The organism is Trabulsiella odontotermitis, assembly GCF_001188485.1.
Classification (GTDB): domain Bacteria; phylum Pseudomonadota; class Gammaproteobacteria; order Enterobacterales; family Enterobacteriaceae; genus Trabulsiella; species Trabulsiella odontotermitis_A.
The window spans coordinates 1-99,766 of the sequence record NZ_JNGH01000068.1 but is presented as its reverse complement, the minus strand read 5'-3'; the positions used below and the strand labels follow the sequence as shown (position 1 = coordinate 99,766).

Sequence of the window (99,766 nt, the reverse complement as noted above, 5' to 3'; positions counted from 1 at the left end):
TGCCGCCGTCGCCGTGCCGCTGCTGTGGAAACAGAACGCCCCGGCCGCCGAACCGGCGCCAGTGGTCGCGCAAGCGCCTGCGCCCGCCGATTTACCGAAGCTCACCGCCGGACTGCCGTTGCACCAGGCGGATGTGGTCAAAGCCAAAGAAGAGAAAGTGGAAGAGAAAACCAAACCTGCTGATGAGCCTGTGGTGATCGCCGCCATCCCGAAAGANAGCGGGCACGACAAAATTCCTTAACGGCAGCTGGCGCGTTCTGGTGGATATCAAAGATCCGACCGGCAAAGCGCCCTCGCTGCGTTATCAGATCCAGAACAACAAAGGCACCGCGCGCGTGGTGCACGGCAGCAATATTGTCTGCCGCGTGGAGATTTTCTCCGGCCTGCACCAGAACGGCGAGTTGATGATTAAGAGCCGTGGTGCCGCCCGCTGCGCGGATGGCTCCCGTTACCCGATGCCGGAAATTTCCTGCAAAGCCGGCACCAGCGATGTGGCGCAATGTACCGGCCGCTACGATGCGAAAACCATCGTCCCGCTGACGCTCAAGAAAACAGGGGCCTGATGTTATGCTGGTTACTCTTTGCGATTACAAACAGAGCGTCACGCTGATTGCCAACAGCGGTGTGCAGTTTCTGGATTTTGGCCTGACGCCGCAGGAATCGCTCCACAGCGGGCGTTTCGTGCGGAAAACCGCCAACGGCCCGCTGCTGCGTCTCGATTACGACCTGGTTAACGGTCGCTACACGCTGCCTGCCCGTCAGGGTGAACAGGCGGAAGTGGTGAAGCCGGAAAGCACGCTGACGCTGGAGCAGTCGCTGGCTATCCTCGACGGGATCTGGCTGCCGCTGCCCTTCTTCCGCTTTAATCCGCCACGGACCTTTGTTGAAGGGCCGGATAACTGGGCACGGGTGCAAATCCGTAAGTTGAGCCAGCCGGACAGCGCGGGCAACAGCCATCGCGTGACGCTGGCGTTTGACAGCCAGCTTAGCGGTAACAGCCCGGCGTCGCTGGCACCGGTGGAAAACGATATTCTCAACGGCACCCGCTTTTCGCTGGCGTGGCGTGACGACGAAATTGCCGATTTTCTCGATCAGACCTGGGTCGATGGCTGGCTTCGTGAGGTCTTTAACCAGTACGCCACCCAGCAAAGCCGCGCCGAGCGCGACATCGCCCAGGCGATGCGCAGTTTTGAATATCAGGGTCACTGGCTGAACCTGCTCACCCTGCTCGGCGAACAGCTTTCCATCCCGGAGATCAAAATTGTCACCGCCACGCTGAGCACCCCGGCGATCCCTGTCGACCTGATTCTGGATGTCGGCAACACCCATACCTGCGGCGTGATTATTGAAGATCAGGGCGATGCCAACGATGGCCTGCGCCAGACGGCGGAATTACAGGTCCGTTCGCTGACCGAGCCGCAGTACCTCAACGAGCCGCTGTTCAGCAGCCGTATCGAATTCTGCGAAGCGCGCTTCGGCAAACAACACTGTTCTGTCGAAAGCGGACGTGATGACGCATTCGTCTGGCCATCGATCGTTCGCGTTGGCGACGAAGCGCGCAAACTGGCGATGCAGCGCCTCGGCACTGACGGTTACAGCGGTTTGTCCAGCCCGCGCCGCTATCTGTGGGACGAAACGCCCACCGTGCAGGACTGGCGTTTCAGCCAGATCAACAGCAAAACCCAGCGCGAACCGCTGGCGACCGCCTTCCCATTGATGAACCTGATGAACGACGACGGTCAGCCGCTGTANGTATCCGCTGCCGCCGGAAGACCGTCTGCCGGTGTTTTCGCCGCAGTACAGCCGCAGCACGCTGATGACGCATATGCTGTGTGAATTACTGGCGCAGGCGCTCGGGCAGATCAACAGCGTGGCAACACGCCTGCGGCTCGGTTTTCCGTCGTCGCCGCGTCAGTTGCGCACCATTATTCTGACCCTGCCGTCAGCGATGCCGAAACAGGAGCGCGAGATCTTCCGTCGCCGGATGTTTGAAGCGATTGCCCTGGTGTGGAAATCTCTCGGCTGGCATCCGCAAGATGACGATTTCGCTAATCTGAAGCTGCAAAAAAACAGCGTGGTGCCGGTGCCGCAGATCCAGATGGAATGGGACGAAGCGAGCTGCGGCCAACTGGTGTGGCTGTACAACGAAGCGGTGTCGCATTACAGCGGGCAGACGGAAGCGTTTTTTGCCGCCCTGTCCCGCCCGGATCGCGCGGCGGCACACAATGAGCAGCCAGGCCGCACCCTGCGCGTGGCCTCCGNGACGGCACCGGCAGCAACGTCAAAATCACCCCACATCTGCTGTTCCGCGAAGGGTTTAAAGTGGCCGGTGACGACATCCTGCTGGATGTCATTCAGCGCTGCGTGTTACCGGCGTTGCAGACTCAGTTGCAGAAAAGCGGCATTGCCGATGCGCCAGCGCTGATGGCGACGCTGTTCGGCGATTCCGGGCGGATCGATACCCAGGCAGTGCTGCGCCAGCAAACTACGCTGCAGCTGTTTATGCCCCTCGGCCACGCCATTCTTGCGGCGTGGGAGCGGAGCGACAGCAGCGATCCGCTGGCGGGTCTGTACGCCACCTTTGGCGAACTGCTGAACCAGCAGCCAACGCGCAACGTGATGAACTACATTACCCACGCGGTTGAGCATCAGTTGCCAGGCGGTTCTGCGCCGTTCGAACTGCTCAGCGTGCCGTTACAGGTCAATTTCAACGATCTCCAGCAGGCGATGCTGGCAGGTGAATTCACCATCGCCTCGCCATTGCATGCGGTGTGCGAAGCCATCTCCCATTACCATTGCGACGTGCTGCTGATCACCGGGCGTCCGGGTTGCCTGCCGGGCGTGCAGGCGCTGATCCGTCATCTGCAGCCGGTTCCGGCCAGCCGCATGGTCTGGCTCGATAAATATCATGTGCATGAATGGTATCCGTTCAGCCAGCAGGGCAAAATCGGTAACCCGAAATCCACCGCCGCAGTAGGCGCGATGCTCTGCAGCCTGGCACTCGATCTGCGCCTGCCGCGCTTTAACTTCAAGGCCGCTGACATCGGCGCCTATTCCACCGTGCGCTATCTCGGCGTGCTGGATAACGTGGTAAACACGCTGCGTGACGAGAACGTCTGGTACCCGGACATCGATCTGGACCAGCCTGGCGTGAAGCTCGATTCGCGGCTTAATTTCCCGCTGCGCGGCAACGTCACGCTGGGTTTCCGCCAGCTCGCCAACGCCCGCTGGCCTGCCACCCCACTCTACACCCTGAGCATTAACAGCCCGGAGCTGGCAAAAACCATCGCCGGAGATGGCGTGTTGCATGTTCGCCTGCAACTGAGCGGCGGCAACCGCTATCTGGCTCCTGACGCCTTTGAACTGGCGGACGCCTGGTTGCAGGACGGTACGCCGGTCGCGCCGGANNCGCTGGCCGATCGCCGTCACAGCGGCAGCCACTACTGGATCGATAGCGGGAGCGTTTATCTGAAATGAGTGATTTACAAGCCGTCATCGCGTGGACGGAAGCCACGCGCCTGCACGCCCCCTTACTGAATAACGATGCCGACGCCCTGCTGACGCGACTGCTGGCGCTACAGCATCAGCAGCGCAAACTGGCGTCAGCGCAAAACCAGACGCCGTCCGTTGGTTTGTACGGTCATGCCCTGCAGGCAAAAGCACATTTACTGACGACGCTGTGCAACAGCCCCGCCGGGCGGTTACCCGTTACCGCAGGCAGCAAAAAGCTGGACTGGTTTACGCACATCAATCCCGGTCATAACACCACCCGCATGGCGATCCGCTTCAGTCCGCTGGCCACCGCGCCGGATGAGGCCTTTCCCCTGCGCCTGAAATTGATGAGCGAAGCCGAGCTGGTGCAGTTGTTTATCATGCATGCGTTAGATCAGGACGATATCCGCATGGTCGACAGGGGCGTGATCGCCGCGCGCCTGTCGGGCTGGCAGTCCCTGCGTCAGCCACAGCAGGTGCCGGGCATCGATCGCGAAGCAATCGCCGCCATTGCCCGCTTCTGGCGCGAAAGCGTGCCGGTGTCGCAACAGCAGATGGACGACGATCTGTGGTATCAGTTTGCCTCGCTGCTACCGTCACTGGATCTCAGCGCCCGTGCCAGTGCCTGGTCGCTGCTGTGGGGCGAGCAACAGACGTTGACCCAACAGTGGCTGAGTCTGGCACATACGCTGCACCAGACCGGTAGCGCCCGCGACGTCGCCGCGCCGCTGAGTCTGCTGGTTGACAGCTTTGCCCTGCCGACAGAAGGTTTCCTGACACCCGACATTGAGGTGGAAGGCGACGTGGTGGTGCACCCGCTGCACAACGGCCGTTTGCAGAACGCCATCAGTCTGCCGATCGCCACACTGGCGCTGTTGAGCCTTGAACTGGTACTGCCGGTCGAAAAAGGCCTGCTGGATAACGTCGAGATCGTGGATATCCCGGCGGTCGCGCAGTCGTCCGGCGCGCCGCTCTGGCAAAGTAAATGCCGCTGGCTGCTGGAAAGCTATCGTCAGGTTTCCAGCCGGACATTTTGCTGGTGTGCAACGCCACCGTGCAGCGCGCGCAGACACCTGCCGTTGCCCGTTCGCTGATGCAATGGGTGGACGACACGCAGCCGGTGCAGGAAAGCGCTCTGCCGGGACTGGTGTGGGCGATTACCCCGCACGATCACCGTTTCACCCTGAAACAGAATCTCGATGAAGGCGTTCAGCAACTGATCAAAAAACCCGGTCAACGNNCCCGCCATGCAGCAGCAGGCACAATCGCTGGTTCGCCAGCTACAGTCACGCGCCGCCACGCTGGGGGAATTAATCGAAGGATTGCTACCCGCCCAGCGCGCCTTTGACCTGCTCTGCCAGACACAGCAGCCGCGGGAAGAGAAAGTGGCCGGGTTATTCAGCGAAAGCGTGGATCTGTTCGCGCAGCCGGAAGATCAATCCCGTGCGGTCAGCCGGGAGCAGGATACCGGCACGCTGGCGCACGAGTTGTGGATCAAACATTTGCATCAGTGGAGTCGTCGTGCCGATATTGCCGCCCATGCANACAGCTGGCGGAATGTCTGATCGTCACCAGCTATCGGCTGCAACTGCCGGCAAAACTGCAGCAGGTGATGCGCAGTGAAAACCCCAGTGCCGCCCAGCTGCGCGCCACTATCGGCAATTTTATCGCCTGGTTTGATTATGCCGCCCTGCCTGCAGAGGCCCGTCCGGCGAGCCGCATAGCCAAAGGCAGCGCCATCTTTGAACTGAAATCACCGGATACCAGCGCGCGTCTGACGCAGCTCGGTGAACAGCCGGTTCACGCGGCGACGCGTTATGTGTATGACTGGCTGGTGGCGCTTTACAGTCGGGCGACGGAAAACGCCGGCTGGCTGCATCCGCAGGAGATCACTGCTGACGCGCGTCGTCAGCTACAGAAGCATTTGCAGTAATGCGAGTTCACAGGGACGTGAGCCTTGCATCAATACTCAGAACAGCGACAGCAGGAGCGCCACCGGGAAACTAAACGGCCAGGTTACACCAACAAGGAGGGAAGCCATCAGGCGGATGCACCAGCGCTCTTTCGTCAGGAACCAGGTGATCACTGAGCAGATCACGGCCATCACGACATAGAACACCAGCATTTTTTGATACAACGTCATTGAGAAGCCCATTCCGTGGAGAAAAACCGGGCGCACTATGACTCTTTTTATGACCCCCATCAAGATCTCAGCGCAAGAATACGAAAATTTCTTGCCAGCGCTGAATTTTAGAAATCTAAGCTTTTGTCCGATTGCGCTTAGTCACTTCGCCGACTATACCATTAGAGGTTAATTCAACGAGGTGGCGTTATGGACGTTTCCAGCAAAACCGTAGTGATTATTAATGTCATGGCTGCGTTGCTGTTAGTGAGTCTCTTATGATTCCGACGCACCACTACACCCTTAATGCCTGGCCGTCGGTGGTGAAAGGCATGGGGGCGCGCACCAATATCAGTGAAAACGAACTGGATATTTTGAGCCGTTATTTCCAGTACAACGCGAAAGACATCAAAGAATAAACGAGAACACCAGGAGCTACTATGAGACTCACAAGACGCGACTTTATTAAAACGGCCGGAGCAGCAACAGGTACGCTGGCGATTACGTCTGCGATCCCGATGCCCGCCTGGGCGGAAGGCCCGGCTGGCGGCGCTATTCTGACCGCCGGGCGTTGGGGTGCCATGTATGTTGAGGTCAAGGACGGAAAAATCGTTTCCTCAAAAGGCGCACTGCCAAAAACCGTCCCTAACTCATTACAACAAACCGCACCGGATCAGGTTCACACGACCGCACGCATCAAATATCCGATGGTGCGTAAAAGCTATCTGGAAAATCCCGGCAAAGCCGACGGTAAACGCGGTAACGATCCGTTCGTACGCGTGAGCTGGGATCAGGCCCTGAAGCTCATTCATNTGCTACAGCGTTATATGAGCATGGCGGGCGGCTACGCCGGGCACACCGGCGACTACTCCACCGGCGCGGCGCAGGTGATCCTCCCTTACGTGCTGGGATCGGTTGAAGTGTACGAGCAGCCCACCACGTGGCCAATGATCCTCGAACACAGCCAGGTCGTGGTGTTGTGGGGCATGAACCCGCTCAACACACTGAAAATCGCCTGGAGCAGCACCGACGAGCAAGGGCTGGAATATTTCCATCTGCTGAAAAAATCGGGCAAGAGCGTGATTGCCATTGACCCGATGCGTTCGGAAACCATTGAATTCTTTGGCGACAGCGCGACGTGGATTGCGCCAAACATGGGCACCGACGTGGCCATGATGCTGGGTATTGCCCATACGCTGGTGAAAAAAGGTCTGCACGACAAAACCTTCCTCGACAAATACACCACCGGCTACCCGCAGTTCGAAGAGTATCTGCTCGGTAAAACCGACAAGGTGGAGAAAACCGCCGCGTGGGCCGCAGATATCAGCGGCGTGCCTGCTGAGCAAATTGAGAAACTGGCCGNGGCGTCCTCCCCGCCATTTCCGCGCAAATCGCGGGCGGCTCGTCCGCTGGCAACGACTGGGCGGTGTCCGATGCCGTCACCAGCATTCCGGTGGCGCGTATCGTCGAAGCGCTGGAAAACCCTGGCGGCAAATATCAGCACAACGGTAAAGAGCAGACCTTCCCGGATATCAAAATGATCTGGTGGGCCGGCGGCGGCAACTTCACCCATCACCAGGACACTAACCGTCTGATCAAGGCCTGGCAAAAACCAGAGCTGGTGGTTATTTCTGAAAGCTACTGGACGGCGGCGGCGAAACACGCAGACATCGTTCTGCCAATCACCACCTCGTTTGAGCGTAACGACCTGACCATGACCGGTGACTACAGTAACCAGCACCTGGTGCCGATGAAGCAGGCCGTGCCGCCGCAGTTTGAATCACGCAACGACTTCGACGTCTTTGCCGATCTTGCCGAAATGCTCAAAGCAGGCGGTAAAGCGGTCTACACCGAAGGCAAAGACGAGATGGGCTGGCTGAAGCAGTTCTACGACGAAGCGCAAAAAGCCGGTCGTGCGCAGCGCGTGGCGATGCCGCAGTTCAACGCGTTCTGGCAGCAGAATAAGCTGATCGAAATGCGTAAGAACGAGAAAAACGAGAAGTACGTGCGCTACGCCGAGTTCCGCAGCGATCCGGTAATGAACGCCCTCGGTACGCCAAGCGGCAAAATTGAGATCTACTCGAAAACCATCGAAGGTTTCAATTACAAGGACTGTCCGCCGCACGCTACATGGCTGGCTCCTGATGAGTGGAAAGGTTCCGCGGATAAGGATCAGCTGCAACTGCTGACCGCCCACCCGGCGCACCGTCTGCACAGTCAACTGAACTATGCGGCACTGCGTAAAGAGTATGCAGTTGCTGACCGCGAGCCGGTGACCATTCACCCGGAAGATGCGAAAGCTCGCGGCATTGCCGATGGTGATCTGGTCCGCGTCTGGAACGCGCGTGGACAGGTACTGGTGGGTGCCCGCGTCAGCGACGGCATTAAACAAGGCGTGATTTGTATCCATGAAGGCGCCTGGCCGGATATCGAAAACGGGATCTGTAAAAATGGCGGCGCTAACGTACTGACGGCGGATATTCCGACATCACGCCTGGCAAACGGCTGCGCGGGTAACACCTCGCTGGTGTACGCTGAGAAATATAAAGGCGAAGCACCGAAGCTGACCGCGTTTGAAGAACCGCCGATTGTCACGGCATAATATCAACCCTGGCGCCTGCCTCTGCAGGCGCTATTTTTTTATCAATTCGCGAATCAACGCGCCCAGCACCTTCACCGCGTTTTCCTCACGCTCGTCCCAGCCCCAGGCGGTATTAAAGCGAAAGAATGACGCCCAACTGTTAGTGGTGGAAAACATTTTGCCCGGCGCAATGCTGATGTGCTGCGCCAGCGCTTTCGCGCTCAGCTCACCGGCGTCCACACCCACAGGCAATTCCAGCCACAAGAAATAACCGCTGTCGTTATGGTGGATCTTCACCTCGGCGGGCAGATGCCGCAACAGCGACTGCCAGGCCAGCTGTTTTCGTTCGGCGAGCTGACGACGCAGGCGGCGCAGATGAGCGTCATAGCGTTTAGTGGCTAAGTAATCCACCAGCGCCAGCTGCATCGGCGAACTGGTGGACAGCGTGCTCATCAGTTGCAAATGCTGAATGCGGCGCGCGTGTTTGCCCGCCGCCACCCAGCCAATGCGAAACCCCGGCACCAGGCATTTCGAAAACGAGCTACAGTGCAGCGTCATATCGTCGCGATCCCAGGCCTTGGCCGGGAGCGGTTTTTCGCGGCCGAAATAGAGTTCGCTGTAGACGTCGTCTTCAATCAGCATCACGTTATGCGTCGTCAGCAGCGCCACCAGTTGCGCTTTCTTTTCCGGCGAGAGCGTGAAACCGAGCGGGTTCTGGCTGTTGGTCATCAGCCAGCAGGCTTTGACCGGGTAGTCCCGCAACGCCTGCGCCAGCGCATCCATATCGATCCCCTCTTTCACATCTGACGCGACAGACAGCGCTTTCAGCTTCAGACGTTCCAGCGCCTGCAACGCGCCGTAAAAACAGGGGTTCTCGACGATCACCCAGTCACCCGGCTCGGTAACGGCCTGCAGGCTGAGATTCAACGCCTCCAGCGCACCTGCGGTGATCACAATCTCATCCGGCGAAATGTTCATCCCCTGCAGCGCGTAACGACGGGCAATAGCGTGACGCAGTTCAGCATTTCCCGGCGGCAGGTTTTCAATCACGCTCATCGCCGTGGCGGTTTTACTCACCTGTGCCAGCGAGCGGTTGAGCTGCTGCAAAGGGAAAAGCCGGGGATCGGGAAACGCCGAAGCAAACGGCAGCACGGCCGCATCACGGCTCGCCTGCAGGACTTCAAAAATATAGGTGTTGATGTCGACGGATTCATCGCGCATCACCTGCTCCGGCGGCATCGCTGGCGTCTGGCGAACCGGGCGTGGTGCCACATAATATCCCGACTGTGGCCGGGCGATAATCCGCCCCTGGCTTTCCAGTAACTGGTAGGCGTGCCCGACGGTCATAAAACTCATACCGCTGCTCACCACCTGCTCACGCAGCGACGGCAAACGATCGCCAGGCTCCCACACACCGAGCGCAATCTGTTCGGTGATTTGCTGCGCGAGACGCTGGTATTTTTTCATGACGGGATTCCTGCGAGAGATTTCTCACCATCTTATAACAGACAGGAAATTTTAGCAGTTTTGCAGAACTGTTATTGTCAGGAGGTTAAAAAGCGGGATTGTAACACCTGCGCTGGGTTGTTCTGAAAGCGGTGCAAAACCCAGGTACAGAAGAATATCAACTGCACCTATCATTTTCGTAAAAGGAGTATCATTATGTTATGCGTTATTGCCTGCACTCGGACAATAAATTTGAAATAAAATAATAGAGATAGAGTGGATTCCTTTTTAAGGAACGAGAAAGGACGGAGATTAAGGATGAGTAAAAGAAATGATATCGTTGATGGCCGCCTTAGTGATCTTAAATACGGCCTTATTTATACCGAAGTCCTCGGATGGATTGATCTCGGTCACGCTCAAGGTACCGATATAAGAACGCTGTTGCACAATATATAGCGTTAAAGGGAGAACATTGCCCTATGCGTAATTCACTTAAAATGTTCGGCGGCGTAACCATCGTTGTTGCCGTGATACTCGCCTGCTCCTGGCCATGGATTAAAATGGAGCTTGCGGAAAGTGCTCATTATTCTGAGCAGGATAAGCGGGAATATGATTTTTATACGCCTGATGTACTGAAAAAAATGCCTCGAATTTCTGATCGGTATGCCTTTGATTTTACAAATATCATCGGGCCAGCAAGGCATGTATATGCTTTGAAATTTTACGATACAAGTGACACCAGTAAAATAGAAGCGTATCTGGCATCTATAGGTTACAAGCAGATTAAATGTGATTTTGAGACAATGTGCTGGCAAGGTACAGATCCTCAGGAATCCATTTATGTAAATACGATGAAAGGTGATGATATGGTCATCGTGCAGATCGCCTATGACTTCACATAACTCTTTTTGAAGTCGTTAATAAAACAGCCTGCGCGAAGTGAGCTCAGGCTTTTTTTTCATGAATTACAGCTGTCAAACTGTTATCAATTAATATCACTGTACTGTTTCTGCTTTTGCGTCGCCGAAAATCATAAAATTGCGCTGAATCAATTTGCTATGCGGAGTTCTGCATGTTCGGTCTTGATGCATTCCATCTGGCAAGGATCCAGTTTGCGTTTACGGTCTCCTTCCATATTATTTTCCCCGCCATCACCATCGGCCTTGCCAGCTATCTGGCGGTACTCGAGGGGTTGTGGCTAAAAACAAAAAATCCGGTGTGGCGGTCGCTGTACCATTTCTGGTCGAAAATCTTTGCCGTTAACTTCGGTATGGGCGTGGTGTCGGGTCTGGTAATGGCCTGGCAGTTCGGCACTAACTGGAGCGGATTTTCGCAGTTTGCGGGCAGCATTACCGGCCCGCTGCTGACCTATGAAGTGCTGACGGCGTTTTTCCTCGAAGCCGGTTTTCTCGGCGTGATGCTGTTTGGCTGGAAAAAGGTCGGGCCGGGATTACACTTTTTCGCCACCTGTATGGTGGCGTTGGGCACCATTATTTCCACCTTCTGGATCCTCGCCTCCAACAGCTGGANGGTGGTGTTTAACCCGTCGTTCCCGTACCGACTGCTGCATATGACCACGGCGGCGTTTCTCAGCAGCGCGCTGTTTGTGGGCGCGTCGGCGGCCTGGCATCTGTTGCGCGGCAACAATACCCCCGCGATCCGCGCGATGTTTTCCATGGCGCTGTGGATGACGCTGATCGTCGCGCCGCTACAGGCGCTGATTGGCGATATGCACGGTCTGAATACGCTTGAGCATCAGCCAGCGAAAATCGCCGCTATCGAAGGCCACTGGGAAAACGTGCCCGGTGAGCCGACGCCGCTATTGCTGTTTGGCTGGCCAGATATGGCGCAGGAGCGCACCCGTTACGGGCTGGAGATCCCCGCGCTCGGCAGCCTGATCCTCACCCACAGTCTGGATAAGCAGGTCCCGGCACTGAAAGCATTTCCGCCGGAAGATCGGCCGAACTCCACCATCGTGTTCTGGTCGTTCCGCCTTATGGCCGGGCTTGGCATGTTGATGATCCTGCTCGGCATCGCGGCGTTGTGGTTACGCAAAAAACAGCGGTTGTATGTCTCGCGTCCGTTCCTGCGCTTTGCGCTGTGGATGGGGCCGTCGGGACTTATCGCCACCCCCCCCCCGCCGATGCGGTCTCTGCGCACGGCGATCTGCAGATGAGCATCAGCCTGCTCGCCTTCATTGTGGTCTACAGCGCCGTGTTTGGCGTCGGCTACAGCTACATGATCCGCCTGATCCGCAAAGGGCCGCAGGATGATGACCCGGAGACGTCGGGAACCCCGGCTCGCCCGCTCTCCGCCGCCGTTGAACCTTTTCCTGCTGAGGAGCACCGCTGATGGGTATCGATCTTTCTGTTATCTGGTTTGTGATCATCGTTTTCGCCACCCTGATGTATATCGTGATGGACGGGTTTGATCTCGGCATCGGCGTACTTTTCCCGCTGACGCGCGACCCGGACGACCGTGATGTGATGGTGAACAGTGTTGCGCCGGTTTGGGATGGCAATGAAACCTGGCTGGTGCTCGGCGGTGCCGGACTGTTCGGTGCATTTCCGCTGGCCTACGCGGTGATCGTCGACGCACTGACCATCCCACTGACGCTGATGCTCATCGGCCTGATCTTTCGTGGTGTCGCCTTTGAGTTTCGCTTTAAAGCCACGCCGTCACACCGCCCGTTCTGGGATAACGCGTTTATCGGCGGCTCCCTGCTCGCCACTTTCTGTCAGGGCATCGTGGTTGGTGCTGTGTTGAACGGTTTTCCGGTTGCCGGGCGCGCCTACAGCGGCGGCCCGCTTGACTGGCTGACGCCATTTACCCTGTTCTGCGGCGTGGGGCTGGTCATTGCTTACGCGCTGCTGGGCGCGACGTGGCTGGTGATGAAAAGTGAAAACCCGCTGCAGGCGAAAATGCGTTGCGCAGCGAAAAAATTGCTGCTGGTGCTACTGGCGATTATTGCGATTATCAGCCTGTGGACGCCGCTGGCGCACGGCGCGATTGCCGCCCGCTGGTTCAGTCTGCCGAATCTTTTCTTCCTTGCACCCGTGCCGCTACNNTGGCAGGCCGCCGCGCCACCGCAAAGCCAGGGCTTTATGCTGGTCGGCGCGCTGCTGATCATCCCGATTATTCTGGTCTACACCTTCTGGAGCTACTACGTGTTTCGCGGAAAAGTCCAGCATGGGGAGGGTTATCACTGATGCAGCAACCTCTGTTGAAACGGTTGTTCTGGCTGGTCATCATCTGGGGCGGGAGCGTGCTGGCGCTGGCGATCGTCAGCGCGGGGTTTCGTCTGTTGATGACCGCCGCCGGGTTTAAATCCTGAATATCAGGGGGAAATCTCCCCCTGATTTTAGCGTTTAGTTCTTGCGCTTTGGCAACGTTTTCATCAGCTCGTCAGGGCTGACGGACGCGACGATACTGCCCGGATGCGGCATTTTGAGGATATGGTTTTTGATTTTCCCCACCACGTGCATTTCACACGGACGGCAGTCAAAGCGCAGGGTTAATACTTCGTCGCCATGAACCAGCTGCATCGGCGTGGCGCGCCAGCTTTTAATGTTCCCTTTCGCCTGTTTCGGGCACAGATTGAAGGCAAACCGCAGGCAGTGTTTGGTGATCATCACCGGTACGTCGCCCTTCTCTTCATGCGCTTCATAGGCGGCGTCAATCAGCTGTACGCCGTAGCGATGATAAAACTCGCGCGCCTTGTGGTTGTAGACGTTCGCCAGGAAGCTGAGATGGGTTNNCTGATAGCCTGCCAGACGAGCCTCATCGAGTTTTTCCACCGTTTCACGACGCAGCTGATTCAGCAGGCTGTTCGGCACAAACAGAGCGCCCGGCAAGGTGATGCTGACGTCGCGGGCGTAGTACATCGTCTGCCCCAGTTTCGCCACGCCATCATGCAGGCTGTTCATTGCTTTTTCGGCGTTAGTCGCCTCGTCGAAGTTGCCGTCAAGGGTATGCGTGACGCTGACGCCCTCTTCGCTGGTCATCGTCAGAATCAGCTGTTCCTGCCAGCCGCCGAGCGCAATATCCACCGCCACACGACGTTCACTGGAGGTTTTCAGCAGCGCCTGCTGCCAGTTGTGGTCAAGGTTGCGGTTCAGCGCTTCATGCGGACGCACTTTGTGCAGGTCGGCAGGCATTTCGTTCGGCCACACGCGGTAGCGGTTTTCGCCGGTTTTCTCTACCGTGTTGGCGCGGAAACCGACGATGTCGCGTTTGATCATCACGTTAAGCCCGTCGCCGTTCGCCAGCGGTTCCGTCACGGCAACGTCGAGATGATCTTTCGCCACTTTCAGCACTTCGCCAACCGGCAGGCCAATAAACTTCGGCGAATCAAAGGCGCCAATATCGCCTTTGCGGGCATTCACAAAGTAGTCCGTGCTGCCGCGGTGAAACGTTTTGTCGGTGGACGGAATAAAGAAATGTTCCGTGCGCCCGGCGGAAGCGCGTGCCAGATCGCCGCGATCGTCAATAATGGCGTCCAGCATCTGACGATAATGCGCGGTGATGTTTTTCACATAGCTCATGTCTTTATAGCGCCCTTCAATCTTGAACGAGCGCACACCGGCGTCGATCAGCGCGCCGAGGTTGGCGGTCTGATCGTTGTCTTTCATCGACAACAGGTGTTTTTCAAACGACACCACGCGCCCCTGATCGTCTTTTAAGGTATAGGGCAAACGACAGGCCTGCGAGCAGTCGCCACGGTTGGCGCTGCGCCCGGTCTGGGCGTGGGAAATGTAGCACTGGCCGGAATAGGCCACGCACAGCGCGCCGTGAATAAAGAACTCAATGGTGGCGTCGGTCGCCGCATGAATGGCGCTGATTTGCTCAAGATTCAGCTCACGCGCCAGCACGATTTGTGTGAAACCGACATCGGCAAGGAATTTCGCTTTTTCGACGCTGCGGATATCGCACTGGGTGCTGGCGTGCAGTTCGATGGGCGGAATGTCGAGTTCGAGGATCCCCATATCCTGGACGATCAGCGCATCCACGCCGGTCTGATAGAGATCGGTAATCAGCCGCTGCGCGGGTTCCAGTTCATCATCATGAAGAATGGTGTTCAGGGTGACAAACACCTTCGCGCCNGAATCCCGGTCCGCCAATGTAGACGGCGTCCGCGCCATGCAGAATGGCTTCGCGGGCGATCGTCGCGTCACGGGCGGGGCTGAGCAGTTCTAGATGTGGAGTTTGCAGGCGCATACTGTCGTTGTTATCCGTTAGGGTCGAAATGGCGGCTATTGTAGTCAGAACCGTGCCCGGACGAAAACGTTTTCCACCCTTCAGCGCGGTTTTGGCTTTCTGCTCCGCGGATTGTGTTACGACTGCGCCGCCGCGCGTACCTGCGACGGGGTTTTGCCGGTGGCGCTGCGAAAGCGGTTGCTGAAATGGCTGGCAGAGCTGAAGCCGCAGGCCAGCGCGATCCCGGTCAGCGTCATTGTCGAATGGCGCACCAGTTGCTTTGCTTTTTCCATCCGCCGCTGCATCACGTACTGATGTGGCGCCATCTGCATCGACTGACGGAACATGCGCGCGAAGTGATACTCGCTGAGCGCCGCTTCCTGCGCCAGCTCCGCAAGGGTCAGCGGCTGCGAAAGATGTTCTTCGATATACGCNNGCCGCCCCCCGCCACTGGACGCTGGAATAATGCTGGATCAGATGCGTCAGCAACAGCGTGCTGGCGCTGCTGAGCGTCAACTGGTTGGCCTGCTGCTGCCAGTCACAGCCCAGCAGAAACTGGCGATAGACGGCGGTGATTTTGGCGTCATCAGCAAAAATTTTCTCATCCAGCGTCAGCGCCGCCGGGCTGCGATCCCAGATCTTCTCTGCCGTGTCCCGCAGATGCTCATCGGTGCAGTACAGGTGCACAAACGACAGATCGTCGCGAATGTCCCACGTTGTTTCGCCCTCTTTCGGCATCAGGCAAAACCGATCCGGCCCGCCGCCGTTTTTCCAGCCGCCAGGCGTTTTTTGATAGCTCTCGTAGCCGTCGGCCACGTACAGGCTGAGCGTGTGGTGATCGCTTTTCACCGTGATGGTATCGCGCTTATTGAACCACGAGGCCAGCTGAATGCCAGAGTTCAGCGACACCGTATCCCGCAGAATGGCGTTCTGTTTGCACAGCGTTTCAAAGGTACTGTAAGCGTGAGACATGGCAACCGTTGAATCGATAAGTCAGGCCTTCAGTCTATGAAGAGTCCGCCTCCGATGCCAGCATTGTGCACGGTATTCCGCAGAAAAAACCGCAAGAATTTGCAAGTCAGACGCAGCCCGGTGACAGCGCGTTTCCTCATGTTTCGGCACACTGATGGCAGGTTGTCACGTGAGAGAATAAAAATGAACGTTTTATTGTATGCGCTGGTGGTGGTTATCTGGGGAACGACGTGGATTGCCATTTTTCTGCAGCAAGGCCCGGTACCTGCGCCGGTGTCGATCTTCTGGCGTTTTGCCGTCGCCAGCGTCACGATGCTGGTGGTGTTGATTGCAATGCGACGCCTGCGTCGTCTGAGCGTTCATGATCATCTGTTCTGCCTGCTGCAGGGCTGCTGCGTTTTCTGTTTTAACTTCTGGTGTTTTTACACGGCGGCGGCGTACATCAACACCGGTCTGGAATCGGTGATTTTTTCTATGGCGGTACTGTTTAACGCCATCAACAGCTTTCTGTTCTTCCGCCAGCAACCGCCGGGGCGCTTTTATCTGGCGGCGCTGCTGGGGCTGACCGGCATTGTAACGCTGTTCTGGGACGATTTGCTGGCAAGCGGATTTAATACCTCCCTGCTGTTCGGCATTGGCCTGAGCGCGCTTGGCACCTACGGGTTTTCGCTCGGCAACATGCTGAGCCTGCGCCATCAGCGCCGTGGTCTGGAAACGCTGACCACCAATAGCTGGGCAATGCTGTATGGCACGCTGGTGATGGGGGCGATTGCGCTGCTCCGCGGTGACGATTTTACGCCGCAGTGGACGCTGAGCTATATGGGCGCTCTGCTCTATCTGGCGCTGTTAGGATCGGTGGTCGCTTTCGGTGCCTATTTCACGCTGGTTGGGCGCATCGGCGCCAGCAATGCCGCCTACAGCACACTGCTGTTCCCGCTGGTGGCATTGACCATTTCAACTTTCTATGAGGGCTATGTCTGGCATTTGAACGCTGTTTTTGGTCTGGCATTAATTCTGGTGGGGAATCTGGTGATGTTCGCGAAACCAGAAACCTGGTTTCGTACACGGAGGTTGCGCGGCAACGCCGCCTGAGAAATGAAGCGCCATCAGACGATGGCGCATGCAGAATTACTTGTTGTTCGGATCAAATTTCACCGCGTCGATAGCCATGTCGTCGATCACCTGTTTCAGCGTATCAACCGTCATCGGTGTATTTTCGTTCGCCAGCTCTTTCCCTTCGCCTTTGCGAACCACTTTGATCACCGGCTTATTGGTTTTCGCGTCGATCAGTTCACCTTCAAAATAGAGGTTGGTATCCATTGTGCGGTGGCCGGTCGCCATTTGCGTTCCCGCCACGACCAGCGCCACCGGAACCACTTCATAGAACTGCAGCCCTTCTTTGCTGGAATCCACACCGGTGATTGCGCCACGGAAAATCAGGCTGCGCGGCCCGGCCGTCGTCGCCAGCGGTTTGCGCTCGGCGATCGCCTGCTTCAGTTCGGTGTTGGTGTAATTGCGGATTTGATCCAGCGCTTTCTGGCCGATCTGGGTATTCGGTTTCGGCACCGGATAATAAACGATCGGGTTATAGACTACGTTGTCGTAATTATTCGGGTTGTAATCAGGGTCAATCCAGCGTAATTCCGGTTTACCGGATGCGGATGTCGTCTCCTTCAGATTTGAGTAGTCTTTTAAAAAACCGGAATACTTTTCAGGCTCAGCAATTTTTGAAGCACAACCGGTCAACGCCATCATGGCCGTAATAACAGCCACGCTTAATAACGCTTTAGTACGCATGTAGGAATCCCTTTAAATGCATGAGTGCATGGTAGTTATAGCAAACCGCTGAAGGGTTTGTTGTGGCAATAAAGGGGGAAGATCAAAATATCAGAAAAAGGGAAGCCCATCGACAGATGGGCTGAATGCCGGGTTACGCCAGTTTACGCGCCAGCAGAGTGGCAAAGCGCAGTTTAATACGATTTCCGTTAGCATCGGTGCGGTGTAATTCCCCCACCTCTTCGTTATATTTGAGCAATTCCCAATCCGTATAATAATTGCTCAGCTCCTGCGGTTTAAAGGCAAACGGAAAACCTACCGTACACGGATAATCTTCCGTATCCATGGCCGCGACAATAAGGTTGTATCCACCCGCTTTGGTACAGCGTTGCATATTATCAATAAGACCCGGAATGGTTTTCGCCTCGAGGAACATCAGCACCACGGTGGAGAGAATAAAATCATATTCCCCGTCAAAATTCAGGGCATTGAGATCGTTAATCGCTGTCTGAAGGTTATCCAGCCCCTCTTCTTTGCGGATGGTCTCAAGGTTATTAATGCTCATCGGGTTTTTATCCCACGCGGTGACGTCGAACCCGTTGGCCGCCAGATAAAGGCTGTTGCGCCCGTTGCCACAACCCAGATCGAGGGTTTTGCCCGGCGGGATAATCGTCGCGGCATGCAGCACTTCAGAGTGCGTGCGGGTCAGGCCGTACTTATCGGTAAAGTAGTTTTCGTCACACAGTGTCATGGTTAATCCTTCTCTTTCAGTAACGTGGCGCGAACGCCAGCGCCGAAATAGCCTTTCAGAAGATGCATTCTAAAGAAACCTTTAAAACCACGCTACGGAGATCTTTGCTACGTTTATGTTAACCGACAGTGACGAGTAACCGCGATGAACAAATACCGTCTCAGCGAAGAAACCCGCCAGCATCACTACCCCGAAAACGGGGAGAACAGCACCGTAACGCTACGCCAGATTATCGCCCTGCGCGATTTCGCTGACGTCACTGCCGGGACGGCGGGCGGCTGGATCGATGACGAGTCCGCCCTCAGCCAGCAGGGAAACTGCTGGATCTACGACAGCAACAGCGTGGTATTCGCCGGGGCGCGCATTGAAGATAATGCCCGTCTGCTCGGCGTCTGCGCTATAAGTCATCAGGCGCAAATCAGTGACAACGTCACGGTTCAGGATTCGCAGATCCGCGGCGAGTGCCACCTTTTCGGCGACGCCTGCGTGCTGCAGCAGTGCGAAATTATTGCCGCCCGGGGGCTGACGCCGGACGCCGAAAAAATCCTGCAAATCTACGAGCGGGCCATTGTCAGCCGTTCGCGGATTGTCCATCAGGCGCAAATCTATGGCGAGGCGTTCGTCAACCAGGCGTTTGTCGAGCATCGCGCCGAAATTTTCGGCAATGCGCGCATTGAAGGCAACGAAGAAAATAACGTCTGGATCTGCGACTGCGCTCGCGTTTCCGGCAATGCGCGGATCATTGCCGGTCGCGGTGAGGATGAGATCCCCACGCTACGCTACGGCACGGAAGTCACTGACGACGCGGTGGTGGAAGGCAACTGCGTGCTGAAACAGCACGTGCGGGTTGGTGGCCACGCCTGGTTACAGGGCGGCCCGCTGCTGCTGGATGATAACGTCAATATTCATGGACGCGTGCGCATTCGCGGTGATGTGATTATTGAGCATGAAGTGGATATCAGTGGCGATGCGGTGATTGAAACGTTCGATGGCGAGCGGATCAACCTGCGTGGGCCAAAAGCGATCGGCGGCGACGAGCGCATTACGCGCACGCCGTTGCTGGGATCACGTTGATGCAGGGTCGATAATCCGCGCGTAGATATTCTGGTCGTGGTACGCGCCATTTAGGAACTCCGCCTGCTTCAGGCACCCTTCCAGCGCGAAGCCGTTACGTTGCGCTACCCGGTTACTCTGTTTATTGGCCACGCGGCATTTGATGACAAACCGTCGCACGTCGCCGCGCTGGCTGTAAAAATGGATAAACGCCTGCAGCGCCTGCGACAGAATGCCTCGTCCCTGATGTGATTCATCCAGCCAGTAGCCGATATAGCCGGTTTTATTCAGCGGCTCAATCTGATTGAAGGACAGCACCCCCACCATCTCTTCATCGTCGAAAATCAAAAACATTTTCGCGTAGCCGCGCTGATGCAGCATGACATTGCCCTGCGCGTTCTGGCGGGTGACGCTCTCATCGGTAACGTCTTTCGGCCAGTTGAGGGAGTGCTGCAGCCACGCCTGGTTCTTGAGTACCAGCTGATGCAGTTCCGGCACAAAGCGCTCATCGATGGCGCGAAGCGACAACTGGTCGTTAACGGGGATGTAAATATCGGGAGTGGTCGCCATCGCTGCTACCTGTCGGGGTCATAAAAACGCCCCGCCGGTGCATCCGACGGGGCATGAGGATGATTAACGCATTATGCGGTCATCCACGTAGTTGCGCTTGTCCGGCGCAGGCGGGAAATACTGATACAGCCAGGTTTCGCTGATCGCCTCGCCCTGACAGCGCAGGAACATGCGCATCTCCACCGGCTCGGTGGAATCCGACGTCGGATACCAGTCAAACAGAATGCGGTAACCGTCGAACGGCTGAACGTAGAGAATTTCCACCTGCTTCGCTTCTCCGTTCGACAGCGTGATCACCGGTTCGATGCCCTTCGGCGCGGAGGCGTTGAGATCGCCGCCCACAAAATCGATAGCAAAGCGGCGCGCCCATTTCTCCGGGAAATGTTCGCCCGGCGCCCAGCCTTCCGGGAAGCCGCCCATGCCGGTGCGGGTCGCCAGCACGCGCGCCAGCGGTGAACGTACCGGCGGCATCGCGCTCCAGTAGAGGCGATATTTAAAATCGAGTTCGTCGCCCGCTTTCACCGGTTTTTCCGGTTGCCAGAAGCAGACGATATTATCCAGCGTTTCGCCGGTGGTCGGGATCTCCATCAGCCCGACGGCTCCTTTGCCCCACGCGTTGCGCGGCTCCACCCACAGGCTCGGGCGTTTGTTGTACCAGCCCATCACGTCCTGATAGTGGCTGAAATCGCGATCGAGCTGCAACAGGCCAAACCCTTTCGGGTTCTTGTCCTGAAAGGCGTTGAACTGCAGCTTTTGCGGGTTGTTCAGCGGACGGCAGATCCACTCGCCGTTGCCGCGCCACATCGCCAGGCGGTCAGAGTCATGGATTTGCGGATGGATAGTGTCGCAGGTGCGACGCTCGTTGTTGCCGCAACTGAACATACTGGTCATCGGCGCGATGCCGAGCTGTTTGATGTCTTTACGCGCATAGACGTGATTTTCGACATCCATGATCACCTGACTCTCTTCACAGTTGATCACGAACTTATAGGCGCCAGTCACGCTCGGGCTGTCGAGCAGCGCGTAGACGGTAAAGGTGGTCGCGCCCGGCTTGACGGTCTCAAACCAGAACGCGGTGAAATCCGGGAACTCTTCTTTGGTGTCGGTGAAGGTGTCTACCGCGAGGCCACGCGCGGACAAGCCGTACTGATAGGTGCTGTCGACGGCGCGGAAGTAGCTGGCGCCAAGGAATGAGACGATATCGCGACGGGCCAGTTCCGGCGCTTTAAACGCGCGGAAACCGGCAAAACCGAGATCCGACTGCCCTTCCAGCTGCTTCGTATCGACACCGGCGTCGTTGTACTGGAACAATTCAGGACGGAAATGAATCTCACGCGCCTGCTGGGTTTGTGAATCCAGCGAGAACATCCGCACGCGGCGACGGAAGCCCATCCCCATGTGGAAGAACTGCACGTCGAGCTTGCGGTCTTCAATGTTATTCCACAGCGATTGCGCGGCATCGTACTGAATACTGTTGTNNGGCCTGCGGCGTCATGGTCGCCAGCGTTTCCGGCAGCGCGCGCGGCGGCCCGCCCCACGGCTGTTGCGACAGATCGCGTGCCATCGATTGCAGCACGTTGTAGTCAAAACGACGCGTCTGACCGTCGGCGATATCCGACTCTTCAGCCCAGGCGGCGTTCGTGAACAATGAGGCGACTCCGGAAGTGCCTGCCACAGCGGCCACCGCCATGGAAGATTTTAGAAAACGTCTGCGATTCATGCCTGAGAAAGCGTCCTTTTATCATGTCAATTGATGCGCAACGCGGCAAACAGATGCGTCGTGAATGTCGCTCACTCTAGAAGAAATTGATTGATAATCCAATTGTTGGCGGCAGAAAAAGCGCGCAAAAGCAGAAAAAACGCCTGTCGACCGGAATCAGCCGAAACAGACGTAAATTTATGTATAAAAAAACCCCTGCCTGACATCATCAGCAGGGGTTAAATCGTGGCATGTGGTTATTATTTTACGCTGACGTCGATACCAGGAAAGTATTTTGCCGCCAGCTTCGTGATCGTTCCGTCGGCACGAACCTTGTCGATCGCCGTATTGAGCTGTGCTTTCGTCGCGTCGTCGCCCTGACGCAGGCCAAACCCGATGCCGCTACCCAGAATGGTATCGTCCGCGACCGGCTTGCCGATGAAACCGAATCCTTTCCCCTGCGGTTTGCTGAGGAAACCCGCCTGTCCTGCTGCGGACATCACCAGCGAGGCGTCAATCCTGCCATTCAGCAAATCTGCCCACGCCATGTTCTGATCTTTGTATGACACCACCGTGACGCCGGACTTTTCCCAGTGCTCTTTGGCAAAGGTTTCCTGAATCGAGCCCTGCAACACGCCGATGGTTTTACCCTTCAGCCCTTCCGGCGTCGCTTCCATACCGTCCCCGGATTTACCGACCAGTTGCGATGGAATGCGGTAGATAGGTTGGGTAAAATCGATGCTCTTGCGCCGCTGTTCGGTGATGTTCATCGCCGAGTTAATGGCGTCGAACTTTTTCGCCACCAGCCCCGGGATCAGCGCATCAAAGGACGTTTCCACCCAACTGCATTTCAGCGCGGCCGCCTCGCAAATGGCCTTGCCGAGCTCAATATCAAACCCTTCCAGCTCCCCTGCCGCGTTTTTACTCTCAAACGGCGGGTATTCCGCTTCCACGCCATAGCGTAGCTCGGTGGCGGCAAACGAAGAGAAAACGCTGAACATCCCCAGAGTAAGTAAAAGTGCTTTGATTTTCATGGCTTATGCTCCTTAACGCGGCTTCACGCGACACAGCGCCTGCGCACCGGCCCGTAACGTTGTCTCATCTTTGGCAAAAGAGAGGCGAATCAGTTTGTTATCTGTGCCGTCGGTGTAAAACGCCGACAGCGGGATGGTCGCAACACCACACTCGGTAATCAGCCGTTTCACCATCTCACTGTCGCTTTCATCGCTGAAATGGCTGTAATCCGCCAGCATAAAGAACGATCCGGCGCTTGGCAGCAAGTGAAACGGGGAATCCGCCAGCAGCGTCTGCAGCAGATCACGTTTGCGCTGGTAAAACGCCGCCAGCGAAAGCCAGGTTTGTGGGTCGCGCATGTGTTCGGCAAACGCATACTGCATGGGGGTATCGGCGGAGAACATCAGGAACTGATGCNNCCCCAGCCGGTGACGTGAAATGTCTTGCCAAATGACGACACAATCACGCTGCGCTCGGCCAGCTGCGGGTGCGTCGCCATGCCGTGGTGCTGTTGTCCATCAAACACCACATGCTCGTAAACCTCATCCGATAAAATAATGATATCGGTATTGCGCGTCACTGCCGCGAGCTGGATGAGATCGTCCCGTGTGAAAACCTGCCCGCTCGGGTTATGCGGCGTGTTGATGACGATCATCCGCGTTTTCGGCGTGATGGCGGCGCGCACCTCATCCCAGTTAATGGTGAAATCCGGCACCGTCAGCTTGATGGCGACCGGCGTCGCGCCCTGCAGGCGAACGATCGGCGCGTAGCTGTCAAAGGACGGCTCAAAGTAAATCACCTCGTCGCCCGGGTGAACCAGCCCACTGATAGCGGAATAGAGCCCTTCGCTGGCGCTGGCGGTGACCAGCACTTCGCTGTCGACATCGTACTGCGTGCCATACAGCGTCGCGACTTTCTCCGCAATACGTTCTTTCAACGCATGCAGACCGGTCATCGACGCATACTGATTATGCCCGGCTTCCATCGCCCGCGTAACGCCCGCCACGAGCCCGGCGTCACAGGAAAAATTCGGCGCGCCCTGAGAAAGGTTGACTGCCTTATGTTGTGCGGAGAGTTGTCCAATGACGGTAAAAATAGTGGTACCCACGTCGGGCAGTTTGGAGCGCGTTTTCACCGGAGTACGAACAGTCATCTTCAATCCTTTCTCGTTTAATATGCATAACTATTCAAACTGAACTGCCTTGAAGCGACAAACGAATTGTTGTCATAATAGCCATGACGATTTTGCATAGCTGGAGCCAATGAATGTCGCGTACCGATCTGCCGTTGAACGCTGTAGAAACCTTCCTCGTGACCGCCCGCCATCTCAATCTGACCCATGCGGCGAAAGAGCTGTGTCTGACGCAGGGCGCAGTGAGCCGTAAAATCGCCAGCCTTGAGCGCTGGTTTGGCTTCCCGCTATTCGAACGGCACGCGCGTGGCCTGCGACTCTCGCCCCAGGGCAGCGTGCTTTACCCGGATCTGCTCGCCGCCTTCGGGCAACTGGTGACGGTCGCCGATCAGGCGCGTCAGCAGCAAACCGTGGTGCGTCTGAAAGCCCCCACCTGCGCCATGCGCTGGCTGGTACCGCAACTGGTGGCCATTGAACAGCGCTACCCGGAATTGCAGGTGGCGCTCACCACCACCACTGAGCATCAGGTCAATTTCAAAACGGAACCCTTTGACGCCGCCATTGTGTTCGGCCCGCATCTGAACGTCGGAGATTTGCTGTTTGAAGAGGCGCTGACGCCGGTGCTGAGTAAAACCAACAACGTGGACGACGTGCTGCGCGGCGTGACCTTTTTACACCCGACGCGGGACAAAACCGACTGGTCGCTGTGGCTGTCGGCCTTTCCACAATCGGCGCAGGTGGTTATGCAAAAAAATCAACACTTCGACACCATGGACCTGGCGATTACCGCTGCGATCCAGGGATTTGGCGTCGCCATCGCCGATGAAACCCTGGTGGCGGAAGATATTCGCTGCGGGCGCTTAGTGCGTCCTTATGCACTGAGCGTAAAAACCGGTGCCAGTTACCGGCTGGTGATCCGCGACTCGCAAAGCAAGGCGGCGGGTCTGGCGCGGTTTCGTGATGAGTTGCTTAATCCAGCGTAACGTGATGCTTCATCACCCGTTTGAACAGTGCCAGCCGGGCGCGCATAAAGCGATTTTCCACTTTAAACCCGGCATGTTTGTTCAGCCCGATGCGCAGCAATCGATCGCGTCCCCGGAGACAAGCAGGCCAGCGGGTGACGCCGTGTAGCGTGTCGCTGGTTTTACTGGCGGTGCGGGCGAAATTCACCCAGAAATCAGCGATGTGCTCAGAAAACGCCACGTCGTGATCGTTGACGTAATTGCGCGACGGTTCCGCCAGCCGCAGATTAGCAAACACGTACGCCACTTCATTGCCGTGCCAGGCGCCATGCAGGTAAGTCTCATGCTCGCGTTGTGCGACGTAATCAAACCAGTAGCGCCAGCAGGGTTGCCCGACGCGCTGCTGCGCCTGCATCACCACATAGCCCAGCGTGGTGAATGCCATATCGCGACAGACCTGGCGCCCCAGCTCAGCATCCTCTTTCACACCGGGATACAACAGTTTAATCAACCCAAGTCCCAGACGACGTTCGCGCCGCATCTTCTGGATTTGCGCCGAGACGTCAACGCCAAACACCTCCATCACGCTGGCTTCGTCGCTGTTCGAACCGACAATCACCGGCATCGGATGCTGCTTCCCGGCGAAGAAAACGTCCAGCATTGGCTGCGGCAGCACCGCATCGCCAACGATGGGTGCCGGGCCGGTACTGAGCGGCGCGGCGAGCGGCCAGAAAGCATCAGCAGGAATACGTCGCAGTTCGTCAGCGGTGGCGTTTTGCAGACCAAAGTGCGCGGCGATCTGCTCGCCCTTTTCCAGCGCGGTCTGTCGCGGCGTATCCGCCAGCGTATAGCCGCTCTGAATGATCGCTTTATGGAATAAACCGACCGCTTTCGGTGACGTCATCAGCGACAGCACGCTGCGCGCGCCGGCGGATTCGCCGAACAGCGTGATGTTGCTGGCGTCGCCGCCAAAGGCGTGGATATTTTGCTGCACCCATTTCAGGGCGGCTATCTGATCGAGCAGTGCGAAATTATAGACGCGCTCAGGCTCTTCACCTTCCAGCGCCGGATGGGCAAAAAAACCGAGGTGGCCGAGACGATAATTGAGCGTCACGATGACCACATCACGTGAGGCCAGCGCGTTGCCGTCGTAAGGCGGCAGAGACCCCGCGCCGAGCGTAAAACCGCCGCCGTGCAGCCAGACCATTACCGGCAACGGCGCGGTGCGCGTTGCGGGCGACCAGACATTAAGATACAGGCAATCCTCAGAAAACGCCCCCGGATCGCCGCCACCCAGCTCCATACAGTAGTCGAGACTTTGCCAGCAAGAGGCCGAAAACACGGTAGCGTCGCGCACTGTCTGCCAGGGGGCGACCGGCTGTGGCGAACGCCAGCGCAGTGCGCCGACCGGCGGCGCGGCGTAAGGGATCCCGCGCCAGACGTGAATATTCGCCTCAGTCAACCCCAGAACGGGGCCTTGCGCGGTCTCTGCCAGAGGTGTTGATGGGTTCTGCATTACGTCTTCCTTTCACTGAACACCTCAGCAGATTACCTGTTTCAGAGCAGACCGCAACGTCGTTTGCTGCGGTCTTCCGCCTCCTGATAGAGCGTGAATTCATCCAGCACTGGCGCGCCGAGCGCCTCTTCAAAGGCGATGCGGCTGGCGTTACCGTGGCTGCGCGCCTGGGTTTCATTGCCGAGGTTGGACTGGAAAATCCCCGCCGCACTGACCGGCCCCCCCCCCCAGCCGCGCTCAATCAGCGGCTGCGGATCGTCTCCGGCGTGAATTGCCTGGCGGTGCGCTTCCCCTGTGGGCGTCAGGCGATAGCGGAAATAGGCCAGCGCCTGGCGACGCATCAGCATTTCGCTGTCAGGAAAATCCCTGAACACCTCCTGCAAATGGAGTTGATGCGACAGGTTATCTTTCGCCGTCCCGGCCTCGCCAAGCAGTTTGTCGTACAGCGCGCGGCCTTTTGGCGTCAGCGCCACGCCGCGCTGTTCGATTTCGCCAAAGCGGGCGGTATGCGTCCCCCGATGTTCGCCGGAAAACAGCACCGGCTCTTCNCGTCGCATGTCGGTGCCAGCGGAAAGTTTCCAGCGCTTCCTGCACAAACGCCTGCGCCTCAGCGGCGGTAAATTCGCCCTGCGCTTCATGCTGCGCGATCAGTTCGCGGCAGCGCGGCGTAAAGATATCGCGCGTCGCAAGAATGTCGGCGGCACGCTGGCGCAGGGCCTCGTTTTCAATCAGTTCCAGGCGCAACAGTGAGGTAAACACGCGAAACGGGTTGCGGGCGAGTGCCGCATCATCAACAGGCCGGAACGCGGTGGAATGCACCGGCACGCCCGCCTGCGACAGATCGTAATAGCTGACCGGGTACATGCCCATAATGGCAAACATGCGGCGCAGCGTCGCCAGCTCTTCTTTACTGCCAACGCGGATCGCGCCGTGACGCTCGACGTTCAGTCGCGCCAGTTCGTCGGCGTTGGCCAGTTTTTCGTGAAGTTTGGGGTTGTTTTCAAGTACCGCCAGATTGACGTCTGCCACCAGTTCCAGCAACGTGCCGTACTGCGGAACTTCCTGCTGGTACATCTCCGACATTGCCTGCGAAAAAAGCTCCCGAATCTCATCTGCCGTGATGGTGTTCGCCATGATGTCATTTCTCCAGTGAATATTACCTGGAGTGTAGAGAAGGTCATCGCATTGCGTTGGGAAGAATGTGTAAATTGTGATCGCGAATAAAGTGACGGGATAAATTTGCTTGTAAGTCAAATATATCAATTGTTAATTATATTTTGCTAGCAAGTTATCAAAACTCGACAACTTTACTTGTTTCTTTCACCTCTCTTTTTTTAACATCCTGTTATGGAAAAAAAAGGTCTCTTTAGTCAGCGCATCCGATTGCGCCATTTGCATACTTTCGTCGCCGTCGCTCAACAGGGAACACTGGGGCGCGCGGCTGAAACCCTTAACCTGAGCCAACCGGCGCTGTCGAAAACCTTAAATGAACTGGAGCAGCTTACCGGCACGCGTCTTTTTGAGCGTGGGCGCCTCGGCGCACAGCTGACGCTGGTTGGTGAACAATTTCTGACGCATGCGGTGAAAGTTCTTGATGCGCTGAACACCGCCGGGCAATCGCTCACCAATAAAGACGGCGTCAGCAGCGATGTGGTGCGCATCGGCGCACTGCCGACGGCGGCGCTGGGCATCCTTCCTGCGGTGATCGGCCAGTTTCATAAACAGCAAAAAGACATCACTATTCAGGTCGCTACCATGAATAACACCATGCTGCTGGCGGGGCTGAAATCCGGTGAGCTGGATTTAGGTATCGGGCGGATGTCCGATCCTGAACTGATGGGCGGGCTGAATTATGAACTGCTGTTTCTCGAATCACTGAAACTGGTGGTGCGTCCGCATCACCCGCTGTTGCAGGAGAATGTCACCCTCAGCCGCGTGCTGGAGTGGCCGGTGGTGGTGTCGCCAAAAGGCACTACGCCACGGCAGAACGCTGAAGCGATGTTGCAAAGTCAGGGCTGTAAGATACCGTCGGGCTGCATCGAAACGCTGTCGGCCTCGCTGTCACGCCAGTTAACGGTGGAGTATGACTACGTGTGGTTTGTACCGTCCGGCGCGGTAAAAGACGATCTACGCCACGGAACGCTGACCGCCCTGCCGGTGCCGACGTATGGCGTCGGTGAACCGATTGGCATTCTGACACGCGTCGACACCCCGCTGTCGTCCGGCGCGCAGACCCTGCTGAGCGCCATCCGCAAATCTATGCCTGTCTGAACGCGTTTGCCGGGCCTACGGCCGTAAGCCCGGCATCATGCTTAAAACGTTTCCCAGTTATCCCCATTTGCCACCGCAGGCGTCAGCGGTTTCACCGCTGGCGACGCACTGCTGTTGCTGCGCGCCACGCTGGCGGTGGCCTGCAGGCGGAACGTCCCCACCGCTTCCGTCAGTCGTGCTGCCTGCTCTTCCAGCGACGCGGCAGCTGCAGAGGCTTCTTCCACCAGCGAGGCGTTCTGTTGCGTGACGTTGTCCATTTCAGTGATCGCCTGGCTGACTTGCGTAATGCCACGGCTCTGCTCATCGGACGCCGCCGCGATTTCCAGCATAATGTCAGTCACGCGTTTCACCGCATCGACGATATCGCCCATGGTGGTGCCCGCCGCAACGACTTCACTGGAGCCGCGTTCAATCAGCGTCACGGACTCGCTGATCAGCCCCTCGATCTCTTTCGCCGCCTGCGCGCTTCGGCTGGCGAGCGTACGCACTTCGCTGGCAACCACTGCAAATCCACGTCCCTGCTCACCGGCACGCGCGGCTTCCACCGCGGCGTTCAGCGCCAGAATGTTGGTCTGGAACGCGATGCTGTTGATCACCGCCGTGATCTCCGAGATTTTGCGCGAGCTGGCGGAGATGCTGCCCATGGTATTCACCACGCCGTTGACGATTTGCCCGCCACGTGACGCTTTGCCGGAGGCATCTTCTGCCAGTTTGCTGGCATGGTGCGCGTTATCGGCGTTCTGCTTCACGGTTGCCGTCAGCTCTTCCATGCTGGCGGCCGTTTCTTCAATGGCGGCGGCCTGCTGTTCGGTTCGTGATGAGAGATCGGTGTTACCGGCAGAGATTTCGCTGGTGCCGCGATAGATCTCTTCCGCGCCCTGGCGTACCGTGCCCACGGTTTTCACCAGGGAACGCTGCATTTCCTGCAGGTCACTGCTCAGTTTACCGATTTCACTGCGGCCGGTGGGTTCTTCCGCCATCGTCAGGTCGCCCTGCGCAATATGCTCGATGCGGTACGCGGCCCGCTGCAGCGGACGGATCACCGTACGGCGCAACGCCATAAAGGTCATCACTGTCAGCACCAGCGCAAAAGCAAACGCGCCAACCATGAAGCTCAGCCCCATGTTGGTACGCTGATGCGCCTGTGCCGTCAGGGCTTTGGCGCGATCGGTACGAATGCTGATGCTTTTCAGCAGCAGATCGTTGTAGGCGTCATCCAGCGGGCGCGCCTGCTCGTTTTCACTGTTGATAATCGCTTCAAACATGCCGTTTTTGGCATATTTGAGCATCGGCTGTAAGCCGGCGATGTAGGCGTCGTAGCGTTTCGTCAGCTCGGCTTCCAGTGCCACATCTGCATCGGTTTTTACCCGCCGCGCTGTGTACTCTTTAAATGCCGCCTGAGACTGTTTGATACGCGTTTCCGCCTGCGCGATGTTGCGCTTCATATCGTCCATTTCAGCGATGCGGCTGGCCGCACCGGCATGGATCATATTGATACGGGCTGTTCGCAGGTGGTTCGAGCTGTTAGACAGGCCCATACGCACCTGGATTTCTTCGGTGACATCTCGCTGGTCGCTGTCGGCCTGCAGCAGGAAATACCCTGCCAGTCCGGAGCTGAGCGCAAAGAGCAGCAGAATGCCGCCCAGGATGGAGGAGAAAAGCGGGACTAACCGAATGTTATGCAAAAAACTCAGCTTTTGCGACTGGAGCTGCGCTGCTGTTTTGTCCATGACCNNAGCGGTATGGCTCCGCTGGCGCGAGGATCACTGTTCGCCGAAATGGATAACAGTGCGGATTGACTTGCCTTCGTGCATCAAATCAAAGGCTTCGTTGATCTGATCCAGCGGCAGGCGGTGGGTGATAAACGGATCAAGACGGATTTTGCCCGCCATCGCCTCTTCTACCATGCCCGGCAGTTGGGTGCGTCCTTTCACGCCGCCAAACGCTGAGCCACGCCAGACGCGGCCGGTCACCAGCTGGAACGGGCGGGTACGGATCTCCTGACCCGCGCCTGCCACCCCAATAATAATGCTTTCGCCCCAGCCTTTATGACAGCATTCGAGCGCCGCACGCATGACGTTAACGTTGCCGATGCATTCGAAGCTGAAGTCCACGCCGCCATCGGTCAGTTCGACGATCACGTCCTGAATCGGCTTTTCATGATCTTTCGGGTTGATGAAATCGGTAGCGCCCATCTCTTTAGCGAGCACGAATTTTTCCGGGTTGGTATCCACCGCAATAATGCGCCCGGCTTTCGCCTGCACCGCCCCCTGAATCACCGCCAGACCGATGCCGCCAAGGCCAAACACCGCCACGGTATCGCCCTCTTTGACCTTCGCCGTATTGTGTACCGCGCCGATGCCGGTGGTGACACCACAGCCGAGCAGGCAGACTTTATCCAGCGGTGCCTGCGGGTTCACCTTCGCCAGCGAGATTTCCGCGCACACGGTGTATTCGCTGAAGGTGCTGGTGCCCATGTAGTGATAGATGGGTTCGCCATTATAAGAAAAACGGGTGGTGCCATCCGGCATTAAGCCTTTGCCCTGGGTGGCGCGAACGGCCTGACAGAGGTTGGTTTTGCCGGATTTACAGAACTTACATTCCCCGCACTCGGCGGTGTAGAGCGGAATAACGTGATCGCCCGGCTTCAGGCTGGTGACGCCTTCCCCGACTTCCACCACAATCCCGCCGCCTTCGTGTCCCAGCACCGCCGGGAATACCCCTTCCGGATCGTCACCCGACAGGGTGAACGCATCGGTATGGCACACGCCGGTGTGGGTGATTTTCACCAGCACTTCCCCTTTCTTTGGCGGCGCAACATCTATTTCAACGATTTTAAGCGGCTGGCCCGGGCCAAAAGCGACGGCTGCACGTGATTTCATACTGTCATTTCCCTTTATGTAAATAGTATTGGAGGGTGTTGGGGGTATGGTAGTTTGAACGACCAGGGCATGCAAACCACAATGCCCTGCGCGCGACCACTGAGGGAATTCCGTTACAGCTTGTTTTTGAGCGCCGGCAATGATTCCTGCACCCACTGGGGGACGTTTTCAGCCGGGAGCGGCCTGGAAAAATAGTAGCCCTGAATCACCGGACAATGAATGGAGCGCATAAAAGTGAGCTGTTCATGGGTTTCCACCCCTTCCGCCACCACTGTGAGATCAAGACTGTTGCCGATCCCGGTCATCGCTTCCACCAGCGCTTTCTGACGGTCTTCCGTCAGGCCTTTGCCGATGAAACTTTTATCGATTTTGATTTCCGAAACCGGCAGGCTGGCGAGACGGGACAGGCCGGAGAAACCCGTGCCGAAATCATCAATGGAAAGACCGACCCCCATTTTTCTGAGCTCGTGGATCTGTAACAGCATCTCCTTGTCGAGCTCCATCATGCCGGTTTCGGTGATTTCGATGGTCAGCTTATCGCCCGGTACCGACCAGGTTTCCAGCGCCTCGCGGATCACGTCCACAAGATGACGGTTACGCAACTGCAGCGCCGACAGGTTGACGGAAACGGTCGGGACGTCGATCCCCATTTCCCGCCACTGCCCCAGTTGACGGCAGGCTTCGCGCAACACCCAGTTGCCGATATTTTCAATTTCGCCGTTCTCCTCCGCAAGGGCGATAAAACGGTCCGGTGGCACATCGCCGAAATTGGGATCGCGCCAGCGTGCCAGCGCTTCCACACCATACAGTTCACCGGTGACGGCAAAAATCTGTGGCTGATAAACCAGGCGCAAGGTGCCATCGGCGATGGCGTTTTTCAGCGCCGCTCCCATCAGCACCCGCTCGCGGATCACTTTATTCATTTCGGCATTAAAGAAACGCCAGTCATTTCCGCCCGCGTCGCTGCGGGAATCCATCGCGCTGAGCGCGGTGGAGATCAGGTAATCACGATCGCGTGTCTGTTCATGGCTGATACCAATGCTGAGCGACAGGTGAAACGCGTGATCGTTAATCACTACCGGTTCGGCGACAATAGTTTTCAGTTTTTCTGCCAGCCAGGTAATGTTGCTGATTTCCATATCGGTATAGACGATGACAAATTGCGTACCTTCTGTCCGGCTGAGAAACGCCTCAGTGCCAATCAGTGCGAGCAGGCGATTGGCCATGTAAATCACCACCTGTTCGGTAGCCGAATAACCTGCCGCATCAATCACGTCGCGGATGTTGTCTACGGAGACCGCAAACACAGCCGGGCGATGCTCTTCGCGGTCGTCAAAAATACTGTCGATGTGCTGGTTCAGGTAGTTCCGGTTGGGGAGCCCGGTGAGCGAATCGAACTGCACCAGCTGTTCTATCTGCAGCCGGTTGTATTCCTGCTCGATGGCCAGCGCGCACAGGTGAATGCTGATGTCAGCCACCCTGTCGATAAAGTCGAGCGTCTCTTTTCCACCATGCGATCGGAACGTCAGTAATCCGGTGGTCATGCCGTCGCGGCGACGAATGGACATTGAGCGTTCAGCGACGTTTTCCGCCGCCGGCTCGATAGCGGCGCTGGCGGCCCAGGGCGACATAACACCGCTATGCAGGTACTGCAGTGAGACTTCTGTTCCCGGCAGGATATTTTCAATGTGATGACAGATTATCTCACCCGTTTCCTGGAACGACTGATGGCCGCTCATGGCAGCAAGAGTATCTTTTTCAAGCTCCCGGAGGCGTAAATCCTCGGTAATGTCCGAAAAGGTCATCACGATATTTTGCAGTTGCTTGTCAGCGCCGTAGACCGGGCTGGTGGACGCTTTAATCCAGATCTGCTGATTGTTTTTGCCCGATAACAGAATTTCGTCGTAATCGTGGGAGTCCTGCCAGATCAGGCGATGGAAGCGTTCGCGGTTATCCGCCGGTGAGCTTTCGTCCAGCCTGAGCAGGCTGTCGAGGGTGTGTGACGCGGCCTCTTTCATGCTGTAGCCGAACATGTCAGTAAACGCGCGGTTCATTTGCACGATTCGCCGCCCGGTATCCAGTACAATGACCGGACGATCGACATGGTCAACCGCCAGAATCAGCAATCGCTGTTGCTCCTGACGTTCCATATCAATGCTGGCATCCCTGACCAGCGCCAGATAATGCAGGCGTCCGCCGACGTTCACTTTCGACAGGGAAAAACGCGTCCAGACGGTACTGCCATCTTTGCGTTCCAGCAGCAGTTCGCGACTCATGCCTTCGACGCGCGCTTCGCCACCCTCACGGTTATGACTAATAAAGCCTGAGTGGATCCCTTTTAAGTAAGAAGGCACCAGCCCGGAGACATCTTTTCCAAGCACCTCCTGGCGTTGATATCCCCATAGTTTTTCCGCTGACCGATTAAAAAAAAGAACCTCATCCTTTTCATTAATCAGCACCACAGCCATCATACTTTGTTCCAGTGCAGGAAAAAGAATGTTGTCGCCAGTGTAGCGCAGACTGAAGGATCTCATCTCTTACTCCCCCGCAGGGTATTAAATGATTTACCACTCCCCGGACAGCGTTATCCGCAGCGGAGAAAAGCGCCATCGCTTTGGAAATATGTCTTTTGTTCAGTTTAGGCGGATTCCGCCTTGATGTAAGAATTTATTAAATAATTGAGGATTAAGGAAGAGCTGAAGAATAAAAAGCGGACAGGCTCCCCGCCAGCTGCGGAAAGCCTGATTAACTCACGGGTTATTTGTTCGCGAGTTTGTCATAGCTGGTCATCAGGTTACGATAATCAGGAATATGATTAGAGAACAGTGTCGCCAGACCTTCAATATCATTACGCCAGTCGCGATGCAGCTCGCACGCAGCACCAAACCAGGTCATCAGTTGAACGCCTGCCTGAGACATACGATCCCACGCCGCCAGACGGGTAATTTCGTTGAACGTGCCTGACGCGTCGGTTACCACAAACACCTCGAAGCCTTCTTCAATAGCGGACAGCGCCGGGAACGCCACGCACACTTCCGTTACCACACCGGCAATCAGCAGCTGTTTCTTGCCGGTCGCTTTAACCGCTTTCACGAAGTCTTCATTATCCCACGCATTGATGTTACCAGGGCGAGCGATATACGGCGCATCCGGGAACATCTCTTTTAATTCCGGCACCAGCGGACCATTTGGCCCGGTTTCAAAACTGGTGGTCAGAACGGTGGGTAATTTGAAATACTTCGCCATGTCGGCCAGCGCAAGCACGTTATTTTTAAATTTGTCAGGATCAATATCACGAACCAGCGACAGTAATCCTGCCTGATGATCCACTAACAATACGGCGACGTCATTTTTATCCAGACGAATATACGGTTTAGAAGACATTATCCTTCCCTCTTCAAAATTACGGTGTCATATCAACCAACAGCGCGCTTAATTCTGCGCGATTCTGCTGGGCTAATAAAAATGATAGTTGAGTTACCGGTGTTCGGTTAGACAGTAAAAGAAGGACGCAGCGTTGCGTTTTCGGAACGATAAATAGGGCACAAAAAAAGAGTGAAGACAGGCTTCACTCTTTTAATCAGGCAAATAATTCACGAACGCTTCCGTGGCATCATCCGCAACAGCGTGTTATCACGCCAGTAATAATGATGCGCCAGGGCGGCTGCGGCATGCAGGCCAATCACCCAATAACCGAGGTTCGCCAGAAAAATGTGGTATTCCTTGAGCGTATCCGCCAGATCAAAATTCGACTCGGCTGCATGGGGCATGGAGATGCCGAACGCGATCCACGGATTACCGCGGTTGTACATCATCACGAACCCCATCACCGGCAACACGATGAACAACAGGTAAATCACCAGATGTCCGAGATGCGCCATACCGGTCATCATCGGTTTCGGCTTTGGCATAATCGGCGGTGCCGGGCGCTTGATGCGAATCAGCAGACGCGCAACGGTCAGTACGAGGACTGAAATCCCGCCGGAGACATGAACCATGTTAAACACCGGACGATATTCGCGCGGGAAAAATCCCCGCAACTCCATCGCACAGTAGGTGATGATCACCAGTAAAAAAACCAACCAGTGAAGGCCAATCTGTAAGCCCGAATATTTATCGCGCATTGGGTTATTCCGCTATGAAAGTGTGATTGGGTTAACATAACGACCTTTCCTTAAAAATTCATTAACTTTTCTGAACCTGTTTCCAAACAGTTTCAGTCGGTTGACACCTCCCGGTTGCCCATTTCCATTTCCTGAACTAAGCCTGGTGAAGTTCCCTATATCGACTCGTTGAGTTATGAAGGAGAAGTTCCATGAGTAAAATTGGTATTAACGGTTTCGGTCGCATCGGGCGCCTGGTACTGCGCCGCATTCTCGAAGTCAACAGCCCTGCCGATGTGGTTGCGATTAACGATCTGACCTCCCCCAACGTGCTGGCGTATCTGCTCAAACATGACAGCAACTATGGTCCCTTCCCGTGGAGCGTTGATTTTACGGAAGATGCGCTGATCGTCGACGGTAAAAAAATCACCGTCTATGCCGAGAAAGACGCGAAAAACATTCCGTGGGAAACAGCAGGTGCGGAGATTATCGTCGAATGCACCGGGTTCTATACCTCGGCGGATAAAGCAAAAGCGCACCTTGATGCGGGCGCGAAAAAAGTGCTGATTTCTGCCCCGGCAGGGGAAATGAAAACCATCGTCTATAACGTTAACGACGAGACGCTGGATGCCAACGACACCATCATTTCCGTCGCCTCCTGTACCACCAACTGCCTGGCGCCGATGGCAAAAGCCCTGCATGATGCCTTTGGGATTAAAATCGGCACCATGACCACCATTCACGCCTATACCGGTACCCAGGCGCTGGTTGATGGTCCGCGCGGTAAGGATCTGCGAGCCTCACGCGCGGCGGCAGAAAATATCATTCCGCACACCACCGGTGCGGCGCCATTGGTCTGGTGATCCCGGCGCTGAGCGGCAAATTAAAAGGCCACGCGCAGCGCGTGCCGGTGAAAACGGGCTCCGTCACCGAACTGGTTTCTGTACTTGAGAAAAAAGTGACCGTGGAGGAAATCCATCAGGCATTGAAAAAAGCGACGGAAAATAACGAATCGTTCGGCTATACCGAGGAAGAAATCGTCTCTTCTGACGTGATTGGCTCACACTTCGGTTCGGTTTTCGATGCCACGCAAACGGAGATCGCCGAGGCGGGCGATCTGCAACTGGTGAAAACCGTTTCCTGGTATGACAATGAATATGGCTTTGTCACCCAACTGATTCGCGTGCTGGATAAGTTCGCAAAACTGTAAAAACCCTGCGGATGGCTTAGGCCATCCGCTTTTCTTCCTGCAGGCTCACAACAGCGCGCGACTTTTCAGCGCCTCCACCAGCAGCGCATCGCTTCGCAACCGCGCCCAGGCCGCTTCGACCTCAGCGGGAATATCCACATGGCTGATAAAGCCTTTGCCGCGCGGGCCGTAACCCTGCTCGTCATCACGCAGACGCGGAAGTTCGCCGACGATCAGCGACAGATAGCGCTCCACCGGCCATAACCCGGTGTTTTCACCGCTGAAACAGGCGCCCTGCTCGCTGTTGCGTAACACGGGTGTCAGACCCGGATAGCTTTTCCACGTCGGCGCGTCTGGAACGTCCTGCCAGACGCGGGCAAAGGTCGCCATGGTGCGCCGCTGCATGGTCGGATCCTGCACCACAATCCCTTCCTGACAGTGAATGCCGTGCTCTTCCATTATGGTGCGGGTGAACTGCGCGTTCTGCCCGCAGTTAGTCGATTTGTCCTCCACGACCATACGTTCGCGGGGAATGTTCCAGAACTGATGGGCAATATCGGCAAGGATAGTCGCTTCCGCACGCCCGGTGGTGCGGATGCTGTTATAGCGCGGATGGCGGGCAATGGCCGCGTAGAGAAACGTCGTTGAGNTCTTTCTGCCCCAGCCATGCGCCAACCGTATTAGCAGCATTCAGCGTTGATTCGGGTAATTCCGGAAAGTTTGTCAGCATAATTGTTCCTTCTTTCCACAATGAAACCACAGGGTAACGCATACGTCCGATGAGCACAGGGGATCACTCCGAAAGCCATCAACGCGCAGCGCCGCCATTTTACCTGCCACGGCGACATTCTCTTGATAAATAATTTCTATCGAAGGTACACTCCCATGAATCATAATCATTCATATAATCTATTCATGGACAACCGACCGCCCGACCGCTTCGCGTTGGCCGGACGCGTTGCAGCCACCGCCTGTAACGCGCGTTGATAACACGTTATGCGTCTGCCGAAACACGATCCGTATGTACCACACGACTGGGCACCGCACGAAAAACCTGCGCTATTGGGTTCGCCTTCGACACCGTATCACTCCACGTTAAAACGGATTGCTTATGGTATCGTCGGTCTGCTGGTCTGTCTGACCGGAGCGCTCGGCAACGCCGTCGTCACCGCTAACCTGCAAAATCTGCAGGGAACCTTTGCCGCCTGGTCGACAGAAATCGCCTGGTTGCCCGCGGTTTACGTCATGACCAACGTCTCCATCAACCTGCTACTGGTCAAATTCCGCCAGCAGTACGGGCTGCGCGCCTTTACCGAAGGGTTTCTGGTGCTGTATGTGCTGGTGACCTTCTTCCACCTGTTTGTTAACGATCTCAGTTCCGCATTGATGGTGCGCGCGGCGCATGGCATGGTGGCGGCGGCACTCAGTTCATTAGGCATCTACTATCAAATCCAGGCCTGGCCGGCGAAACATCGCCTCAAAGGGCTGGTGATCGGCATTACCGGCTCGTCGCTGGCCATCCCCCTCGCCCGCCTGTTCTCTACGGAACTCCTGCAACTCGACGAATGGCGCGGCCTTTACTTCTTCGAACTGGGGCTGGCGCTGGTGTCGCTTGCCTGCGTGATCGCCCTGAAACTGCCGCCCAGCGATCGCAAAAAAGTGTTCGAGAAAAAAGATTTCATTACCTTTATTTTGCTGGCGCCCGGCATGGCGCTGATCTGCGCGGTGCTGTCGCTCGGACGGCTCGACTGGTGGTTTGAAGCGCCGTGGATTGGCTGGTCGCTGGCGACGGCGGTGGTGCTGATCGTCTCGGCCATCGTCTTTGAACACAACCGCAGTAACCCGCTGCTCAATACCCGCTGGTTGTCGAGCGGCAGTATTGTACGCCTTGGGCTTATCATGCTGCTGATCCGCATTGTGCTGGCAGAACAGAACACCGGCGTGGTGGGCTGGCTGCAGTTTGTCGGTTTGCAAAACGAGCAGATGACCCATCTGGCATGGTCGATTTTTGCCGGGATCGTGTGCGGAATTGTCGTCAGTTGTCTTACGCTTAAGCCGCAAAAGCTGACGTGGCCGATCGTAATTTCATTAGCCGCAATGATGATTGCCTCCCTGCTGGACAGCCAGTCGAACAATCTGACGCGCCCCGATCAGCTGATGCTCAGCCAGTTCCTGCTCGGTTTCGGCAGCGCCTTTTTCCTGGCCCCGGCAATGCTGGCCGGCATCGGCGGCGTGGTGGCCGACCCGCGCAATCTGGTAAGTTTTTCGGTGCTTTTCGGCATGAGCCAGAACATTGGCGGCCTGTTGGGCTCCGCCATTCTCGGTACGTTCCAGACGTGGCGTGAAAAATACCATTCCAGTCTGATCGCCGACCAGTTGACCACGCTCAACCCGTGGGTCAACGAGCGTATCCAGCTTTATACCGGGATGTATCAGAGCATGATTAGCGACAGCACACTGCTCAGCGCCCAGGCCCTCACCCAGCTACAGACCGCCAGCACGCTGGAGGCCAATATTCTTGCTTACAATGATACTTATATGCTGACCGCGGCTATCTCAGGATTCACCCTGATCTGGATTTTCTGGCGTCTTCTGCGCCTGAAAATCACCGCCCGTCAGGCTCTGAAACGTGCGACAGGAACCAAATAATAATGAGCGATGCTTTACAACGGGAGTGGTTATGAGTCAGCAGGACGCCGCCAAAGCGCAGGCCAGTACGCGCAGCAACTTGCGTATTGTTTCCCTTTTTAGCGCCGCCGCCATCGGGCTTGTGGGCGTGCTGGTCATCCTGTACGCCTGGCAACTTCCGCCGTTCACCCGCCATAGCCAGTTCACCGATAACGCCTATGTGCGTGGGCTGACGACCTTTATCAGCCCACAAGTCAATGGCTACATCACCGCCGTTAACGTCAAGGATTTCGACTACGTGAAACAGGGTGATGTGCTGATTCAGATCGACGATCGCCAGTATAAACAACGCGTTCATCAGGCGGAGGCGCAACTGGCCATGAAAGTGGCGGCGCTGAACAATAACCTGCAACAGCGGAAAAGTGCCGAGGCGGTCATTGCCCGCAACGATGCGGCGCTGAAGAATGCCCGCGCGCAGAGCCTGAAATCACAAGCGGATCTCAAACGCGTGAAGGATTTGACCGCCGATGGCTCGCTCTCCATTCGCGAACGTGATGCCGCGCTGGCGAGCGCCGCACAGGGCAACGCCGATATCGAACAGGCGAAAGCAACGCTTGCAGTGTCGCAGCAGGATTTGCAGTCAGCGATTGTCAATCGTGCTGCGCTGGAAGCGGATGTGCAAAACGCAAAAGCGGCGCTGGAAATGGCGCAAATTGACCTGCAAAACACTCGCATCACCGCCCCGCGTGACGGTCAACTGGGGCAAATTGCCGTGCGGCTGGGCGCATATGTTACCGCCGGAACGCACCTCACCTCGCTGGTGCCGCCGCAACGCTGGATCATCGCCAACGTCAAAGAAACCCAACTGGCGGAGATCCGCGCCGGGCAGCCGGTGACCTTCACGGTCGATGCGCTGAACGATGAAAAATTCCGCGGCACAGTAGAAAACATCTCGCCCGCCACCGGCGTCGAATTCAGCGCCATCTCGCCGGATAACGCCACCGGCAACTTTGTAAAAATTGCCCAGCGCATTCCGGTGCGGATCACCATCAACAGCGATCAGCAGAACATGCACCGGCTGCGTCCGGGGATGTCGGTGCAGGTGACCATCGACACGCGGGAGGCGAACAAATGAGGCGTCTGACGCTGATTGCCGCCGCGCTGTGGCTGGCAGGTTGCCAGTCCGTTGACGTGAAACAGGCGCCGTCCACGTTGCAGATCCCGTCGCAATGGCGCGCCGCCTCCGGTCCGGGCAGCGCCACCGAAGGGGTCTGGTGGCGCAACTTTCACGACAGCGCGCTCAACGGCTATGTTGATCAGGCGCTGCGTTACAACAGCGACCTACTGATCGCCCGCGAGCGGGTGAATGAATATCAGGCCAGAGTGTACGCCGCAGAAGGAAGTCTGTTTCCGGAGCTTGACGCCGGGCTGAGCGGCACCCGCGCCCGCGCGCAGTCTGTGGCGACGGGATTACCCGTTCACAGCACGCTGTACCGGGGAAACCTGACCGCCAGCTACGATGTGGATTTGTGGGGCGCGAATCGCANAAGCCCAGAAAGCCGCCGCGGCCGCGGCCGATCTCACCGTGGCGACCTCGGTCTCGTCCGGCTACATCACGCTGCTGTCGCTGGATGAGCAACTGAGCGTGACCGACGCCACGCTGAAATCCCGCGAAGAAGCTTACGCCCTCGCGAAACGGCAGTACGAAACCGGCTATACCTCGCGACTGGAGCTGATGCAGGCCGATTCCGAACTGCGCGCCACCCGCGCGCAGGTACCGCAGTTACAGCACCAGATCGCCCAGCAGGAAAACGCCCTCAGCGTGCTGACCGGGCAAAACCCCGGCGCGCTGAAACGGGGGAAATTTGCGGCCCTGACGCCGCTGTCGCTACCCTCTCAACTGCCGTCCACGCTGCTGAACCGCCGCCCGGATGTCGTTCAGGCGCAGCGCCAGTTGCTCGCCGCCGATGCCACGCTGGCGTCGTCGCAAGCGAAACTGCTGCCGTCGATTAATCTGACGGCTTCTGGCAGTTATCAGGACGATTCGTTATCCGGATTGCTGGATAATCCGCTGCGCTTGTGGAGCGTTGGCGGCAGCATTCTCGCACCGCTGCTCAACCGTCAGGCGCTGAACGCGCAGGTGGATGTGTCGATGTCACAACGCAATCAGGCGCTCTACAGCTATGAAAAAACGGTGCGTAACGCGTTTAAAGAAGTGAATGACAGCCTGGATGCCATCACGCGGCTGGGCGAGCAGCTTGCCGAGCTGCGCGGTCAGGAAGCGGTGGCGCAGGAAACCCTGCGCATTGCCCGCAACCGCTACAGCAACGGCTATTCGTCTTATCTCGACGTGCTGGATGCGCAGCGTACCCTGTTCTCAACCCAGCTCAGCGAAGTACAGGTGAAAAATAACCTGCTGCTGGCGCAGATCGATCTTTACCGGGCGCTGGGCGGCGGCTGGATGGCAACCAGCCAGTAAGCACCACCCGGCGTTTTTTACGCGGAAATCTGATCCATGGCCTGTAAAATACGCTTGTCCGAAATCGGATACGGCGTGCCTAACTGCTGCGCAAAATAGCTGACGCGCAGCTCTTCGATCATCCAGCGGATCTCTTTCACGTCGTCATTGTCACGACGCGCGGGCGGCAGCTTGTTCAGCCATTGCTGCCAGGCCTGCTGCACGCTTTCCACTTTCAGCATCTGCGCGCGGTCGCGGTGCGGATCAATGGCCAGTTTTTCCAGACGGCGCTCAATCGCCTGCAAATAGCGCAGCGTATCACCCAGTTTTTTGAAACCGTTGCCGGTAACAAACCCGCGATACACCAGCCCGCTCATCTGCGCTTTGATATCCGACATGCCAAGCGCCATGGTCATATCCACGCGCCCTTTCAGCCGTTTATTGATGTTGAATACCGTGGTGAGGATCTGTTCCACCTGCTTTGCAATCTCCACCACCGTGTCATTCAGCTCAGCGCGGACTTTCTCATGCAGTGCGGTAAAGCCGTCTTCCGTCCAGACCGGGCCGCCCGCCTCATCAATCAGCTTATCGACGCCGCAGGAGATGCAGTCGTCAATCAGATCCAGCACCTTGCCGTAGGGGTTGAAGTACAGTCCCAGCTTGGCCTTGTTCGGCAGTTTTTCGTGCAGATACTTGATCGGCGACGGAATGTTCAACAACAGTAAACGGCGCACGCCGCGCCACATCGCCTGCTGCTGTTCCTGTGGATTATCGAACAGCCTGATGGCCACGCTGTCACGTTCATCCACCAGCGCGGGCCAGGCTTTGACCTTATAGTTGCCGCGCTTCTGCTCAAAGCTTTCCGCCAGCGTGCCAAAACTCCAGATGTGCAGGCCGCTCTGTTCAATTCCGTCATCCGCGACCGCAGACAGGGTTTCCTGAACTTTCCCTTTAAGCGCCTCTTTCAGCGCCGTCAGGCTGCTGCCTTCCTGGAGTTTCTTGTTGTGGTCGTCCACCACGCGGAACGTCATTTTCAGATGATCGGGCACCTGATCCCAGTGCCAGTCTTCGCGGTCAACGGTCACACCGGTCATGCGGCGCAGCTCGCGCTCCAGCGCATCCAGCAGCGGCAGTTCCAGCGGCGTGACGCGGCCTAAAAATGCCTCTGCATAGTTCGGTGCAGGCACAAAGTTACGGCGCACCGGTTTCGGCAACGATTTGATCAGCGCGATGATAAGTTCACGACGCAGGCCCGGGATCTGCCATTCAAAACCGCCTTCCTCCACCTGGTTGAGCAGCGGTAGCGGAATGTGCACCGTCACGCCGTCGGCGTCGGTGCCGGGTTCAAACTGATAACTCAGACGCAGCTTGAGATTGCCCTGGTGCCAGAAATTCGGGTAATCGAGTTTGCTGACCTTTTCCGCGCCCTCTTTGATCAGCATGCTCTTCTCAAAATTGAGTAGATCCGGCGTTTCCCGGCTGACCTTTTTCCACCAGCTGTCGAAGTGGCGCGCCGTGATGACGTCATGACTGATGCGCTGGTCGTAAAACTCAAACAGCGATTCATCATCCACCAGAATGTCGCGACGGCGGGACTTGTGCTCCAGCTCTTCCACCTCCGCACGCAGTTTCAGGTTGTCGCGGAAGAATGCGTGACGAGTCTGCCAGTCGCCTTCCACCAGCGCGTGACGGATAAACAGCTCGCGGCACAGCGCCGGGTCGATGCGGCTGTAATTCACTTTGCGCGCCGCCACAATCGGCAAGCCATACAGCGTCACTTTTTCGGTCGCCATTACCGCGCCCTGCGCCTTTTCCCAGTGCGGTTCGCTCCAGGAACGTTTGATCAGGTGCTGCGCCAGCGGCTCGACCCATTCGGGCTCAATTCGCGCCGCCACGCGCCCCCACAGACGGCTGGTTTCCACCAGCTCAGCCACCATCGTCCATTTCGGCGGTTTTTTGAACAACCCGGAACCGGGGAAGATAGAAAAGCGGGCGTTGCGCGCGCCGGTAAATTCCTGCTTATCCGCATCTTTCATACCAATATGCGACAGCAGACCGGTCAGCAGCGCGAGGTGGATCTCGCGATACTCCGCCGGTTCGCTGTTTACCGGCATACCCAGCTCTTTCACCACCTGACGCAGCTGGGTGTAAACATCCTGCCATTCACGTACGCGCAGATAGTTGAGGAAATCCGTGCGGCACAAACGGCGGAACTGGTTCGAGGACAGCGCTTTCTGCTGCTCGCCGAGGTAGTTCCACAGATTCACGAAAGCCAGAAAATCGGACTCTTTATCGTGGAAGCGGCGATGTTTTTCATCGGACGCCTGCTGTTTATCCAGCGGACGCTCGCGCGGATCCTGAATCGACAGCGCGGCGGTGATGATCATCGCTTCACGCACGCAGCCATGTTTTTGCGCTTCGAGCACCATACGCGCCAGACGCGGGTCCACCGGCAACTGGCTGAGCTGACGCCCCATGGCGGTCAGCTTGTATGCTGTTTGCTGTTCGTCGGTGGTGATAGCGCCGAGCTCTTCCAGCAGGCGTACGCCATCCTGAATGTTGCGGTTGTCCGGTGCTTCAACAAACGGGAACGCGGCGATATCACCCAGCCCCAGCGCCGTCATTTGCAGAATGACCGACGCCAGGTTGGTACGCAGAATTTCCGGATCGGTAAATTCCGGACGCGACAGGAAATCGTCTTCCGAATAGAGTCGAATGCAGATCNNCCCTTCCGAGACGCGGCCACAGCGGCCTTTACGCTGATTCGCCGAGGCCTGCGACACCGGCTCGATCGGCAGACGCTGGACCTTGGTACGGTAGCTGTAGCGGCTGATGCGCGCAGTGCCCGGATCGATAACATACTTGATGCCCGGCACCGTCAGCGACGTTTCCGCGACGTTGGTCGCCAGCACGATGCGTCGCCCGCTGTGGGGCTGGAACACACGGTTTTGCTCGCTGTTCGACAGTCGCGCGTACAGCGGCAGGATCTCAGTATGGCGCAGCTCCAGTTTATTCAGGGCATCGGCGGTGTCGCGAATTTCACGCTCGCCGCTCATGAAAATGAGAATGTCGCCAGGGCTTTCGTGCCCCAGTTCGTCCACCGCGTCAAAAATCGCCTGCAACTGGTCACGCTCGGTGTCGTCCGCCTCTTCCACAATCGGGCGATAGCGCACTTCCACCGGATACGTACGGCCAGAGACTTCAATCACCGGCGCATGGTTAAAGTGGCGTGAGAAACGCTCCGGATCGATGGTCGCCGACGTGATGATCACTTTCAGATCCGGGCGACGCGGCAGCAGTTCTTTCAGATAGCCAAGCAGAAAATCAATGTTCAGGCTGCGCTCGTGCGCTTCATCAATGATGATGGTGTCGTACTGCATCAATAGCCGATCCTGCTGGATTTCCGCCAGCAGAATACCGTCGGTCATCAGCTTAACCATGGTGTTATCGCTGATGCGATCGCTAAAGCGGACTTTATACCCGATGCACTCACCCGGCTCGCTCTTCAGCTCCTCCGCAATACGGTTTGCCACCGTTCGCGCCGCCAGACGCCGCGGCTGCGTATGGCCAATCAGCCCTTTCACGCCACGGCCCAGCTCCATGCATATTTTCGGCAACTGGGTGGTTTTACCGGAGCCGGTTTCCCCCGCCACGATCACCACCTGGTGGTCGCGAATGGCGTTGAGGATGTCCTGTTTCTTCTGGCTGACCGGCAGGTTGTCCGGGTAGGTGATTTCCGGGCGCGCGGCTTCACGCAGCAGGACTTTACCGGCTGCCTGTTCAATCTCTTTAACCATCTCCTGGAAAATGGCTTGTTGTGCTTCAGGATTTTTAACCTTCTTCGCTCCCTGCAGACGGCGGGCAAAGCGCTGTTTATCGCGCAGCATCAGGCCATCAAGCTGGTGGTGGAGGGAGGAGACGGTGATTTTATTCTGTTCTGTCATCGCATTATTGGGCAGCGCACTGCCGGAAAAAGGCTTACGTAAACGTTCGTTATAGAGTATCACATCCGTGCCTGGCATCGCTTGTTCAATAATTTCGAACAAAGACTTCGATATATTGCGCTATCCCTGCGGCAGGATTGTGAATAGAGTGTCATCAAGCAACAGGGCACGGGCCCGTCAATCTGATAATAAGGAATCACCCATGAGCAAAGTATTAGTTCTCAAATCCAGTATTCTGGCAGGGTACTCTCAGTCTGGTCAGCTGACCGACTATTTCGTTGAACAATGGCGTGAACAGCATGCGGCTGATCAGATCACCGTTCGCGACCTGGCGGCCAACCCTATCCCTGTTCTGGATGGTGAACTGGTGGGTGCTATGCGCCCGAGCGATGCACCGCTGACGCCACGTCAGCAGGAAGCGCTGGCGCTCTCTGACGAACTGATTGCTGAACTGCAAGCGCACGATGTTATCGTGATTGCCGCGCCGATGTACAACTTCAACATTCCGACGCAGCTGAAAAATTATTTCGACCTGGTGGCCCGCGCGGGCGTTACCTTCCGCTACACCGAAAACGGTCCGGAAGGCCTGGTGACCGGTAAACGCGTTGTCGTACTGTCCAGCCGCGGCGGGATCCATAAAGACACCCCGACCGACCTGGTCGCGCCGTACCTGAAACTGTTCCTTGGTTTTATCGGTATGACAGACGTGAACTTCGTGTTCGCAGAAGGCGTGGCGTACGGTCCGGAAGTGGCGGCTAAAGCGCAGTCCGACGCGAAACTGGCTATCGACAGCCTCGTCGCAGCCTGAGTTTTCTCCCTCTCACCGCCCGGTGGGAGGGTTTTTATTCCCCTGCCATGCCCCGCTTTACGAGCCTGCTCGTAAAACGCACCTGTCCTGCTTTCAATGCGTTAAGAAAATCATAGAATCACCGCGGGTGCTTGAGACTGTCTGGTCTCAGGCAATTTGCAGGAGTCCGGATAGTGAAAAGCCCCAGGGAGATAGTGTTATCCACCTGGGGCCGACACTCCCAACCCTTGCAGGTGGGATGTTAGCCCCTTCTCTGAAAGGAGGCAATAACATGCTGACGAAGTACGCCCTTGTGGCAGTCGTTGTACTGTGTCTTGCAGTACTCGGATTTACGTTTCTGGTTCGCGATACGTTGTGTGAGTTGAGCGTCAAAGAACGTGGTATGGAGATCAAAGCTGTTCTCGCTTACGAATCGAAGAAGTAGCTGGCGCACGCGGGGAAGCACTCCCCGCGTCACCCCGGCAGGGTCTGGGACTCACCGCACCTCTTAGCCCTCTCTTCGGAGAGGGCTAACGCTTGAATACTCAATCACAGGCATGATAAATAGCGTTAATAGCCTCCCTCCAGATTGCCGCAAAGTCACTTTCTGCACTCAATGAATCAGGACGACTTAACAGATGACCACAGAACACACGCTGTCTGTTGCAGAGCAAAACCATAATATCATCCGTCTGTCGGCAGCTCAGGCGCTCGCCGGGGCGAATTCGGTGGTCTTCTACGCAACAGGCGCGATTGTCGGTAACGCCATCGCGCCCAGCGCCTCGCTGGCCACGCTCCCCATTACCACGTTTGTTGTGGGGATGGCGGCCTGCATCCTGCCTTTTGGCATGCTGGCCAGAAAACACGGACGCAAAGCCGCCTTTATGACCGGTACCGGAGCCGGTGTCATCACTGGCCTGTTAGCGGCGCTGGCGGTGGTGATGGGGTCGTTTCTGCTGTTTTGCGTCGCCGGATTTCTGGGCGGCGCGTATGCGGCGGTTGCATTGAGCTTTCGTTTTGCGGCGACCGATGGCGTGGCCAAAGAGCGCCGTGCCCGCGCGCTGTCGCTGGTGATGGGCGGCGGTGTCGCCGCAGGCGTCATTGGCCCCATGCTGGTGACAGGCACCATGAATCTCTGGCCGCCGCATACGTTCGCCATTACCTTCATCGCCCAGGCGCTGGTTGCCGCCATCTCCGCCGTTATTCTCATGGGAGTTACGCCCGCCGAGCCCGTTGCTGCTGCCACAAAATCCGCTGGGCGTCCGCTTCGGGAAATCGTGCGTCAGCCCGGTTTCCTGAAAACCGTTTTCAGCGGCGCGGTGGCGTACATGGTGATGAATTTCCTGATGACCGCCGCCCCGCTCTCGATGCATATGCACGGCATTTCACAGCAGGCGTCCAACCTTGGGATTCAATGGCATGTCATCGCGATGTACGGGCCTGGCTTTTTCACCGGCAGGCTGATCCATCGCTTTGGCGCCATGCGTATTGCTTCGGCGGGTTTACTGATCACCGCAGGCTCGGTGCTTGCCGGACTGAGCGGAACCGATATTTTTCATTACTGGCTGTCGTTGATATTGCTGGGGATTGGCTGGAATTTTGGCTTTACTGGCGCATCGGCAAAAATCATTGACTACCACCGCCCGGAAGAGAAGACGCAGGTGCAGTCGCTGAATGATTTTGTGGTGTTTGGCGTGATGATTGTCGGATCGTTTTCGTCCGGCGCATTGCTCAATCTGTATGGCTGGAATGCCGTACTGTGGGGCTCTCTGGTTCCGGTCTGTTTTGCCTTTCTGGTGATTATCACTACGCGCAGCCGCAGCACCGCCGGACAGGAATAATACCGTCAGCCCTCTCGTTAAAGAGGGCGAACGTTTTTATGACGCTGACTTCGGCCGCAGGTTTTCATCAAACACCAGCCGTTTACGTTCCGCTTCCACTTCGCGCAGCGGTTCGACCTGATGCATTGTCTGCTTGCAGCGATCCACCAGCACCTGATATTCCCGCGTGCCCTGTTTTTTCCAGGCCATCTCCTGCTCGCTCAGCGGGCGAATCGCTTTTGCCGGGCTGCCGATGATCAGGTGATCGGCAGGCATTTCGGCCTTCGCTTTGACAAACGATGCGGCACCGACAATGCTGTTTTCGCCGATGATCGCCCCGTCCATCACTACTGCATTCATGCCCACCAGCGCGTTGCGGCGAATAATACAGCCGTGGAGGATCGCGCTGTGGCCGATATGCCCGTCTTCCTCGACCACCGTATCCTGTTCGGGAAAGCCGTGCATGACGCAGTTATCCTGAATATTAGCGCCATCTTTAACTACAATGCGGCCAAAGTCACCACGCAGGCTGGCGTTCGGCCCGACGTACACGCCCTTGCCTAAAATCACGTCGCCAATCAGTACCGCAGTGGGATGCACATAGCTTTCCTCGGGGACCACCGGCGTCAGACCATCAATTTGATATACAGGCATAGCACCTCCCTAGTTAAGTTGCAGGCCGCCGAAGCGTTGATAAAACGCGTTGCCCGGCTGTGGCAGTGCGCCAACCGAGGTCTCCGCTTTCTCGCTCACCCAGTCGAGGGCACCAGCGGCCACACGTTGATAAATATTAATACACAGCTGGCGCGCCGCCTGCCCGGCCCAGTGTGCGGGCAGCAGGGCCTCCGGCAACAGCGGATCTTTCAGCACCACGCGACGGTAGAAGTGGATCAGCAACAACTGGATCTGGAAGCAGCGTTCCGGCGTTANNCGGCGTTAACGCATTCGCCCCGGCCTCGCGCAGCAGTGGCAACAGCGGCCGGAACGAGTCGATAAACGCGTTGTACATGACATTCTGTTCGGTCAGTTGCCAGCACTCTTCCACGCGCGCGCGCAACGCCGCCACCGACATCGCCAGCGGCGAATGCGCTTCAAAACAGATGACGTTTTCCGCCACGCCCGCTTCATGCAACAGCGCCTGTACATCCGCCAGTTTTTGCGACGGCGACGCCATCAGGCTCGGCGCCAGCGTGCCGAACCCCTGCCAGATCAACTGTTTTTTCACATCCGCGAGGGTGGATTTGTCCAGTCCTTCCGACAACAACAGCAGCCAGGTGCCGTCCCAGGCGGGCTGTTCCGCACGGTAGATTTTGCCTTCCGCGCGCCGCGTCAGACGCAAACCTTTATCGCTCAGCCGGTAGTAGCTGCGACGCCCCACGCGATCGACATCCAGCCAGCCCTCTTTGTTAAGCCGAAACAGCGCCGTGCGCACAAAGCGCTCGCCAAAACCGAGCCCTTCCAGCAGCGCCGCAAGGCTGCCAAGCCAGATTTCACCGCCGCGATGCGACAGTGCATCGCCATAAAGCGAGGAGATTAACGACGTTCCGCTGACGGGAACCGAGGAGACAGCCTGCTGAATAAATGCGTCAAGTTTGCTCATCTGATTCATTCTTTTATCTTTTTTATCCTGGATGAATCATAGCATATTGCCCCCTCGTGCCAGGAGAGGGGGCATGAGATTGATTACCCGTTGGCGGCGACTTTACGCAGGTCGAACACCCGACAGGCCTTGCCTTCGGAGCGCGGAATGCTGCCGCAGTTGACGATGGTCACGTCGGTTGAGATGCCCACCATCGATTTAATACGGTGGCGTAAATTATGGCAGACCTGACAGCGCTGCTCATGCGACAGGCTGAGACTGCTCTCTTTCAGCTCCACACGCACGGAAAGTGAATCAAGATGCCCGCGACGGTGTACTTCCAGCTGGTAGTGCGGCGACAGGTGCTCAAATTTGACGATTTCCTCTTCCAGCTGTGACGGGAAGACATTCACACCACGAATAATGAGCATGTCGTCGCTGCGGCCGCTGATACGGTCCATGCGGCGCATGGTGCGTGCCGTGCCGGGCAGCAGGCGGGTGAGATCGCGGGTGCGGTAGCGGATCACCGGTAGCGCCTCTTTGGTGAGCGTGGTAAACAGCAGCTCGCCCTGTTCGCCATCATCCAGCGGCGTACCGTCGTCCGGGTTGACGATCTCCGGGTAAAAGTGATCTTCCCAGATGGTCGGGCCGTCGGCGGTTTCGATGCATTCCATCGCTACCCCCGGCCCCATCACTTCCGACAGGCCATAAATATCCAGCGCGGTAATGCCGAGACGGCGTTCAATTTCGCCACGCATCGCACAGGTCCACGGTTCCGCACCAAACACGCCGACGCGCAGGGAGCACTGGCTGGCGTCGCCGCCCATCTGCCGCTCCAGCTCTTCAATCAGGTTCAGGCAGTAGGACGGCGTCACCATGATCATATCCGGCTGAAAATCGCGGATCAGTTGCGCCTGCTTCTCAGTCTGCCCGCCAGACATCGGGATCACCGTGGCGCCCAGACGTTCCGCGCCGTAGTGTGCGCCCAGACCGCCGGTAAACAGGCCATAACCATAAGCGACATGAATTTTATCTTTCGCACTGCCGCCCGCCGCGCGCAGGGAGCGCGCCACAATATGCGCCCAGTTATCGATGTCGTTTTGCGTGTAGCCCACTACCGTCGGTTTGCCGGTGGTGCCGGACGACGCGTGGATGCGAACAATCTGCTCCATCGGCACCGCGAAGGTGTCGAACGGATAGTTGTCGCGCAGATCCTGTTTGGTGGTGCAGGGAAACTTGCGGATATCCGCCAGTTCGTTGAAATCGTCAGGGTGCACGCCTGCCGCGTCGAATTTGCGCCGGTACATCGGCACGTTCTTGTAGGCGTGTTTCAGCGTCCATTTCATGCGCTGCGTCTGCAGCGCGTGCAGCTCGTCGCGGGACGCGGTTTCAATCGGATCAAGGTTGGATGTCGTTATCATTATAGGGTACTCGCAGGTTGATTAGCTTACAGATCAAACACGCTCCAGGATCATCGCGGCTCGACTCCAGCGCTCGCCATGGCGACGATGCGCGTGCGCGGGGTCAGCCCCTGCGCCAGCGCCATTTCCTCGCTGGCGACAATCAACGCCGCCGCGCCGTCGTTCACCCCGGAGGCGTTCCCGGCAGTGATCACGCCATTTGCGCGAAACGGCGTTTTCAGCGCGGCCAGTTGCTCAAGCGTGGTGTCCGGTCGCAGATGCTCATCGTCTTTCACTTCAACGACANCAAATGGCTGCGCCATGAGCGGATTCACAAAACGCCAGCCAATGGTGGTATCAAACATCTCGGCCTGACGGGAAAACGCCGAGGTGGCCTTGCCCATCACAAAGGGCGCGCGGGACATGGATTCCACGCCACCGGCCAGCAGCAGATCCGCATCGCCCGCGCGAATGGCGCGCGCGGCAAAACCCAGCGCATCCAGCCCGGAGCGTCGCCATGCGCGCGACGTTACGGTTGTCTTCCCCCGCCTGGTTGGCGCAGCCAAGGATCACGTCATCAATCAGCGCCGCATCCAGTTGCGGATGTCGGCTTAACAATGCCCGCAACGGGATGGCGGCCAGATCGTCCGCCCGCACGCCGGACAGCGCGCCGCCATAACGGCCTACCGGCGTTCGCACACCGTCACAAATAAACGCATCACGCATCAGGCTTCTCCTGTCACATTGCCGCCGATGCGGTGCGATTTACCGCGAAACAGAGCGACCGTTTTTTGATGTTGGTTAACGATTTCAATGTCATACACCCCGGCAATTTTGCCCTGATGCTTGACGCGTGCGGTGGCTGTGANGGCGGTACCCGCCAGCGAAAAGATCTGCCCGCCGTGGCAGGTCTGATGGCCATTCAGCATCTGCGGCAGCACGGTCATGGTGACCATGGCGTATCCGTCATCCATTTCGACAATATCCATGCCCATCGCCCGGGCGCAGGCGTCGTTTTCATACATCACGCGGGCGTTGTGCCAGGCGTTATGACTCATAGCTACACTCCAGAAGCGCACGCTGGCGCAGCAGTGAACACGGACGATAGCGTTCTTCGCCGTAATGGCGTTGCAGGTTTTCCAGCATCGCCAGCACCCGCTGCCAGCCGAGGGTTTCGCCCCACTGCAGCGGTCCGTAAGGATAGTTGACGCCGAGGCGCATCGCGGTATCGATATCAGTTTCGCTGGCGACGCCTTTTTGCAGCGCATCGAGCGCTTCATTAATCAGCATCGCGACGGTGCGCCAGACCAGCAGGCCAGGATAGTCGGCAATCAACAGCACCTGTTTGCCCTGCTGCTGCAGCCAGGCTATGGCTTTTTCCGTCTCCTGCGGGCGATTGCTTGCCGCCGCGGCAATGGCGACAACATTACCGTTATGCAGATCGGTCACCACAACCGGTCGTGCCAGCCGCGTTGCCAGTGCCTGCGCGGTCTCGCCATGGGTTTCTATCAGCACGACGTCGTCCAGCGCCATGAAAGGTTTATTAGTGACACTGTCACTATTTTTAACTACCTGCTGTGGCCCCTGTTCTGCCGTCAGCGGCGCACAGTACGCGGGCGCGGGCGCACCGTCCGGCCAGTGATAAACGCCCTGCCCACTTTTTTTACCCAGCCGACCGGCCAGCACCAGTTCCTGTTGCAGTAGCGACGGTAAAAAACGGCGCTCCTGCCAGAAGGCGTTAAATACCGAACAGGTCACGGCAAAATTGACGTCCTGACCAATCAGGTCGGTCAACGCCAGCGGCCCCATCGGGAAACCGCCGCCGTCGCGCAGCGCGGCGTCAATGACAGCCGCCTCCGCCACCTGCTCTTCCAGCGCGCGCCACGCCTCGGNNACTGGCGGCTTCAATGACCAGATCCGCGGCAGCCAGCGCTGACATATCTGCAACCGGGTAAAGATTACGCAGCGTGCTGGCGCAGGCGTCGGCGGTCAGCTTGCCGCGCGCCACGCGGGATTCCAGCCGCGTACGGATACCGTCAACAGCGCGTGCTAATGCGTCGCTGGCGATGTCATACAGCAAAANCAAGGAACGCGCTGACCCCTTCGCGGTAATCAGGGCTGCGTCCGGCCATCCGCTGATAGTCGCGCTCGAGATCGAGCTGGGCGTCAAGAGTATTGGTTTCCGCCGCCAGCAGCGCCTGCTTGATAAGCCCCAGACCGTAGGTCGGCTGTGTCGCCAGATGGCGCGCCAGCGTCTGCGCGGTATCGGAAAGCTGTGCGTCATCTACCACCTGCCAGATCATGCCCCACTGGTGCGCCTGTTCAGCGCTGAGCTTATCGCCCAACAGCGCCAGCCCCAGCGCCCGCGCACGGCCTGCCACACGTGGCAAAAACCAGGTGCCGCCGCAGTCCGGAATTAGCCCGAGCTTGCTGAACGCCATCATGAAATTTGCTGAACGGGCCGCGATAACCATATCGCAGCCGAGCGCAAGCGTAGCGCCAGCGCCCGCCGCCACGCCGTTCACAGCGGCAATCACCGGTTTCGGCAATGCCGCGAGACGGCGCACCAGCGGGTTATAGAATGTTTCCACCGACAGCCCGAGATCCGGGGCATTGCCCTGCGGGTCGACGTTGCGGTCATTGAGATCCTGCCCTGCGCAGAAAGCGCGTCCGGTGCCGGTGATCAGCAGGCAGCGGATGGTCTCGTCGCGCCCGGCCTGCTTCAGACAGTCGGCTAACTGCTGGTGCATCTCATCATTAAAACTGTTCAGTCGATCCGGGCGGTTGAGGGTAATGGTCATTACGCCCTGTTGCACATCGCTGAGAATAAAAGCGTCCATGGTTAGCGTCCTTTGAATACGGGAGTACGTTTTTCGCGAAAGGCGGCAATGCCTTCCTGACGATCGTCCGTGGCGCTGAGCAGCGTAAACAGCTGGCGTTCGAGCTGCAGCCCGGCGTGGAGGTTCACTTCCTGCGACNCCGACGCTACGAATCAGCCGCTGGGTGCCGCCTGCGCCGGGCATAATGCCAAGGGAGATTTCCGGCAGGCCAAAGCGAGCGTTGTCGCCCGCCATCACGACGTCGCAGAGCATCGCCAGCTCGCAGCCCGCGCCCAGCGCGTAACCGTTCACCGCCGCAATCAGCGGTTTGTTGAAGGCGTCAATGCGCGCCCACAGCCGGGGGCGAACGTCGTTTAAGGTCGCCGTGAGGTCTTTGTCCGCCATTTCGTTGAGATCGGCCCCGGCAGCAAAAAAGCGTTCATTACCGCAGATGAGGCAGGCCACAATCGCCGGATTTTGCGCGGCAGATTCAAGTGCATCAGCAATCTGCGCCAGCAGCGCGTTGTTCAGCGCATTCCGCGCCTGCGGGCGATTGAGGGTCAGCAGCAGCACGCGGTCGTGCTGTTCAGTCAGCAACTCGCTCATGCCATCCCCTTCGCATCAAAATCGACAATCACGTCCGGGGTAATCGGCAGTGCCTGACAGCTCAGCACATAGCCCGCCGCCAGTTCGTCGGCTTCAAGGCTGTAGTTGGTGGCCATCGACACGTTGCCGCGCAGCACTTTGCATTTGCAGGTGGCGCAGACGCCGCCCTTGCAGGCGTACGGTAAATCCGCGCCCTGCCGCAGCGCCGCATCGAGAATGCTTTCGTCGTCAGCGGTCAGCGTCACCTGACGGTCGCGGCCATCCTGACGCACGGTCACCGTCTGCCCCTGTGCCTGAACGCTGGCGGCGCGGCGCACACTGCTGCCCGGCGTGTTAAAGCGTTCGAGGTGCAGCGTTTTTTTTGGCATACCGAGAGCCAGTAGCGTGGTTTCTGCTTCGTCCATCATCGCCGCCGGACCGCAGATAAAAGCTTCATCAAACTGGCTGAAGTTGATCAGCGTGCGCGACAATTCCTGCAGTTTTTCGCCATTGATACGCCCGTACAGCAGATCGCTGTCGAGCGTTTCCTGGCTGAACAGGCAGACCAGTTGCAGGCGTGTCGGGTAGCGATCTTTAAGGTCAGCCAGCGCCTGGCGGAACATCATGCTCTGGCTGCTGCGGTTGCCGTAAATCACCGTAAACTGGCTGTCCGCTTCGGTCCCCAGCGTGGTTTCAACAATCGCCAGCATCGGCGTAATGCCGGAACCCGCAGCGATGGCAAGGTAGTTACCACGACGGTCGGCCTGTGGCTGATAGCCGAACAGCCCCTGCGGCACCATGACCTCCAGCGCCATGCCCTGTTTGATCTCCTGACGGGCGTAGTTTGAAAAGCGCCCGCCATCAATAGCTTTTACCGCCACGCTGATTTCACCGGGCCGCGCACCACGACAAATCGAATAGCAGCGGCGCAGCTCTTCATTGCCGAGCCGGGTTTTCAGCGTCAGATGCTGGCCTGGGCGAAAGGCGTAGGCCGACTGTAAGGCGTCGGGAACCGCGAAGGTGATGGTCACCGCATCGCGGGTTTCGGGTTCAACTTTTGCCACCGTAAGCGAATGAAACGTCGTCATGGCAACCTCAAATACATTTAAAGTAATCAAAGGGTTCGCGGCAGCTGTCGCGCCATACTGGCGCAGCCGTTCGCGGGCATCAGGGCTCATCCAGTCGGTGGTCCACGGCGGATCGAGCCGCAGCACAATGTGTACCGGCGTATAGCCGTTTTCGGTCATCACGCGGCGGATCTCCCCCAACAGATGTTCCGTCGCCGGACAGCCGGAATAGGTCGGTGTAAAGCCAATCACCCAGCCTTCGCCCTGCTGAGCCACGCTGCGCACCATACCTAAATCGGTAATGGTGAGCACCGGCACTTCCGGGTCCGGGATCTGCCCCAGCAGCGCCCAGATCTGGCGCACGTCGGCAGGGGCAATGGTGGCGAGATGTTGCATACTGACCTCCGGTTACCACTGCTGCGCGGGATACATCCGCTGCAGATACTGCATCTCTGCCAGCATCGGGCCGAGATGTTCGGTGTGCAGCCCCTGCTTGCCGCCAGTGCGGTACGCGGCGTCGGCAGGCGGCGTTAACCCGGCTTCGCGCAGGCCCTGCTGGATTTCCGCTTCCCATTCGGCGCGCAGCTGGCGCGGATCAACGGCAATGCCCTGCTCGCTCAGTTCACTCTCCAGCGCATCGGCGTCAAACAGTTCCGCCGTGAAGCGCCAGACGTCGTCCAGCGCCTGCTGCATACGCTGCGCGGACAGTGCGGTGCCCTGTCCAAGACGCACCATCCAGCCACGGCTGAAACGCAGGTGGTAACGCGCTTCTTTGATGGCTTTGGCGGCGATGGCCGCAATTTGCGCGTCGCGGCTGGCGGTCAGGCGGCTGAACAGCGCGACATGCCAGGCATCCATCAGATACTGGCGCGCAATAGTATCGGCGAAGTTGCCGTTCGGCTGCTCAACCAGCAACAGGTTGCTGAACTGGCGTTCGTCGCGGAAATAGGCCAGCGAGTCTTCATCGCCTTCACCGATTCGCTCCGCGGCATAGCTGAGAAAATTGCGCGCCTGGCCCAGCAGATCGAGGCCGATATTGGCGAGCGCCAGATCGATTTCCAGTTCCGGCGCGTGACCGCACCAGGCGGAAAGCCGCTGCGCCAGCACCAGGCAGTTGTCGCCAAGGCGCAGCGCGTACGTGGCGATGGGATCGTTGATTATCATCGCCACCTCACATGTGCTCTATGCCGTCAGGAATGGTGTAAAACGTCGGGTGACGGTACACCTTGCTCTCTGACGGTTCGAAAAACTCACCGCGCTCTTCCGGCTGCGAGGCGACGATTTCGCTCGCTTTCACCACCCATATCGAACAGCCTTCGTTGCGGCGGGTGTAGGCGTCGCGGGCGTTTTCCAGCGCCATGCGATCGTCTGCGGCATGCAGGCTGCCGACGTGGCGGTGCGACAGCCCCTGTTTGCTGCGGACAAACACTTCATACAGTGGCCAGTAAACATTGCTCATCATGATTCTCCTCAGGCGACGTGGCGGGTGTGCTGTTTTTGCGCGTGGGCCAGCGCGGCTTCGCGCACCCACTCCCCGTCGTCCCACGCCTTGCGTTTGGCGGCGATGCGTGTTAAATTCCCTGCCAGTCGATCTCGCCGAAACGGTAATGCCCGCTGGCCTCGTCGAAATGCAGATCCGGGTCCGGTACGGTCATGCCGAGCATTTCCACCTGCGGAATGGTGTTGTCGACAAAGCGCTGGCGCAGCTCGTCGTTGGAATGGCGTTTGATTTTCCACGCCAGGCTGCGGGCGCTGTTCGGCGAGTTGTCGTCATTGGGGCCAAACATCATCAACGACGGCCACCAGAAACGGTTGATAGCGTCCTGCAGCATCTGGCGCTGGGCCTCGCTACCTTGTGACAGTGTCACACACGCTTCAAAGCCCTGCCGCTGGTGAAAGCTCTCCTCTTTACAGATTTTCACCATCGCGCGGGCGTACGGGCCGTAGGAGGTCCGGCACAGCGCCACCTGGTTGACGATAGCCGCGCCATCCACCAGCCAGCCGATCACGCCAATATCCGCCCAGTTCAGCGTTGGATAGTTGAAAATCGAGGAATATTTCATCCTGCCGTCGAGCATCTTCTGGTAGAGATCCTCGCGGGCGCAGCCGAGGGTTTCCGCCGCGCTGTAGAGATAGAGGCCGTGACCGGCTTCGTCCTGCACTTTGGCCAGCAGAATGGCCTTACGGCGCAGCGTCGGGGCGCGGGTGATCCAGTTCCCTTCCGGCAACATGCCGACGATTTCGGAATGCGCGTGCTGCCCAATCTGGCGGATCAGCGTTTTGCGGTAGGCGTCCGGCATCCAGTCCTGCGGCTCGATGGCGGTTTCCTGCGCGATGCGCGCGTTAAAGCGTTGCTCTTCTGTCACGTCATCACCTTTATGATTCCTGTTAAACCTGTTTATCATGATTTGTGAATCACTTTTCTCTATAAAAGTTACATAAAGGTTAACTAAAACCACAAATTATGTTTATGTTTTCTGTGACCTCACTCGCAACTCATTTCGTTATATTATGATTTTTCAATGTATTATATTCTCACGCCGTTAAGACAGTGGTCGCATTGTTAATAAATTATTAAATTCATCCTTGATTTTTATGATTCATAATCAAACTATGTAATGCAAAGCAACGTAACACTTTGGAGATCGGTGATGCAGCAGTTAACCAGTTACTTATCCGGCGCGTGGCAGAAAGGTCGCGGCCATACGCGCGCAATCCATCACGCCATTACGGGCGACGTTCTGTGGGAAGTGACCAGCGAAGGTCTCGACATGGCGCAGGCGCGCCGTTTTGCCATCGAGCACGGTGGCAAGGCGCTGCAGGCGATGACGTTCATTGAACGCGCCGCCATGCTAAAAGCGGTGGCCCGTCATCTGCTGGAGCACAAAGAGACGTTTTACGCGCTGTCCGCGCAGACCGGTGCCACCCGCGCCGACAGTTGGGTGGATATTGAAGGCGGCATCGGTACGCTGTTCACCTATGCCGGGCTCGGCAGTCGCGAACTGCCGGACGACACCCTGTGGCCGGAAGATGAGCTGATCCCGCTGTCGAAAGCCGGAGGCTTCGCCGCCCGACACGTATTGACCTCAAAATCCGGCGTCGCCGTACACATTAACGCGGGCATGCCGGCGATCGTCAAACCCGCCACCGCCACCGCGCAGGTCGCCCAGGCAATGGTAAAAGCGATTGTCGACAGCGGCCTGGTGCCGGACGGCGCCATCAGCCTGATTTGCGGTAGCGCCGGGGATTTGCTGGATCATCTGGATACGCAGGACGTGGTGACGTTCACCGGTTCGGCGTCTACCGGCCAGATGCTGCGCGTTCACCCCACTATCGTCGCACATTCAATCCCGTTCACCATGGAAGCGGATTCGCTGAACTGCTGTGTGCTCGGCGACGACGTCACGCCGGAACAGCCAGAATTCGCGCTCTTTATTCGCGAAGTGGTGCGTGAGATGACCGCGAAAGCCGGGCAAAAATGTACTGCCATTCGCCGCATCATCGTGCCGCAGACGCAGGTGCAGGCAGTGAGCGACGCGCTGATAGCCCGGCTGGAAAAAGTGACCGTTGGCGATCCGGCGCAGGAAGGGGTGAAAATGGGCGCGCTGGTCAACGCCGAACAGCGTCAGGATGTGCAGGAACGCGTGGATGCGCTGGTCGCCGCAGGCTGTGAAATCCGTCTTGGTGGCAAGGCCGACCTCAGCGCGGCAGGTGCTTTTTTCCCGCCAACGCTGCTGTGGTGCCCGCAACCAGACGAAACCCCGGCGGTACATTCGACGGAAGCCTTTGGCCCTGTCGCCACGCTGATGCCCTACCGCGACCGTGAACATTCGCTGGCGCTGGCTCGTGCCGGGCAAGGCAGCCTCGCCGGCACGCTGGTCACCGCTGACGGCGAACTGGCGCGGGCGTTTATCCTTGGTGCTGCACGTGCGCATGGGCGTATTCAGGTGCTGAATGAAGAATCGTCTAAAGAATCCACCGGGCACGGTTCCCCANCACGGCGGCCCGGGACGTGCTGGCGGCGGCGAAGAGCTTGGCGGCCTGCGGGCGGTTAAGCACTATATGCAGCGCACCGCGATTCAGGGCAGCCCGTCGATGCTTGCTGCAATTGGCAAACAATGGGTGCGCGGCGCGCAGGTGGCAGAAGACCGCATTCATCCGTTCCGTAAATACTTCGAAGAACTGCAACCGGGCGACAGCCTGCTGACCCCGCGCCGCACCATGACTGAAACTGACATCGTCAATTTTGCCTGCCTGAGCGGGGATCACTTCTACGCGCATATGGATAAAATCGCCGCCGCGGAATCGATTTTTGGTGAGCGCGTGGTGCATGGCTATTTCGTGATTTCCGCCGCTGCCGGGCTGTTCGTTGACGACGGTGTCGGGCCGGTGATCGCCAACTACGGCATGGAAAACCTGCGCTTTATCGAGCCGGTGAAACCTGGCGATACCATTCAGGTGCGGCTGACCTGCAAACGCAAAACGGTGAAACGGCAGAAAACCGCTGAAGAGAAACCGACCGGCGTGGTCGAATGGGCAGTCGAGATTTTCAATCAGCATCAACAGACGGTGGCACTCTACTCCATCCTGACGCTGGTCGCGCGCCAGACCGGCGACATCTGATCCGCAGCAACGGTGCCGGGCAGCATTCCGCCTGCCCGGCACGCAAAAACTTCCCAACCTGGCACATCTGACAAACAACCTGGCAGCAGCAGGCAAACACTTTTACGCGTCTGCCTGTCAGGATAACGCTGTCACAACACTCACAACACAACAAAACAAAACAATAAGACGAGGTTAAACATGGGAAGCCGCTCTTTTTTCTCTCCCCGTAAAACGACGCTGGCACTGGCTGTCGCGCTGTGTTGCACCTGGCAGTCTCCGGCCTTCGCCCACGGTGGCGAAGCGCACATGGTACCGATGGACAAAACGCTACAGGATTTCGGCGCTGACGTGCAGTGGGATGATTACGCGCAGATTTTTACCCTGATCAAAGATGGCGCATACGTCAAAGTAAAACCGGGCGCGAAAACCGCCATCGTCAACGGTAAGCCGCTAACGCTGCAGGTGCCGGTAGTGATGAAAGAGAACAAAGCCTGGGTTTCCGACACCTTCATCAACGACGTGTTTCAGTCCGGACTCGACCAGACCTTCCAGGTCGAGAAGAAACCGCACCCGCTCAATTCGCTGACTGCGGATGAGATCCGTGCAGCGGTAGAGATTGTCAAAGCCGCGCCGGATTTCAAACCCAACACTCGCTTTACCGAGATTTCGCTACGCGAGCCCGACAAAACCGCGGTCTGGGATTTTGCCCTCACTGGCAAAGCGGTTGATGCACCGCGCGAAGCCAACGTCATTATGCTCGACGGTAAACATGTCATCGAAGGCGTGGTTGACCTGCAGAATAAAAAAGTAACGTCCTGGCAGCCCGTTAAAGACGCGCATGGCATGGTGCTGCTGGATGATTTCGTCACCGTGCAGAATGTTATCGACAACAGCAGCGAGTTTGCGCAGGTGCTGAAAAAGCACGGTATCAACGATCCGAAAAAGGTCATCACCACCCCGCTTACCGTCGGCTATTTTGATGGTAAAGATGGCCTGAAACAGGATGCCCGTCTGCTGAAAGTCATCAGCTATCTCGATGTTGGTGATGGCAATTACTGGGCGCACCCGATTGAAAACCTGGTGGCGGTGGTTGATCTCGAACAGAAGAAGATTATTAAGATTGAGGAAGGCCCGGTGATCCCGGTGCCGCTGACGCCGCGCCCGTATGACGGTCGTGACCGCGTGAAACCGGCGCTGAAACCACTGGAGATTGTCGAGCCCGAGGGCAAGAACTACACCATCACTGGCGATATGATTCACTGGCAGAACTGGGATTTCCACCTGCGCCTGAACTCGCGCGTCGGGCCGATTCTGTCGACCGTGACGTATAACGACAATGGCAAGAAACGCAAAATCATGTACGAAGGCTCGCTCGGCGGGATGATCGTCCCCTATGGCGACCCGGACACCGGCTGGTATTTCAAAGCCTATCTTGATTCCGGCGATTACGGTATGGGCACCCTGACCTCACCGATCGTGCGCGGGAAAGATGCGCCATCCAACGCCGTGCTGCTTGATGAAACCATTGCCGATTATGCCGGTGCACCAATGGATATTCCCCGCGCTATCGCCGTATTCGAGCGCTACGCCGGGCCGGAGTATAAGCATCAGGAACTGGGGAAACCGAACGTCAGCACCGAACGCCGCGAACTGGTGATACGCTGGATCAGCACTGTCGGTAACTATGATTACATCTTTGATTGGATTTTCCACGAAAACGGCACCATCGGCATCGATGCTGGTGCGACCGGCATTGAAGCGGTGAAAGGCGTGAAGGCGAAAACCATGCACGATCCATCGGCCAAAGACGATACCCGTTACGGTACGCTGATCGACCATAACATTGTCGGCACCACGCACCAGCACATCTACAATTTCCGTCTCGATCTCGACGTTGACGGCGAAAACAACCGGCTGGTGGCGATGGACCCGGAAGTGAAGCCAAATACCGCGGGTGGCCCACGCACCAGCACCATGCAGGTGAATCAATACACCATCGACAGCGAACAACAGGCAGCGCAGAAGTTTGACCCTGGCACTATCCGCCTGCTCAGTAATACCAGCAAAGAAAACCGCATGGGTAACCCGGTGTCGTACCAGATCATCCCTTACGCTGGCGGCACGCACCCGGTGGCGACTGGTGCGAAATTTGCCCCGGACGAGTGGATTTACCATCGTCTGAGCTTTATGGATAAACAGCTGTGGGTAACGCGCTACCATCCGAATGAGCGTTTCCCGGAAGGCAAATATCCTAACCGCTCAACGCACGATACCGGACTGGGGCTGTACAGCAAGGACAATGAATCACTGGATAGTCATGACGATGTGGTATGGATCACCACCGGCACAACCCACGTCGCCCGCGCCGAAGAGTGGCCGATCATGCCTACAGAGTGGGTACACGCGCTGTTGAAACCGTGGAACTTCTTCGATGAAACCCCGACGCTGGGGGAAAAGCAGAAATAAAGAAAGGGGCGAAAGCCCCTTTCTTATTCAGATGGTTAATACCGCACGCACACCGACTTCGTTTCGCACCAGCCGTCCAGCCAGTCCGGGCCGAAATCGCGTCCGGTGCCGGACTGCTTCATGCCGCCAAACGGCAGGTTGGCGTCAATCAGCGTATGGCTGTTGATCCACACTGTTCCGGCCTGCAGGCGGTCGCTGAATGACAGCGCCTGCGACAGATCGCGCGTCCAGACGCTGGCGGTCAGGCCGTATTCGGNNTCCCCCAGACGCAGCGCCTCTTCGCCGTCGGCGACGCGTACCAGATTCACCACCGGGCCAAATACCTCTTCGCGAGTCAGACGCAGGCTGGCGTCTGGATTAACCACCAGCGTTGGCGCCACGTAGTAACCGTTGCCCCCCGGCCCGGCGTTGCCGCTCAGCAGCTCGGCGTTGTTTTGCTGCGCCTCCTGCAGGAACGCCTGCACTTTGTCGCAGTGCGCGCGCGACACCAACGGATTGATGTGCGCCGTTTCGGACATGCCCGGCCCGACATTCAGGGATTTCACCGCCTGCTCAAAACCACTCACCAGGTTATCAAACAGCGGCGCTTCAATGTAGATGCGCGAGCTGGCCGCGCATACCTGCCCCTGATTGAGAAAACTGCCGGTCATCAGCCCTTCGATCACCCACTGCGGGTCGGCGTCTTTCAGTACAATCGCCGGGTTTTTCCCGCCGAGCTCCAGCGTAACGCGGGTTAAACGGTCGGCGGCGCTACGGGCAATCTGTTTGCCGGTCGCTGTCGAGCCGGTAAAACTCACTTTTGCCACCTGGGGATGCGAGGTCAGCGCTGCGCCGCATTCGCTGCCGCTGCCGGTGACCACGTTAAACACACCGTCCGGGATCCCCGCTTCGGTCGCCAGTTCGGCCACGCGCAGCAGCGTCAGCGGTGTGGTTTCCGATGGCTTAATGACGATAGAGCAACCCGCCGCCAGCGCAGGCATTACTTTCCACATGCCAATCATCAGCGGGAAGTTCCACGGCACGATCCCGGCGACCACGCCGACCGGCTCTTTTTTCGTCCACGCCTGGTAACGCGCGCCTTCCGGCATCGGAATGGAAACATCGAGCGTGCTGCCGGTGATTTTGGTGGTCAGCCCGGCGGTGTAGCGCATCCAGTTCAGGGTACAGCCGACTTCAAAGGCGCGGGCGATATGAATGGATTTTCCCTGTTCGAGGGTTTCGAGCTGTGCCAGCTCTTCCGTATGCTGCTCAACCAGATCGGCGAAACGCAGCAGGATACGTTCACGCTCTGCCGGTAAACGCCCCGCCCAGGTGCGGGCGACGAACGCTTTCCATGCTGCCTTATCAACGTCAGCCGCGCTGGCGTCGGCGGTAGTGGCAATAGGCTCGCCAGTGGCCGGGTTGTAGATCGTTAAGCGCTTTTCACTTTGTGCCGCCTGCTGCCCTCCATCGATATAGAGACCATGCTGACGATCCAGAAACATCTGCACGCTGGCAAGCGTTGCGACCTGAGAACCGGACATACCCACTCCTTATTTTCATCAATAGTGCATTCAGTCTAGGGGCGGATAGTGGATCGCGCTTTTTTCTCTCTGACATTCGTTTTTGCCGCTGTGACAGGCGCTGCAAACGGCATTTTTTATGCAGTAAAAGTGTGCCGGGGATAATAGTTCTTTCATATAGTTGCCGGTAAGGGGTTGTTTTAATCAACATAACAGCAACAATAATAAAACATTTTTTCCACCAGGATGGTCTATGGCGCAGGCAGACGACAAAGAGAGTTACCGGGCATGGCTGGCGAAGGTCAACCAGCTATGTGGAAACTTTGCCGCACGTCCGCTGGACGGAAAATTTTACGGTGAGATCGAATCCGGGTATACGCGGGGGTTAAAACTGAGCACCGTGACCACTCGCGGGGTGAATCTGTACCGCTCGCAGGAGGAGATCAAACGCGGCAATGATGCCTGGTTTTATACCGTGTTTCAGCTCGAAGGACAGGCAGTGATGGAGCAGGATAACCGGCAGGTGATCCTCGACGCGGGCGATATCACGCTTATCGACGCCGCGCGCCCCTGCTCGTTTTACTGGCAGCAAACATCGCGTCAGGTGTCGTTGTTATTGCCGCGTCAGAAGCTGGAGCATCTGAGAGCGATCAACAGTGCAGAGCGACTGGCGAAAACGCTGCCAATGGTGCAGTTGAGCCACCGCCTGTTGCAGGAAAGCATGACCAGCCCGGAGATGAATGAAAACGAAAGCGAGGCAGCACTGGAAGCCATTATCTGCCTGCTGCGCCCGGTACTGTATCAGCAAGACGCCCGGCCCACGCGCCGTGAGCGGCAGTATCAGAAGATCATGGCGCTGATTGATGAATACATTCAGTCAGAGCAGTTACGCCCGGAATGGCTGGCCAGTGAAACTGGCATGTCAGTGCGCAGTCTGTACCGGATGTTCGCGGATAAAGGACTGGTGGTGGCGCAGTACATTAAGAATCGTCGTCTCGACCTCTGCGCACAGGCGCTGCGCAATGCGCATGATGATGAAAAACTGGCGGGAATTGGTTACAGCTGGGGCTTTACCGACCACAGCCATTTTTCAACGGCGTTTAAGCAGCGTTTCGGATTGTCGCCGGGGGAATACCGCAAGCGCTACCGGTAATTATTTCTTCAGCCACTTACCATTAAGACCTTTTACGTATTCGCCAGGCTGCGCGCGCTCGACCAGCTTTTTCCCGGCCATTTTCGCCACTTCATCCACCGGCAGATTATTGCTGTCCGCCAGTTGCTGATAGCTTTCGCTGCGGGCATCGTTGATGTGCTTTACCAGCGCCAGGGTGTCTTTATCCTGCGCTATCGGCGCCAGATAGCCGTTGAGGGTTTCGCCGACGCGCCCCTGTTGCCGGGCTTCGCTGAGGGTCAGCGCCAGCGCGGAAGTGCTTAACAGGCTCAGGCCCAGCAGACTCGCGATAAGTAATTTCTTCATCTGCTGTCCCTCAGAAAAGATCGCTGCGTGATTTCAGCAGGTTTTCGACGTCTTTATCCACCTTGATATGAATCTCATGCTCGATTTTGACATTCATATTGATGGTGATCGGCTCCTTTGGCGCGGCGACTTCAATGCGCGGCGTGCAACCCGCCAGCATCATGGCGGCCGGGGCGCACAGCAGGGCGATTAATATTCTCATTATTGTTGCTCCTTACATTCCTTGCCGCCTGAGCAGCGTGGCGCGGGTAGCGCCGCATTTTGTTCAAGCCACGCCTGTAAATTGTCACCAAAACGCAGGCTGCGCCACAGGTCAAAGACATTTTCTTCGTGGGTATAGTTCAGATGCACCGTATTGCTTTTTCCTTCCACGTGGCTGATGCCGGTAATATTCGCCGTGAGGGTCAACAGCCCCAGATTATTTAAATTGATTTTCGTCCACGAGTGGGAAATTTCCATGTAGCGCAGCCAGTTGATGGCCGCCCCGGCAGCGATGTTATCTTTCACCACGGCGTCGGCGGTGTCTTTGTCGATGCGTAATGTCATCGCCGACGGGTTGGTCAGCCAGCCATCCTTAATAATCCATTTTTCATTGTTCAGCCACAATGGCAATGCGCCGTTGACCGGGCCGGACATGGCAAACTGCTTCGGATTCACCGCGCTTATCAGTTCGCTGGTGGAGATGTTGTTTAACCGCAGCAACGCGGCGTCATGCTGCGGCATCCGCAACTGCTGCATGGTGAGTTGCCCGCCGAGAATATCGACGCTGACATTGCTCAGTAATAACGGATTATCCTCACTCCACGGATAGCTGCCCTGCAGATCGGCGGTCAGGTTTTGCGCCGTCACCTGGTTGACGACTTCGGCGATGCGCAGCGACACCGGCCGACGGGTGCCGAGCTGCCAGGTGCCTTCGCTGAAACGGAATGGCAGAACAAAATCGACGCCGTTGATTTGGTTATCCGGCATCCAGGCGCTGCCGCCCTTCAATACGCCGTGACCGCCTGCCTCAAAGCCCTGATCGGCGGCGGCGGAAAACGCCACCTGCGCGTACAGTTCCCCTTCGCGCAGGGTCATTTTCATGTCCGGCGGTACCAGCGGCTGAAATACCGTTAACGATTGTTTCGGCCACCAGGCTTCGCCGCGCAGGCGTTCGCCGTCCCAGCGCCCGTGCACACGCACCGGGCCGATGTCGTCGGCATGAAGATCACCTTTAAACAGGAAATACGTCGGGTCGCGCNCAGCCACTCGATGGGCTCATCAAGCGTGAGGCGCGGCTGGCTGACCCGCATGGTGCCGTATTCCAGCTTGTCGAAACCGGTGGAGAGCGTATTCAACACGATGGTGCTGTCGCGCCACATGCCGGTTCCGGCGACGTCCCAGCGCGCCTGCATGGGCGTGAAATGACCGTCACCCCAGTAACGCCACTGCCAGATGCCCTTGTCCGGCAGGAAGTTATCGGCTTTGCCGTCGAGATGCAGGGTAAAGTCCCCCGTCTCCTCTTCATGCGCCCGCAGAATCGCCTGCAGCCGCCCGTCCACGCCCTGCTGCGTCACTTTTACGCCCGCCAGCGGCCAGCGAATTTCATCAATATTCAGCGAATCAATCACGCGACCGCGAGAGCGTAATAACGCGCCGGGTTCAAACGCCAGCTGCGGGGACGCCAGCGGGCCGGTGAGCACGGCAGGCAGTTTGGCGTAAAAAATGAGATCACCCTGCTTGGCTTCACCGGTAAGCTGCATCGGCATGGCGCTGTTGTCCGCGCTCAGTTTTCCCGGGCCGATATTCAGAACAGCGTTACCCTTGCCCGCATCGCCCTGGGTCAGCACGTTAAGACGGCCGCTGATTTGCATCGTGTCCAGCCCCTGCTGCCACTGTTCTGCTTTCAACGCCACACGTCCGCTCAGCGGCTGTCCCTGATACGGCCAGCGCCAGCGCCCGTCACTGATGGTCGCCAGATGTTCAGTGATTTCCCAGGGCAGATCGAGCAGCGGATCGGGATCGCCGTTGGCGTTGACGATAAGCTGACCGCGGTTTTTCTCCCATAGCAGTTCCGCATCCACCAGCCCCGGCCCCTGCGGCACCTCAAAAGAGGAATAAAGGTGACCGCGGCAGGGTGAAACCCCCCACCAGTTTTAGCGGCGGCTGCCCGTCCACCAGCCGGGTTTCAAATTCGCTGACGGTCAGCGCCTGACCGTGCAGACGCGCGCGCAGTGTGACCGCATCGCCCTGATAAATGATGTCCTGGATCGCGGGCGTTAACGCCATGCTCAGTTTGCCCTGCCACTGCTGCCAGGGAGAGAGCGTCAGACGGTCAATCGTCAACCAGCTGTTGGGCAGCATGGACTGCCACTCGGCGAGCGTTCGCGGCGCGCCGGGTGATGCTTCGCTCTCGGGGAGTTTGCTCAGGCACACGGAATCAACATCCAGGGAGGCGATATGCAGTTTCCAGCGGCTGGGATGGGTAATTTCAGCGCCCGACAGGCGCGCCAGCTCACAATCACCAACCAGATAACGGAGGCGGGGAATTTTAAGGGCGGAACGGGTCAGACGCGGGCTGTCATCCAGCGCGATGCGGGTACCGGCCGGTAGCCAGATCCCTGCAAGCGTAGGCACCCAGCGCGTCAGCGTTAACAGCAGCGCCAGGGGGAGAATCAAGAAAATCACAAGCAGCGCAATGGCGGCTTTGTATCGACCCTTCATGGGCAACGAATATCCTGCTGTATTGTTATTGTGACCAGACAGAGTCGGTATTGTGGCATGTTCGCCAGACCAGTTGAAGCCGTGGCCAGTTTAAGGANGATGCAGCAAAGGTATTCGCAATGCCGCTTTGCTATCGCGGCATTGCGGGCTGATCAGGACTGGAGCGTCGCCAGACGGGCGGCGAAACCGACGAACACCAGGCCAATCAGGCTGTTGCCGATTTTTGCCAGTTTCTTTTTGGTTTTCACGTAGCGGGTCACGAACGAGCCGGAGACGATCAGGAAGCTCAGGTAGATAAAGCTCACCAGTTCCAGCGTCAGCGCGAGGATAAAGAACGCGATGCCCGGGCTGGCGGCGTTAACGTCGATAAACTGCACAAAGAAGGAGACGTAAAACAGAATCGCTTTCGGGTTGGTCAGGCTGAGCACCAGCGCGCGCTTGAGGATGGCGCTGCCCGGCTCTGCACCATCAGACATGTGCGTGTCGCGCTGGGTCAGCGTGGCATACAGCATTTTACCGCCGAGCCACAGCAGGTACAGGGCGCCAAGGTAACGGACAATATTAAACAGCACTGGTGTGGTTTTAATCAGTGTCGCGACGCCTGCGTAAGCGAGGAACATCAGCACGGCATCACCAATAAAGACGCCCAGCGCCGCCAGGTATCCTTTGCGAATGCCGTGCGCCACACCGGTTTTGAGCACAAAGAAAGTATTGGGGCCGGGAACCAGAATGATGAAAATCGCGCCAATCAGGTAGGTCCAGTAGCTTACTACGCCAAATTCCGCAAACACGTCTTACTCCCGTTCGTCCATTGATAGCTTCCTGAAAGAGAAAGCGTTACCTTGATCACAGAATGCTAACGCAGAGCGCGTCGCCTTGAAAGCCCCAAACACGCTTTCGGACACGGAATCGGCCATTCAGGTTTATGCTTATAGTCATTGATAACGTTTTAATCACACATGCACATTTCGTGTAACCTGTTGATTATACAAAATTTCAAAAATTGTAAGAAATTTCTGAGTATGCTACCGTGACGCAAAAATCACTGGAGAAAAGTCTTATGAAAATCGCCGTTTACAGCACAAAGCAATACGATAAAAAGTATCTGCAACAGGTTAATGATGCATATGGCTTTGAACTCGAATTTTTCGACTTCCTGCTAACCGAGAAAACAGCGAAAACCGCAAACGGCTGTGAAGCCGTCTGTATCTTCGTTAACGATGACGGCAGTCGTCCGGTTCTGGAAGAGCTGAAAAAGCATGGCGTTAAATATATCGCGCTGCGCTGTGCCGGGTTTAACAACGTCGATCTTGATGCGGCAAAAGCGCTTGGCCTGCGCGTGGTGCGTGTCCCGGCGTACTCGCCGGAAGCCGTGGCGGAACATGCGATCGGCATGATGATGACGCTGAACCGCCGTATTCACCGTGCTTATCAGCGTACCCGCGACGCCAACTTCTCCCTTGAAGGGTTGACCGGCTTTACCATGTACGGCAAAACCGCGGGCATTATTGGTACCGGTAAAATCGGCGTCGCCGCCCTGCGCATCCTGAAAGGTTTCGGTATGCGTCTGCTGGCGTTTGATCCTTACCCGAGCGCTGCAGCGCTGGATATCGGCGTGGAGTATGTTGACCTGCCGACGCTGTTTTCCCAGTCGGATGTCATTTCGCTGCATTGCCCGCTGACCCCGGAAAACTATCACCTGCTGAACCAGACGGCGTTTGAGCAGATGAAAGACGGCGTGATGGTCATCAACACCAGCCGCGGCGGATTGATTGATTCACAGGCCGCTATCGAAGCGCTGAAAAATCAGAAAATCGGCGCACTGGGGATGGACGTTTACGAGAACGAGCGCGACCTGTTCTTTGAAGACAAATCCAACGACGTGATCCAGGACGACGTGTTCCGCCGTCTGTCGGCCTGTCATAACGTGCTGTTTACCGGACATCAGGCTTTTCTGACCGCCGAAGCGCTGATCAGCATTTCCGAAACCACGCTGGAAAACCTGCGCCAGATTGAACGCGGCGATACCTGCCCGAACGCGCTGGTCTGAGCCCACTCGCTTGACCGCTCCCCCGCACGGGGGAGCACTTTCAGATAATCCCCAAAGACGCGGTAAACGGTAGAGTTACACTCCCTCAGAAGTATTCATGTAGTGAATATAAAGGAAGAATAAATGAACAGGACCCTTTTCCTGTTGGCGGCGGGCATGCTGCTGACAGGTTGTGTTAACACCAGCAAAGTCACCGTCAACGCGTCACAGTTAGAGCATCATCGTTTCGTGCTGGAAAGCGTGAATGGCCAGGCTATCCCTGCCGGGAAAAATCCGCCAGAGCTGAGTTTTGGCGAGAAAATGCACCTGTCCGGCAGCATGTGCAACCGCTTTACCGGTCAGGGGAAGCTGTCTGAGGGTGAACTGAAAGTGAAAAACCTGGCGATGACGCGCATGATGTGCGCCGATGCGCAGCGTAACGAACTGGATAACACCCTGAGCACCATGCTCAGTAAAGGGGCGCAGGTAGACCTGACCGGTGACCAGTTAACGCTGGCAACGGCGGAACAGACGCTGGTGTACAGACTGTCCGATCTGATGGGTTAATAGTTGCCGCAGGTCCCGGTGGCAAGAGCCTGCTCTGCGCATCTTTTGCCATTGGGTAATGCGCACATGCCAATCGCTGAGCCATCCAGCTGACGGGCAACGGACAACGAGCCGCCTACCATGGCGCAGTTTGCCTGGCCGGTATCAGACATCGCGGCGCGCAAACCCGGCGCGACGTGCGCGGCGGTTGCCTGCTGTACGGGTTCGTTGCTACAGGCCGACAACAACAGCACGGCACATCCCACTAAAAACGCTGCACGCATCTTTTCTCTCCCCTCAGTCTCAGCAAAATCTTATGCATCATAGGCAGCGTAGCGCCTGACGTCGAGAGCCGATCTGCGATTTTATGCGCCGCAGAAACATTTTTTAGCGATTTTTTGCCTGTTCTGTTGATCTCACCCGCTATTCCGCCTTTCCGCAGGACACAAAAGCGAAAATTGAAATGCCGCAGCTTTGCTAAAATTTAACGCATAATTACAGGATTCGTCGACGTATCACGAGTCCCTTTTATTGCGCAATGTAAGGGTGTCCTATGATCACAATTGACGGTAATGGCGCGGTCGCTTCGGTGGCATTTCGTACCAGTGAAGTTATCGCCATCTACCCGATTACGCCCAGCTCGACGATGGCGGAACAGGCGGACGCCTGGGCAGGTAACGGGCTCAAGAACATCTGGGGCGATACGCCTCGCGTAGTCGAAATGCAGTCAGAAGCCGGGGCCATCGCCGCGGTTCACGGCGCGTTGCAGACCGGGGCGCTGTCCACCTCCTTTACGTCGTCTCAGGGACTTCTGTTGATGATCCCGACGCTGTACAAGCTGGCGGGTCAGTTAACGCCCTTTGTGCTGCACGTCGCGGCCCGCACGGTGGCGACTCACGCGCTGTCTATTTTTGGCGATCATTCTGACGTGATGGCCGTGCGCCAGACCGGTTGTGCGATGCTGTGCGCGGGTAGCGTGCAGGAAGCGCAGGATTTCGCGCTGATTTCGCAGATAGCGACGCTCAAAAGCCGCGTGCCTTTTATTCATTTCTTCGATGGTTTCCGCACCTCGCACGAAATCAATAAAATCGTGCCGCTGGCGGACGACACCCTGCTCAGCCTGATGCCGCAGGCGGACATCGACGCCCATCGCGCCCGCGCGCTGAACCCGGAGCATCCGGTCATTCGCGGCACCTCCGCCAACCCGGACACGTATTTCCAGTCCCGTGAGGCCACCAACCCGTGGTACAACGCGGTGTACGATCACGTGGCTCAGGCGATGAGCGATTTCGCCGCCGCCACCGGGCGAGACTATAAACCGTTTGAATATTATGGCCACCCGCAGGCTGAACGGGTGATCATCGTGATGGGGTCAGCCATCGGCACCTGCGAAGAGGTGGTCGATGAACTGCTGACCCGTGGCGAAAAAGTGGGCGTGCTGAAAGTTCGTCTCTATCGCCCCTNGTGATGACCGCGCTGGCGGAAGCCTTTAACCGTGGCGAACGCGAAACGCTGCCGCGCGTCATTGGCGGTCGTTATGGCCTGTCGTCGAAAGAGTTTGGCCCGGAATGCGTGCTGGCGGTGTATCACGAGCTGAGTCAGGCGAAACCAAAACCGCGCTTTACCGTCGGGATTTACGACGACGTCACTCACCTCTCCCTGCCGCTACCGGAAAACACCCTGCCCGCCACCGCAAAACTGGAAGCACTGTTTTATGGCCTTGGCAGCGACGGCAGCGTGTCGGCGACTAAAAACAATATCAAAATTATCGGTAACTCAACGCCGTGGTATGCGCAGGGCTATTTTGTTTATGACTCCAAGAAAGCCGGTGGCCTGACGGTGTCGCACCTGCGTGTCAGCGANACCAGCCGATCCGGTCGGCGTATCTGGTATCGCAGGCTGATTTTGTTGGCTGTCACCAGTTGCAGTTTATCGATAAATACCAGATGGCCGAGCGCCTGAAACCCGGCGGAATTTTCCTGCTCAATACGCCATACAGCGCTGATGAAGTCTGGGCGCGGTTGCCGCAGGAAGTGCAGGCGGTGCTGAATCAGAAAAAAGCGCGCTTTTATGTGGTTAACGCCGCGAAAATCGCCCGTGAATGCGGCCTTGCCGCGCGTATCAATACCGTTATGCAAATGGCGTTTTTCCATCTGACCCATATTCTGCCGGGCGACAGCGCACTGATGGAACTGCAGGGTGCGATAGCCAAAAGCTACAGCAGCAAAGGTCAGGATCTGGTTGAACGTAACTGGCAGGNCTCGCGAACCCCTCGCCGAAGTGCCGCTGCAGCCGGTGAATGTCGCCAGCCCGAATCGCCCACCGGTGGTTTCCGACGCGGCGCCCGATTTCGTCAAAACCGTCACTGCCGCGATGCTCGCCGGGCTTGGCGACGCGTTGCCAGTTTCCGCGCTGCCGCCGGACGGCACCTGGCCGATGGGCACCACCCGCTGGGAAAAACGCAACATCGCCGAAGCGATCCCCATCTGGAAAGAAGAGCTGTGTACCCAGTGTAACCACTGCGTTGCCGCCTGCCCGCACTCGGCAATCCGCGCCAAAGTGGTGTCTCCGGAAGCGATGGAAAGCGCGCCCGCCAGTCTGCATTCGCTGGACGTGAAATCCCGCGATATGCGCGGTCAGAAGTATGTGCTGCAGGTCGCGCCAGAAGACTGCACCGGCTGTAATCTGTGCGTGGAAGTCTGCCCGGCCAAAGACCGACAGAACCCGGAAATCAAAGCCATCAATATGATGTCGCGCCTTGAGCATGTTGAAGAAGAGAAAGTGAATTATGACTTCTTCCTCGATCTGCCGGAAATCGACCGCAGTTCGCTGGAGCGCATTGATATTCGCACCTCGCAGCTGATCACGCCGCTATTTGAATACTCCGGTGCCTGCTCCGGTTGCGGTGAAACGCCGTACATTAAGCTGCTGACCCAGCTGTATGGCGACCGCATGCTGATTGCCAACGCCACCGGCTGCTCGTCAATTTACGGCGGCAACCTTCCCTCAACGCCCTATACCACCGATGCCAACGGTCGCGGCCCGGCGTGGGCCAACTCGCTGTTTGAGGATAACGCCGAATTCGGGCTGGGCTTCCGTCTGACGGTCGACCAGCATCGTCAGCGTGTGATGCGTCTGCTGGCATCGTTTGCTGACAAACTGCCTGCGGCGCTCAACGAAGCGCTGCACGCCGACGCTACGCCGGAAGTGCGTCGCGAGCAGGTTGCCGCGTTGCGCCAGCATCTGGCGGGCGTGGAAGGCGCACAGGAACTGCTCACCGACGCCGACGCGCTGGTTGAGAAATCCATCTGGCTGATTGGCGGCGATGGCTGGGCATACGATATCGGCTTTGGCGGGCTGGATCACGTGTTAAGCCTGACCGAGAACGTCAATATTCTGGTGCTGGATACCCAGTGCTATTCCAACACCGGTGGCCAGGCGTCGAAAGCCACGCCGCTGGGCGCGGTCACCAAATTTGGCGAGCATGGCAAGCGCCAAGCGCGCAAAGATCTGGGCGTCAGCATGATGATGTACGGTCACGTTTATGTCGCGCAAATCTCGCTCGGCGCGCAGCTCAACCAGACGGTGAAAGCGATTCAGGAAGCGGAAGCCTATCCGGGCCCGTCGCTGATCATCGCCTACAGCCCGTGTGAAGAGCATGGCTATGACCTGGCGCTCAGCCACGATCAAATGCGCCAGCTGACCGCCACCGGGTTCTGGCCGCTGTACCGCTTTGATCCGCGTCGTGCCGAAGAAGGCAAACTGCCGCTGGCGCTGGATTCACGTCCGCCGTCAGACGCGCTGGCGGAAACGTTAATGAATGAGCAACGTTTCCGTCGTCTTAATGCGCAGCAGCCGGATGTCGCAGAGCAATTATGGAAGGATGCCGCCGCCGATTTACAGAAGCGTTATGACTTCCTGGCGCAACTGGCAGGGAAAGCCGAAAAAACCGCATCGGAGTAATCCCGCCACGATGCAAAAAAAGCCCGATGTGATATTCGGGCTTTTTATTTTGCCTGTCAGAAGGGAATATTTCTGTTTCAGCCCGGTTTAATTTTCCCCACTTACACTGGCTCACGATGATATTTATTTCTCATGAGGTCAGCGGGGGATGCAAGAGGCACTGAATCAGCTCATCAGCATTGCACAACAGCACTCCGCGCTGATTGGCATTATTGTCTTTGTGCTGACGTTTACTAAATCCTGCGCCATTATCTCGCTGGCGATCCCCGGCACCTCGGGCCTGTTGCTGCTTGGGCCGCTCTCGGCCGGAAATTACGGGTTATTTGCCTTAATGTGGGCCATGGCCAGTCTCGGTGCGGTAAGCGGTTTTTGGCTCTCCTGGTGGCTCGGAAAACATTATCATCATCGTGTTTATCACTGGCGCTGGGTGAAACCGCCGCTGCTGGAAAAAAGCCGGGTATTTTTAGCTCGCTGGGGAATATATGCTATTTTTCTCGGCAGGTTTATTTCACCCCTGCGGGCGACGGTACCACTGGCCAGCGGTATTTTTGGCGTAACGCACCGGCAATTCCAGCTGGCAAATATCAGTTCAGCGGTTATCTGGACATTTATTTTACTGGCGCCGGGGGCGATAAGTCTCGGGCTGACAGCATTCTAATGATTGTCGCCGTAATGGTGTTTTAGCCAGTAATCCCCCTGCCCGGCAATGGCACCAGCGGCCCAACACGCTTGCAGGTGTTCTTCATTCTTTATGCCGCATATGATCGCGCCGTGGCAGGCAAGTGACGCGTGTGAAACGATATGGCGAAGGCTGTGTGTATTTAAATGTTTATAAAAAAAAGAAGGTGCGATTTTAATATATTCAAACGGTATTCGGTCCAGTAACGTCAAATTGGTCGAGCCCTCTCCGAAACCATCAATCCACAGCGGGCAAAGCTGTGACAACCTTCGGAGCCTGACCATTTGAGAATTTGCCCTAAATTCGGCACACCCGCTGTCTATACCGAGCCGCAAAAATTTGCGTTGTAATAAAACGTTCATAATCGCGGGGTTATCGAGAATATAATCCGCACTCTCGTCACCAATGTTAACGGTAACGGGCGCGGCGTCGGTGATGTCTGTTGGCAGGGAGGAAACAAAGTGTAACGCCCTTTCCAGAGAAGCCGTCTGCTGCAATGGGGCGAAGTTAAGCACATTCACATCCGATTTATTATCGGGGAATACCTTAACATAACCAGATTGCTTTTTTAGTTCCCAGGAATGTATTTCCCCGGAACGCTTTATGACGGGTTCCAACATGAATTCAGAACATAGGTTCGATGACAATCCTTGCTCCCGCACATCCTGTATTTTGTTTTAAAATATTGCCAGAGAATTACACAGGTAAATAATAGAATAAAATCGTTTAAAATGATCGTTGAAAGAGCATTTGATAGCTACAGACTATCACTAACGCGTTAATGATCGCTGATTCAGATTAATAAAGAGGAATTCTCCTATTGCTGGCGGAAAAATAGCGAGAAATTTACCTTAGAAATTCTCCGGGAATTGGGTAAACGTAAAAAAGCGGCTATTTGATATCCTTCCTCAGAATTTCTTTTTTAGATAAATCTGAGAATTTCACTTTTGCAGGCCGAAGGTAGCCGCAAAACGCGCTGGCATTCGGCGCGAGAATCCGTACCATACACGCCACACCCTGGCATGCCTGATGCGACACTTTCCTTTATGGTTTGCCACTGTTATGCCTCCGGCGACACCAGAGATACAATATAATGTCAGAAAATCAATCAGTTAACAAAAAAGAACAGTACAATCTGAACAAATTACAGAAGCGCCTGCGCCGGAACGTGGGTGAGGCCATCGCCGATTTTAATATGATTGAAGAAGGCGACCGCATTATGGTTTGTCTCTCTGGCGGCAAAGACAGCTATACGATGCTGGAGATCCTGCGCAATCTGCAGCAGAGCGCGCCGGTGAATTTCAGCCTGGTGGCGGTGAATCTCGATCAAAAACAACCGGGTTTCCCGGAGCACGTGCTGCCGGCGTATCTGGAGCAACTGGGTGTTGAGTACAAAATCGTTGAAGAAAATACCTACGGCATCGTTAAAGAGAAGATCCCGGAAGGCAAAACCACCTGCTCGCTCTGCTCTCGCCTGCGTCGCGGGATCCTTTACCGCACCGCAACCGAACTGGGCGCCACCAAAATCGCGCTCGGCCATCATCGCGACGATATCCTGCAGACACTGTTCCTCAATATGTTCTACGGCGGAAAAATGAAAGGCATGCCGCCGAAGCTGATGAGCGATGACGGTAAGCACATCGTGATCCGCCCGCTGGCCTACTGCCGTGAAAAAGATATCGTGCGTTTCGCCGAGGCAAAAGCGTTCCCGATTATTCCGTGCAACCTCTGCGGTTCACAGCCGAACTTACAGCGTCAGGTGATTGCTGACATGCTGCGCGACTGGGACAAACGCTATCCGGGACGCATCGAAACCATGTTCAGCGCGATGCAGAACGTGGTGCCGTCGCACCTGTGTGATGAATCATTATTCGACTTTAAGGGCCTCGCGCATGGCGCTGAGGTCGTTGCTGGCGGCGATCTGGCCTTTGATCGTGAAGCGATCCCGCTGCAGCCTGCCGGGTGGCAACCGGAAGACGATGAGGCTGATTTTCAGGCGACGCGCCTCGACATCGTCGAAATCAAATAAACGATGCCCTCCAGATGGAGGGCTTTTTTATGCTTCAGTCCATGTTCCGGATCTGCCATTCACCGGCCAGCACCCGATCAAGCAGGAAGAAGGGTAGCCGGTCTTTCCATTGATGGTTTTCTACCGGACTGGCGTATTCACACAGCCGGTTGCCGTGCTCATCCAGCACTTCCCAGCGCTGCATTTCGCCATCGTTTTTCTGACTTTCTTTCCCCGCCAGCTGATAACTGGTATTGCTGCCGATATGGAATTTATCCGTTTGCCAGCGAATGGGCGCATGGGCAGGAAACGGCTGCGCGTCGAGGAAGCCAAACAGTTCGTCGTGGTTGAGCAGGCTTTGTTTGATGGTTGGCCACAGATGCTGGCGCAGGAAATATTGATCAACAAAGCGTTTGTGCCCTTCGCGATCACGCAGGTATTCTCGCGTCTGCTCAATAATGGACGGCAGATTTTCATTGCGACAGCCGCCCCACATGCCCGCCAGCAGCAGCTCGGTGTGGGTAAAGTAGTCACGCATATGGTGATACCAGCGATCGCTTTGCAGCCAGGCGTTGACCGCGGCCTGTTCGCGCTCAGACAGCAGCGAGTCGGCATCACGAATCAGATAACGTTTAACGCTCGGATCGTCAAGCACCAGGAAGCGCCACATTAACGGTGGAATGGTCTGATGCTGCTCCCCTTCAACGTTGATGATCTCCGCACCTTCCGCCAGCAGACGCTGCTGCACCGCCTGCGGCACGCTGTCATCGAGATAAAAACGGCAGCGCCATTCCGGGAACAGATCTTTACTCACACTTGCATTCATCACCGCGCTTTCGCAATAACGCGGCAACGCGCCAAATAATGTAAAGGCGATAACGTTTTCCTGCGGATTATTCGGATTAAAGGCCGGGGGTTGCGCTGCCGGCAGCGGATACGCCTGGCCGCTGCCGAATTTTTTATCGCCCAGCTCAAGAGAAAGATGCCCGTAGCGGCGCAGTTCGTCGGGGCGATCCAGCCAACCGCACACCTCCGCCAGGCCGTCGATCATCGTATCCGGCAACTGCTCCACCGGCAGGTTTTGCATCAGCTTTTTATAGGTTTTGTACGACTTCTCATACTCGCCCGTCCGCATCAGACAGAGCGCGTAGCTGGAAAGCACATCGGGGTTGCGCGGCACCAGCCGCAACGTCGCTTCGGCGACAGCTTTACCGGCCGCAAAATCATTTTGCGCGATAGCATCCCGATAACGTTGTGCCAACTGATTCAGCCGCTGCTCCTGTTGCTGCGGCGTGGTCTTCTTAAAAGGATGCATTTTTCCCTGACCTCACACTATTCCTGTTCATGCGCCGTATGCGCTGCCGAATTATATCGCCCTGTTTCACTTAGGGGTTAACTCATGACGCGGTTTTAAGAGAAAATCTGCGAGCCAGGTCAAGCGGCACGATAAGCCCTCCTGACGGAGGGCCTGTTTTACAGATGCGGCGGTGGGTCGATAATCGGATGCGGATCGGGGTCAGGCGGCGGATCCGGGATGGGATCCGGTCTCGGGAACGGATCGGGAACCGGCACCGGGTCGGTAGGTACGGGGTCACTCATATGGCATCGGTAATGATTCATTGTTGCCTCCATTTCTTGTCGCCCTCTGTTAAGGGTAGAAGAGTGTGAGTAAGAGGCAAAAAAAAGCCGACTTATCTAAGTCGGCGTCGTACGAATCAATTGTGCTATGCAGTAATTCAAAAAAGGAAGTAAGACAATATGGAGCGCAACGCCCATCGCTTGACGTTGCATTCACCTGCGAGAGAAATATTGCCCTGAACAGGACGTGCGTTTATTGACTTCGCTCAATCTTTGCGGCGTTTTTATGTTCAATAAATGTTAAAAAAGTGATTTTTTACAACCATTTACTGCGATGTAACCACCAGGTAACACCACCAATCAGCACCACCAACATGATACAGAACAGCGCAAAGCCGAAATGCCAGCCTCCGCCTGGAATGCCGCCGAGGTTGACGCCAAACAGCCCGGTCAGGAATGTGCTTGGCAAAAACACCATTGCCATCAATGACATGGTGTACGAGCGGCGAGACAGCGATTCCGACATCACCTGCGAAATTTCATCCGCCATCACGCCCGTCCGGGCGATGCAGGCATCGATTTCATCCAGCCCACGACCTAAGCGGTCGGCAATATCCTGCATCCGGCGACGCTGATCGTCGTTCATCCACGGCAGACGTTCACTGGCCAGACGAGCATAGACGTCGCGCTGTGGTGCCATGTAGCGGCGCATGACAATCAGCTGTTTGCGTAACAGTGCCAGCACGCCGCGTGCGGGGATCTGTTGATCGAGCAGATCGTCTTCCAGATCAATAATACGGTCGTGTAAGTCTTCGATGAATTCGCTGGCGTGATCGGTCAGCGCATCGCAGATATCCACCAGCCAGTCACCGCAACCTGTCGGACCGGTACCCTCCTGCAGGTCGTTGACAATGTCGTCCAGCGCCAGCACTTTGCGCTGACGCGTGGAGACGATCAGCCGTTCGTCAATATACAGTCGCATGGCAACCAATTGGTCCGGGCGTTCTTCGGTGCTGCCGTTGATACAGCGCAGGGTGATGAGCGTCCCTTCCCCCAGACGGTTCACGCGCGGCCGCGTGCTCTCGCCTGCCAGCGCGTCACGAATGTTATTCGGCAGCAGCGGCGTGGTGGCGAGCCATTGCGCGCTTTCCGGGTGGGTATAATTGAGATGCAGCCAGCACGGGTGCTGGCTGTCTATCGTATCCGTATCTGTGAGCGGTTTTACGCCACCCTGCCCGTTCAGTATCCAGGCAAATACCGCATCCGGCACGTTAACTTCCGAGCCTTTAATGGCTTCCATACCGCCTCCGTCACAACTGGTTGATCCCACTAGTCTAGCGTTATGCGGAACTTATTCAATAAAGGGCATCGCCATGGTCATGAATTCTTTACTGAATACGCGCTTTTCTGCATGCCAGTGATAGACAACCTCCACGATATCGGTAAAGTTAACAGAAAGCGGTAGAATTGAAGCGATTTTGTTAGCCGGAGAAGACAGTGACCACCAATGCACCTTGTCAGGCCTTTGACCTGCTCCTTGCTGAAATGCGTGGGCTGGCGTTAAAAACCAGTAGCGTGTGGTTTCTGTGGGTCAACATTCTGTTTGCGCTGTTTATTCTCGGGCGTACCTATTTTTCTCCTGACAGCCTTCCCGTGGCGAGCCATCTTCCTTCGGTGGTCATGGAATCCGTGATGGCAATTGTCCTTTTTATCTCCTCGGCGGGATTGTTTATTATGCGGCTGGCGCCGATACAAAATGCGCCCTGGCTGGGGAAGCTGGCGCATATGGCCGTGCTGACGCAGAGCCTGTGCTGGTCGGCCTGTTTTTATGTGCTGATTGCCAGCGACGATTTAAAAATCGTCTTCCCGTTTGCTGCCGTGCTGCTGTTTAGCGCCCTGATTTCACTCTATTTTAACCCTTACGTTCTGCTCAGCTTTATCGCCCCTATCTGGCTGACCATTTTCATTACCTCAATGGCCTACAACGCCAATATCACGGTGCTGTATTCCTTGCTGTGGGTGCTGTTGGCAGGGTTGATTGAGTCCGGGCGACGGATGCTGAATAACTGGTTTATGCTGGCGTTGAAAACTCAGCAGAAAAACGTCGACCTTATCAGTCAGCTGGAACTGCTGGCGAATCGCGATCCGCTGACCGGCATTGCCAACCGCCGGGCTTTCGAGTTACGCATGGATGAAGAAGTGACGCGCCACCAGCGCGAGGGCGGCGTTTTTTCGTTGATCATGCTTGATGTTGATCACTTCAAACGCTACAACGACGACTTTGGTCATCAGACCGGCGACCGCTGTCTGGCGACGCTGGCGCAGTGTCTGGCGCGCGCGTCGTTGCAGGCGACTGGCATTCCAGGGCGAATTGGTGGGGAAGAATTTGTGGTGTTGCTGCCGCAGTGCAACGAAGCGCAGGCCATTGACGTGGCGGAGGCCATTGCCGAAGATCTCCGCCAGTTGAATATTGAACATCCGGGGTCACTGGTGATCCCCCGGGTTACCGTCAGCCAGGGGATCGCCAGCTGGCGCCCCGGCATGTCGCCCCGCACGCTGGTGGCTCATGCCGATACCGCACTTTACCAGGCCAAGCAGCAGGGGCGAAATCGCTTTGTCATGTATCAGCACCCGGAAAAATCGGCGGCAGGGGTTAACACCGGCGCTGCCTGAGCCGCGGTGTCATTCAGCCGGAAGCGGCGCGTGCGGGACTGTAAATCCACCACCTGTTGTTTGAGTACGTCTGACGAACCGGCCAGCTCTTCCACCACCGACACGTTCCCGTGGGTGACTTTTTCCAGCTCGGTCAGCGCCTGCGCAATCTGCTGAATCCCCCTTTCCTGCTGCATCGTGGATACGGATATTTGCTCCATCAGACCGTTCAGCAAACCGGAACCGGTGACAATCTGCTGCATATTCTTTTCTGCTTCCGCGACGATGTTCGCCCCCTGGGTGACGTTTTCGCTGGTTACGCTGATCAACGCTTTGATGTTTTTTGCCGCCTCAGCACTGCGGTGCGCGAGGCGACGGACTTCCCCCGCCACCACCGAAAAGCCTTTACCGTGATCGCCCGCCCGCGCCGCTTCCACGGCGGCGTTCAGCGCCAGGATGTTGGTCTGAAAGGCGATACCATCAATCATGGTGATGATTTCAGTCATCTGGCGGGCGCAGTCGGTGATGGATTCCATATTACTGGCGACATCACCCATCAGCGAACCGCCTTTGCGGGCATGTTGCGTGGCTTCACTGGCGCGTTCGCTGGCAAGACGGGTGTTTTCCGCATTGTTGCGGGTGCTGGCGGCCATCTCTTCCATGCTTGAGGCGGTTTGCATCAGCGTGGCGGATTGTTGCTCCGTCATCACCGACAGCGCTGCGCTGCGGCTGGCAAGCTGTTCGGAAAGGGTCATTGCCGTTTGCGACGAACCACGAATTTCCCGAACCAGCGAGGCAATGCTGCCGGAAAGATTATTGATCCCCGGAATCAACCGCCCCGCACAGTTATTGCCGAATTCAGGAATGGTGATTGATAAATTACCGGCCGTCACGTCATCAATACTTCTTTTTACGGTATTGATGGGCGTCACCAGATATTGCGTCATATACAAACATAACNAATGCCAGCAATAACGTGAGATGAGTAGAAAAAATAACCGCCACAACATTGCTCAAAATAAAAACAGCACATAAAAACAGCACTATAAAGGTTCTTACACTCGTATTTTTTAACATACAGCACTCACGGAGGGCTTCAGAGGGTTATTTGTTTATAGCATTGGGTTTATTGTTTTTCATGCGGGATTTGCGCAAACACTGTATTTGTCATTAAACAGGTTATATTTTATTTAAGTCAGATTTTGTTTGTTGGATATCCACGATTACCAGTGATAATTCCTGTCCCTGGCGCTGGATGAAAAAAGACGGAACACGCAAGGATATATTCTCTCGCTGAAATAAGCATCACGTTTAATGTTTATTTCATGGTAATTAAGCCATGCTTAAATAAACGAAGATGCGTTCATCTGTCCGCCAGCCGTCATCAGCCCGATAAATTCTTTCGCGCGTCGTCGTTTTTTGCTGCTAGATTAATTGAATAATAATACCGATGTGGATTGTACGATGCTGCCTGTCTCGTGGGACCCGGTTCTGTACGGCATTTTATTGGCATGCTGCCGATGAAAATACCAATGATGATGAATGACGACATCAACCTCATGTCGCTGCTGGCAGCGCTCGTCGCTTCCGTTTGCGTCATTACGCTCGCCGTTCCTGGTGTGATGCTAATGATTTCATTGCGGGATTCACAACGGCGCAGCAACCGTCTGGCAGAGCACCTGCAACGCCTGAATCAGCAACTGGAACAACAGGCGCATTACGACGGGCTGACCGGGCTCGCCAACCGCACGCAAATCGATCTCAGCATCGAGCACTGTATTGAGGATGCCCTGCTTAAGCGGCGTCACTTTGCGCTGATTTTTATGGATCTCGACCGCTTCCGACTGGTCAATGATGCCTGGGGAACCCACGTCGGCGATCACCTGCTGGTCTCCGTCGCTAACCGCATCACTCCCTGTCTGAGTCCACAAATGACGCTGGCGCGACCCGGCGGTGATGAGTTTATTCTGCTCGCGCCCGATACCGATGCGAACGACGCGGCGGATCTCGCCGCACGCATCGCCGAGCGACTTAAGCGCCCGTTTTATGAGTCGGGGCAGATCCTTCAGGTGTCGCTCAGCATGGGCATCAGCCTTTTCCCGGATCACGGCGTTACACTGCACGACCTCAAGCTGCGTGCCGATACCGCGATGTACAATATCAAGCAGCAAGGACGCAACGGTTGGGCTATCTACCACGACAGCATGATGCAGAAAGCCTGGGAAGGCGCGCGGTTTTTGCAGGACCTGACGCAGNNCGCCCCCAGACGCTGTCGGGTTTCGAAGCCTTGTTGCGCTGGCGACATCCGGCGAAAGGCGTTCTGCTTCCTGAACAGTTTCTGGATCTGCTGGAAAAATCGGGGCAGATCGTCACGGTGGGGCGCTGGGTGATCAACGAGGCGTGCCGTCAGTTACGGGCGTGGAGCGACGAAGGGCATGATGACTGGTCGCTCTCGGTCAATCTGTCCACCGCGCAGTTTGAACAGCCGGATATCTACGAACAGGTGTACGACGCGCTCACACGCTATGGCATTTCCCCTGCCCGTTTAACGCTCGAACTGACGGAGAGCACCGCCCTGTGTAACCTTGAGCGCAGCATTAACATTCTCAGTGATTTCGCCCGCCTCGGCGTGACCGTCTCGATTGACGATTTCGGCAACGGGTATTCAAACCTGTTGACGCTGAAAAACCTGCCCGCTCGCGAGTTAAAAATCGATAAACGCGTGGTGAAAGAGATGCGTGAAAACGGCAAAAATATCAAAATAGTCTCCGCTATTATCGACATCGCCCACATCATGAATATGGAGGTGGTGGCGGAAGGGATTGAAACGCTGGCGCAGCAGCAACTGTTAACGCAAATGGGCTGTGGACAGCTTCAGGGATATCTCCTCGCCCGCCCGGTGCCAGCGCAGGAGATCCCCGACCTGTTAGCGAATTTGCCGTCTCGCTGAACGTTAAACGGCCAGCTTTACGCGAAATCGGCTAAAAGCTGGCTGGCAACGCTCCAGATACCGCAGGCGAACACGCCGAGCATAAAATAGACAAAAAGGATCTTCGCCAGGTTGCTCGAATTCACATAAAACCGCCCGCCTGTTTTCACCCGCTCCCACTCATTTTTAAGCACGGACGCACACAGGTTTAAAAATTGCTCCTGAGTGTCTTTTAATAAAAACGTTGAAAAATTATTGCTCTCGGTGTGTTTATCAAGAAACTCCAGTAACGACTTTTCTTCCGGGCTGGGTGATAACGTATTAATGCGCAGTTTTACCTGACAGATAATTTTGTAAACATCACAGATATCCTGATCGTTCAGGACATTAACGTCACCAGCCAGCGCCGGGCCGTCAGCAACCGCTAATGCGGGTGTTCTCGCTGCCTTTTCTGACAGCCAGGCTAATTTCGAACTCAGCTCGCACAATAATGCGCGCAACTCGTTAATCCATGCCTGGCGAAACTCTGCTATTTTTATTTCTTTTGTGATCATTAAACCAACAATAGCGGCAAATGCTGCTAAGCACGCCGCTAAAAGTACTACCCAGACTTCCGTCACTTCTGTTACCCCTGCGTTGTAGAGACTACCGGATCGCTTTGTTATCGACACGGCATGGCAAAACCTTACTGTTATCGTGGGGTCGGCATGCAAAAAATTTCGGGCTGTTCACAGTTTCAGCTCGCGCTGGTGTGAACACCCTCGTTAGCGCTATCGTTGCGATTACATTCGTGCCGTTGCATGCGGCGTAGTAATAACAATAAATCCACGTCGTTTCGCAGAAAAAACTTGTCCATAATCNTTCTTATGGGTGAAAACCGTCTTGTAACCGAGAGACAGGCTGCTGGCGATAGCATTCAGCGAAAGCCCTGCCGCTAACGCGATGGCGATTTTTTGCTGCTGCGGCGAGAAAATCCGGTGCGGGCACCCCTGACAGGTGATTTTCCGCGCGTTCTGCTCGCTCTCCAGGGTGCTGAGCCAGGCGAATTTAATTTTGGTTATTATGCGGTGAATGGCTTCTGTTCGTTGAATGAACAGTATATTCCTCAGGCATAACGGTAAACTGGTGGTTATGATCTGTTTTTCATTGTCCACCAGTCCAATAAGCAAGCCCTGTCTGCGGTGTAATAATCCCGGATGGCAAATAAATTCCTCGCCACGACATAAATGCAAAATAATAATCTCCGCACCGGCAACCGCGGGCGTTTCTGCTATGCCGGTGGGAAACACTTCTTGTAATAAAAGGAGAAACCCCGACCTGAAAAAAAGATCGTCGCACTGGATAAAGACATTCGGCATCACAATACCTGAGAAAGAATCAACGCGGTTTATTTGAGTACAGATGAAAAACACCCCAGGCCAGTGCCGATATGACTATATCGAGCGCCGCAATCTTACACAGCAATAAAAAGACGAACATCCCTGTTCCTTATTGCCAGGTAAACATCATGGTCACCACGGCATTTATCGTTCCTGGCGTTACGTTACCCTGCGGACTATAAGCCCGTGCGCGCAGGTGATACTGATAGCCGTTATTCACAATCGTGCCGCTGAGCGATTTATTATTGCCCAACGGTTGCCCCTCCAGCGTCTGCAGCTGTATCGCAATATTTCCCGCACTACCGGTATTTTGATATAAATCCTCTGGCCCGGCGCTGTCTGCCTCGCCGGACAATAGCATCGTGGCTTTCACCGTTCCCGCCGGGCAGCGCTCAATCGTAAAATCAAAAGGAACCCAGTCGGTTGCCGACCCCGGCGTAGACATCGACGCGGCACGAACGCCCTGCGCGCCCGTTAAATTCACCGTTTTCGCCACGCTGTCGCTGCTTACCTGACAAGGTGCCGCAACAATTTTGCCCTGGATATTCAGCGCAACCGGATCCCCCGCGCACAGTTCCCCGGAGAGTGTGGTCATGGCAAGCAACATAAACGCGAATCGCTTTTTCATCGTCCATCACCTGTCATTGATACGTAATATCCAGCGTCGCGGTGGCATTCGCCTCACCCGCCGTCACTACCGGCCCGGTCTGGTAATAACGCGCGGTAAGGGGAAATATTTCCTGACCGCCGGATGATTGTTTTAACAGCAACCGGTTATTTAACTGCAATGGTGTATTGTTATAGAGCAATTGCACCCCCACACCGCCCGCCACGTTATCGCCACCCTGCCCGGTTAATGCCAGCACGCTGCGATTCCCTGCGGCATCCGGATTCTCTGTGCCTTTAAGCTCGACGTTAATATTGGCGCCTGGATTACAGTTCAAGCCTAAATTTTGCGTATCGGTATGCGCAGGGGAGAACCCCGCCACGTTGCTAAATTCAGCGGCGCTAAGGGTACCTAAATCAAAATTGATCACCTGGCTGGAGAGCGAGCAGCTTAATACGTTGACCTGCGAATTCGCATCCAGCGATATTTGCGTAAAATAATTACCCGGGGAGCCAAACCACGCCTGCGCGATTAACCCTGGCGTAAGCAAACCTGGCGTGATATCCCCGGTTTTCACCAGCGAAACCACATAGTAACCGAGGTTGTAATAGCCTGAGTTTTGATAAACGGGCAAGGTAAAATCACCGGGCATGCCAGAAACTTTAATCCCCACGCCGACAAGATTCGTTTTAAATACGCCTCCGATCGAGGATTCTGTCCCGGATAAATACACCATTGAATAGTTTCCCGGGCACACCTCTCCACTCTCGGAGATAGTTTTAACCTGCGCATAGCCTGGCGCTACCGTGGTGGCAATAGTTGTGCCTGTAGGCGTATCGCGCTGCACATTCACCGTACCAAAACCCACGGTATTCATCAGCGGGGTGAGAATTGTGCAGGTCACGGCCTGGCTGTTAAACGCGACCCCGGCCAGTAACAGCGCCATAAGAGGCATTATTTTCCGCATAGCATTACTCATCATCATTCCCGCGTTTAGTGGCAGGTGTAGCGTGCGAGGCTTATCCCACCGACATTGTTATTGCCATCCAGTGAATAACGCACCTGGCAGCGCTGCGTGTTTTCCTGTTCCCAGGCCACGTTCAGCACGCCCTGCGCCGCCAGTCCTGTCAGATAAACCTGACCGCCCTCATCCACAATGGCGCTGCGCCCTTCGTTTCCGGCAATACTGACCCGCGCACCAAACGGTACCGGCTGCTGATTGCTCAGCACGAGCGTCAATAAGGCACGACTGCCGACGTTTGCCACATAGTCTGCGCGCACCACGGCACCGCGTGTTGGCACCACCGTTTTGTTGGTCAGTTCCAGCTCAACGTCATCCGGCAGGGTCGAGGTATTTAATCCAATATCGTTCTTGCGATAGGGCGACACGTTGCTGGTGACGGTATAGCCGTGGTAATCGGTTTTCGCGCCGCTCTGGTTATTCACCCCAACACCCGACGCCCCCGGCGCTTTCACCAGCACGTTGGTTTCACCCAACGGCTGCGAAAAGGTGATGCCATCGGCATGGGCGAGAATGCCGCCCGCGAGACCGTAATTCAGCCGCTCACCACTTCTGTCATAGCTGTAACCCGCCGTCGTTTCGGCATAGGTGCCACGATAGTCAACGTTGGCGCTGCCGGTGTAACCGACATCGTCGGTGCCATATCCCTGCTGAACGCTCCAGTTCAGCGCATTGCCTTCCAGCGCCATGCCGTTAAGACCAACGGTATGCGTGGTACTGCTGTGGCGGCTGGTGTTCATCGCATAGTTCGCCCAGGTATTGCTCAGGAAACGGTCAAGCGGGATGCTGATATTCAGCGAAATCAGTTGGTCCGAGCGTTGTGAATTACGGGTACGCCCCCCCGCGGTGCCGCCGTTTTTGCTCCACGTCCCGTTGATGCCATAGCTGATCCCCTGCCAGGAATTGTTATACCCGACGCCGAGTGAAGAGGCTGAATGCGGCGAGTGCCAGTAGTCCTCGCGTACTGCGCTCATCGTTAGTGACCCTGCGCGATCGCCCAGAGACTGACTGAGCGTGACCTCCATCCGGTTACGCCGCCGTTCGCCAGACGCATGGTTCTCGCCCCAGGAGTCCAGTATTTCCTGCATTAACCGCCGGTCGAGTAGCGGTAGCCTGCGAGGGTGAAATTCGTACCGGTGGCGACGATATTTTTGCTGTAGCGGATCCGCCATGACTGGCCGGTCTGCTTTTTCTCATCCTGCGGTTGTGACCAGGCCTGGGTGATATCGGTGGAAACCGCGCCGATCTCGCCCAGATTTTTTCCCACCCCGCCAGCGATGGACTGGTATTTTGACGATTGCTGCAGACCGCCGTAGACCGTAAACCCTACAGGCAGACCGAGGATCGCCGTTATCTGTCCAAACGGTGTTTTATCGACCCGACTGTCATACGAACGATATTGCCCACCCGTGACGGCATACTTCACCCGCCCTTCCCGCTGCAGTACCGGCAGCGAGGCATAAGGCACGGTAAACGTCTGTTCGCTGCCGTCTGCTTCTTTGACGGTGACGTTCAGGTCGCCGGAACCGCCGGTGGAATACATATCGCTGATGTCAAAGGCCCCTGGCGCAACATAGTTCTGATAAATGACATAGCCGTTCTGACGGATAATGACCTGTGCGTTGGTCCGCGCAATACCGCGAACCACCGGCGCATAGCCTTTCATCGACTCCGGCAGCATGTCATCATCAGACGCCAGTTGCCCGCCGCGAAATGGCATGCTGTCGAAAACGTCGGCCGGGGCGTTGCTGTCTCCCAGCGTCAGCTGCGCTTTGAGTGGGACGATATTGCGCTGCGCGTAGCTGTAGACGCTGTCCCACTGGTTTTGCCCCTGACTGTCACGGTTCCAGGTGGTGTAGTTTCGAAACCGCCACGGACCGATGTTGATGCCTGGACGCAGGTTCGCATACTGGCTGTTGCTGTCAGCACTCTGATCGTGCGCCCTGGTGTTGGCACCGCTCAGCATGTAATTCAGCATGACCGCGTTGATCCCTTCGTCCCACAATTCCGGTGCCACATAGCCCCGGGCAACCGGCGACAGCGCCGCCTGCGGAATGCTCAACAGCAGCTTCTGGGTATTGAATAAAAACTCGGATGACGCCTGCGGTATCGCCGTTAAATTTGCGCATTTTCCCTGGGTGGCTAACGCCGGGTACTGTTCGGTTTTAACGCCGTAGCTCTGCAATAGCGCCACCGACAGACAGGGTTTCAGTACCGGCTCACCTGCGGTCTCTTGTTCGCTGTAAAAGGTGACCTCGCGGGTGTCAACCTGTCTGTCGTTAATGATCACATCCACACGCCAGGTGCCGGGGGCCTGCCCTCCGCGTTCAAAAGCGGAAAGATCGGCCCCTTTCATCGCCGGGTTATCAATTTCCAGCAGTGCCGGATTAAAATAATCCCGCGCATGGGCGTCGTTTATGAATGGCGTTGTTGCCAGCGCAATACTGATGGCAAGTCGGCCGGGGCGTGGAAAGAAACTCCGTTTCAGTGCTTTCATTAACGTTAACTCCATCGCGACAGCGTTTATTTTTTTATTTCCGCTATCGCTTTCAGTACTATCATCTATAACCTGGCAGCATGCGCTTCCCCTGTTCCGCCATAGTCGTTAATAATTTTGAATGCCAGCTGAGATGATGTTTCGCCTGTTGGTACAGGGAACGTAGTGGATGAATGCGGCGCGACAAAGGTCACATCTTCAAGTTTTATTCCGCCCAGTTTAATTTCGTGGAAATTAATATAATAAGGCGTTGGGTTATTGACCTGAATGCGATGGCCGCTTCTCTGCCACACCAACTTAGGGGCTTGCTGTTCCGGGCCAGATGCTTTTAACACCTGCGGACGGTAAATCAGTTTTATTCGGGTTTTCACCGCCACCTGCAAAGTATTATCACGCGGTTCCACGGATGGAATAGATTTAATACTCAACCAGAACATCGATTCTTTATCCTGTGGCAGGTTTCCCGCCAGGACAATACGCATCACATTCTGCTGGCCTTTATCAAGTCGATACAGCGGCGGCGTAATAATAAAGGGGGGTTTGCTCCCTCCCGGCGTTTGCGCTTCAACCCAGGACTGGATCAGATAAGGGATACTGTCAGGGTTGGTAATACTCAGCGACGCCTCTTTTTTGTCTGCCGAATAAATCACCCGGGTACCACCAATAATCACTCCGGCGTGGGAATCAGAAATAAATGATGTCATTAACAGCGCGCTCATCATCACGCCAGAGAAAAACTTCATGAGAAACTCCGGTTAATGGGGCCGATACCCGGCCCCGTTTCTGACCATTCCACTTAGTTGTAGTTGATCGTAAAGTTAGCCACCGCGTTCGCCGGGCCTGCGACAACGCTGGCCTGCGTCGATTTATACGCGGCGTAAAAATCGAGGTTATTATCCATCGTTGGGGACAGCGGATAGGCGTAGCTGTTCACCTGGTTAAGACCGAGCTGCGCTTTATCTGCCGTCATCAGCTTAATCGCCACGCCATTGGCCTGCATGCCGGTCTGCGTAATCGCTAACAGATCGGTGTTCATCGGATCGTTGGCACCGTCAAATTTCACTTGTGCCGCACTGACCGATGCCGGGCAGTTGATTAATCTGATCGTGAATTTCGTGGAGGAAGACTCATCGCCCGTATTCTGGAAAGATGTACGCGCAACGCGGCCTAAATCAACGGTCATTGTATTATTGCTTCCAATATCCACAGTACAGGCCTGGTCGATAATTTCACCATTGAAAATAACGGTGCCATCAGCGGCATTGGCATTTACTATAGACAGTGCGGCGCTGGCTGCAAAAGCAGCCACGATCATTTTTTTATTCATCATGGTATTTCCTTAATTATTTTAACTTATCCAGTGCTTCATCATTACACGACAGCGCGAGTATTTCCGTTAAGCTAAATTTTGATATAAACGCATATATTATCTCAAGTGATTTTTCGGTGTAATTTTACACCGACTTAGACATTCACTCGCAGCCGGAAATTGGCAGATAATTCCTCCATTAAATGAAGCTTGCGAAAAAGCTTAATTTATTTTTGTGGAGCAATAGCACTATGTCTGACAACAAAACACCCGTTAAAACAACTATGTATAATGCGCTGACTTTTAAGCCGACCCAGCATATTGAGAATCTGGTGTATCATCTCAGGCCACATGCCAACATATTTGAAACATGTATGAGACAAAAAATTAACTATGCCAGTGAGGGAGCACGTAAATGTTATTTATTGTTGGACGGCACCATTGCGCTTTTTCGCACCCGGGATGGTTTCATGATGAACTCAGAATCTGCTCCCTATGTATTTGGCCTGAGCAATCAGCTCACGTCGGGTGACTATTTGTTTATGCAAACACTGGAGCCTTCGCGTATCGCCAGCCTTTCACTGTTCACGGCAAATACGATTATTGCGGAAAAAGATCTGTGGGAAAGCTTATCGCACCTGCTGATTTATACCGCCGGACGCGTTTATGAGCATTGTATCCGTATTACCGCGCCCTCCTCCTATGCCATCATCCGCTCGCAACTGTATGAGTTGATGCAGGAGTCTGACGAGTTCCGCCACAGTATTACCGCAGCCAATTATATCCAGTCGCGGACGTTTCTCTCCCGCAGCAGTATTATGAAAATTCTCGCCGAGCTCAAAAAAGGCAGTTACATCACCACCGATCGCGGGATCCTGCTACAGATTAAACAGAGCATTCCGCTTCGCTATTAGCCCCAGGTTGCCTGCACAAAAGACTATGCTAGATTAAGTACAGTCTTATTATGGCCTGAACCGTCATGACAGCCCGCAAACTTCATGTTGATGTAAAAGCGTCATCGCCACATATCAGCGAGTTACTCTCCCTTCTGACGCGTAATGAGGATTACCGCGCCTGCCCTAAGGGCAGTAAACTCTTTTTCCGCCACAAAGGAGAAGCGGTCTGCCATTTTGTTCGCCGGGGAAACACTCTGCTTTCACGTATTGATGACACTTTTTCCATTGGCGTTCTCACCGCACCGGCGGCGATGGGTTTTACACAACCAACGTGCGAGCACCTTTATTTACGCACCCTGGAAGCGTGCGACATCGCCACATTGCCCTATGAGCGGGTGATGGCGCTGGTGGAAGAAAAGAAAGCCTGGGCGCTGATGGCGAAGCATATTATGTTCATCACCAATAAACTGTTTCTTTACAGCGAAATGCTGACCGCGCCCACCAGCTTTGAGATATTGCGTTATCAGTTGCAGATGCTGATTCTGGAGCCTGAAAGCGTACGAAACAGCATGTCAGCGTATCAGTACATTCTTGATCGCACACGACTGTCGCGCAGCAGCATTATGAAAATGCTGGCCGAACTGAAAAAAGGGGAATATATCGAGCTGGAAAACGGTAAATTGATTGCCATTCACCATTTGCCAGCCCGTTTTTAACACGACTTAATGCTTCACGATATACATGGTGCGTGAGTAAGCCACATCTTCCGGGTTATTAATCGGATAGCCTTTCACCCACGGTTTTATCAGGCGCGCGTTGGTGTACTGATAAATCGGCGCGATGGGCGCTTTTTCCGCCAGGATTTTCTCCGCTTCGTTGTAATCCGCATTACGCGCTTTCTCTGACGTCTCCAGCGACGCCTGGTTCAGCACTTTGTCGTACGCCGGATCGTTAAAGCGCGAAATATTGCCGCTGTGGGCGGAGGTGAGCAGCGACAGGAAGGTCGACGGTTCGTTGTAGTCCGCGACCCACGAGGCGCGGATCACATCGAAATTGCCGGTATTGCGGCTGTCGATATAGGTTTTCCATTCCTGATTTTGCAGCTTCACGTCAACGCCGAGGTTTTTCTTCCACATCGACGCCACCGCAATCGCCACCTTCTGGTGGATCTCCTGGGTGTTGTAGAGCAGCGTCAGCTTGAGCGGACGCGTCGGTCCGTAACCCGCGGCCTGCAGCAGGGTTTTCGCCTGCGCGTTCAGCTCTTCCTGGCTCATATCTTCAAACGGCGACGGTTGCGGCGTAAAACCGGCTGTGGCGTCTGGCGTAAATCGCCAGGCGGGCTTCTCGCCAGAGCCTAATACTTTATCCGCCATGATCCGGCGATCGATGGTCAGACTGAGCGCCAGACGCACGCGGGCATCGGCGGTGGGCCCTTTTTGCGTATTAAAGGCGTAGTAATAGGTGCCAAGCTGCGGCGGCGTATACACCTGCCCCGGCAGATCTTTCAGTAGCTTCTGATACAGGTTTTTCGGGAAAGATTCGGTGATATCGATCCCGCCTGCCTGATAGCGTTTGGTGGCGGCGGATTCCTGATTGATTGGCACAAATGTGACCTGTTTGATCACCGTTTTCGCGTTATCCCAGTAATGGGTATTTGGCACCAGTTCCAGTTTTTCGTTGACCACGCGGTCTTTCAGCACGTATGCGCCATTGCCCACCAGCCTGCCCGGACGCGTCCAGTTTTTGTCAGTCTCCACCGTCGCTTTCTGTACCGGGTAAAAGGCAAAGTTAGCAGTCAGTGTCGCAAACCACGGCAGCGGTTTATCGAGCTGCACGCGCAGGGTGCGCGCATCAATAGCCGTGACGCCAAGGGTGTCCGGCGCTGCTTTACCATCAACGATGCTTTGCGCGTTGTGGATGCCCGCCAGTGCCGCAAACCAGGCAAACGGCGAGGTGGTTTTCGGGTCCACCAGTCGCTGCCAGCTGTAGACAAAGTCCTGTGCCGTCACCGGCGACCCGTCCGACCATTTGGCGTCATCGCGCAGCGTAAAGGTCCAGATGCGGTTATCGTTAGTCTGCCATTTTGTGGCAACACCCGGGATGATATTGCCCTTTTCGTCCTGATTCACCAGACCTTCATACAGGTCGCGAATCACCTGAATCTCAGGCAACCCCACGGCTTTTGCGGGATCTAATGTCGCCGGTTCATCTTTGATATGGCGAACCAGCGTCTGTTTCTCAGCCAGCACCGTTCCCGACGGAACCTCCGCTGCCATCGCAAACGACGACAGCGTACTGAGCCACAGCGCACAACATGTCAATGAGACAGGATGCTTCATAAGATCCCCTTTATTAAAATGATCATCGTCCAGTAAACCCGGTAATTATTTGTTTCAGCAACAGGAATTGCAAATCTCCTGTGACAGAAAATTGACACAGACGGCTTTTTCATCGACGCGGAAAGGCATTGATTCGCGACCGATTTTGCACAACACTTCCTGTAACGCCACCACATACCAGGGAACGCTATGTCTGTCACTCGCCCTCGCGCCCTTCGCGGCGCCTTTCCGCCTGGCACTCAGCATTACGGTCGCTCGCTGCTTGGCGCACCGCTGATCTGGTTTCCTGCGCCGTTGGCCGATCACGCCAGCGGGTTGATTATTGCCGGGACGCACGGCGATGAAAATGCCTCCATCATCACCCTTTCCTGCGCCATGCGCACGCTGGCACCGGATCTGCGTCGTCATCATGTGGTGCTGACGGTAAACCCGGATGGCGCGCAACTGGGGCTGCGTGCGAACGCTAACGGCGTCGATTTGAACCGCAACTTCCCGGCGGCGAACTGGAAAGCGGGCGAAACGGTTTACCGCTGGAACAGCGCGGCGGAGCATCGTGACGTGGTGCTGTTAACCGGCGATAAGCCCGGCTCGGAACCTGAAACGCAGGCGCTGTGCCAGCTTATCCATCAGATTCACCCGGCGTGGGTGGTCTCATTTCATGATCCGCTGGCCTGCATTGAAGATCCCCAGCACAGCGAGCTGGGCGAGTGGTTAGCGAATGCGTTTTCGCTGCCGCGGGTCACCAGCGTCGGTTATGAAACACCGGGCTCATTTGGCAGCTGGTGCGCAGATATCGGTTTGCCCTGCATTACCGCCGAATTCCCGCCCGTTTCAAACGATGAGGCCAGCGAAAAATATCTGGCGGCAATGACCGGGCTATTGCACTGGCATCCTCAGAGGTGAAGCATGCCGGTGGTAAAGCGTAGCGCCGGTTCAACATCAACAGCGAGCCAAGTCGGGCCGTCGAGATCGGCGAACCTGACCTGCGGCATCAGCGGCAACGCCGCGGCGATGGCGCGCGACGTACACAGCATACAGCCCGCCATAACGGTAAACCCCTGTGCCTGCGCGTCTTCAGCCAGCGCCAGCGCTTCAGTCAGACCGCCGGTTTTATCCAGTTTGATGTNCTCGAGCATCGCCACGCCGAGATCCGCCAGCAGCTGGCAGCGCGACGCCAGGCCGTCAATATTCCACGACTCGTTGGCATCAACGATAATCGTCGCCTCCGGCACCGCCGCGCGAATGGCGACGATACGCTCGCTAATCAGATGATCGTCCAGCTTCACTTTCAGCAGGCGGGCACCCTTTTGCCAGAGGATTTTTGCGCAGCTGGCCATTGCTTCAGGTTCGCCGATCACTACGGTTTGTGCGGTGGTGATGGTTTCGCTCAGCGTCACGCCAAGTAATTGTGACACCGTCACATTTTTCTGTCGGGCTTCCAGATTCCACAGCGCGCTGTCGACGGCGTTGCGGGCCGCGCCAGCCGGTAAGAGGCGCTGAACGTCAGCGCGGGTGGCCCCTTTCTCAAGCTGATCAGTCACCGTGATAATTTGCGCCATCACCGAGGCAATACTCTCGCCGTAACGCGGATACGGGGTGCATTCTCCGACGCCTTTGATGCCGTCTTCCTCCACCTCAACCACCACTACTTTCGCCTCGCTGCGGCTGCCGCGGGCAATCACAAACGGGGTATGCAGTGGCCAGGATTCTTCAAACACGCGCAGACTTCTCATTCCATGTCCTCTCAGATTGATACGAAATTCAATTTGCTGTGTTAAGTACGGTTGGAATACACTAGCTGCGACGTTAATTATATGTAAACAGGAAGATAAACATGTCACAAACCGTGCATTTTCAGGGCAATCCAGTCTCCGTTGAAGGCGCTATTCCGCAGTCTGGCGCAAAGGCGCAGCCTTTCACGCTGGTCGCTAAAGATCTCTCCGACGTCGCGCTGAGCCAGTTTGCGGGCAAACGCAAAGTGCTGAATATTTTCCCGAGCATCGATACCGGCGTGTGCGCGGCATCCGTGCGTAAGTTTAACCAACTGGCGGGCGAGCTGGAGAACACTGTGGTTCTGTGTATTTCCGCCGACCTGCCGTTTGCCCAGTCCCGTTTCTGCGGTGCAGAAGGTCTGAGCAACGTAGTCACGCTGTCCACCCTGCGTGCGCCGTCCTTCCTGCAGCAGTACGGCGTCGCCGTTGGCGCAGGCCCGCTGAAAGGCCTCGCCGCCCGTGCGGTGATCGTGATTGATGAAAACGACAACGTGATCCACAGCGAACTGGTTAACGAAATCACCAATGAGCCGGATTACACCGCCGCGCTTAACGCGCTGCAGAACTGATCTGCCCTGAAACGAACAAAGCCTCCTTGCGGAGGCTTTTTTTATTCGTCGCTTTTTTTCTGGCTCAGACCGTATTCGCGCAGCTTGTTAGCAATCGCGGTATGGGAAACGCCAAGGCGCTTCGCCAGTTTTCGCGTGCTGGGGAAACTGCGGTACAGTTGCGTCAGCACAGAACGCTCGAAGCGACGGGTTATGTCGTCCAGCGATCCTTCCATCGCATCTTCGCCGACGGCGACCGTTGAAGCGTCGTAATCCGGCAGCAAAATGTCCTGCGGGCGCAGTTCATAGCCTTCCAGCTGCGTCAGCGCGCGATACACCGCGTTCTTCAACTGCCGAACGTTACCCGGCCAGCCGTAGCGCGTCAGCACGTTATTGAGATCGGCGGAGAGCTTCGGACGGGCGATGCCCTGCTCGTCGGCAAAGCGCGCCACAAACAGCTCGGTCAGCGGCATGATGTCCTGCGGGCGGTCCCGCAGCGGCGGAATATTCAGCGTCAGCACATTGAGGCGATAATAAAGATCCTCACGGAACGCGCCTTTCTGCACCAGCTCCACCAGGTTTTTCTGCGTCGCGCAAATCACCCGAACGTCAACATGCACTTCATGATCTTCCCCGACGCGGCGGAAAGTGCCGTCATTGAGGAAACGCAGCAGTTTAGCCTGCATGCGCGGCGACATTTCGCCAATCTCATCGAGCAGCACTGAGCCACCGTTGGCCTGCTCAAAAAAGCCCTTTTTGCCCTCCGGCGCGTGACCAAACAGCTCACTTTCCACGGCATCTTCCGGGATCGAGGCGCAGTTCAGCGCCAGATACGGTTTCGCCGCCCTGGGGCTGGCAAGATGGCAGGCATGAGCCAGCAGATCTTTGCCGGTGCCGGTATCGCCGGAAATCAGTAGCGGCGCGGTGAGCATCGCCAGTTTGCGAGCCTGTTCGACCACATGCCGCATTTTCGGGCTAGCCGCCACAATCTGGCTGAAGGCGCTGGTGTCCTGGCTGGTCATGGTCTGCAACTGACGGCCCATACGTACCGTGGAACGCAGCATCGCCACCGCACCGGTCAGCACCCGTTCGGCATTTTCCCCTTCCAGATAAACCGGGGTGATTTCCAGCAGGAAATTTTGCCCGTTCACCACCACATGTTCGGCGTGAGACTCCACCGTGCTGGCTTCCAGCCAGCGCTGGAAATTAAACCCGGGAATGAGCTGCCCGGCGTTCTGATTGCGCAGGCGCTCCGGGGCCTGCCCGAACAGTTGACAGCTCGCCGGGTTGGCCAGTTCGACTTTGCTTTTGGTATCCAGCGACAGCACCGGCTCCGGCATAGCTTCAAGCAATGCGCTGAGCGCCAGGTGTTCGCGTTCAGACGGCATCCACGGCACCGTGCGTACGTCGGTCACGCCCGCGATGCGGCGGATTTCCGCCATCAGACTGCTGAACGTGGTAAATTCCAGTTCAGTGAAATTGAGATAGATTCGGCCAATGGGGTCGATATCGATACCGCGAAGATCAATGCCGCGCAGCACCAGCAGGTCGAGTAATTCACGAGTCAGACCAAGCCGGTCCTCACAAAAAACTTCAAGACGCATGAAACGTTCACCCTTATAAGCCAATGACCCAGGGATAATAAGACAGTTCTCAACTGGCGGGAAGATGGCTGTCAACAAATATTGACAGTATGGACAAAAAACCGACGTTCTGCCGTAACTTTTTGTATTTTGCGATCAAATGCCCTTGCGCGACCGGCCGCAAGGGCATCATGCGGTTTATGAAGGGCGTTTATTGAGGGTCTCTTTAAGCTGCCCGATCAGCTCGCGGCGGAAATCACCCAGCCGGGGTTTATCGTTGTCGATCCACGGCAGCGGGCGGCAAAGTTCCATCGCTTTAATTCCCAGACGCGCGGTGAGCAGCCCGGCGCCAATCCCCTGCGCGGCGCGCGCCGACAGGCGTGCGGCAAGATCCTGTGACATCCAGTCCATGCCGATTTCACGCACCAGTTCGCTGGCTCCGGCAAAGGCTATATTCAGCAGCACAAGGCGAAACAGGCGCAGGCGGCTGTAGTAGCCGAGTTCAATGCCGTACAGCGTGGCGATGCGGTTAATCAGTCGCAGGTTGCGCCAGGCGATAAACGCCATATCCACCAGCGCCAGCGGGCTGACGGCAATCATCAGCGTGGATTCCGCCGCCGAACGGCTGATCTCCCGGCGCGCCTGGGCATCCAGCACTGGCTGCACCAGATGCGCATACAAGCTCACCACTTCACGATCGCTTTGCGTTTCATGGATGGCGGCGTACCAGCGTTGCAGCGCCGGGTGTGATTTATCAATGCCCGCCTGCTGCGCCAGTTTTTCGCAAAACACGCGCCCTTTGCCGGTGCCGTGGCTGTGCATCAGATCGCGCGCTTCGTCACGCTCATGCGCACGCTGGCGCAG

Annotated in this window: 67 protein-coding genes and 23 pseudogenes; 36 read left to right on the top strand and 54 right to left on the bottom strand. The window is 56.4% G+C overall.

Annotated elements, in window-relative coordinates:
- The 4 genes and pseudogenes from GM30_RS25450 to GM30_RS27680 form a co-directional block, all read left to right on the top strand.
- A pseudogene (locus GM30_RS25450) lies at positions 1-563 on the top strand (SrfA family protein); the annotation flags it as partial.
- A 4-nt stretch (positions 564-567) separates the two neighbouring features.
- Positions 568-3,477 (top strand): annotated as a pseudogene (locus GM30_RS25445) (virulence factor SrfB).
- Entirely contained in the window at positions 3,474-4,586 is a 1,113-nt protein-coding gene (locus GM30_RS27685) for a virulence factor SrfC family protein (RefSeq protein WP_338011770.1), read from the top strand. The pseudogene GM30_RS25445 and the gene GM30_RS27685 overlap by 4 nt, the downstream one beginning before the upstream one ends.
- Before the next feature lie 395 nt (positions 4,587-4,981).
- The gene (locus GM30_RS27680; protein ID WP_338011769.1) at positions 4,982-5,425 is read left to right on the top strand and encodes a virulence factor SrfC family protein; all 444 of its coding nucleotides are present in this window, start codon (positions 4,982-4,984) and stop codon (positions 5,423-5,425) included.
- A gap of 36 nt (positions 5,426-5,461) precedes the next feature.
- Here GM30_RS27680 and GM30_RS23940 read toward each other — a convergent pair whose 3' ends face one another.
- Positions 5,462-5,635, bottom strand: coding sequence for a GhoT/OrtT family toxin (locus GM30_RS23940; RefSeq protein ID WP_072091911.1), 174 nt, complete (start codon positions 5,633-5,635; stop codon positions 5,462-5,464).
- Positions 5,636-5,859: 224 nt separating this feature from the next.
- On the opposite strand from GM30_RS23940, the pseudogene GM30_RS26040 reads away from it, so the two are divergent.
- Positions 5,860-6,033: pseudogene (locus GM30_RS26040) on the top strand (NapC/NirT family cytochrome c); the annotation flags it as partial.
- 21 nt (positions 6,034-6,054) lie between these two features.
- Positions 6,055-8,216, top strand: a pseudogene (locus GM30_RS06735) (molybdopterin-dependent oxidoreductase).
- Positions 8,217-8,246: 30 nt separating this feature from the next.
- Here GM30_RS06735 and GM30_RS06730 read toward each other — a convergent pair.
- A complete protein-coding gene (locus GM30_RS06730) occupies positions 8,247-9,662 on the bottom strand; it encodes an aminotransferase-like domain-containing protein (RefSeq protein ID WP_049847986.1) in 1,416 nt (471 codons plus the stop codon).
- Between the two features lie 458 nt (positions 9,663-10,120).
- Between GM30_RS06730 and GM30_RS06725 the strand changes: the two genes are divergently transcribed.
- From GM30_RS06725 to GM30_RS23930, 4 genes and pseudogenes are all read left to right on the top strand, one after another.
- On the top strand, positions 10,121-10,543 hold the full coding sequence (locus tag GM30_RS06725; protein WP_049847985.1) for a hypothetical protein: 423 nt from the start codon (positions 10,121-10,123) through the stop codon (positions 10,541-10,543).
- A gap of 170 nt (positions 10,544-10,713) precedes the next feature.
- A pseudogene (locus GM30_RS06720) lies at positions 10,714-11,993 on the top strand (cytochrome ubiquinol oxidase subunit I).
- On the top strand, positions 11,993-12,850 hold the full coding sequence (gene cydB, locus GM30_RS06715; protein WP_049847984.1) for a cytochrome d ubiquinol oxidase subunit II: 858 nt from the start codon (positions 11,993-11,995) through the stop codon (positions 12,848-12,850). Before GM30_RS06720 ends, cydB begins: the two are co-directional and overlap by 1 nt.
- Complete coding sequence (locus GM30_RS23930) at positions 12,850-12,975, top strand: DUF2474 domain-containing protein (protein ID WP_072094056.1); 126 nt, start codon at positions 12,850-12,852, stop codon at positions 12,973-12,975. The genes cydB and GM30_RS23930 overlap by 1 nt, the downstream gene beginning before the upstream one ends.
- Positions 12,976-13,009: 34 nt before the next feature.
- Here GM30_RS23930 and GM30_RS06710 read toward each other — a convergent pair.
- Together GM30_RS06710 and GM30_RS06705 are read right to left on the bottom strand one after the other, a co-directional pair.
- Positions 13,010-14,858 (bottom strand): annotated as a pseudogene (locus GM30_RS06710) (peptidase U32 family protein).
- A 116-nt stretch (positions 14,859-14,974) separates the two neighbouring features.
- Positions 14,975-15,809, bottom strand: a pseudogene (locus tag GM30_RS06705) (helix-turn-helix domain-containing protein).
- 183 nt (positions 15,810-15,992) lie between these two features.
- Here GM30_RS06705 and GM30_RS06700 point away from each other — a divergent pair.
- Positions 15,993-16,901 carry a DMT family transporter gene (locus tag GM30_RS06700; protein ID WP_049847983.1) on the top strand — a complete coding sequence of 303 codons (909 nt, stop codon included), beginning with the start codon at positions 15,993-15,995 and terminating at the stop codon, positions 16,899-16,901.
- 36 nt (positions 16,902-16,937) lie between these two features.
- Here GM30_RS06700 and GM30_RS06695 read toward each other — a convergent pair whose 3' ends face one another.
- Complete coding sequence (locus tag GM30_RS06695) at positions 16,938-17,606, bottom strand: DUF3313 domain-containing protein (protein WP_049847982.1); 669 nt, start codon at positions 17,604-17,606, stop codon at positions 16,938-16,940.
- Between the two features lie 133 nt (positions 17,607-17,739).
- Positions 17,740-18,336, bottom strand: coding sequence for a tellurite resistance methyltransferase TehB (tehB, locus tag GM30_RS06690; protein WP_049847981.1), 597 nt, complete (start codon positions 18,334-18,336; stop codon positions 17,740-17,742).
- Between the two features lie 144 nt (positions 18,337-18,480).
- On the opposite strand from tehB, the gene ydcK reads away from it, so the two are divergent.
- Positions 18,481-19,410 (top strand): YdcK family protein, encoded by a 930-nt coding sequence (gene ydcK, locus GM30_RS06685; RefSeq protein ID WP_049847980.1) that lies wholly within the window; start codon positions 18,481-18,483, stop codon positions 19,408-19,410.
- On the opposite strand, the gene rimL is transcribed toward ydcK, so the two are convergent.
- From rimL to GM30_RS06665, 4 genes and pseudogenes are all read right to left on the bottom strand, one after another.
- Positions 19,402-19,959: a 50S ribosomal protein L7/L12-serine acetyltransferase gene (rimL, locus tag GM30_RS06680; RefSeq protein ID WP_049847979.1), complete on the bottom strand. Its 558-nt coding sequence runs from the start codon at positions 19,957-19,959 to the stop codon at positions 19,402-19,404. The genes ydcK and rimL overlap by 9 nt on opposite strands.
- 63 nt (positions 19,960-20,022) lie before the next feature.
- A pseudogene (locus tag GM30_RS06675) lies at positions 20,023-21,679 on the bottom strand (glucan biosynthesis protein).
- A gap of 239 nt (positions 21,680-21,918) precedes the next feature.
- Positions 21,919-22,692, bottom strand: a complete 774-nt coding sequence (locus tag GM30_RS06670; RefSeq protein ID WP_049847978.1) for a transporter substrate-binding domain-containing protein — start codon at positions 22,690-22,692, stop codon at positions 21,919-21,921.
- Positions 22,693-22,704: 12 nt separating this feature from the next.
- Positions 22,705-23,825: pseudogene (locus GM30_RS06665) on the bottom strand (methionine aminotransferase).
- Positions 23,826-23,938: 113 nt separating this feature from the next.
- Here GM30_RS06665 and GM30_RS06660 point away from each other — a divergent pair.
- Positions 23,939-24,787: a LysR family transcriptional regulator gene (locus tag GM30_RS06660; protein WP_049847977.1), complete on the top strand. Its 849-nt coding sequence runs from the start codon at positions 23,939-23,941 to the stop codon at positions 24,785-24,787.
- On the opposite strand, the gene GM30_RS06655 is transcribed toward GM30_RS06660, so the two are convergent.
- Complete coding sequence (locus GM30_RS06655) at positions 24,774-26,282, bottom strand: carboxylesterase/lipase family protein (RefSeq protein WP_049847976.1); 1,509 nt, start codon at positions 26,280-26,282, stop codon at positions 24,774-24,776. The genes GM30_RS06660 and GM30_RS06655 overlap by 14 nt on opposite strands.
- A 41-nt stretch (positions 26,283-26,323) precedes the next feature.
- A pseudogene (locus GM30_RS06650) lies at positions 26,324-27,416 on the bottom strand (2-oxoadipate dioxygenase/decarboxylase family protein).
- 213 nt (positions 27,417-27,629) lie between these two features.
- Between GM30_RS06650 and GM30_RS06645 the strand changes: the two are divergent.
- Positions 27,630-28,553 carry a LysR substrate-binding domain-containing protein gene (locus GM30_RS06645; protein WP_049847975.1) on the top strand — a complete coding sequence of 308 codons (924 nt, stop codon included), beginning with the start codon at positions 27,630-27,632 and terminating at the stop codon, positions 28,551-28,553.
- A gap of 41 nt (positions 28,554-28,594) precedes the next feature.
- Here GM30_RS06645 and GM30_RS06640 read toward each other — a convergent pair whose 3' ends face one another.
- The 5 genes from GM30_RS06640 to cybB form a co-directional block, all read right to left on the bottom strand.
- Complete coding sequence (locus GM30_RS06640) at positions 28,595-30,283, bottom strand: methyl-accepting chemotaxis protein (RefSeq protein WP_049847974.1); 1,689 nt, start codon at positions 30,281-30,283, stop codon at positions 28,595-28,597.
- 33 nt (positions 30,284-30,316) lie between these two features.
- Positions 30,317-31,435: an S-(hydroxymethyl)glutathione dehydrogenase/class III alcohol dehydrogenase gene (locus GM30_RS06635; RefSeq protein WP_049847973.1), complete on the bottom strand. Its 1,119-nt coding sequence runs from the start codon at positions 31,433-31,435 to the stop codon at positions 30,317-30,319.
- A 113-nt stretch (positions 31,436-31,548) separates the two neighbouring features.
- Positions 31,549-33,969 carry an oxygen-sensing cyclic-di-GMP phosphodiesterase DosP gene (gene dosP / locus GM30_RS06630; RefSeq protein ID WP_049847972.1) on the bottom strand — a complete coding sequence of 807 codons (2,421 nt, stop codon included), beginning with the start codon at positions 33,967-33,969 and terminating at the stop codon, positions 31,549-31,551.
- 223 nt (positions 33,970-34,192) lie between these two features.
- Entirely contained in the window at positions 34,193-34,819 is a 627-nt protein-coding gene (ycaC, locus tag GM30_RS06625; protein ID WP_049847971.1) for an isochorismate family cysteine hydrolase YcaC, read from the bottom strand.
- A 209-nt stretch (positions 34,820-35,028) separates the two neighbouring features.
- Positions 35,029-35,559 carry a cytochrome b561 gene (cybB, locus tag GM30_RS06620; RefSeq protein ID WP_049847970.1) on the bottom strand — a complete coding sequence of 177 codons (531 nt, stop codon included), beginning with the start codon at positions 35,557-35,559 and terminating at the stop codon, positions 35,029-35,031.
- A gap of 191 nt (positions 35,560-35,750) precedes the next feature.
- Here cybB and gap point away from each other — a divergent pair.
- Positions 35,751-36,748 (top strand): annotated as a pseudogene (gene gap, locus GM30_RS06615) (type I glyceraldehyde-3-phosphate dehydrogenase).
- Positions 36,749-36,793: 45 nt separating this feature from the next.
- On the opposite strand, the pseudogene GM30_RS06610 reads toward gap, so the two are convergent.
- A pseudogene (locus tag GM30_RS06610) lies at positions 36,794-37,457 on the bottom strand (YdcF family protein).
- Positions 37,458-37,723: 266 nt separating this feature from the next.
- On the opposite strand from GM30_RS06610, the gene GM30_RS06605 reads away from it, so the two are divergent.
- The 3 genes and pseudogenes from GM30_RS06605 to GM30_RS06595 all read left to right on the top strand — a co-directional run bounded on the left by GM30_RS06605 (position 37,724) and on the right by GM30_RS06595 (position 41,834).
- Positions 37,724-39,376: an MFS transporter gene (locus tag GM30_RS06605; protein ID WP_049847969.1), complete on the top strand. Its 1,653-nt coding sequence runs from the start codon at positions 37,724-37,726 to the stop codon at positions 39,374-39,376.
- A gap of 31 nt (positions 39,377-39,407) precedes the next feature.
- The gene (locus GM30_RS06600; protein WP_049847968.1) at positions 39,408-40,490 is read left to right on the top strand and encodes an HlyD family secretion protein; all 1,083 of its coding nucleotides are present in this window, start codon (positions 39,408-39,410) and stop codon (positions 40,488-40,490) included.
- A pseudogene (locus GM30_RS06595) lies at positions 40,487-41,834 on the top strand (efflux transporter outer membrane subunit). The gene GM30_RS06600 and the pseudogene GM30_RS06595 overlap by 4 nt, the downstream one beginning before the upstream one ends.
- Before the next feature lie 17 nt (positions 41,835-41,851).
- Here the strand turns inward: GM30_RS06595 and hrpA are convergent.
- Positions 41,852-45,757, bottom strand: a complete 3,906-nt coding sequence (hrpA, locus tag GM30_RS06590; protein WP_049847993.1) for an ATP-dependent RNA helicase HrpA — start codon at positions 45,755-45,757, stop codon at positions 41,852-41,854.
- A 202-nt stretch (positions 45,758-45,959) separates the two neighbouring features.
- Here hrpA and azoR point away from each other — a divergent pair, with 202 nt between their 5' ends.
- The 3 genes from azoR (at position 45,960) to GM30_RS06580 (ending at position 48,385) form a co-directional block, all read left to right on the top strand.
- Positions 45,960-46,565, top strand: a complete 606-nt coding sequence (azoR, locus tag GM30_RS06585) for an FMN-dependent NADH-azoreductase (RefSeq protein WP_049847967.1) — start codon at positions 45,960-45,962, stop codon at positions 46,563-46,565.
- A 271-nt stretch (positions 46,566-46,836) separates the two neighbouring features.
- Positions 46,837-46,989 (top strand): Hok/Gef family protein, encoded by a 153-nt coding sequence (locus GM30_RS23925; RefSeq protein WP_192901432.1) that lies wholly within the window; start codon positions 46,837-46,839, stop codon positions 46,987-46,989.
- Between the two features lie 193 nt (positions 46,990-47,182).
- Positions 47,183-48,385 (top strand): MFS transporter, encoded by a 1,203-nt coding sequence (locus GM30_RS06580; protein WP_049847966.1) that lies wholly within the window; start codon positions 47,183-47,185, stop codon positions 48,383-48,385.
- Positions 48,386-48,421: 36 nt separating this feature from the next.
- Here the strand turns inward: GM30_RS06580 and paaY are convergent, their stop codons facing one another.
- From paaY to paaA, 14 genes and pseudogenes are all read right to left on the bottom strand, one after another.
- Positions 48,422-49,018: a phenylacetic acid degradation protein PaaY gene (paaY, locus tag GM30_RS06575; protein ID WP_049847965.1), complete on the bottom strand. Its 597-nt coding sequence runs from the start codon at positions 49,016-49,018 to the stop codon at positions 48,422-48,424.
- Positions 49,019-49,027: 9 nt separating this feature from the next.
- A pseudogene (gene paaX / locus GM30_RS06570) lies at positions 49,028-49,973 on the bottom strand (phenylacetic acid degradation operon negative regulatory protein PaaX).
- A 74-nt stretch (positions 49,974-50,047) separates the two neighbouring features.
- A complete protein-coding gene (paaK, locus tag GM30_RS06565) occupies positions 50,048-51,364 on the bottom strand; it encodes a phenylacetate--CoA ligase PaaK (RefSeq protein ID WP_049847964.1) in 1,317 nt (438 codons plus the stop codon).
- A 50-nt stretch (positions 51,365-51,414) separates the two neighbouring features.
- The gene (locus GM30_RS27825; RefSeq protein WP_420802253.1) at positions 51,415-51,747 is read right to left on the bottom strand and encodes a thiolase family protein; all 333 of its coding nucleotides are present in this window, start codon (positions 51,745-51,747) and stop codon (positions 51,415-51,417) included.
- A gap of 15 nt (positions 51,748-51,762) precedes the next feature.
- Positions 51,763-52,000, bottom strand: a pseudogene (locus tag GM30_RS27820) (hypothetical protein); the annotation flags it as partial.
- A gap of 68 nt (positions 52,001-52,068) precedes the next feature.
- Positions 52,069-52,401, bottom strand: a complete 333-nt coding sequence (locus GM30_RS06555) for a hotdog fold thioesterase (protein ID WP_049847962.1) — start codon at positions 52,399-52,401, stop codon at positions 52,069-52,071.
- Positions 52,391-53,513, bottom strand: a pseudogene (locus tag GM30_RS06550) (3-hydroxyacyl-CoA dehydrogenase family protein). The gene GM30_RS06555 and the pseudogene GM30_RS06550 overlap by 11 nt, the downstream one beginning before the upstream one ends.
- Entirely contained in the window at positions 53,413-54,183 is a 771-nt protein-coding gene (gene paaG / locus GM30_RS06545) for a 2-(1,2-epoxy-1,2-dihydrophenyl)acetyl-CoA isomerase PaaG (protein WP_049847992.1), read from the bottom strand. The pseudogene GM30_RS06550 and the gene paaG overlap by 101 nt, the downstream one beginning before the upstream one ends.
- Before the next feature lie 2 nt (positions 54,184-54,185).
- Positions 54,186-54,768: pseudogene (locus GM30_RS23915) on the bottom strand (enoyl-CoA hydratase-related protein).
- Complete coding sequence (paaE, locus tag GM30_RS06540) at positions 54,765-55,835, bottom strand: 1,2-phenylacetyl-CoA epoxidase subunit PaaE (RefSeq protein ID WP_049847991.1); 1,071 nt, start codon at positions 55,833-55,835, stop codon at positions 54,765-54,767. The pseudogene GM30_RS23915 and the gene paaE overlap by 4 nt, the downstream one beginning before the upstream one ends.
- Before the next feature lie 7 nt (positions 55,836-55,842).
- Positions 55,843-56,210 (bottom strand): annotated as a pseudogene (paaD, locus tag GM30_RS26035) (1,2-phenylacetyl-CoA epoxidase subunit PaaD).
- 12 nt (positions 56,211-56,222) lie between these two features.
- Entirely contained in the window at positions 56,223-56,978 is a 756-nt protein-coding gene (gene paaC, locus GM30_RS06535) for a 1,2-phenylacetyl-CoA epoxidase subunit PaaC (protein ID WP_049847990.1), read from the bottom strand.
- Between the two features lie 7 nt (positions 56,979-56,985).
- On the bottom strand, positions 56,986-57,273 hold the full coding sequence (gene paaB / locus GM30_RS06530; RefSeq protein ID WP_049847961.1) for a 1,2-phenylacetyl-CoA epoxidase subunit PaaB: 288 nt from the start codon (positions 57,271-57,273) through the stop codon (positions 56,986-56,988).
- 11 nt (positions 57,274-57,284) lie between these two features.
- Positions 57,285-58,180 (bottom strand): annotated as a pseudogene (gene paaA / locus GM30_RS06525) (1,2-phenylacetyl-CoA epoxidase subunit PaaA).
- A gap of 285 nt (positions 58,181-58,465) precedes the next feature.
- Here paaA and paaZ point away from each other — a divergent pair.
- Positions 58,466-60,437, top strand: a pseudogene (gene paaZ, locus GM30_RS06520) (phenylacetic acid degradation bifunctional protein PaaZ).
- A 180-nt stretch (positions 60,438-60,617) separates the two neighbouring features.
- Positions 60,618-62,885, top strand: coding sequence for a primary-amine oxidase (gene tynA, locus GM30_RS06515; RefSeq protein ID WP_049847960.1), 2,268 nt, complete (start codon positions 60,618-60,620; stop codon positions 62,883-62,885).
- A gap of 35 nt (positions 62,886-62,920) precedes the next feature.
- On the opposite strand, the gene GM30_RS06510 is transcribed toward tynA, so the two are convergent.
- Positions 62,921-64,408, bottom strand: a complete 1,488-nt coding sequence (locus GM30_RS06510; RefSeq protein ID WP_049847959.1) for an aldehyde dehydrogenase family protein — start codon at positions 64,406-64,408, stop codon at positions 62,921-62,923.
- A gap of 232 nt (positions 64,409-64,640) precedes the next feature.
- On the opposite strand from GM30_RS06510, the gene feaR reads away from it, so the two are divergent.
- On the top strand, positions 64,641-65,540 hold the full coding sequence (feaR, locus tag GM30_RS06505) for a transcriptional regulator FeaR (protein WP_049847958.1): 900 nt from the start codon (positions 64,641-64,643) through the stop codon (positions 65,538-65,540).
- Here feaR and GM30_RS06500 read toward each other — a convergent pair whose 3' ends face one another.
- The 4 genes and pseudogenes from GM30_RS06500 to leuE all read right to left on the bottom strand — a co-directional run bounded on the left by GM30_RS06500 (position 65,541) and on the right by leuE (position 69,358).
- Entirely contained in the window at positions 65,541-65,864 is a 324-nt protein-coding gene (locus GM30_RS06500; RefSeq protein WP_049847957.1) for a YdbL family probable chaperone protein, read from the bottom strand.
- Between the two features lie 10 nt (positions 65,865-65,874).
- Complete coding sequence (locus GM30_RS06495) at positions 65,875-66,066, bottom strand: YnbE family lipoprotein (RefSeq protein WP_049847956.1); 192 nt, start codon at positions 66,064-66,066, stop codon at positions 65,875-65,877.
- Positions 66,066-68,567 (bottom strand): annotated as a pseudogene (locus GM30_RS06490) (intermembrane phospholipid transport YdbH family protein). The gene GM30_RS06495 and the pseudogene GM30_RS06490 overlap by 1 nt, the downstream one beginning before the upstream one ends.
- Before the next feature lie 152 nt (positions 68,568-68,719).
- The gene (gene leuE, locus GM30_RS06485) at positions 68,720-69,358 is read right to left on the bottom strand and encodes a leucine efflux protein LeuE (protein WP_049847955.1); all 639 of its coding nucleotides are present in this window, start codon (positions 69,356-69,358) and stop codon (positions 68,720-68,722) included.
- 269 nt (positions 69,359-69,627) lie between these two features.
- Between leuE and GM30_RS06480 the strand changes: the two genes are divergently transcribed.
- Both GM30_RS06480 and hslJ read left to right on the top strand, forming a co-directional pair.
- The gene (locus GM30_RS06480; RefSeq protein ID WP_049847954.1) at positions 69,628-70,617 is read left to right on the top strand and encodes a 2-hydroxyacid dehydrogenase; all 990 of its coding nucleotides are present in this window, start codon (positions 69,628-69,630) and stop codon (positions 70,615-70,617) included.
- A 123-nt stretch (positions 70,618-70,740) separates the two neighbouring features.
- Complete coding sequence (gene hslJ / locus GM30_RS06475) at positions 70,741-71,163, top strand: heat shock protein HslJ (RefSeq protein WP_049847953.1); 423 nt, start codon at positions 70,741-70,743, stop codon at positions 71,161-71,163.
- On the opposite strand, the gene GM30_RS06470 is transcribed toward hslJ, so the two are convergent.
- Positions 71,160-71,426, bottom strand: a complete 267-nt coding sequence (locus tag GM30_RS06470) for a putative hemolysin (RefSeq protein ID WP_049847952.1) — start codon at positions 71,424-71,426, stop codon at positions 71,160-71,162. The genes hslJ and GM30_RS06470 overlap by 4 nt on opposite strands.
- A gap of 269 nt (positions 71,427-71,695) precedes the next feature.
- Between GM30_RS06470 and nifJ the strand changes: the two are divergent.
- Positions 71,696-75,105: pseudogene (gene nifJ, locus GM30_RS06465) on the top strand (pyruvate:ferredoxin (flavodoxin) oxidoreductase).
- A 148-nt stretch (positions 75,106-75,253) separates the two neighbouring features.
- Positions 75,254-75,763 carry a DedA family protein gene (locus GM30_RS06460; protein WP_049847951.1) on the top strand — a complete coding sequence of 170 codons (510 nt, stop codon included), beginning with the start codon at positions 75,254-75,256 and terminating at the stop codon, positions 75,761-75,763.
- Here the strand turns inward: GM30_RS06460 and GM30_RS06455 are convergent.
- Entirely contained in the window at positions 75,760-76,431 is a 672-nt protein-coding gene (locus GM30_RS06455; protein ID WP_124965728.1) for an EAL domain-containing protein, read from the bottom strand. The two genes, GM30_RS06460 and GM30_RS06455, sit on opposite strands and share 4 nt — an antisense overlap.
- A gap of 446 nt (positions 76,432-76,877) precedes the next feature.
- Between GM30_RS06455 and ttcA the strand changes: the two genes are divergently transcribed.
- Positions 76,878-77,813 (top strand): tRNA 2-thiocytidine(32) synthetase TtcA, encoded by a 936-nt coding sequence (gene ttcA / locus GM30_RS06450; RefSeq protein ID WP_049847949.1) that lies wholly within the window; start codon positions 76,878-76,880, stop codon positions 77,811-77,813.
- 34 nt (positions 77,814-77,847) lie between these two features.
- Here ttcA and GM30_RS06445 read toward each other — a convergent pair whose 3' ends face one another.
- The 3 genes from GM30_RS06445 to zntB form a co-directional block, all read right to left on the bottom strand.
- Positions 77,848-79,107, bottom strand: coding sequence for a tetratricopeptide repeat protein (locus GM30_RS06445; protein ID WP_049847948.1), 1,260 nt, complete (start codon positions 79,105-79,107; stop codon positions 77,848-77,850).
- A 158-nt stretch (positions 79,108-79,265) separates the two neighbouring features.
- On the bottom strand, positions 79,266-79,412 hold the full coding sequence (gene ynaL / locus GM30_RS27550; protein WP_158674493.1) for a proline-rich small protein YnaL: 147 nt from the start codon (positions 79,410-79,412) through the stop codon (positions 79,266-79,268).
- 274 nt (positions 79,413-79,686) lie between these two features.
- Entirely contained in the window at positions 79,687-80,670 is a 984-nt protein-coding gene (gene zntB, locus GM30_RS06440; RefSeq protein ID WP_049847947.1) for a zinc transporter ZntB, read from the bottom strand.
- A gap of 197 nt (positions 80,671-80,867) precedes the next feature.
- Here zntB and GM30_RS06435 point away from each other — a divergent pair, with 197 nt between their 5' ends.
- Positions 80,868-82,043 (top strand): GGDEF domain-containing protein, encoded by a 1,176-nt coding sequence (locus tag GM30_RS06435; RefSeq protein ID WP_049847946.1) that lies wholly within the window; start codon positions 80,868-80,870, stop codon positions 82,041-82,043.
- On the opposite strand, the gene GM30_RS06430 is transcribed toward GM30_RS06435, so the two are convergent.
- Positions 81,995-82,969: a methyl-accepting chemotaxis protein gene (locus tag GM30_RS06430; RefSeq protein WP_049847945.1), complete on the bottom strand. Its 975-nt coding sequence runs from the start codon at positions 82,967-82,969 to the stop codon at positions 81,995-81,997. The two genes, GM30_RS06435 and GM30_RS06430, sit on opposite strands and share 49 nt — an antisense overlap.
- 564 nt (positions 82,970-83,533) lie before the next feature.
- Between GM30_RS06430 and GM30_RS27090 the strand changes: the two genes are divergently transcribed.
- Together GM30_RS27090 and GM30_RS27085 are read left to right on the top strand one after the other, a co-directional pair.
- On the top strand, positions 83,534-84,412 hold the full coding sequence (locus GM30_RS27090) for a GGDEF domain-containing protein (RefSeq protein WP_072094052.1): 879 nt from the start codon (positions 83,534-83,536) through the stop codon (positions 84,410-84,412).
- Positions 84,310-84,972 (top strand): EAL domain-containing protein, encoded by a 663-nt coding sequence (locus tag GM30_RS27085; protein ID WP_338011768.1) that lies wholly within the window; start codon positions 84,310-84,312, stop codon positions 84,970-84,972. The genes GM30_RS27090 and GM30_RS27085 overlap by 103 nt, the downstream gene beginning before the upstream one ends.
- A gap of 17 nt (positions 84,973-84,989) precedes the next feature.
- Here the strand turns inward: GM30_RS27085 and GM30_RS06415 are convergent, their stop codons facing one another.
- The 6 genes and pseudogenes from GM30_RS06415 to GM30_RS06385 form a co-directional block, all read right to left on the bottom strand.
- Positions 84,990-85,571 (bottom strand): hypothetical protein, encoded by a 582-nt coding sequence (locus tag GM30_RS06415; protein ID WP_049847942.1) that lies wholly within the window; start codon positions 85,569-85,571, stop codon positions 84,990-84,992.
- An 868-nt stretch (positions 85,572-86,439) separates the two neighbouring features.
- Entirely contained in the window at positions 86,440-86,958 is a 519-nt protein-coding gene (locus tag GM30_RS06405) for a fimbrial protein (protein WP_049847940.1), read from the bottom strand.
- A 13-nt stretch (positions 86,959-86,971) separates the two neighbouring features.
- Positions 86,972-87,883, bottom strand: a complete 912-nt coding sequence (locus GM30_RS06400; RefSeq protein WP_238582612.1) for a fimbrial protein — start codon at positions 87,881-87,883, stop codon at positions 86,972-86,974.
- Positions 87,884-87,930: 47 nt separating this feature from the next.
- Positions 87,931-90,455, bottom strand: a pseudogene (locus GM30_RS06395) (fimbria/pilus outer membrane usher protein).
- A 65-nt stretch (positions 90,456-90,520) separates the two neighbouring features.
- Positions 90,521-91,198 carry a fimbrial biogenesis chaperone gene (locus GM30_RS06390; protein ID WP_049847939.1) on the bottom strand — a complete coding sequence of 226 codons (678 nt, stop codon included), beginning with the start codon at positions 91,196-91,198 and terminating at the stop codon, positions 90,521-90,523.
- 53 nt (positions 91,199-91,251) lie between these two features.
- Complete coding sequence (locus GM30_RS06385) at positions 91,252-91,782, bottom strand: fimbrial protein (RefSeq protein ID WP_049847988.1); 531 nt, start codon at positions 91,780-91,782, stop codon at positions 91,252-91,254.
- 233 nt (positions 91,783-92,015) lie between these two features.
- On the opposite strand from GM30_RS06385, the gene GM30_RS06380 reads away from it, so the two are divergent.
- Positions 92,016-92,678, top strand: coding sequence for a winged helix-turn-helix transcriptional regulator (locus tag GM30_RS06380; protein ID WP_049847938.1), 663 nt, complete (start codon positions 92,016-92,018; stop codon positions 92,676-92,678).
- Between the two features lie 65 nt (positions 92,679-92,743).
- The gene (locus GM30_RS06375; RefSeq protein WP_049847937.1) at positions 92,744-93,376 is read left to right on the top strand and encodes a winged helix-turn-helix transcriptional regulator; all 633 of its coding nucleotides are present in this window, start codon (positions 92,744-92,746) and stop codon (positions 93,374-93,376) included.
- Between the two features lie 6 nt (positions 93,377-93,382).
- Here the strand turns inward: GM30_RS06375 and GM30_RS06370 are convergent, their stop codons facing one another.
- Entirely contained in the window at positions 93,383-94,999 is a 1,617-nt protein-coding gene (locus GM30_RS06370) for a peptide ABC transporter substrate-binding protein (RefSeq protein ID WP_049847936.1), read from the bottom strand.
- Positions 95,000-95,188: 189 nt separating this feature from the next.
- Between GM30_RS06370 and mpaA the strand changes: the two genes are divergently transcribed.
- The gene (gene mpaA / locus GM30_RS06365; RefSeq protein WP_049847935.1) at positions 95,189-95,902 is read left to right on the top strand and encodes a murein tripeptide amidase MpaA; all 714 of its coding nucleotides are present in this window, start codon (positions 95,189-95,191) and stop codon (positions 95,900-95,902) included.
- On the opposite strand, the gene ycjG is transcribed toward mpaA, so the two are convergent.
- Positions 95,893-96,732, bottom strand: coding sequence for an L-Ala-D/L-Glu epimerase (gene ycjG, locus GM30_RS06360; protein ID WP_049847934.1), 840 nt, complete (start codon positions 96,730-96,732; stop codon positions 95,893-95,895). The genes mpaA and ycjG overlap by 10 nt on opposite strands.
- 101 nt (positions 96,733-96,833) lie before the next feature.
- Here ycjG and tpx point away from each other — a divergent pair, with 101 nt between their 5' ends.
- Positions 96,834-97,340: a thiol peroxidase gene (gene tpx, locus GM30_RS06355; protein ID WP_049847933.1), complete on the top strand. Its 507-nt coding sequence runs from the start codon at positions 96,834-96,836 to the stop codon at positions 97,338-97,340.
- Positions 97,341-97,381: 41 nt separating this feature from the next.
- Here tpx and tyrR read toward each other — a convergent pair whose 3' ends face one another.
- Together tyrR and GM30_RS06345 are read right to left on the bottom strand one after the other, a co-directional pair.
- Complete coding sequence (gene tyrR / locus GM30_RS06350; RefSeq protein ID WP_049847932.1) at positions 97,382-98,923, bottom strand: transcriptional regulator TyrR; 1,542 nt, start codon at positions 98,921-98,923, stop codon at positions 97,382-97,384.
- A 177-nt stretch (positions 98,924-99,100) separates the two neighbouring features.
- Positions 99,101-99,766: TIGR01620 family protein (locus GM30_RS06345; RefSeq protein ID WP_072094050.1), on the bottom strand; the 666-nt coding region annotated here is incomplete at its 5' end.

Coding starts and splice junctions, on each gene's coding strand:
- GM30_RS27685 (WP_338011770.1), top strand. CDS start 3,474: ATGAGTGATTTACAAGCCGTCATCGCGTGGACGGAAGCCACGCGCCTG.
- GM30_RS23940 (WP_072091911.1), bottom strand. CDS start 5,635: ATGACGTTGTATCAAAAAATGCTGGTGTTCTATGTCGTGATGGCCGTG.
- GM30_RS06730 (WP_049847986.1), bottom strand. CDS start 9,662: ATGAAAAAATACCAGCGTCTCGCGCAGCAAATCACCGAACAGATTGCG.
- GM30_RS06725 (WP_049847985.1), top strand. CDS start 10,121: ATGCGTAATTCACTTAAAATGTTCGGCGGCGTAACCATCGTTGTTGCC.
- GM30_RS23930 (WP_072094056.1), top strand. CDS start 12,850: ATGCAGCAACCTCTGTTGAAACGGTTGTTCTGGCTGGTCATCATCTGG.
- GM30_RS06700 (WP_049847983.1), top strand. CDS start 15,993: ATGAACGTTTTATTGTATGCGCTGGTGGTGGTTATCTGGGGAACGACG.
- GM30_RS06695 (WP_049847982.1), bottom strand. CDS start 17,606: ATGCGTACTAAAGCGTTATTAAGCGTGGCTGTTATTACGGCCATGATG.
- tehB (WP_049847981.1), bottom strand. CDS start 18,336: ATGACACTGTGTGACGAAAACTACTTTACCGATAAGTACGGCCTGACC.
- ydcK (WP_049847980.1), top strand. CDS start 18,481: ATGAACAAATACCGTCTCAGCGAAGAAACCCGCCAGCATCACTACCCC.
- rimL (WP_049847979.1), bottom strand. CDS start 19,959: ATGGCGACCACTCCCGATATTTACATCCCCGTTAACGACCAGTTGTCG.
- GM30_RS06670 (WP_049847978.1), bottom strand. CDS start 22,692: ATGAAAATCAAAGCACTTTTACTTACTCTGGGGATGTTCAGCGTTTTC.
- GM30_RS06660 (WP_049847977.1), top strand. CDS start 23,939: ATGTCGCGTACCGATCTGCCGTTGAACGCTGTAGAAACCTTCCTCGTG.
- GM30_RS06655 (WP_049847976.1), bottom strand. CDS start 26,282: ATGCAGAACCCATCAACACCTCTGGCAGAGACCGCGCAAGGCCCCGTT.
- GM30_RS06645 (WP_049847975.1), top strand. CDS start 27,630: ATGGAAAAAAAAGGTCTCTTTAGTCAGCGCATCCGATTGCGCCATTTG.
- GM30_RS06640 (WP_049847974.1), bottom strand. CDS start 30,283: ATGGACAAAACAGCAGCGCAGCTCCAGTCGCAAAAGCTGAGTTTTTTG.
- GM30_RS06635 (WP_049847973.1), bottom strand. CDS start 31,435: ATGAAATCACGTGCAGCCGTCGCTTTTGGCCCGGGCCAGCCGCTTAAA.
- dosP (WP_049847972.1), bottom strand. CDS start 33,969: ATGAGATCCTTCAGTCTGCGCTACACTGGCGACAACATTCTTTTTCCT.
- ycaC (WP_049847971.1), bottom strand. CDS start 34,819: ATGTCTTCTAAACCGTATATTCGTCTGGATAAAAATGACGTCGCCGTA.
- cybB (WP_049847970.1), bottom strand. CDS start 35,559: ATGCGCGATAAATATTCGGGCTTACAGATTGGCCTTCACTGGTTGGTT.
- GM30_RS06605 (WP_049847969.1), top strand. CDS start 37,724: ATGCGTCTGCCGAAACACGATCCGTATGTACCACACGACTGGGCACCG.
- GM30_RS06600 (WP_049847968.1), top strand. CDS start 39,408: ATGAGTCAGCAGGACGCCGCCAAAGCGCAGGCCAGTACGCGCAGCAAC.
- azoR (WP_049847967.1), top strand. CDS start 45,960: ATGAGCAAAGTATTAGTTCTCAAATCCAGTATTCTGGCAGGGTACTCT.
- GM30_RS23925 (WP_192901432.1), top strand. CDS start 46,837: ATGCTGACGAAGTACGCCCTTGTGGCAGTCGTTGTACTGTGTCTTGCA.
- GM30_RS06580 (WP_049847966.1), top strand. CDS start 47,183: ATGACCACAGAACACACGCTGTCTGTTGCAGAGCAAAACCATAATATC.
- paaY (WP_049847965.1), bottom strand. CDS start 49,018: ATGCCTGTATATCAAATTGATGGTCTGACGCCGGTGGTCCCCGAGGAA.
- paaK (WP_049847964.1), bottom strand. CDS start 51,364: ATGATAACGACATCCAACCTTGATCCGATTGAAACCGCGTCCCGCGAC.
- paaE (WP_049847991.1), bottom strand. CDS start 55,835: ATGACGACGTTTCATTCGCTTACGGTGGCAAAAGTTGAACCCGAAACC.
- paaC (WP_049847990.1), bottom strand. CDS start 56,978: ATGATAATCAACGATCCCATCGCCACGTACGCGCTGCGCCTTGGCGAC.
- paaB (WP_049847961.1), bottom strand. CDS start 57,273: ATGAGCAATGTTTACTGGCCACTGTATGAAGTGTTTGTCCGCAGCAAA.
- tynA (WP_049847960.1), top strand. CDS start 60,618: ATGGGAAGCCGCTCTTTTTTCTCTCCCCGTAAAACGACGCTGGCACTG.
- feaR (WP_049847958.1), top strand. CDS start 64,641: ATGGCGCAGGCAGACGACAAAGAGAGTTACCGGGCATGGCTGGCGAAG.
- GM30_RS06500 (WP_049847957.1), bottom strand. CDS start 65,864: ATGAAGAAATTACTTATCGCGAGTCTGCTGGGCCTGAGCCTGTTAAGC.
- GM30_RS06495 (WP_049847956.1), bottom strand. CDS start 66,066: ATGAGAATATTAATCGCCCTGCTGTGCGCCCCGGCCGCCATGATGCTG.
- GM30_RS06480 (WP_049847954.1), top strand. CDS start 69,628: ATGAAAATCGCCGTTTACAGCACAAAGCAATACGATAAAAAGTATCTG.
- hslJ (WP_049847953.1), top strand. CDS start 70,741: ATGAACAGGACCCTTTTCCTGTTGGCGGCGGGCATGCTGCTGACAGGT.
- GM30_RS06470 (WP_049847952.1), bottom strand. CDS start 71,426: ATGCGTGCAGCGTTTTTAGTGGGATGTGCCGTGCTGTTGTTGTCGGCC.
- GM30_RS06460 (WP_049847951.1), top strand. CDS start 75,254: ATGCAAGAGGCACTGAATCAGCTCATCAGCATTGCACAACAGCACTCC.
- ttcA (WP_049847949.1), top strand. CDS start 76,878: ATGTCAGAAAATCAATCAGTTAACAAAAAAGAACAGTACAATCTGAAC.
- GM30_RS06445 (WP_049847948.1), bottom strand. CDS start 79,107: ATGCATCCTTTTAAGAAGACCACGCCGCAGCAACAGGAGCAGCGGCTG.
- ynaL (WP_158674493.1), bottom strand. CDS start 79,412: ATGAATCATTACCGATGCCATATGAGTGACCCCGTACCTACCGACCCG.
- zntB (WP_049847947.1), bottom strand. CDS start 80,670: ATGGAAGCCATTAAAGGCTCGGAAGTTAACGTGCCGGATGCGGTATTT.
- GM30_RS06430 (WP_049847945.1), bottom strand. CDS start 82,969: ATGACGCAATATCTGGTGACGCCCATCAATACCGTAAAAAGAAGTATT.
- GM30_RS06405 (WP_049847940.1), bottom strand. CDS start 86,958: ATGAAAAAGCGATTCGCGTTTATGTTGCTTGCCATGACCACACTCTCC.
- GM30_RS06400 (WP_238582612.1), bottom strand. CDS start 87,883: ATGGCGCTGTTACTGGCCGGGGTCGCGTTTAACAGCCAGGCCGTGACC.
- GM30_RS06390 (WP_049847939.1), bottom strand. CDS start 91,198: ATGAAGTTTTTCTCTGGCGTGATGATGAGCGCGCTGTTAATGACATCA.
- GM30_RS06385 (WP_049847988.1), bottom strand. CDS start 91,782: ATGAATAAAAAAATGATCGTGGCTGCTTTTGCAGCCAGCGCCGCACTG.
- GM30_RS06380 (WP_049847938.1), top strand. CDS start 92,016: ATGTCTGACAACAAAACACCCGTTAAAACAACTATGTATAATGCGCTG.
- GM30_RS06375 (WP_049847937.1), top strand. CDS start 92,744: ATGACAGCCCGCAAACTTCATGTTGATGTAAAAGCGTCATCGCCACAT.
- GM30_RS06370 (WP_049847936.1), bottom strand. CDS start 94,999: ATGAAGCATCCTGTCTCATTGACATGTTGTGCGCTGTGGCTCAGTACG.
- mpaA (WP_049847935.1), top strand. CDS start 95,189: ATGTCTGTCACTCGCCCTCGCGCCCTTCGCGGCGCCTTTCCGCCTGGC.
- tpx (WP_049847933.1), top strand. CDS start 96,834: ATGTCACAAACCGTGCATTTTCAGGGCAATCCAGTCTCCGTTGAAGGC.
- tyrR (WP_049847932.1), bottom strand. CDS start 98,923: ATGCGTCTTGAAGTTTTTTGTGAGGACCGGCTTGGTCTGACTCGTGAA.